Source organism: Dorea sp. 210702-DFI.3.17 (assembly GCF_020560825.1).
GTDB lineage: Bacteria > Bacillota > Clostridia > Lachnospirales > Lachnospiraceae > Dorea > Dorea formicigenerans.
Genome location: NZ_JAJCNB010000006.1, coordinates 1 through 93,627 on the forward strand (window position 1 = coordinate 1; position 93,627 = coordinate 93,627).

Sequence of the window (93,627 nt, forward strand, 5' to 3'; positions counted from 1 at the left end):
GTGTATCAGATGCAAACCTTGAGAAAGCTCATGAAGAGCTTAAGAAAGCCGGATACATTAACTAATTATAGTGAGAGGTCATATAGTTGGCAGCAACTTGGAAACAGGGAGAAAGCTTGGAGAAATCCGAGCTTTTTCTTTACTATAAAGATAGTAGCTGAATCGTATTTACAAAATGAATTAATGACAGAATATTTGCGAAAAAAGATAAAATATGATAAACTATAGTAAACCATACTATATTAAAACGCATCTGAGTGAAATGAGATGTTAAGAAGGGAGACGGCAATCATGTGGGAGCTGGAAAAAGCAATATTGGTAACGAATAACGACAGAGTGTATGAGAAGTATAAGGATCAGATGAAAGTGATTCTTCTTGATGGGTATGAAGATGTTCTGATTAAGGTGAGAGATCTTGTCTATGATAAGCATGTGCTTCTGACACATCCGCAGGCATCCAGCCTGAAACCGAATCAGACACCATATCGATCGGTAGTTGTATATCCGAAGGGTGAAGAGGATAATATAAAAGATATCATGCTGATCGACAAATGCATTCAGGTTTATCAGGAGTGGCAGGATATCGCACCAAGTCCAAAGAGTTATCAGGAAAAGGTGGCGAATGATTTTAAGACAATCGATTTATCGGTGATTGACAATATTATTCCAAGAATTAGTTAGAAAAAGCAGGGAAGAAAAAGAATAGGCGGTGGAGCGATGCTGGATAATAAAGAAACAACACAGAATTACTTCAAAGGTTTAACGAGAAAAGATTATATTGAAAGAGTATGTAAATTATGGAGAAAGATGGGGCTGAAGATCTTTCTATTCGTAGAATCGCGAAGGAGCTGGGCTGTTCGTCAGCTGCATTATACCGTTATTTTAACAGCAAGTCGGAACTGATGTATTATGTCAGCCTGAATACGCTGGAGGGATATATTATCCGTCTGAATCAGGCGGAAAAAACCTGGAGAGGAGTATGGGATATCTATGTGGGTGTATGGTATTGTTACAGCCAGGAGGCTTTCCGACATCCAAAAGATTATAACAGACTGTTTTTTGAACATACGAATGAATATTTGGGTGGAGCTATGAAGGAATTCTATCAGATGTTTCCACAAAATATTAATGAGGCAAACCAATTCTTTTCAGAGATGCTTGGAACAGCAGATTTCTGGGGACGTGATTTTGAAATGTGTAAAAAATGCATGAAAGCAGGGGCAATTTCTGAGGAGAATGCGCTTATTTTAAATCGCATGTCCTGCATTTTGTATAAAGGATATTTTAAAGGAGTGATGGATGACGGGATTGAAGAAGATGAAATCGAAGAAAGAGTTCGTTTATTTATAGATGATCTCGATATAATCGTTAAGGCACTTGCGTCAGAATTGCAGGGATATGACGGATATTTTAAACAAAAACGTGAAAAGAATGATAAAAAATAGGCAATCTGCACAAAAACATCTATAGATATTTTGTATTATTGACGATATTTATAAAAGGGGGGTTGCGCATTTAAAAAATGTGTGTATAATTAGAACTATCAAAAGCAATTACTTACATGGAAAAAAGTTATCACGATTACATTTTTTGAAAGTAAACATAAAAAGCAAGAAAAGATATTTTTTTACTTATATGTTATCATGATTACATTCCGCGCACTTGAGGAATTTGTAAAAGAAAAATTGCCAGCTTTCGGAGATGAAAAACGTGATTATATTTTAAGTGTTAAGTTATCGCGATTACAAATCATAAGGAGGGAATTTGTATGAAACTAGAACTCGGAAAATTTGAGATCAAGGACATCCAGTTTGCAGACAAATCATATGTGGAAAATCACGTATTGTATGTAAACAAAGAAGAGGTGGAAGCACTTGTATTGGAGGACGACAAGCTGATCGGATGCCATTTGGAAATTGCAAAACCTGGTGAGGCAACAAGAATCACACCTGTTAAGGATGTCATTGAACCACGTGTGAAAGTGAGCGGCGGAGAGATTTTCCCAGGAATTATCGGAAAGGTATCACCACAGGTTGGATCTGGAAGAACACATGCTTTAGATGGCTGCTGCGTAGTTACGGTCGGAAGAATCGTTGGATTCCAGGAAGGTGTTATTGATATGAGCGGACCGGCTGCAGATTATTGTCCATTTTCAAAAACATATAATCTGTGCGTAGTCATTGAACCACAGGATGGATTAGAGACTCATGTATATGAGAAAGCAGGACGTATGGCAGGATTGAAAGTAGCTACATATCTTGGAGAGCTTGTAAGAAATCTTGAGCCAGATGTAATTGAGACATATGAGACAAAACCAGTATTTGAGCAGGCAGCACAGTATCCGGATCTGCCAAAGGTAGGATACATACATATGCTTCAGTCACAGGGACTTCTGCATGACACATATTATTATGGTGTAGATGCAAAACAGATCGTTCCGACATTCATGTATCCAACAGAGATTATGGATGGAGCAATCGTATCTGGTAACTGTGTGGCTCCATGTGATAAAGTTACAACATATCATCATTTCCACAATCCGGTTATTGATGAATGCTACAAACATCATGGAAAAGACATTAACTTTATGGGAGTTATCCTTACTAATGAAAACGTATTCCTTGCTGATAAAGAGAGACATTCCGATATGGTTGCAAAATTCTGTGAATGGCTGCAGTTAGACGGAGTTCTGATTACAGAGGAAGGTTATGGTAACCCGGATACAGACCTTATGATGAACTGTAAAAAGGTTGAAAGAGCAGGTACAAAGGTTTGCCTGATCACAGATGAGTTCCCAGGAAAAGACGGTAAATCAGCATCTCTGGCAGATACATGTGAAGAGGCAACAGCACTTGCATCATGTGGACAGGGAAATGCAACACTGATGTTCCCAGCTATGGATAGAGTAATTGGAACTCAGGAATTTATTGAAAGCCAGATTGGTGGATGGGCTGGATGTATCAACGAAGACGGATCTTTCGAGGCAGAGCTTCAGATTATCATCGCATCTACAATCGCAAATGGATTTAACAAACTGGCTGCAAGAGGATACTAAGAAGGGGGATTCAGAGTTATGGCAAAATATAAAATCGTTCATTATCTTAATCAGTTCTTCGGTGGAATTGGTGGAGAAGATAAAGCAGACTTCCAGCCGGAAGTAAGAGAAGAAATTATAGGACCTGGTATGGCACTGAATGACGGACTGGGCGATGATTATGAGATTGTTGCAACAGTCATCTGTGGTGACAACTATTTTGGAGAAAATCTTGATAAAGCAACAGATACAATCATTGAGATGGTAAAGAAATACGAGCCTGATATCTTTGTTGCAGGACCTGCATTTAATGCTGGACGTTATGGTGTTGCTTGCGGTACAATTTGTAAAGCGGTTGAAGAGCGACTCGGTATTCCGGTACTCTCTGGTATGTATGAAGAGAACCCTGGAGCTGATATGTTTAAACAGGATGTAATCCTTGTAAAGACAGGTAACTCTGCTGCAACTATGAAAAAAGCAGTTCCACAGTTTGTAACATTGATTAAGAAACTGGCTACAGGCGAGGAGATTCTTGGACCATCAATCGAAGGATATCTTGAGCGTGGTATCCGTGTGAACTATTTCGCAGAAGAAAGAGGAGCAACTCGTGGTCTTAAGATGCTGCTTAAAAAGATAGCAGGAGAGCCATTTGAGACAGATCTTCCTATGCCGAAATTCGACCGTGTAGAGCCAGGAAAAGCAATTGAAGATCTTAGCAAAGCAAAGATTGCAATTGTTACATCTGGTGGTATTGTACCAGTTGGTAATCCGGATCATATCGAGTCCTCTAATGCAACGAAGTTTGGATGGTATACAATGGAAGGCATGGACAGAATGTCTAAAGATGACTATATGACAATCCATGGTGGATATGACAGACAGTTCGTACTGGAAAATCCGAACCTTGTAATCCCACTTGATGCACTTCGTAAATTACAGAAAGAAGGCGTATTTGGAGAATTATATCCTTATTTTGCAAGTACAACCGGAACTGGAACAGCTACAAATTCAGCAGCCAAATTCGGTGATGAGATTGGTAAAAAATTAGTTGAAGAGCATGTAGATGCAGTTCTTCTTGTCAGCACTTGAGGTACCTGTACACGTTGCGGTGCAACGATGGTTAAAGGTATTGAAAAATACGGTATCCCAGTAGTTCATCTGTGTACAGTTGTTCCAATTTCCAGAACAATCGGTGCGAATAGAATTATCCCTGCTGTTGGTATTCCTTATCCACTTGGAGATCCAACTGAGGGTGAAGAAGAGTCCTACAAGATTCGTGAGAAACTTGTAAGAAGAGCATTCAAGGCTCTTCAGACTCCGATAACAGAGCAGACTGTTTTTGAAAAAGATGAGTGGTAAGTCATTGACATAAGTATACATTGAGCAATTACCGGCTTATATGCCGGTAAATTGCTCATAAGAAAAGAAATGAATGAAAAGGGGGCACATTATGGGTAGTGCGGAAAAGGTGAGTTGGAAACGAGTACTGATACTTGCGGGAGCAATCATTGCATTTACAATTGGATCCGGTTTTGCAACAGGTCAGGAAATCATTCAATATTATACAGCATATGGAGTAAAAGGATTACTTGTAATTTTGGTATTCCTGGTAGCTTTTCTTTATTACAATTTTAACTTTGCAAAAGCAGGTGCAGAGCAGAAGTTTGAAAAAGGAAATGATGTATACAAACATTTTTGTGGAAAGTATGTAGGAACTTTCTGTGATTATTACTCCACATTATTCTGTTACATGTCCTTCTTCGTTATGGTAGGAGGAGCATCCTCTACACTTCATCAGGAATATGGACTTCCGGCATGGGTAGGAGGAGTCGTTCTGACAGCACTGGCAGTGATTACAGTTGTAGGTGGACTGAACTCCATGGTTGATGCCATCGGTGCTGTAGGACCGGTAATCGTAGTGCTTTGTATTGCCATTGGAGTTCTTACATTAATTCGTGATGGCGGTGATATTGGAGCTGGATTGGATATTATTAAAAATGCAGCTTACGAAGGCGCAGCGAATGGGGAAACAATTAAGAGTGCAGGATCCAACTGGCTTGTTTCTGGTTTATCATATGCCGGTTTCGTGCTCCTGTGGTTCGCAAGCTTTACAGCAGCACTTGGTTCTAATAATAAGAAAAAAGAATTAAATTATGGTATTATCGGTGGAACAGTTGCAGTTTGTGTGGCAATTGCAGTAGTAATGTTCGCACAGATTTCAAACATTAATACTCCGATGATTGGAAGTAGTGATACATTTGTATGGAATGCAGATATCCCAAATCTGATTCTTGCAGCTAAGATCTGGAAGCCATTCTCCGCTATCTTTGCAATTATTGTATTTGCAGGTATTTATACAACAGCGGTTCCACTCCTTTATAATCCAGCTTCTAGATTTGCAAAAGAGGGAACATCACAGTTCAAGATTCTCACTATTGTTCTTGGAGTTCTCGGTTTAATTGTAGGATTATTCCTTCCATTCAGAGTATTGGTTAATATTATCTATGTATTAAATGGATATGTTGGAGCAGTTTTAATTCTCTTTATGATTTACAAGAACATCAAAGATCTGATGAATAAAAAGAAAGCAAATTAATATAGAAATTGCCGATAATAGGGGCGCTGAGAAATCAGCGCCCCCTTTGTTGCCTGGAATTAAAAAGTGATTGACCACAGAGCAATTAAAGAATATTTAGAGAAAATTAATAGAATAAGTCTATAATTAACTGTGAATTATTGAAAAAATCTAACAAAACGATTGACAATAAGCGCGCTTACTGTTATAATCTTAACATAAACAATAAATAAGCGCGCTTATTAAAAAATGTATCAATGTCGTTCATAGAGCCTATCTATGAATCAGAAAAGGAGGACAATCACATGAGACTGGAGATTGGCAATTTCTATGTTAAGGATATCAAGTTTGGCGACAAGTTATCCTTTGATGACGGAGTGCTTACAATTAATAAAGAAAAAGCACTTGATTTTATCCGTGAAGATGAGAGAATCACGGAGGCAGATCTTTATATTGCAAAACCTGGAGATAAGATCCGTATGTGTCCGGTAAAGGAAGCAATCGAGCCTAGAGTAAGATTGGATGGAAGAGGACTTTTCCCTGGATATACAAGTGAACTTGCAAAGGCAGGAGATGGAGTTTTACATGCATTAAAGAACTGCAGCGTACTCGTAGTCGGAAAACACTGGGGAGGTTTCCAGGATGGATTGATTGACATGAGTGGTGAAGGACAGAAATATACATACTTCGGTTATTTGAACAATATTGTACTCGTAGCAGATACGAATGAGGATTTTGAGAAGCATGAGCAACAGAAGAAGAATGATGCACTTAGAAGAGCAGGACATAAACTTGCAGAGTTCATCGGACAGTGTGTAAAAGAACTGACACCGGAAGACACAGAAGTTTATGATCTTGAGGCGATGATCAAACGTAGTCCGGAGATTGAAAAGCTTCCATCTGTTGTATATGTTATGCAGCCACAGTCTCAGATGGAAAATCTGGGATACAATGATCTGGCATATGGCTGGGATATGAACCGTATGCTTCCAACAGTAATGCATCCAAACGAGGTACTGGATGGCGCTATCGTATCTGGAAGTTTCATGCCTGTATCATCAAAATGGTCAACATACGACTTCCAGAACACACCGAATATCAAGGCTCTTTACAGAGAGCATGGTAAGACAATTAATTTCCTCGGAGTAATTATGTCAAACCTGAATGTAGCTTTGGATCAGAAAGAACGTGCTGCACTTTATGTAGCACAGATTGCAAAGACACTCGGAGCAGATGGTGCGGTCGTCGCAGAAGAAGGTTATGGCAACCCGGATGCCGACTTTGTAGGATGTCTTGTTGCGCTTGAGGATGCCGGTGTTAAGACAATTGGAGTTACCAATGAATGTACAGGACGTAATGGTACATCTCAGCCACTTGTAACATTGGATGAGAAGTGTGATGCAATTGTATCCTGTGGAAATGTATCTGAATTAATTGAATTGCCTCCAATGGAAACAGTACTTGGAGAACTTCAGTCGTTAGCAAGAGACGGTCTGTCCGGTGGCTGGGCTGGAGATGAGATCTTAGGACCTTCAGTAAGAGAAGATGGATCCGTTATTATGGAGAATAACTCAATGTTCTGTGGTGATCAGGTAGTTGGATGGTCCCCGAAGACAATGAAAGAATTCTAAGGAGGGCAATAGCGATGAAAAAAGCAATCTTATATATTAATCAGTTTTTTGGTCAGATTGGTGGAGAAGAAAAAGCTGGTATTGAACCAGAAATCCACGAAGGTCAGATTGGACCAGCAATACAGCTTGAAAAAGAGTTAAATGCAGAAGTTACCCATACAATTATCTGTGGTGACAACTATATTGGTACCAATACTGACGCTGCAGTTGCAACAATTCTCGGAATGCTTGAAGATAAAGAGTTTGATATTTTCCTTGCAGGACCAGCATTTCAGGCAGGACGTTATACCGTTGCATGTGGAACAATCTGCAAGGCAGTAAAAGAAAAATTTGGTGTACCTGTTGTAACATCTATGAACGAGGAGACGCCAGGTGTAGATATGTTTAAAAAAGATATGTATATCTTAAAAGGCGGTAATATTGCTTCAAAGATGAGACAGGATGTAAAAGCAATGGCAAAAGTTGCCAACAAGCTTCTTGCAGGTGAGTCGGTTGGCTCCGCGGATGAAGAAGGATATTTCCCGAGAGGAATCCGTCATCAGGTATGGCTTTCAGATGGAAAACCGGCATATGAGCGTATGGTAGATATGCTTGTTAAGAAATTAAATGGACAGCCATTTGAGACAGAGCTTCCGATTCCGAAGCTTGATCGAGTACCGATCGCTCCTGCTATCAAGGATTTGTCAAAAGCAAGAATCGCACTTCTGAATACCGGTGGTATTGTACCTGTAGATAATCCGGATCATATTCAGTCAGCATCTGCAACACGTTGGGGACGTTATGATGTGTCAAATATGGAACGGTTAAAAGGTGGAGAGTTCAAGACAATTCATGCTGGATTTGACCCTGCAGCAGCAGACGCAGATCCAAACGTTATTACTCCGATTGATGCATTGAAGGTATTAGAAAAAGAGGGAGTTTATGGAAGCCTCCATCCATATTTCTATACAACAGTAGGAACAGGAACAACTGAGGCAGAGGCTGCCAGAATGGCAAAAGAAATCATTCCATATCTTCAGGAAGATCATGTTGATGGTGTTATCATGGTTAGTACTTGAGGTACCTGTACACGTTGCGGTGCAACGATGGTAAAAGAGGTTGAGAAGGCTGGATTCCCAATCGTACAGATGTGTAATCTGGTGCCTGTAGCTAAGACAGTAGGATCTAATAGAATCGTACCTACAATTTCTATTCCTTATCCACTTGGAGATCCAGATACTCCGAAGGAAGAGCAGTGGAAACTGCGTTATCACAGAACAAAGGTTGCTCTGGAGGCTCTGGCAACGGATATTAAAGAGCAGACAGTATTTAAAGTATGATAACTGTTCGATGATTTAGAGTGAACGGGCAGATGGTTATACATCTGCCCACTACTATATCTGGCTTAGTTTGATGAAGGAGAATTGAATATGGGAGAAAAGAAAGGTAAGAATACAGTTTTTTATGTATCACTGATTATCGTCGGCATTATAGCAGTCTGGTCAGTTGCATTTAATGATAGTTTTACGGTAGTAGCTAATGCGGCATTTAAAGTTTTGACCACAGATTTTGGATGGTTATATCTGATTTCTATGATTATATTCTTTGGCTTTATTGTATATTTTGCATTTGGAAAATATGGAAAAATTCGTTTAGGAAGCGATGATTCCAGACCGGAATACAGTAATATAACATGGTTTGGACTTCTATTTGGATGTGGAATGGGAGTTGGTCTTGTATTCTGGGGAGTAGCTGAGCCGCTTACCTATTATCTGAATCCGACAGATGGAATTGAGGCAGCATCTCAGGCATCTGCAAACTTTGCATTTGAGAATTTCTTTATGCACTGGGGAATTCTTCCATGGGCAAACTATGCAGTTATCGGTCTTGCACTTGCATACTTTATGTTCCGTAAGAACAAAAAAGGTTTGTTAAGTGTTATGCTTGAGCCGTTAATTGGTGAGAAGCTTGCAAATGGATGGCTTGGCAAGGTTGTTGATATTCTTGGTGTATTTGCGACAGTTGCAGGAGTTGTAACATCTCTTGGACTTGGAACATTGCAGATTAATGCCGGATTTAATTATTTATTTGGTGTCCCAATCAATTTAGTAGTAGAAATTATTATTATTATAATTGTATCATTTCTTTATATTGGATCCGCAGTATCCGGGCTGGATAAAGGAATTAAGATTATTTCTGATACAAACCTTTATGTTGCAATCGGACTTTTGGCAGTATGCTTTATAGTGGGACCAAAAGTAGAGACTTTGAATGCATTTGTAAATGGTATGGGTCAGTATATCGGTAATTTTATTCCAACTGCACTTAAGATTAATTCTTATAGTGACAATAGTTGGTTCGGAAGCTGGAGATTGTTCTACTGGGCATGGTTCATTGCATGGGCACCGTTCGTTGGAGTATTTGTAGCACGTATCTCTAAAGGACGGACTATTCGAGAATTTGTACTTGGTGTAGTACTTGTACCGACAATTGCTTCCTGTATTTGGGGTGCAGTATTTGGTAACCTTGGTATCAACCTTGGAGAAAAAGGTCTAATGGCGATTGAAAAGCTCCAGGAAGCGGTAGCAACACCGGAGGTTGGACTTTTCGTAGTGCTTGGACAATATCCGCTTGGATTTATTTTATCACTGGTAGCCTTGGTATCCTTGTGTGCATTCTTTGTAACATCTGCAAATTCAGGAGTTTATGTATTGTCTATGCTGTCAACGGACGGTGCAATCAATCCTCCAAATGGCAGAAAGATTCTCTGGGGAGTTATCCAGTCAGTTATGGCGATCGGACTTCTGATGGCTGGTGGATTGAAACCGCTTCAGACAATCTCACTTGTAGCAGCGTTCTTATTTATTTTTGTAATGCTTGGAACGATTGCAGCATTTATTAAAGTGTTGAAGGAAGAAAAGGCATAGTGAAAATGTTTTTTTCAAAATAATTAAATACAAAAAGCTGAAGAAAGAATGTGTGGAGCATTCTTGGATATATCAGGTGAGAAAAAGAGCTGAAGAATTCGAATCCTTCAGCTCTTTTGATTAAACAATTCTGTAAAACGACAATGTTTGTATATGGGTTTTAATAAGTGTTTTTAATCTAAATCAATATTATAGGATGTAAGCGCTCTGCGGATAAACGAAACAGTTGTCGCAGTCGCCTCTTCAATTGACAAATATTCAGAGTCTTCCCGTAATGTCTCTAACATACCACGATAAAGCATAATATTCATTGTTGCCAGATTGTGAATGTCTGATTCTGGGAGAAAAATATTCTCTTTATTCAAAGAATCAGTCAATGATAAAAATTCACGTTCTGAGAAATTAGCAGATGAAAGCATATTTTTGTAATTTGCAGCATCTTCACTCCAACTTTCAGGAAAAATATCATAATAAGCGTGAAAATAGTAGGAAAAATCCCAGTTCGTATCTGCATGCTTAAAAAATAGCAGCCAGAAAATGTCTGGATGTGAGAAGGAGTGGAGACAGAAGCATTCCCAAATTTTCAGATATCTTTCAAGTGGCCTTGTAACCGGTTCTAAGTAGGCTGGCAGATCCTTAGCATATTGATCTAGATATTTCATAGCTGAAAAAATTCTCAGTTCTTCAAAATCTGAAAAATAATGATAAAGAGTCGCACTGTTATAGCCGGCTTTTTCTGCAGTTTTACGAATAGACAAGCTGTCGATGCCTTCTTCTTCAATGATCTCCAATGCAGCATTGATGAAGTAGCTCATAGTTTGCTGTCTGTACATTTGTTTACGATCTTTTTGTTGCATGAAAAAATCCCCCAATAAAAAGTACTAAGACAAGCCTGCCCTAGTCATGGTATTTATTATATATGAAATACACGAAAAAAGCGAGTAAAATTGTTTGAATTAGTGGAAAATAGTAGATGGGAAATAGTAGATATGTTAACAAAGAAAACGACGAACTCTGCCATGGTTTGCCGTTTCCTTTGCTTAATTAAAGAGTAATAGTGATTCAGATAGTATTGAAATTATTTGGCTGCTTTTTCGGCAAATGTAGTCGTTACCAGTTTATCGTACGGTGCACGTGTGTCAAGTTCTTCTGCGCTTTCCAGAATGTCCTGTAAAAGTTCAAAACTTTTTTTCTCAAATATGAGGTTATCTTTCCATGTGTCCTGTTCATAATAACGGCTCACAATTGTTTCTATTGTATTAAGATTTGTTTCTTTAAACTGAGGTGCAATTGCTTCTGCAATTTTCTTTGGTGTATGTTTCTGTACATAATCCATACCTTTCTGCAATGCATCTGTAAATCCTTGAATTACATTTGCATTCTTCTCGATATAACTTTTCTTTGCTGAAAATGCAGTATAAGGTACATAGCCGCTGTCTGTACCGAGAGAAGCAACTACATATCCCTTTTCCTCTTTTTCCAAATTTGTGGCTCCTGGTTCGAACTCAACTGTAAAATCAGCATTTCCTTCTGCAAATGCTGCTGCTGTAGAGCCAAAATCAATGCTCTGATCTATAATCAGATCTTTCGAAGGATCAATCCCATTTTGCCTTAAAATATACTCAAATACCATTTCTGGCATGCCACCTTTTCGTCCACCAAGTACTTTTTTATCTTTCAAATCAGTCCAATGAAAGTCGGGGATTTCTTCTCTTGCTACCAGAAAATTTCCTGCACGTTGTGTAAGTTGTGCAAAGTTCACGACATAATCATTGGCTCCTTCATTGTAAGCATAAATTGAAGCTTCAGACCCCATAAATCCAATATCGGCGGTTCCGGATATGACTGCGGTCATGGTCTTATCAGCCCCAAATCCTGTGACCAGGTTGAGATTAATACCTTCTTCTTCAAAATAACCTTTTTCAATAGCAACATACATAGGTGCATAAAAGATAGAATGAGCTACTTCATTAAGTGTTACTGGCGTAAGTTTTTCTTCTTTGTTTGTTTTATCAGTGTTTATAATGGCTGAAGCATGTTTTGTCTCTTTTGTCTGGGAACAGCCAAAGAGAGCTGTCATCGACAATGCAAGAAGTAAAAGAAGTACAGAAATACGTTTTATCATACAGTCCTCCGTTAATAATTTTTTATGTTATATAGTATATTCAGTGTTGTAAAACAGGTGCTGCTTTAATGAAGTGTATTTATAAATTGTAACAGAATCTTAAACAGCAGTTTGTTTGGCAAATGGTTGGGGCGTAATAGAGAAACATATAATTGACATTATAAACCATATGGCGTATTCTGAATGAAATAGGGAGTATTTGTATGCTCCACCCACAGAATACAATTCAGAGGCACAGAAAGAACTTTGAAAGCATTCTTGAATACATATAATAGAAGAAACAGGAGAAAGACTATGAAGAAAATCGGATTTATCGGTGTTGGAATCATGGGAAAGTCCATGGTCAAAAATCTTATGAAAGCGGGATTTGAACTACATATATATGCAAGAACAAAGAGTAAAGTGAATGATGTGATAGAGGAAGGTGCTATCTTTCATGAGACGATTGGAGAATGTGTAAGAGTAAGTGAAGCTGTGATTACGATGGTAGGATTTCCTCAGGATGTGGAAGAAGTTTATTTTGATGAAGGAAATATTATGGATCAGGCAGAGAAAGGAATGTATCTGATTGATATGACAACGACCAGTCCGATGATTTCCAAGAAAATATATGAAGAAGGTAAAAAGAAAGGAGTTCATGTTGTAGATGCACCGGTGACCGGAGGTGATACAGGAGCAAAGGCAGGAACACTTTCTATTCTGGTCGGTGGCAACAAGGAAGATTATGAGGCTTGTATGCCGTTATTTGAAGCTATGGGAACGGATATCAATTATCAGGGAGAAGCTGGATGTGGACAGCATGCCAAGATGGTGAATCAGATCATGATTGCCGGAACCATGTCAGGACTTTGTGAGGCACTTAGCTATGCAAAAGCAAAAGATTTGGATTGTGAGACTGTATTAAAATCTGTTGCGACAGGAGCAGCCGGAAGTAAGCAGCTAGATTTCTTTGGAGAGAAGATACTACACGGAGATTATACTCCTGGATTTTTTATGAAACATTTTATTAAGGATATGAAGATTGCTTTGATTGAGGCAAATCAGTGTGAGCTGGATTTGGATGTGCTTAGTCAGACACTTGCAAATTATGAAGTTTTGGAAGCAGAAGGGTATGGTGATCTTGGAACACAAGCGTTGATCAAATATTATGAAGAAGGTTACAATGAAGAAATCATTGAAGACTAAGATGGAAAGATTCAACAGAAATTAGAATGTGGAAACTAAGATGGAAAGATTCTGTGGAAACGTTGACATTTTCCTTGAAATCCGATATCATATACTTTATCGGGTAAAAGCGCTAAAGCGTCAAAGCTATAAAGGATTTTGAATTTTCAGTATGGAAAGAGGATAATTGAAATCATTTGAAGCTTTGTGCCAGAAAGGGGAATAATTAGCAATGCCTATTACGGATATTTTGGAGAAAAATTGTCGCCTGTACGGCGATGACGTCTGTCTGGTAGAGATTAATCCAGAGATGCCAGAGACAAAAAGGAGCACGTGGAAGGAGTATGATTTGATTGAACCATCCCGTGCACCATATTACAGACGCGAAATTACATGGAATGTATTCAATGAGAAAGCAAATCGATTTGCAAATCTGCTTCTGGAACGCGGAGTCCAAAAAGGGGACAAGGTCGGAATCCTTTTGATGAATTGTCTGGAGTGGCTGCCAATTTATTTTGGTATTCTGAAAACGGGAGCTTTGGCAGTACCGCTGAACTTCCGTTATTCAGCCGATGAGATTAAATATTGTGTAGAACTGGCGGATGTAGATATTTTAGTGTTCGGACCGGAATTTATCGGACGTGTGGAGGAGATTGCGGACGATATCGGAAGAGGAAGACTTCTGTATTTTGTAGGCGATGGCTGTCCGGGATTTGCAGAAGATTATACTTCGCATACAGCAAATTGTTCCAGTCAGTCACCAAAGATTGACATTGTAGATGAAGATGATGCAGCAATTTATTTTTCTTCTGGAACAACAGGATTTCCAAAAGCAATTTTACATAATCATGAATCTCTGATGCATGCTGCACGAGTAGAGCAGAATCATCATGGACAGACAAAGGACGATGTGTTTTTATGTATTCCGCCACTTTACCATACAGGGGCTAAGATGCATTGGTTTGGAAGTCTTTTGACAGGTGGAAAGGCAGTCCTTTTGAAAGGAACGAATCCGAAGACGATTCTTCGTGCAGTTTCAGAGGAAAAATGTACTATCGTATGGCTGCTCGTACCGTGGGCACAGGATTTACTTCTTGCAATTGATAACAAAGATGTAGATTTGAAGGATTATGATCTGGAGCAGTGGAGACTTATGCATATCGGTGCGCAGCCGGTACCGCCAAGTCTGATTCGTCACTGGAAGGAATATTTCCCAAATCATAAATATGATACAAACTATGGATTGAGTGAATCTATTGGACCTGGATGTGTGCATCTCGGATTGGATCATATTGATAAAGTCGGTGCGATCGGTAAAGCAGGATTTGGCTGGGAGACAAAGATTATCGATGAGAATGGAAATCTGGTCGCACAGGGCGAAACTGGAGAGCTGGCAGTCAAAGGTCCGGGAGTCATGACTTGCTATTATAAAGATGAAAAAGCAACGGCTGAAGTACTTCATGATGGCTGGTTGTATACTGGAGATATGGCAATGGAAGATGAAGATGGATTTATCTATCTGGTTGACCGTAAGAAAGACGTCATTATCAGTGGCGGAGAGAATATTTATCCGGTACAGATTGAAGATTTTCTTCGTACCAATAATAAAATTCTGGATGTGGCAGTTATCGGACTTCCAGATCATAGACTGGGAGAAATTTCAGCAGCAATTATTGAGTTAAAACCTGGTGTAGAGTGCACAGAGGAGGAAATTGATGAATTCTGCAAGAAACTTCCAAGATACAAGAGACCTCGTAAGCTGATTTTTGCAAAGGTTCCTAGAAATCCTACTGGAAAGATTGAAAAGCCAAAGCTTCGTGAGAAGTATGGTGCAGCACATCTGGTCGCAGCGCAGAATCAGGTAGAGATTAAATAATAAAGAGTGATTTACTAGAAATATAAAAGTTCAGGGAGGGTTTGACTCGGTACAAGTCAAACCCTCCCTATTTTGGAATTGTCTATTTTCCAGCAGTTATATACTGCAAGTGATTTATTTATGTTCTTTTTGATATTCCAGAGATGCTTCAATAAATCCACGGAACAATGGGTGTGGTCTGTTTGGACGGGATTTTAATTCTGGATGAGCCTGGGTCGCGATGAACCAAGGATGATCTGGAATCTCTACCATCTCTACAATGCGTCCATCCGGAGAAAGTCCGGATAATAGCATACCATTTTGAGTCAGTACATCGCGGTAATCATTATTTACCTCATAACGATGACGGTGGCGTTCCTGAATTTCTTCAGATCCGTACAGCTTATATGCTTTGGAGTCTTTATTTAAAACACATGGGTAAGAGCCAAGTCTTAATGTTCCACCGATATTTTCTACATCAATTTGTTCTGGCATGATATGAATGACCGGATGTGTAGTATCTGGATCTAATTCAGCACTGTGAGCATCATTGTATCCAATGACGTCTCTTGCAAATTCAACGATGGATAACTGCATTCCAAGGCAGAGCCCCAGGAATGGAATATTGTGTGTGCGAGCATATTTGATTGCTTCAAGCATACCGTCAATTCCACGATTGCCAAAACCACCTGGAACAAGAATACCACTGACATCGCCAAGAATTTCATCAACATTATCTGCAGTTACCAGTTCAGAATCTACCCACTTGATATTGACAGTAGCGCGGCTGAAAATTCCACCATGTTTGAGTGCTTCTACAACACTGATATAAGCATCATGAAGCTGTGTGTATTTTCCGACAAGTGCGACGGTTACTTCTGTGTTTGGATTTCGCAGATAGTTCACCATTTCTTTCCAGTCTTTTAAATCTGGTTCCGGACAATTTAAGTGTAAGCATTCGCATACTACCTGAGCCAGATGTTCTTCTTCCATTGCAAGTGGAGCTTCATATAAATATTCAACGTCCAGATTCTGCAATACATGATTTGCAGGAACATTACAAAACAGAGCAAGTTTATCTTTAATTCCTGTTCCAAGTGGATATTCAGAACGACATACAAGGATATCTGGCTGAATTCCCATGCCCTGCAGTTCTTTTACACTAGCTTGTGTTGGTTTAGTTTTCATCTCCTGAGATGCTTTCAGGTATGGAATTAATGTAACATGAATGAGAATTACATTGTCATGTCCTTTTTCATGCTGGAACTGACGGATGGCTTCCAAAAATGGCTGACTTTCGATATCGCCTACAGTTCCTCCGACTTCAATGATTGCTACTTCTGTATTCTCAGCAGCAGGATTGCGATAAAAGCGAGATTTTATTTCGTTAGTAATATGAGGAATAACCTGTACAGTTCCTCCACCGAAATCTCCGCGTCTTTCTTTTTGAAGTACGGACCAGTAGACTTTACCAGTCGTAACGTTGGAATTTTTACCGAGGCTTTCATCGATAAAACGCTCATAATGACCAAGATCAAGATCTGTCTCAGTTCCGTCATCAGTTACAAATACTTCGCCATGTTGTACCGGGTTCATAGTACCTGGATCAATGTTGATATAAGGGTCAAATTTCTGCATAGTCACGGTATAACCACGAGCTTTCAGAAGACGACCTAAAGATGCAGCAGTGATTCCTTTTCCAAGTCCTGATACGACACCACCTGTAACAAATACATATTTTACTGCCATAATGTCCTCCTTAGAATGAAAAAATATGTTCAAGCATGTCCCCCAAAAAACATATCTCAAAAAATACTTTAAAAGTATACACCTTTTTTATTAAAAAATACAGAGATTTTAGTCTCTTTTTTCATATTTTGCTTCATAAGTTGCCTGAATAGAAAGGCGCTTTAACTGTTTAATGTCTACAGAGCTTACCATGACGGAAGTATGTGCCTGGCATCCTGCAAGATTTGGAAGCTGTTCTAGTGCTTTCTTTGCAAGTGGATTAGAAGCTGCGCTTACAGAAAGAGCAATGAGAACTTCATCAGTATGAAGGCGTGGATTCTTGTTTCCGAGATACTTTGTCTTCAATGTTTGGATTGGTTCGATGGCTTCCGGTGAAATGACATGGCAGGAATGTTCGATGCCAGCCAGATCTTTCAAGGCATTAAGCAGCATGGCAGCAGTTGCTCCGAGCAGTTTGGAAGTTTTTCCTTTTATAATGCGTCCGTCATGAAGTTCGATAGCAGCAGCAGGACCATTCGTTGATTTCTCATATTCAAGGGCTGCGTCAACAACTTTGCGGTCATGGATAGTAACACCAGCCTGGTTCATCAACATTTCGATAGTATAGACTTCATTGTCGGAGCATTGACCAAGAAGAAGGCGGCGCAGGGATTCGTAATATCTGCGTAAAATTTCCTGTTTGGAAGCTTCGCGGCATGCTTCATCATCACAGATACAGTTTCCGGCCATGTTCACTCCCATGTCTGTTGGTGATTTGTAAGGGCTTTCTCCGTAAATGCGTTGGAAAATTGCATTTAATACAGGAAAAATCTCTACATCACGGTTATAGTTAACGGTTGTCTCGCCATAAGCTTCAAGATGGAATGGATCGATCATATTTACATCGTTCAGATCTGCAGTGGCTGCTTCATAAGCTAAGTTGACCGGATGCTTCAGCGGGATATTCCAGATAGGAAATGTCTCAAACTTGGCATAACCGGCACGGATTCCGCGTTCCAGTTCGTGATAGAGCTGGGAGAGGCAGACAGCCATTTTTCCACTTCCTGGTCCGGGAGCAGTCACAACGACCAGTGGTCTGGAAGTTTCAATGTAATCATTTTTTCCATAACCGTTCTCACTTACAATGACCGGAATGTTGGTCGGATATCCTGCAATCAAGTAGTGGCAGTATACACGGATGCCCATTTTCTCCAGGCGGGCTTTAAATAAGGAAGCACTTTCCTGGTTACTGTATTTTGTAATAACAACACTGCCGACATAGAGCCCGCGATCACGGTAAATGTTCATCAGGCGGAGAACATCAGAATCATAAGTGATTCCAAGATCTCCACGGATTTTGTTGCGCTCGATGTCTTCGGCGCTGATCACGATGATAATTTCTGCCTGATCGGAAAGCTTGTCCAGCATACGGAGCTTACTGTCAGGTTGAAATCCAGGCAGTACACGGGAAGCGTGATAATCGTCAAATAATTTGCCCCCAAATTCCAGATAGAGCTTATTGTCAAACTGACTGATTCGCTCTTTAATGTGGGCAGACTGCATCTGCAGATACTTGTCATTGTCAAAACCAATTTTCATAATGAATAAATCCTCTCTTGTCCTCTGTATTATATTATGAGTTCTATCGTTCATATGCCGGAACTGTTCTGAAATATACAGAAAAATTCAGGCATGAAAAACCACAGAAAAAGTATACTACATATTATGGTTAGTTTACAATCTTTTCATAATGTTTTTATTGATTTCTAACAAGGCTGTCCGTATAATGGAGAGTGACACAGGAGGAGAAAAATGGACAACCAGAACGGAAACAAGGATAATAATAAAAATAACAAACAAGGCTTTTCTTTTGTCATACTGATTACGATGCTGACGGCACTTTTGGTATTTGCTATGTATCAGTTTCAGGGAGTGGACAGTGACCAGGAAATTACTTATAACAAGTTCCTGAAGATGATTGATGAGAAGAAGGTCGAGAAAGTTGAAATTAAGAGTGACAGGATTCTGATCACGGCAAAGAAGGAAAGTGGAGATAAGGTCAACAAGGAATATTACACAGGCCGGATGAATGATGATCAATTGGTGGAGAAACTGGAAAAAGCAAAGATTGATTTCAATCAGGAGGTACCGGATACAACTTCTGCAATTGTTGCCCAGTATGCTATGAATATCATTCCGCTTGTCATATTTATTGCACTGATCGTATGGATGACCCGTAAGATGTCGAAAGGCGGAGGCATGATGGGAATTGGCAAGAGTAATGCCAAGATGTATGTGGAAAAACAGACCGGTGTCACATTTAAGGATGTAGCAGGGCAGGATGAGGCGAAGGAATCTTTGCAGGAAGTTGTAGATTTCCTGCACAATCCGGGAAAATATACAAGCGTAGGAGCAAAGCTTCCAAAAGGAGCACTGCTTGTAGGACCTCCGGGAACAGGTAAGACACTTTTGGCAAAAGCAGTTGCAGGAGAGGCAAAAGTACCGTTTTTTTCATTGAGTGGATCTGCATTTGTAGAGATGTATGTCGGCGTCGGAGCATCCAGAGTCCGAGACTTGTTTAAGCAGGCACAGCAGATGGCACCTTGTATTATTTTCATTGACGAGATTGATGCAATTGGTAAGAGCCGTGATACACAGATGGGCGGTAACGATGAGCGTGAGCAGACATTGAACCAGCTTCTGGCTGAGATGGATGGATTTGAAAGTAATAAAGGTCTTGTTCTTCTGGCAGCCACGAACCGTCCGGAGATTCTGGATCCGGCACTGTTAAGACCGGGACGTTTTGACCGTCGTATTATTGTGGAACGACCGGATCTTAAAGGACGTGTGGAAGTACTGAAAGTGCACTCTAAAGACGTGAAGATGGATGAGACGGTTGATCTGGAAGCAATCGCACTTGCAACTTCCGGAGCAGTTGGCTCAGATCTTGCAAATATGATCAATGAAGCCGCAATCAACGCAGTTAAGAATGGAAGAAATGCCGTATCACAGGCGGATCTTTTTGAAGCAGTGGAAGTTGTGCTGGTAGGTAAAGAAAAGAAAGACCGTGTGATGAATCAGGAAGAGCGCAAGATTGTATCTTACCATGAAGTCGGACATGCGCTTGTCAGTGCGTTGCAGAAGGATTCTGAGCCAGTTCAGAAGATTACAATCGTACCGCGTACGATGGGAGCACTTGGATATGTTATGCAGACTCCGGAAGAAGAAAAGTTCCTGAATACAAAGAAAGAACTGCAGGCTATGTTAGTTGGAATGCTCGGAGGACGTGCTGCAGAAGAGATTGTATTTGATACAGTGACAACAGGGGCTTCTAATGATATTGAGAAAGCAACCAGTGTGGCAAGAGCTATGATTACCCAATATGGTATGAGTGAGAAGTTCGGGCTGATCGGGCTGGAATCGGTCCAGAACAGATATTTGGACGGACGTCCGGTTATGAACTGTGGTCAGGAGACAGCTTCTGAGATTGATCATGAAGTTATGAAGATGCTGAAAGAAGCTTATGAGGAAGCAAAGAAACTTCTTTCAGAACACAGAGAATCACTGGATAAGATTGCAGCATTTCTGATTGAGAAAGAGACAATCACAGGAAAAGAATTCATGAAGATTTTCCATGAAGTAGAAGGAATTGCAGAAGAGTAATACAGAAAGTTAATGTATTTGAATACCGTTTCCCGGGCAAATCAGATTTTTGTCAGGGAGGCGGTATTTTCTGTTACATTGAGTTGAAAAAACAGGGAGTAAATTATGTTTGATATTCAGGAAGAATTAAAAAAGCTGCCGGGCAAGCCGGGAGTTTATCTGATGCATGATGAGACAGATAAAATCATCTATGTGGGAAAAGCAATCAGTCTGAAAAACCGTGTACGACAGTATTTTCAGAGCAGTCGTAACAAAGGGGCTAAGATAGAACAGATGGTGACTCACATTTCCAGGTTCGAGTATATCGTAACAGATTCGGAACTGGAAGCGCTGGTGCTGGAGTGCAATCTCATCAAAGAGCACAGACCCAAATATAACACAATGTTGATGGACGACAAGGCTTATCCATTTATAAAAGTTACTGTGCAGGAGCCATTTCCAAGAGTGATGTTGGCAAGAAGAGTGCAGAAAGATAAGGCAAAGTATTTTGGCCCCTATACGAGTGCCGGGGCAGTGAAAGACACAATAGAACTGATTCGAAAGTTATATTTTATCCGAAGCTGTAACCGGAGACTGCCAAAGGATATTGGAAAAGAGCGGCCATGTCTGAACTATCATATTCATCAGTGCAAAGCTCCGTGTCAGGGATACATTTCGAAGGAGGAATACCGCAAGTCTGTAGAGGAAGTCTTACATTTTCTGAATGGCAATTATGATCCGATTCTGGAAAAGTTGAAGGCACAGATGGAAGAAGCGTCAGAGGCATTGGAGTTTGAGCGGGCAATTGAATATCGGGAGTTGATAAACAGTGTACAGAAAATTGCACAGAAGCAGAAAATTACAGACACTGCGGGAGATGACAGGGATATTGTGGCAGTATCAAAAGATTTGGAAGATGCGGTTGTGCAAGTGTTTTTTATTCGAAATGGAAGATTGATCGGGCGAGATCATTTTTATCTGAAGCTAGTGGATAAGGAGACAAAGGCAGAGATACTTTCCAGTTTTATCAAGCAATTTTATGCAGGGACACCATATATTCCGGGACAGATTATGTTGCCAGAGGAAATACCAGATCATGAGATTATTGAGGAATGGCTGACAAGGAAAAAAGAGCATAAAGTACATCTGGTCATTCCGAAAAAAGGAACAAAGGAAAAACTGGTAGAGCTGGCAGAAAAAAATGCCCGAATGGTTCTGACGAAGGATAAAGAGCGGATTAAGAGAGAAGAGGGAAGAACGATTGGTGCAGTTAAAGAACTTCAAAATCTTTTGGGCTTAACCGGACTGCATCGTATGGAGGCGTATGATATTTCCAATACAAATGGATTTGAATCAGTTGGCTCTATGGTTGTCTATGAAAAAGGAAAACCGAAGAGAAATGACTACCGTAAATTCAAGATTAAAGGGGTAAAAGGGGCGAACGATTATGCCAGTATGAATGAAGTGCTTACAAGGCGGTTCGGGCACGGCTTAAGAGAAAAGGAAGAAGGTCGAGAACTTGGCAGTTTTACAGCATTTCCAGATCTGATTCTGATGGACGGTGGTAAAGGGCAGGTAAATATTGCACTGGAAGTGCTGGATAAGCTGAAGCTGGATATTCCGGTCTGCGGTATGGTAAAGGATGATCACCACAGAACCAGAGGGCTTTATTATCACAATGAAGAGATTCCTATTGACCGGAATTCGGAAGCATTCAGACTGATCACGCGCATTCAGGATGAAGCTCACCGGTTTGCAATTACATTTCACAGGCAGCTTCGCAGTCAAGGACAAGTTCATTCGATTTTGGATGATATTCCAGGTGTTGGACCAGCAAGAAGAAAAGATTTAATGAAGCATTTTGCCAACATTGAGGCAATCAAGAATGCCACTGTAGAGGAACTAAAGAGTCTTCCTTCTATGAATGAAAAATCCGCTAAGGATGTGTATGATTTTTTTCACTGATATGCTATAATTTTAATATTAGTAATAGGATGCCTGGAAGGAGAGACATATATGCGAAAAAATGTAGTTCAAATGAAGCAGATTGTCGAGAAGATGAATCTGAAAAATCTGACACCGGATGTAGAGTTGTCGGATAAGGCTGTGGAGGTTCCGGATATTAACCGTCCTGCATTACAATTGACAGGATTTTTTGAAAGATTTGATTCGGAACGGGTGCAGGTCATTGGTTATGTAGAATATAGCTACCTGACAACATTGGAAGAAAAGAAAAAAGAGGAAATTTATGACACGCTTCTTTCTTACAAGATTCCATGCCTGGTATTTTGCCGTGCTTTAAAACCAGATGATATGCTCTTGCAAAAGGCAACAGAAGCGAATATTCCGGTATTTTCAACAGATTCACATACATCTGCATTTATGGCAGAAATTATTCGGTGGTTAAATGTTCAGTTAGCACCATGTATTTCCATCCATGGAGTGCTGGTAGATGTCTACGGTGTCGGTGTGCTGATTATGGGAGAGAGTGGTATTGGAAAAAGTGAGGCGGCTCTGGAACTGATTAAGAGAGGGCACCGGCTTGTCAGTGACGATGTTGTGGAGATCCGCAAGGTCAGTGATGAGACACTGGTAGGAACAGCACCGGATATTACAAGGCATTTTATTGAGCTCAGAGGTATTGGAATTGTGGACGTTAAGACTTTATTCGGTGTTCAAAGCGTCAGAGAGACCAAGAATATTGACCTTGTTATTACACTGGAGGAGTGGAATAAAGAGCGTGAGTATGATCGCCTGGGACTGGAAGATCAGTATACAGAATTTCTTGGGAATAAGGTAGTCTGCCACAATCTTCCAATCCGTCCAGGACGTAATCTGGCTATTATTGTAGAGACGGCTGCTATTAATCACAGACAGAAGTCTATGGGTTATAATGCTGCACAGGAGCTATATCAGAGAGTACAACGTAATCATACAAAAAAAGATTAAAATATATACACGAGGAGAAAATAACTATGAAATACTGTTTTGGAGCAGATGTTGGGGGAACCACTATAAAACTGGGATTGTTTACAGTGGATGGAGAAATTCTTGATAAATGGGAGATTATTACAAGAACTGAAAATGAAGGTGAATCCATTCTTCAAGATATAGCAACGGCTTTAAAGGAAAAGATTCAGGAAAAAGCAATTCCGGCAGAAGAAGTGATAGGAATTGGAATGGGAATTCCGGCACCGGTAAATTCGGAAGGTATTGTGAGAAAGACAGCGAATCTTGGATGGGGATATAAAGAGGTTAAGAAAGAATTAGAGAATCTGACAGGTTGGCAGGTTGTTGTTGGCAATGATGCCAATGTAGCGGCACTCGGTGAGATGTGGAAAGGTGCTGGACATGGTGAGAAGAATATGGTCATGGTCACACTTGGAACTGGAGTTGGCGGAGGAGTGATCATGGGAGGAAGGCCTTTGATCGGTGCCAATGGAGCTGGCGGAGAAATCGGACATATCTGTGTAAATTACTTTGAAGAAAAGTGTTGTGGCTGTGGAAAGAAAGGCTGTCTTGAACAGTATGCGTCTGCAACAGGAATTGCAAGAATTGCCAGAGAACATCTCGCAGCTGATAAGAAAGATTCAATATTGCGAACTTATGATTTAGATAAGATAGATGCAAAAATCGTATTTGATGCCTTAAAAGAAGGTGACCAGCTTGCAGTAGATATTGTAGAAGAATTCGGAGAATACCTGGCGAAAGGATTAGCAGACGTAGCAGTCGTAGTAGATCCAAGCCTTTTTGTAATTGGAGGAGGAGTGTCAAAAGCAGGGGAAGTTCTTCTTACATATGTAGAAAAATATTATCGCAAGCGAGCCTTTTTTGCAAATAAAGATACTCAGTTTGCTATTGCAAGCCTTGGAAATGATGCAGGAATCTGTGGAGCTGCAAAATTGATCCTGGATAGTCAAGTGTAGAAGGCAGATGTTTCGAATATAGGAAAGGAGAGTGGATATCCACTCTCCTGTTTTTTTGAATTATCAATATTGAGATAAGCAAAAGTGATTATTGTGTGTTACCACCGGCATCGCCGCCACCAGTATCACCGCCATCGGTATTGCCGCCAGTGTTGCCACCCGTATTGCCACCGGTGTTGCCACCAGTATTACCAGCATCACCGCCACCGGTATTGCCACCAGTGGTGCCACCAGTATTATCTCCGGTATTAGTACCGGTATTGTTACCAGTATTATCGCTATTTGTGTCATGGGACTTACTGTCATTTTCTTCAGAATCATAGTCTTCAGAATGGTTTTTATGTCCCGGACAACTCTGATCTGGAAGGCTGTCTGTTGCAAAGTATTCTGTTACACTTGGACAACTGGAATTTGCCAGATATCCGCTAATTGTGCAGACGGATTTTTGCTCTACAGAACTTGGCATTACAAAATCTTTTGTTTCAAGATTCTCATGTACTCTGCTCATGATTCCTTTCCAGATGCGGAAACGGAATTTTGTATCGGAATTACATTCTTTGTTATCATCATAACCGCCCCATACAGCACATGTGTAATATGGTGTATATCCGACAAACCATAAGTCCTTGTTGGATGTTGTTGTACCTGTTTTACCGGCAACCGGCATATTATCTAACTGGCAGGCTTTACCGGTACCTTCCTCTACTACGGTCTGAAGAGCACTCGTAAGAAGTCCGGCTGTACTGTCTTTGATTGCCTGGTGACTCTCGCCAGTTCCGTCAAGAAGAACATTGCCATCATGATCTAAAACTTTCGTGTAAAGAGTTGGTTTATTGTAAACACCGTTGTTGGCAATTGCAGCATAGGCACTACAGAGTTCGTAATTATAAACACCATCTGTCAGACCACCAAGGGCAAGGGTTTTTGTGTTATCAGAATAAGTTTTTCCATTTACTACTTTGTTAGTTACCAGTGTGCTGATGCCAAGTTTCTCACAATATTCCATACCTACATCTTGAGTAACAAGATCACTGGTCTGCACAGCACAGGAGTTGAGAGAAAGTGCGATAGCGGTACGCATGGATACATCGCCTTTACTTCCTTTAATAGTTTTTCCACCGCCAACATCATAATTTTTATCATCAATGACAGAAGCAAGTGTCATCTCGTCCAGATCCAGAGCCGGTGCATAAGCAGCCAGGATTTTAAAAGTAGATCCAGGTTGTCTCTTGGAACCTTTGTATGCACGATTCAGTCCTAGACTGGTTGATTTGGCACCTCGGCCACCGACCATGGCTTTGATCTGACCGGTATACTGATCCATCAAAGTAATGGAAGCTTGTGGCTGTGGTGAGATGTTTATAACTTCATTGTAAGTATCACCTTCCTGAGCGATGGTAGATTTCCATTCTTCTACCATGGCACGGGCGGCATCTTCACTTTTATATAAAAGTCCTTGATCTTTGTTATAGGTTTCTTTTACATATTTTTTGATGTGGCCGGAAGAGTAATTCTCAGTACTTCCATCTGCACGCGTGACAGTCAGTGCATAGTCGAGACCATATTCGATATTTGATGGATAATTGGAATCATCGTTGGCTTCTTCGTCACAAATCTGCTGAAGAGACTGATTCTGAGTGGAGTAAATGCTAAGACCTCCACTGTAAACAGCATTGTAAGCTTGTGTTTCTGAAAAACCACATTGATCCTGCAGGTCATTCATGACTTGATCTGCAAGTGCATCTACAAAATAACTATATGCGTTGGAAGAATCTGTCTGGGTTTCGTTAACAGACTGGATTCTTGCATATACATCATCTGCCATTGCTTCATCATAAGCAGCCTGGTCGATATATCCCTGTTTCAGCATATTCTTAAGAACCTTATCACGACGCTTCTGGTTCTTTTGAGGGTTCGTGATTGGATTCAGGTTACCAGGACTCTGTGTAATACCTGCAATAACAGCACTTTCAGAAAGAGTCAGTTCTGAAACATCTTTGTTGAAATATCTTTTCGCAGCAGATTGAACACCGAGACAGTTCTGTCCTAAGTTGATGGTGTTCAGATAAGCTTCCATAATCTCATCTTTACTCATCTGCTTTTCGATGGAAACGGCAAGGAACTGTTCCTGGAGTTTTCGCTGTAGCTTATCGTAGAATGTCTTTTCATTTACAAAGTTCGGAAAGACATTATTTTTTATGAGCTGCTGTGTCAGTGTACTGGCTCCCTGGGATCCCCCGGAAATAAGAGAAACACCGGCACGGACAATACCTTTGATATCAATTCCGTTATGCTCATAAAAACGTTCATCCTCGATAGCAACAAATGCATGCTGAAGATCTGCCGGAATCTCATCGATTGTTTTATATACACGGTTAGAACCTGCGGCAACAAAACGTTCAATTTCAGTTGTTCCGTCGTCAGCGTACACTAAAGTTGTAAATCCCTGTGGTTTTACATCATCAGGTGTAATATCCGGAGAATTGTCAATAATCTTTTTCACAAATAGTCCGCCACCGGCAACACCGGCGATTGCAACCACGATGATGCAAAGAAGGAGTGCCTTAAATAATCGGACTCCTACACGCTTTGCCTGCATAGCAGACTTTGACGTAATCTGCTTCTGGCGCTTTGCGGCTTTTTTCTTACCATAATTCATGCGTATATGCCTCCTTTATACCAGGTTATTATAGCAAATTAGCTATTTGAAATAAAGAAAAAAATGAAAACTTCATATTTTCTATGGAAAATCTTAAGAAGTTTGATATAGTAATGTGGTAGGAAGTAAAAAAAGACTTCTTAAGCGTAATATGTATGAATGAAAAATCAAGGGAGTTATGTAAATATGTTGGATAAATATAAAGTTGTGTATAAAGGTGGACAGGATGAAATTATAGAAAAAAAGTCCAGATTTATTGCGACAGTTGCTCCGGTAGAAAGCGAAGAAGAAGCACTTGCTTTTATAGAAGCAATGAAGAAAAAATATTGGGATGCGAGACATAACTGTTTTGCGTATGTCATCGGAGAGAGAGGACAGCTTGCAAGATGCAGTGATGACGGAGAACCTGGCGGCACTGCCGGAAAACCTATGCTGGATGTTCTTCTTGGGGAAGAAATCCGCAATATAGTAGTTGTTGTGACCCGCTACTTTGGAGGAACACTTCTTGGAACCGGAGGGCTTGTAAGAGCTTATTCTTCTTCTACACAGGCGGGAATCCGTGCATCTGTAATTATAACCAGAATCCGGGGGCTTAAACTGAATATTAAGACAGATTATAATGGTCTTGGAAAAGTGCAGTATATTTTGGGACAACGTGGAATCAAGCTGATTGACAGTATTTATACGGAAAATGTAGAATTAAGTGTTTTATTGCCTTTGGGAGAGGTAAAGACTGTGGAAGCAGAGATTACGGAAGGAACTAATGGAAGAGTAAAAATGGAAGAAGGCGATGAGTGCTGGTTCGCACAGATTGATGGGGAGCCGCAGATAGTGGCGTAAGAGCAAAGCTTCTGCGACGCTGCCTCTCGGCCATGGCAGTCGCCATACAGAAACAAGCAACAAGCAAGAGCCTCGATGCCGCGACGCTGCCTCTCGGCCATGGCAGTCGCCATATAGAAAAATAAAAACAGAGCCAGGAAAATGTAAACATTTTCCTGACTCTATTTTATTTTCCTATCTTGCTTGTTGCTTTATGAGAATTCTGGTTCGATTAATCCGAAAGATCCATCTTTTCTCTTATATACTACGTTAACTTCTTCATTCTCAGCATTGAAGAATACAAAGAAGTTATGTCCAAGTAATTCCATCTGTACGCATGCGTCTTCTGGATACATTGGTTTGATTCCGAATCTTTTTGTGCGGACAATTTTTACTTCACCGTCTTCAATTGACTCTTCTGTCTCAAAAAGAGTCTTGCTGAAGTTGTTACCTTCCTGATTCTTTGCTACCAGTTTGTTTTTATATTTTCTGAGCTGACGCTCGATGACTTCTTCTACCAGGTCGATGGATACATACATATCGTCGCTTTCCTGCTCGGAACGAATGATGTTGCCTTTTACAGGGATTGTAACCTCAATCTTCTGATGTTCTTTCTGAACGCTGAGTGTTACATGAATCTCTGTGTCAGGTGTGAAGTAACGCTGTAATTTTCCTAATTTGTTCTCTACAGCATCTTTTAATCCTGGTGTTACGTCAATGTTCTTTCCAATAATAATGAATTTCATATTGTCCAACTCCTTTGCTACGTTTTTTCAGACGTTAATATCTGACAGTTGGTGGCCAGAACGGTAATCTATCTGATAGATATAGTATAGCACGTTTTGTTGTTAATGTATAGCACGTATTACTTCAATTCTTGAAATTTTTCCATCAGATTTTTTTGCGATGCGTAGACCGAAGCTTTTGAAGAAAACACAGGCTCCGATCTCGTTATTTATATTTTCTTTTTTTAACTGATCAAGCATCACCTCTTCCAGTGTATCGTTTCCTGAATACGGAAGGTCAATGGAAAGAAGCCTGGCAATATTTTTTGCTTTTGCAGATGCGTGGAAGATGTATTTGTCAGCATCATCAAAATTACAGAATAAGAATTTACGTGTGGCAAATAATACAGCGATTGCGCAGACACCGACAAGACTGCTCCAGATGGAAGAATGATCGATGATGATTTGTCTTGCAATTGCAAATAAGAGAACTTCGAAAACTGTCTGTGGGGAGTGAGAGTACATCATTTTAATAAGCTCGACGCCGATGATCAGATTGAAGCAAGTTTCCAGAAGATCTTCATAGTTAGGCCAGACATTTAAATCTGGAATTTTGTAAATCGCACCGGCTACACGCAGACACAATAAGATAATACCGGCGGTCAATATAAATGAAATAACAAATTCCAAAATATCAGACAGCCGTTTTAAAAATACAGATATAGATTCTTTCATATGTTTTTTGTCTCCTTGGGAATTAGTAATAAGTAAGTAGTAAAAATCTACAATATAGAGTATAAAGTATCGGAGTAGTCTTGCCAATATAGAATTTGGAAAGGATGTAGAAAATATGAAGAACACGGTCAAAAGATTCAAAAAACTGTCCGCAACAAAAATGTATACGGACAGCTTCAAGTCTTGAATAGTATTTTATTATTTCAGGTTGCTTCTTTTTCTCATCTTAGGATCCAGAATTTTCTTGCGGATTCTCAAATTGTCTGGTGTAACTTCCAGAAGCTCGTCAGTGTCGATAAAATCGATTGCCTGCTCCAGACTTAATACTCTCGGAGGTGTCAGGCGGAGAGCCTCATCTGCACTGGAAGAACGAGTGTTTGTAAGATGTTTTGTCTTGCAGACATTAATCTCGATATCATCTGTCTTTGCATTCTGTCCGATGACCATACCGGAGTAAACTTTTTCACCTGCTCCAATGAATAACTGTCCACGCTCCTGGGCAATATAAAGTCCGTAAGTTACAGATTCTCCAGTCTCAAATGCGATTAGAGATCCCTGTTTTCGATACTGAATATCACCTTTGTATGGTGCGTAGCCGTCAAATGCTGTGTTCATGATTCCATTTCCCTTTGTATCAGTCATGAAATCCCCACGGTATCCAATGAGTCCACGGGAAGGAATACGGAACTCAAGACGGGTATATCCGCCATTTCCGGCACCCATCGTCTGAAGTTCGCCTTTTCTCTGGCTCAGTTTCTCGATGACAACACCAGTAAATTCGTCTGGTACATCGATGTATGCAATCTCCATAGGCTCTAAGAGCTTACCATTTTCATCTTTCTTATAAAGAACTTCTGCCTTGCTGACAGCAAATTCGTATCCTTCACGTCTCATATTCTCAATAAGAACAGAAAGGTGAAGTTCGCCACGACCAGAAACTTTGAAAGAATCCATGTTCTCTGTATCTTCGACACGAAGGCTGACATCTGTATTCAGCTCACGCATCAGACGGTCACGCAGGTGACGGGAAGTCACAAATTTTCCTTCCTGTCCGGCAAATGGGCTGTCGTTTACCATGAAGTCCATGGAAATCGTAGGCTCTGAAATCTTCTGGAACGGAATGGCTACCGGATTTTCAGGAGAGCAGAGTGTATCTCCGATGGAAATGTCGGAAATACCGGAAATTGCTACAATGGAACCGATGGTTGCTTCTTTTACTTCTACTTTTTTCAGACCATCGAATTCGTAGAGCTTACTGATTTTAACTTTCTGCTGTTTGTCCGGATCATGATGGTTGACAACAACCATATCCTGGTTCACTGCGATCGTACCGTTATCTACTTTACCAACACCGATACGTCCTACATACTCATTGTAATCAATTGTACTGATAAGAACCTGAGTCGGAGCTTCCGGGTCGCCTTCCGGTGCAGGAATGTAGTCTAAGATTGTATCAAACAGTGGTTTCATATCTTTCATGTCATCTGTCAGCTCTAAAGCAGCAACACCAGCTTTTGCAGAAGCATATACGAACGGACAGTCAAGCTGCTCATCCGATGCACCAAGATCAATGAGAAGTTCCAGAACTTCATCGATAACAGACTCAGCTCTTGCTTCTGGACGATCGATTTTGTTGATGCATACAATAACAGGAAGTTTTAATTCCATTGCTTTTCTGAGAACGAACTTTGTCTGTGGCATAGCACCTTCAAATGCATCAACTACGAGGATAACTCCGTTTACCATTTTAAGGACACGTTCTACTTCGCCGCCGAAATCAGCATGTCCAGGTGTGTCAATGATATTAATCTTCACCCCGTTATAAGTAACGGCAGTATTTTTAGAGAGAATAGTGATTCCACGTTCTCTTTCAATATCGTTGGAATCCATGACACGTTCCTCAACGGCCTGATTTTCACGGAATACGCCGCTTTGCTTTAATAATTCATCTACCAGTGTCGTTTTACCGTGGTCAACATGGGCGATAATTGCGATATTTCTTACATCTTCGCGTTTTGTCTTCATTTTATAACATCCTTTTCTTTGAATCTTCACTTGTAAACACTTCTAATTTAATATATACAACTTTATTAGTCTACCACATTTTTGAAATTTTACAAGAGTTTAAAAAAGTTGTTCTAAATTCTGTACTTTAAGCATAGATTATTAAAGACCATAGGAAATACGTTTTAGAGGAAGGAGAACTTAAAATTATGTCAGATAAGATTATTGAAAATAACCAGGTGACGATTATGGGAGAAATTGCTTCAGATTTTACTTTCAGCCATGAGGTATTCGGGGAAGGATTTTATATGGTAGAGGTAAAGGTGAAGCGTCTGAGCAACTCGGAAGACCGGATTCCACTGATGATTTCGGAGCGTCTGATTGATGTGACAAGAGATTATACAGGTGAGTACATTATGGTGAATGGTCAGTTCCGGTCTTATAACAGACATGAAGAGCAAAAAAATCGGCTTGTATTATCTGTATTTGTAAGAGAGTTGGAGTTTATTGATGAAGAACTGGATGGAGCGAAGACGAATAGCATTTTCCTGGACGGCTATATCTGTAAACTTCCGGTCTATCGGAAAACTCCACTTGGGAGAGAAATCGCTGACCTTTTGCTGGCGGTGAACAGACCATATGGAAAATCAGATTACATACCATGTATCTGCTGGGGAAGAAATGCGAGATATGCTTCTGCATTTGAAGTAGGAGAGCATGTGCAGATCATAGGCAGAATACAGAGTCGTACTTATATAAAGAAGTTATCGGATACGCTGACGGAAGAGAGAACCGCGTATGAGGTATCTGTAAGTAAACTGGAATGTGTGGAAATATAAAAAATGGGTAGGTCAGAATGTTCGCAACTTGTTTAGAAGTATAGTCTTTCATTGACATCCCTTGATAATGATGCTAAAATTTCAATTAATAATGAATCATGACAGATAATTTAAAGCACATGAAAAGTCAGGAGGAGTACGATGGCTATATTTACTGGAGCTGGAGTGGCAATTGTCACACCATTTAATGATGATGAAGAAAGAAGTATTAATTATGATAAGTTAGATGCACTGCTTGATTACCACTGCAATAATGGAACAGATTGTATTGTAATCTGTGGAACAACTGGCGAGTCTGCAACAATGACAGAAGAAGAACATATGCAGTGCGTAAAGTTTGCAATTGACAGAGTGAAAGGCAGAATCCCAGTTATTGCAGGTACAGGTTCTAATTGTACACGTACAGCAATTGATATGTCTAAGGAGGCAGCAGATTATGGTGCAGACGGATTACTTCTTGTTACACCTTATTATAATAAGGCCACACAGGCAGGACTGATCGCACATTATGAAGCTGTAGCAAAAGAAGCGAAGGCACCAATTATTATGTATAGTGTTGCAAGCAGAACAGGCTGTAATATTGAGCCGGCTACTGTGGCAGAACTTGTAAAGAATGTTGACAATATTGTAGGTGTAAAAGAGGCATCTGGAAATATTTCCCAGGTTGCAAAGATCATGTCTCTGACAGATGGTAACATTGATCTGTACTCAGGAAATGATGATCAAATCGTACCATTACTTTCTCTGGGAGCAAAGGGAGTGATTTCGGTTCTTTCTAATGTAGCTCCAAAGGAGACGCATGATATCTGTGCGAAGTTTTTTGATGGAGATGTGAAAGGAAGTCTGGACCTTCAGTTAAAAGCAATTCCGCTTATTGAGAAGCTTTTCTGTGAAGTTAATCCGATTCCTGTTAAGAAAGCAATGGAACTTATGGGAAAAGACTGCGGACCACTTCGCATGCCATTAACTGAACTTTCACCAGAACACACAAAAGCACTTGCACAGGCCATGAAGGGTTTTGGAATTGAGCTGGCATAGAGATTTTTAAGAATGGCAGTAGGAATGATAATTACAGATAAAAGGATATCCCGGGTGATATCCTTTTCTGTCATGTAAAAAGACAAGGAGGAAAAATATTATGGTACGTGCGATTATGCATGGCTGCAATGGCAAGATGGGACGTGCGATCACTACACTTGCAAAAGAAGATGCAGAGGTAGAGATTGTGGCAGGAGTGGATGCATATACGGAAGTTGCAAATGAATATCCAGTGTTCGATAGTATCGAAAAGTGTGATGTAGAAGCAGATGTTGTGATTGACTTTTCAAATGCAAAGGCAGTAGACGGACTTTTGGATTATTGCGTAGAAAAACAGATTCCTGTTGTTCTTTGCACAACAGGACTTTCAGAGGAACAGCTTCAGGAGGTAGAAGAAGCATCCAAGAAGGTAGCAGTTCTTCGTTCTGCCAATATGTCACTTGGAATCAATCTTTTGATGCAGCTTTTGAAAGAGGCGACAAAAGTACTGTCTCCTGCAGGTTATGATATTGAAATTGTTGAGAAGCATCACAACCAGAAATTGGATGCCCCAAGTGGAACTGCAATCGCTCTTGCAGATTCTATCAATGAGGCGGCAGATGGACAGTACGAGTATGTCTATGACAGAAGTCAGGTCAGAAAGAAACGTGATAAAAAAGAACTTGGAATATCAGCCGTGCGCGGAGGTACAATTGTTGGGGAACACGAAGTACTCTTTGCAGGAATAGATGAAGTGATTGAGTTCAAACATACAGCATACTCCAGAACTGTATTTGGAAAAGGTGCGGTAGAGGCTGCAAAATTCCTTGCCGGAAAAGAGGCAGGAAAATACGATATGTCAGACGTAATATTAAAATAATATTACGAGGAATCTTGGGGCAGATTGCAGGAATGCAAAGCACAAAGCAATCCGTAAATATTATAGTTGGAAAAAACAACCATATTATATAAAGGAGAGGTTATGAAAGATTTAGAAGCACGTTATTTGGAGAGACTTTCTCAACTGTATCCGACCATTGCTAAGGCATCAACAGAGATTATTAACTTACAGGCAATTTTAAATTTGCCAAAAGGTACGGAACATTTTCTTACGGATATCCATGGGGAATATGAAGCATTTTCCCATGTTCTTAAGAATGGATCGGGAGCAGTTCGTAGAAAAATTGACGAAGTCTTCGGAAATACTATGAGTAGTAAGGATAAGAAGACCCTTGCTACTCTTATTTATTATCCAAGAGAGAAGATGGAGCTCATTAAGAAAAAAGAAGAAAATATGGAGGACTGGTATAAGATTACGTTGTATCGTCTGATTGAAATCTGCAAGCGGACTTCAAGTAAGTATTCCAGATCTAAAGTCAGAAAAGCTCTGCCTCCGGAATTTGCTTATGTCATTGAGGAATTGATTACAGAGAAAGCAGATGTTCTGGATAAGGAGTCCTATTATAATTCTATTGTAGATACGATCATCCGGATCAAACGTTCCGAAGAGTTTATTGTGGCTTTGAGTGAATTGATTCAGAGACTTACTGTAGATCATCTGCATATTGTAGGAGATATTTATGATCGTGGGCCGGGACCACATATTATTATGGACAAGCTGATGGGGTATCATTCTATGGATATCCAATGGGGAAATCATGACGTGCTCTGGATGGGGGCGGCAGCAGGACAACAGGGCTGTGTTGCAAATGTTGTCCGCATCTGTGCAAGATATGCAAATCTGGAGATTTTGGAGGATGGCTATGGAATTAACCTCCTGCCGCTTGCTACATTTGCACTGAACACATATCGGGATGATCCATGCAGCTGCTTTGAACTGAAGGATGATCCGGACTATGATCCCAGCGAAACAATGCTGAACATGAAGATGCATAAGGCAATTTCTATTATCCAGTTTAAGATAGAAGGGCAGATTATCAAAAAAAATCCTGGATTTAAGCTGGAACACCGAAATCTTTTGCATCTGATTGATTATGAAAATGGTTTGATCGAGTTGGATGGAAAAACATATGAACTTCTGGATAAAAACTTCCCGACGATCGATCCAAAACGGCCATATGCATTGACAGAAGCCGAAGAAGAGGTGCTGGATCGTTTGACACAGGCATTTGTCAACTGCGAAAAATTACAGAGCCATATGCATTTCCTTTTAAGTAAAGGTGGATTATACAAAGTATACAATAACAACTTGTTGTATCACGGTTGTATTCCGCTGAATGAAGATGGAAGTTTTAAGTCAGTAAAAATATACGGGCGTTCTTACAAAGGAAAGGCACTTTATGAGGTGCTGGAAAGCTATGTGAGAAAGGGATTTTATGCCATTGACGAGAAGGAACGAAAGCGTGGGAAGGATATGATGTGGTATATCTGGCTCAGTGAGAATTCACCGCTGTTCGGTAAGGACAAGATGGCAACGTTTGAGCGATATTTCCTAGCAGAAAAAGAGACACATAAGGAGAAAAAGAATCCTTATTATGATTTTTTGGAAAATGATAAGGTGGTCGACCGTATTTTGAAAGAATTCGGACTAGAGCATTCCTTTAGTCATATCATCAATGGTCATATGCCGGTAAAATCCAAAAACGGAGAAAATCCGATGAAATGTGGAGGCAAAGTATTTGTTATCGATGGAGGATTTTCAAGAGCATATCAGAAACAGACCGGAATTGCAGGTTATACGCTGATCTATAATTCTTATGGTATGATTTTAAGTGCCCATGAGCCGTTTGAATCGAAAGAATCAGCAATTGAAAATGAAACAGATATTCATTCTGATACCATTGTGACAGAAATTGTATCAAAGCGCCAGTCTGTTTTAGACACGGATGTGGGAAAAGAACTGGTAGAACAGATCCATGATCTGGAATTTCTCCTGGAGGCATACAGAAGCGGCCGCATTGCAGAACGACTGTAAAATAATGTCAATCTCTAAAAAGGTATAGAAAACTGTAAAATGCAGATATTACTATCAGCAAGTGAAGTATTTGCATGTAGCATTCTATACGGAAAAGGAGACGAAAATTATGAAACGGTTAAAAAAGTTATTGTTGATTATGATGTGTGTTGGTATTCTGGTTTCAGTTACTGCCTGTGCAGGAAATTCAAATGATAATGGAGCAGGGCAGAATGATGTGGTGAATGACAATGGCGCGAATGACACACAGACTGGTGATAGTGCCATGGACAAAATCGGTGACGGCCTGGAAGATGGAATTGACGATGTCGGAAAAGGCGTAGGCGATGTAGTCGATGATCTGGATGGTGATGGACGGTCGGATAACCGGAAAAACACAAACAATAACACAGTGAATGATGCGACGACTGGTAATGACAATGTAAACGACAGATAAGAAAAGAATGTAAGATAAGAAGACAAGGTCACATTTTTTCGGGGATAAATGGATTTGTCCCTGTGAGAGTGTGGCTTTTCTTTTGGATAAGGAAAGGAGTTTTTTCATGCATTTCAGACCTTGTATAGACATACATAATGGAAAAGTCAAACAAATTGTAGGCGGTAGTCTTACTGATCAGGGCAATCAGGCAAAGGAAAATTTCACGGCCTCTGAAAATGCGGATTATTATGCAAAAATGTATCAGAAAGACGGACTTATAGGGGGACATGTGATACTTTTAAATCCGGTATCTTCAGAATATTATAGAGAAACGAAAGCACAGGCAATACTGGCACTTGGCGCATATCCAAAAGGACTTCAGGTGGGCGGTGGAATCCATGCCGAAAATGCAGAAGAGTTTCTGGAGGCGGGGGCAAGCCATGTGATCGTAACATCTTATGTGTTCCGCGACGGGAAGATAAATTGGGAAAATATGGAAAAACTTAAACATGCAGTGGGGAAAGAAAATGTTGTCATTGATTTGAGCTGCAGGAAAAAAGAAGACGGTTATTATATAGTGACAGACCGCTGGCAGAAGTTTACGGATGTAAAACTGACACAGGAAGTTTTAAGGGAAATTGCCGGATATTGCGATGAATATCTGGTGCATGGTGTGGATGTAGAAGGAAAATCAGCAGGAATTGATGAAGAGCTGGCAAAAATTCTTGGAGAGTTCGATATGATACCAGTGACTTATGCAGGAGGAATCGCAAGTCTTGAGGACATTGAACATTTTAGAAAAAAGACGGGTGGAAAAGTGGATTTTACAATAGGAAGTGCGCTGGATCTTTTTGGAGGACATCTTCCATATGAGCAGATTAAAAAATATTAGTATAGAATTTATGTAGCTTAGTTCGCAACAAGAATGCGAGAGAATTCTTGAATGATGAGAAAATATTTCAAGTGTGAACAGTTTGAAAACACTTTGTAAATTGGTTGAATTGCATTCTTGATAGTGATAGAATGGATACTGAGTAAATTTACGGACAAGGAGTAATGTATAGATATGGGCTTATTGCAAAAAATTTTTGGAACACATAGTGAAAATGAGTTAAAGCGTATCTATCCCATTGTAGATGAGATTGAAGCGTTGGGGCCGCAGATGGAGCAGCTTTCCGACGAGGAGCTTAAGAATAAGACACAGGAATTTAAGAGCCGTCTGAAAGGCACAGAGACACTGGATGATATTCTGCCGGAGGCGTTTGCAGTTGTGCGTGAGGCGGCAGGACGTACACTTGGCATGAAGCATTACAGAGTACAGTTGATCGGAGGAATTATTCTTCATCAGGGACGTATTTCTGAGATGAAGACTGGTGAAGGTAAGACACTGGTTTCTACACTTCCGGCTTATTTGAATGCATTGACCGGTGAGGGGGTGCATATTGTAACAGTCAACGACTATCTGGCAAAGCGTGATGCTGAGTGGATGGGACAGGTTCATGAGTTCCTGGGACTGACTGTCGGAGTGGTATTGAATAGCATGGATAATGATGAGAGACGTGCTGCATACAATTGCGATATTACTTATGTAACGAACAACGAACTCGGATTTGATTATCTGAGAGATAACATGGTTATTTATAAAGAGCAGCTCGTTCAGCGTGGACTGAAATATGCTATCATCGATGAGGTCGATTCCGTATTGATTGATGAGGCGAGAACACCACTGATCATTTCCGGTCAGAGTGATAAATCTACCAAGTTATATGAAGCATGCGATATTCTTGCGCGTCAGTTGGAAAAAGGCGAGGCGAGTGGTGAATTCAGTAAGATGAATGCCATTATGGGCGAGGATATTGAAGAGACTGGTGATTTTATCGTCAATGAAAAAGAGAAGAATATCAACCTGACAGAAGATGGTGTAAAGAAAGTTGAAAAGTTCTTTCATATTGAGAACCTGGCTGATCCGGAAAACCTGGAAATCCAGCATAATATTATCCTTGCGCTGCGTGCACATAATCTGATGTTCCGTGACCAGGATTATGTTGTAAAAGACGATGAAGTACTCATCGTTGACGAGTTTACCGGACGTATTATGCCGGGACGCCGTTATTCAGACGGACTTCATCAGGCAATCGAAGCAAAAGAGCATGTGAAGGTTAAGAGAGAAAGTAAGACACTGGCAACCATTACTTTCCAGAACTTGTTTAACAAATTTGAGAAGAAAGCCGGTATGACAGGTACAGCCCTTACTGAGGAGAAGGAGTTCCGTGAGATTTATGGAATGGATGTAATTGAGATTCCGACTAATCGTCCGGTTGCGAGAAAAGACTTGGAAGATGCCGTATATAAGACAAAGAAAGAAAAATTCAATGCAGTATGTGATGAAATTGAAAAAGCGCATGCAAATCATCAGCCAGTGCTTGTTGGTACAATTACAATTGAGACTTCTGAACTTTTAAGCAGTATGCTCAAACGAAGAGGAATTAAGCATAATGTATTGAATGCTAAGTATCATGAGCTGGAGGCTGAAATCGTGGCGCAGGCAGGTATTCACGATGCGGTTACGATTGCAACGAATATGGCCGGCCGTGGTACAGATATCAAGCTGGATGATGAGTCAAGAGAAGCCGGTGGATTAAAGATCATCGGTACTGAGCGTCACGAATCCAGACGTATTGATAACCAGTTACGTGGCCGTTCCGGCCGTCAGGGGGATCCGGGAGAATCTAGATTCTACATTTCTTTGGAAGATGACCTGATGAGACTGTTCGGTTCTGAGAGACTGATGCAGGTGTTTGAGACGCTAGGAGTAGAAGAAGGCGAGCAGATCGAGCATAAGATGCTTTCCAGTGCGATTGAGAAAGCTCAGCAGAAGATTGAGAGCAATAACTTTGCAATTCGTAAGAATCTGTTAGAGTACGACCAGGTTATGAATGAGCAGAGAGAAATCATCTACGAAGAGAGAAGACGTGTGCTGGATGGCGAGAATATGCGTGATTCCATCTTCCATATGATTAATGATTACATTGAGAATACTGTAGATGCTGAAGTTTCAGTAGATCAGGACTATGAGGACTGGGATCTGATTGAACTGAACCGTGTAATAGGAGCGGTCATTCCGATGGCACCGGTAACACCGGATGATGTCAAAGGTATGGGACAGAAAGAGCTGAAGCATCTGTTAAAAGAGCGCGCAGCAAAAGCGTATGAAGTAAAAGAAGCAGAGTTCCCGGAGCCGGAGCATATCCGTGAGCTGGAACGTGTCGTGCTTTTGAAAGTTATTGATGCAAAATGGATGGATCATATTGACGATATGGATCAGCTCCGTCAGGGAATCGGTCTTCAGGCTTACGGTAACCGTGACCCGAAGGTTGAGTATAAGATGCTTGGATATGATATGTTCGGCGAGATGACTCAGGCAATTACAGAGACAACAGTCAGAACTTTGATGCATGTAAGAATCGAGCAGAAAGCTGAGCGTGAGCAGGTCGCAAAAGTAACTGGAACCAATAAAGATGACACAGCTCTTCGTGAGCCGAAGAAGCGGGAAAACAAGAAGGTCTATCCAAATGACCCTTGCCCATGTGGAAGTGGTAAGAAGTACAAACAGTGCTGTGGAAGAAATAAATGACAGACAAATCTAAAAAGGGATGAATCTCCCGTTGCGAAAAGTGACGGGAGAGATGTCGTTATGCAGTAAGTTAAAAATATAAAAAAGAAAGAGGTGAGGCAGTGTGATTGAATTAGAACAGTATAAGGGAATTATGAACTCCTATGAAGAACCTCTTGCCGAAATGAGGGATTCACTTTGACATTTCCGGCAAAGAGAACAGGGTTGAGGAACTGGAACGTAAGATAGAAGAACCGGGATTCTGGGATGCGCCGGAAGAATCACAAAAAATCATGAAAGAATTAAAAGATCTTCAGGAACATTTGAAAGTGATCCATGCATTATATTCGGAGTATGATGATATCTGTACACTGATTGAGATGGTTGATGAAGAGGAAGACCGCTCGATGGTGAAGGAAATTGAAAAGGATATTGCTCATTTTGAGGAAGATTTTGAAAAACTCAGAATTGAGACATTGTTATCAGGAGAATATGATTCCTGCAATGCGATTATGACATTACATGCCGGAACAGGCGGAACGGAGGCATGTGACTGGGTGAACATGCTGTACCGTATGTATACCAGGTGGTTTCAGACAAAAGGATTTTCGGTTCAGGTACTGGACTATCTGGATGGAGATATTACCGGAATAAAAAATATTACATTTGAAGTAGTTGGAGACAATGCCTATGGCTATCTGAAATCAGAAAAAGGTGTACATCGGCTTGTAAGAATTTCGCCATTTAATTCAGCGGGAAAGAGACAGACTTCTTTTGCTTCCTGCGATGTGGTGCCGGATATTGAAGAAGACATTGATATTGATATTTTAGAGGATGATCTGAAAATTGATACCTATCGTGCAAGTGGGGCTGGCGGACAACATGTCAATAAGACATCTTCTGCAATCCGAATCACGCATTTGCCGACAGGAATTGTAGTTCAATGCCAGAATGAAAGATCACAGCATCATAATAAAGAAAAAGCTATGCAGATGTTGAAGGCAAAATTAAAGCTGCTGCAGGAGCAGGAACAGGCAGAAAAAGTATCAGATATCCGTGGAGAAGTAAAAGACATCGGATTCGGTAATCAGATAAGGTCCTATGTTATGCAGCCATACACGTTAGTAAAAGACCACAGAACGAATGTGGAAAATGGCAATGTTACGGCGGTTCTTGACGGAGATCTTGATATGTTTATAAACGCCTATTTAAAATATGTATCAGGCGGTGAAAAGGGAGGAACGGTATGATAAATATAGCAGTGATGGGGTATGGTACAGTTGGTTCAGGTGTCGTGGAAGTTATTGATACCAATGGTGAGCGCATTGCCCAGAGAATCGGAGATGCACTGAATGTAAAATATGTGTTGGACATCAGAGATTTTCCAGAAGACCCGATACAGGAAAAAATAATTCATGATTTTGAGACAATTATCTCTGATGATGAGATCCAGATCGTTGTGGAAGTCATGGGAGGAATCGAGCCAGCGTATACCTTTGTGAAAAGAAGCCTTCTTGCCGGAAAATGTGTCGTAACTTCCAATAAGGCACTTGTGGCAAAGCACGGTGCAGAATTGCTTTCTATTGCAAAAGAAAAGAACATAAATTTTCTGTTTGAGGCGAGTGTAGGCGGTGGTATTCCGATTATCCGTCCGCTTAATTCTTCACTGACAGCAGATGAGATTGAAGAAATTACCGGAATCCTCAATGGCACGACGAATTATATGTTGACGAAGATGTTCTATGAAGGAGCAGATTATGCTTCTGTATTAAAGGAAGCACAGGATAACGGATATGCAGAGCGAAATCCGGAGGCAGATGTAGAAGGATACGATGCCTGCAGAAAGATTGCAATTTTGTCATCTCTGATTTCCGGTCAGCAGGTAGATTTTGAAGATATTTACTGTGAAGGAATTACAAAGATTACAGTAGAAGATATGAGATATGCAAAGGCTATGGGAACTACAATCAAGCTTTTGGCTTCCAGCAAGACACATGCCGGAAGACTTGGCGCGATGGTCGCACCTTGCATGCTTTATCCGGATCACCCGCTTTACAATGTAAATGGTGTTTTCAATGCAATTTTCGTTCATGGAAATGTCTTGGGAGATGCGATGTTCTATGGAAGCGGGGCAGGAAAACTTCCAACAGCAAGTGCTGTTGTATCCGATGTTGTGGAAGCGGCCAAGAACCTGAACCGCAATGTGATGACTATGTGGAAAGAAGAGAAACTCCGTCTGGAAGATAAATCTTCCATGAAGAGACGATTCTTTATCCGTATGAAAGGGAACGTGGAGGAGAAGATTGAAGATATCCGTTATTCCTTTGGGGATGTTGAAATCGTGAAGGTTGACGGTCTGGACGGAGAGTTTGGATTTGTGACTCCAATCATGATGGAAGGTGATTATGATACAAGAGCGAAGAGTTATGAAGACCAGATTCTTCATATGATCCGTATTGAAGATTAGGGAAAGGGAGAAACTATGCTGATCGTTAAAAAATTTGGCGGGACTTCTGTTGCCAATAAAGAACGAATATTTAATGTGGCAAGACGCTGCATTGAAGACTATAAAGCAGGGCATGATGTGGTAGTCGTGCTTTCTGCGATGGGAGATACAACAGATGAGCTGATTGAACTTGCAAATTCCATCAACCCAGATGCAAAGAAGCGTGAGTTGGATATGCTTTTGACAACAGGAGAACAAGTGTCAGTATCATTGATGGCTATGGCTATGCAGGCACTGGATGTGCCAGCGGTATCTCTAAATGCATTCCAGGTTGCGATGCATGCAACATCACGTTATGGAAATGCAAGATTTAAACGTGTAGATACTAAGCGTATCAGACATGAACTGGATTCCAGAAAGATTGTGATCGTAACAGGATTCCAGGGTGTGAATAAGTATGACGATATTACAACACTTGGACGAGGTGGTTCAGACACAACTGCAGTTGCGCTTGCTGCGGTACTTCATGCAGACAAATGTGAGATTTATACAGATGTTGATGGAGTCTTTACAGCTGATCCGAGAATTGTAAAGAATGCAAAAAAATTAGATTTTATTACTTATGATGAGATGCTGGAGCTGGCGAGCCTTGGAGCGAAAGTACTTCACAACCGTTCAGTCGAGATGGCAAAAAAATACAATGTAGAGCTGGTAGTCAGATCAAGTCTCAATCAGACAGAAGGAACCGTAGTAGGGGAGGGAACAGGAATGGAAAAACTGTTAGTAACAGGAGTTGCAGCAGATAAAAATACAGCAAGAATCTCTGTAATCGGAGTAGAAGATAAACCAGGGACAGCTTTTAGTGTATTTGATACACTGGCAGCCAATAACATTAATGTAGATATTATTTTACAGTCTGTAGGACGCGAGGGGACAAAAGATATTTCCTTTACTGTTGCTTCGGATGATCTTGAACATGCGTTAGAAGTTCTGGATAAGAATAAAGAAAGACTTACGATTAAGGATATTACATACAACAAAGATGTGGCAAAATTATCTGTCGTAGGAGCAGGAATGATGAGCAATCCGGGAGTTGCATCCAGAATGTTCGAGGCGCTGTACAATTCCAGAGTCAATATCAACATGATTTCAACATCAGAAATTCGTATTACAGTACTCGTAGCTGAGAAAGATATTGATAAAGCTATGAATGCAGTACATGATGAATTTATCATGGAAGAATAACAGATGGGATCTCTTCCCAATCTGTTATTCTTCCTGATTATTTGAATTTGCAAGAAAGCCGGTAATAATCTGTCTCACTTCGTCAGAAGCAGCACGAAAAAGAAGTAAAAGCTTTAGCTCTTCATCGGTGAGATAGATGATATTATCGGATTTTTTGCATTTAATATACGGAATTTCGCCCTCGGAAATTCTATCGGGCTGCATGGAATACAGAGGAATCTTGTAGCCGTTACAGAATAAAAGTTCATCAATGGTAATATGATAAAAGTCAGCAATTGATTTGAGTAATTCCAGATCAGGGGTGCGTGTGCCACGCTCATAATTGGAATATGTCTGACGAGAAATATTCAGATATCTGCTAAATTCATCCTGCTTAAGATTACTTCGCTCACGCAGAATACGAAGATTCTCGGTCAATTGGATATTGGCCATTGATGTTTCCTCCATTGAATCAAAAATATGTTTACATCATAACAATTTGTTCAATAAATAAAAGAATATGCGCCGAAATGTGGCAAAATAAGAAAAAGCAACAATGTGTTGCTTTTAAGTAAAATTAACAATATAATCAGACTATTTTAAACTAAGAGTACTGTTGTGATATTCGCTGGAGAATGTAACATCTGTTCCAAACCATTCTGGTGGTGTGAAAGAGAGTGCCGAAGCTTCATCTGGAAATTCTACTTCAGCCAGAAGCAGTGGAGCCAGATCGTCTTCAAAGACATCTAATTCAATAGTTAGAGAATCATTGAGTGGAATCATATAACGTTTTTTTCTGATGAGACGTCCGTCAATCTTTGTGAGCAGATGCTGATATGAAGCTTCATCAAGTGGCAGATTATATTCTTCTCTTGCCATGAGACCTTTTGATTTATAAGTGAGTTCATGTTTATTATTGTCCTTCCGGATACGAATAACCGGATCCGTGTTCAGATAAGCCTGTTCGATGTGACGACAGGGATAATCCTGATAATCTTCCGGAAGAGTATCAATAAGATATTTGCGTTCTATTTCCATATTATAATACCTCCATGGCATAATCATAATTCAGTTTACACAAAAAGTAAACAGTGTTACTATTAAGAAAATGAGTCAAGAAAAATAAGAAAAGGAGAGATCCGTTATGAAATTTAGTATGAAAAAAGTAACTGTATTATTAGCAGATGGATTTGAAGAGATTGAGGCTCTGACGGTAGTAGATCTGCTTCGAAGAGCAAAAGTGTATGTGGATACAGTATCAATTACAGATGATTATACAGTGCGCGGAGCACATGGAATACCTGTGCAGACAGAGGATCTGATCACAGAGATTGATTTTAAAGAATCCGATATGATCGTGCTTCCGGGTGGAATGCCGGGAACAACAAATCTGAAAGAAGATGAGAATGTCAGAAAGGCAGTTCAAGAAGCATATGACGACGGAAGATATGTGGCAGCAATTTGTGCGGCACCGACAATTCTCGCAGATATGGGACTTTTAAAAGGAAAGAGAGCGACTTGCTATCCAGACATGGAAAGTGAAATTGAAGATGCATATCTGACCGGAGCACCAGTAGCAACTGACGAAAATATCATTACAAGTCAGGGAGTTGGAACTGCAATTGATTTTGCACTGAAACTGATCGAAGTGCTTATCAGCGAGGAAAAAGCAGTAGAAATTGCAGATTCTATTGTATATCAGAGATAATTTATGAAAACCTTATAAAAAAACGCAATATCCGTAAAATCGAACTGGATATTTGGAAATGTTTGTGATATACTTCTTGAGTGAATGCAATGTAATATGCCCTTTTGCGGATTGCCCATGCAAGGGGGATAGAAATAGGAGGAAAAGGGTAAATGAGTTTACAGGTAGAAAAATTAGAAAAAAATATGGCGAAACTCACAATCGAAGTTTCTGCTGATGAATTAGAAAAAGCACTTCAGAACGCATACAAGAAACAGAAAAATAAAATCAGTATGCCAGGATTCCGTAAAGGAAAAGTTCCGCGTCAGATGGTTGAGAAGATGTATGGAGCAGATGTATTCTATGAAGATGCAGCGAATGCTCTGATTCCACAGGCTTACTCAGAGGCTTACGATGAGTGTGATCTTCAGATCGTATCTCAGCCGGAGATTGATATTACACAGATCGAGAAAGGAAAACCGTTCATCTTCACAGCACTTGTTGCTACAAGACCGGAGGTTACTCTTGGAGAGTACAAAGGACTTGAGGTAGATAAAGTATCTACACGCGTAACACAGAAAGAAGTTGACGCTAAGATCCAGGAAGAGGCTGGAAAGAACGCAAGAACAGTTGCAGTAGAAGGACGTCCGGTTAAAGACGGAGATGAAGTTGTTCTTGATTTTGAAGGATTTGTTGACGGAGAAGCATTCGAGGGCGGAAAAGGAGAGAACTATTCTCTTACAATTGGTTCCGGAACATTTATTCCAGGATTCGAGGATCAGCTTATCGGAGTAGAGGCAGAGAAAGAAGTAGAAGTTAAAGTTACATTCCCGGAGGAGTATCACGCAGAGAACCTTCAGGGAAAAGATGCTGTATTCAAATGTACAGTACATGAGATCAAAGAGAAAGAGCTTCCAGAGATTGATGATGAATTCGCAGCAGAAGTATCTGAGTTTGATACATTAGATGAGTACAAGGCTGATGTAAAAGCTAAGATTAAAGAAGAAAAAGCTAAAGAAGGAAAAGCAAAAAAAGAAGATCAGGTAATCGCAAAAGCTATCGAGAATGCAACAATGGAGATTCCTGAACTTATGATCAAGACACAGGCGCGCCAGCAGATGGATAATTTTGCTCAGAATCTGATGTCACAGGGACTGACAATGGAGCAGTATGCACAGTTCACAGGAATGACAGCAGACAAGATGATGGAGCAGATGCTTCCATCAGCAGAGAAGAACATTAAGACACGTCTTGTTCTCGAAGCAATTGCAAAAGCTGAGAATATTGAGATTTCTGACGAGAAGATCGATGAGAAGTTAGCTGAGATGGCTAAGTCTTACGATATGGAAGTTGAAAAACTTAAAGAGCTTGTAGGAGATGCTGAGAAACAGCAGATGAAAGACGATATGGCTGTTCAGGAAGCAATTGATTTCCTTGTTGAGAACGCTGTAGAGAAATAATAAGTCACTGAAATATAACAGGGAGGCATATGTATGAGTTTAGTACCTTATGTCATTGAACAGACAAGCAGAGGAGAGCGTTCCTATGATATCTATTCAAGATTATTAAAGGACAGAATTATATTTTTTGGAGAAGAAGTTACAGATGCATCAGCGAGTGTAGCAATCGCGCAACTTCTTTTCCTGGAAGCAGAGGATCCGGAAAAGGATATTCATCTGTACATTAACAGTCCGGGCGGATCTGTATCTGCCGGTCTGGCAATCTATGATACTATGCAGTATATCAAATGTGATATTGAGACAATCTGTATCGGTATGGCAGCAAGCATGGGATCATTCCTTCTGGCCGGAGGTACAAAAGGAAAGAGACTTGCCCTTCCGAATTCCGAGATTATGATTCATCAGCCATCAGGAGGAGCTCAGGGCCAGGCAACTGAAATTCAGATTGCAGCAGAGCATATTCTGAAGACTCGTGAGAGGTTGAACCGGATTCTTGCAGAGAATACAGGACAGCCGCTGGAGGTCATTAGCAGAGAGACTGACAGAGATAATTTTATGTCCGCTGAGGAAGCCAAAGCATTTGGATTAATCGATGAAGTAATTACAAGACGATAGGGAACAGATATGTTCCCTATTCTTTAATGAGGTGTAGAATATTGGGAAGAAATGATGATCAGATAAGGTGTTCATTTTGTAATAAGTCACAGGCTCAGGTGAAAAAACTGATTGCAGGACCGAATGATACTTATATCTGTGATGAATGTGTGGAAGTATGCTCTGAGATTATAGAAGAAGAGATGGCATATGATGAGAATGATTCCTGGACTCCGTTTTCAGATATCAATCTTTTGAAACCGGAAGAGATTAAGGAATTTCTTGATGATTATGTGATTGGACAGGATGAGGCAAAAAAGGTTCTTTCTGTTGCTGTATATAATCACTACAAGCGTATTATGGCACAGAGAGATCTGGGCGTCGAATTGAATAAGAGTAATATACTGATGCTTGGTCCGACAGGGTGTGGTAAGACACTTCTTGCCCAGTCACTTGCAAAAATTCTGAACGTTCCATTTGCAATAGCTGATGCAACAGCTCTTACCGAGGCAGGATATGTAGGAGAAGATGTGGAAAATATTCTTCTAAAACTGATTCAGGCTGCAGATTATGATATTGAACGTGCAGAGTATGGTATTATCTATCTTGATGAGATCGATAAGATTACAAGAAAATCTGAGAACCCGTCAATTACAAGAGATGTATCTGGAGAAGGTGTTCAGCAGGCACTTCTTAAGATTGTAGAAGGCACGGTTGCAAATGTTCCTCCGCAGGGTGGAAGAAAGCATCCACATCAGGAATTGATACAGATAGATACAACGAATATTTTATTTATCTGTGGCGGTGCATTTGAAGGAATTGATAAGATTATTGAGAAACGTATTGATCAGAAATCTATCGGATTTAATGCAGAAATTGCAGAGAAGCATGAAGATGATGTAGATAAATTGTTAGCTCAGGTGCTGCCACAGGATCTTGTGAAATTTGGATTGATTCCGGAACTGGTAGGGCGTGTACCAGTTACAGTATCTCTTGAGATGCTGGATCATGATGCTTTGATCCGTATCTTGACAGAGCCAAAGAATGCAATCGTAAAGCAGTATCAAAAACTTTTGGAACTAGATGGAGTGAAATTAGTATTTGACGATTCTGCATTAAACGAGATTGCAGATATATCATTGAAAAGAAAGACTGGAGCCAGAGGACTTCGGGCAATCATGGAAAATACAATGATGGATATTATGTATCGCGCACCGTCCGATGAGACACTGAAAACGTGCCGGATCACCGGTGACGTGGTGACAGGAAAAGCAAAACCAGAGTGTGAACACACTTCTGTGAATACACAAAGCGCATAATGAAAGAGGCGGGTACGAGTAAAATTGTTCCCGTCTCATTTTTGAATTATAGGAGTAAACAGTATGGAAAATGAGTTGATGAGTCTGCCGATGGTGGCACTTCGCGGACTTGCAGTGCTGCCAGAGCAGGTGACACATTTTGATGTGAGCCGTGAAAAATCTGTGCAGGCAATCACACAGGCCATGAAAAAAGATCAGAAAATATTTCTTGTAATGCAGAAAAAAGTTGAAGTGGAAGAGCCAAAGGAGTCAGATCTTTACAGAATTGGCTGTATTGCAACTGTAAAACAGATTGTAAAGCTTCCGGGAAATATGAAACGTGTTCTAGTATCGGGAGAGCAGCGTGCAGGTCTTTCCTGGATTGAATCTGAAGAACCTTATTTTCAGGCCGCGGTAAAAATATTGCCGGATTTCTGCAAACCGGAAGACCGGGAACTGTTGGAAAATCCAATCAATGAAGAAGGAATGGTACGTGGACTTCGTGAACTGTTCAGGGATTATATGTCAAAAAATCCAAAGCTTGCAAAAGAACTCGCTATGATGATCGAAGAGATAAAATCGCTGCGCGTCATGGTCGATACAATTGCTGCCAATCTTCCAATGGATTATGAAGATACCCAAAAAGTTCTGGAAGAACAGGATATTTTTCAGAGATATGAAGACATTTCTCTTCGTGTGGTCAATGAGATGCGCGTACTCAGTGTGAAAGAGGAACTTCAGAAAAAGGTAAAAGAGCGTGTAGATAAGAATCAGAGAGAATATATCTTAAGAGAAGAGATGAAACTGATTCGTGAGGAACTAGGGGAAGATACACTTCAGACAGATGCGGAGGAATTCGAACAGGCAGTGAAAGATTTAGATGCATCTTGTGAAGTGAAAGAAAAATTAGCAAAAGAAATCAAAAGATTTAAAAGCCAGATGGCAAGCCCGGCAGAGTCTGGTGTTGTAAGAACTTATATTGAAACGATGCTTGAGATGCCGTGGAATAAGAGATGTGAGGAGAATCTTGATATCAAAGCTGCGAAAGAAAAGCTTGATGAAGAACATTATGGTCTGGAAAAGGTAAAAGATCGTATACTGGAATTTCTGGCAGTTAGAATCCTCACAAGTAAAGGACAGACTCCGATTCTTTGCCTTGCAGGCCCCCCGGGAACCGGTAAGACCTCTATTGCAAGATCACTTGCAGAAGCGCTTGGAAGACCTTATGTCCGCATTTCTCTTGGTGGTGTGCGTGATGAGGCTGAGATCCGGGGACATCGCAAGACTTACGTAGGCGCAATGCCTGGAAGAATTGCGACAGCACTTCGAAATGCAAAAGTAAAGAATCCACTGATGCTTTTAGACGAAATTGATAAAGTTAGTAATGACTATAAAGGAGATACATTTTCTGCACTTCTGGAAGTACTGGACAGTGAACAGAATGACAAGTTCCGTGATCATTATCTGGAAGTTCCAATCGATTTGTCGGAAGTACTGTTTGTTACGACAGCTAATACATTACAAACAATTCCAAGACCACTTCTTGACCGTATGGAAGTAATCGAGATCAACAGTTATACAGAAAATGAGAAAATTCATATTGCCCAGAGACATCTGATTCCAAAGCAGTTAAAAAGTCATGGACTTTCAGAGGAACAACTTTCAATCAGTAAGAAAGCACTTCAAAAAATTGCGACCGTGTATACAAGGGAAGCGGGAGTTCGTCAATTGGAAAGGAAAATTGGAGGCATCTGCAGAAAGTCAGCCAGAGAGATTCTGGAAGATAATAAGAAATGTATTAAAGTTACAGAACGTAATCTGGAGCATTATCTAGGTAAAGAGATTTACCAGTTCCAGAAGGCAAATGAACAGGATGAAGTCGGAATTGTCCGAGGACTTGCATGGACCAGTGTCGGAGGGGATACACTTCAGATTGAGGTTAATGTGATGCCGGGGGAGGGTGAGATTCTTCTGACTGGTCAGCTTGGCGATGTAATGAAAGAATCTGCAAGAGCCGGGATCAGTTATATACGTTCTGTCAGCAAAGAACATGGTATTGATGAGAAATTTTTTAAAGAACATGATATACATATCCATATTCCGGAAGGAGCAGTACCAAAAGATGGACCGTCTGCAGGTATTACAATGGCAACGGCGATATTCTCAGCTGCGACAGGAAGAAAGGTACGTGCGGATGTGGCTATGACCGGTGAGATTACACTAAGAGGAAGGGTGCTTCCAATCGGTGGATTAAAAGAAAAACTTTTGGCAGCAAAAAATGCCGGGATCCGGATGATTCTGATTCCTAAAGAAAATGAGAGGGATATTGAAGAAATGTCTTCAGAGATCACAAAGGGTCTTAAGATAGTCAGTGTATCTCATATGGATGAAGTGCTTGATTATGCACTTTCTAAAGAACAGGAGGGATAAGATGGTCATTAAAAATGTAAATCTTGAAACAGTATGTGGAATTACAAGTGTTCTGCCAAAGAATACAAAACCAGAGATCGCATTTGCGGGAAAATCAAATGTAGGAAAATCATCGCTGATTAATGCGTTGATGAACCGGAAATCTTATGCAAGAATTTCAGCGACTCCGGGTAAGACACAGACGATTAATTATTATAGTATTAATGATGAAATGTATCTTGTTGACCTTCCGGGTTATGGATACGCAAAAGTGTCTGAACAGGAAAAAATTAAATGGGGACAGTTGATTGAACGTTATCTTCATAGTTCTGCACAATTGAAAGCAGTATTCCTGTTGATTGATATCAGGCATGCACCATCTGAAAATGACAGAATAATGTATCAGTGGATTGTTGATCAGGGATTTCATCCAATCATTATAGCAACGAAACTCGACAAGATTAAAAGAAGTCAGGTGCAGAAGCAGATGAAAGTGCTAAGAGAAGGGCTGAAATTGATTCCAGGGACAACGATCATTCCATTTTCTTCTCAGACTAAGCAAGGAAGAGATGAAATCTGGGATATGGTAGAAAATCAATTTCTAAATCAATAATCACTAGGATATTCCTTTTTACAGATGCTTATGATATAATATACGAAGATGTTGTCTGCCTGTGAGTAAAGTGCCAGATGACAGAAATGATCGAAACAGATCATACAGTTCAAGAATGCCTCGGCATTCTTGCTGCGAGGTGCGCGTCATGCGATTGCATGACATACTTCTACTGCGCACCTCTGCAATCCTGCCGGAGGCTATATCAGCTGAGGGATTGACTCCTACCACTGATACCAGCTTGTTTCTCACCCTATAGAGGTGGGAGTCATCTCCCGGCTGATATAAAAATGAACTGTATGAAATGTAGCGCAAGGAGTAATGAACTATGAAAAGAGTATTGTTAAAGCTCAGCGGGGAAGCTCTCGCCGGGGAGAAAAAGACAGGATTTGACGAGGCAACATGTATTGGAGTTGCAAAGCAGGTAAAACAGCTTGTTGATGACGGTGTTCAGGTAGCAATTGTAACAGGTGGAGGTAATTTCTGGAGAGGAAGAACCAGCGAGACAATTGACCGTGTAAAGGCAGATCAGATTGGAATGCTTGCAACAGTTATGAACTGTATTTACGTATCTGATATTTTCCGTTTTGCAGGAATGGAGACAGAAGTATTTACCCCGTTCGTATGCGGTGCATTTACTACATTATTTTCAAAAGATAAAGCTGTGGAAGCATTGAATCAGGGAAAGGTTGTTTTCTTTGCAGGAGGAACCGGACACCCGTATTTTTCTACAGATACAGGTGCTGTACTTCGTGCTATTGAGATTGAAGCAGATGCAATGCTTCTGGCAAAGGCAATCGATGGAATCTATGACAGTGATCCAAAGGTAAATCCACAGGCAAAGAAATATAACGAAATTAGTATTCAGGAGATTATTGACAAAAAGCTGATGGCGGTAGATCTGACGGCTTCTATTATGTGCCTTGAGAATAAGATGCCGATGCTTGTATTCGGACTGAATGAGCCGAACAGCATTGTAGAGACAATGCGTGGAACATTTACAGGAACAAAAGTGACGGTATAATAAGGAGGATATAGCAATATGAATGAGAAATTAAAAGTATATGATACAAAGATGCAGAAGACAATGGACAGTCTGGACGGTGAGATGGGAACGATTCGTGCAGGACGTGCCAATCCGAATGTGCTGAACAGAATTATGGTAGATTATTATGGAACACCAACACCAATCCAACAGGTAGCGAACGTATCTGTTCCGGAACCGAGAATGATTCAGATTCAGCCATGGGAGAAGAGCATGCTCAAAGTTATCGAGAAAGCAATCATGGTTTCTGATCTGGGTATCAATCCGACGAATGACGGAACTGCTGTAAGACTGATCTTTCCGGAACTTACAGAAGAACGACGTAAAGAGCTTGTAAAAGATGTTAAGAAAAAAGGCGAGGCGGCGAAAGTTGCAATTCGTAACATCCGTCGTGATGGAAATGATGCATTTAAGAAGCTGAAAGGTTCTGATGTTTCTGAAGACGAGATCAAGAATCTGGAAGATGAACTTCAGAAGATGACGGATAAGTATGTTAAAGAAATTGACAGTGCTGTTGAAGTAAAATCAAAAGAAGTTATGACTGTATAGTCTGGAATGAAAAGAAGAGGGCAGCCCCGGCAGATATGCAGGAGGGGTCTGTCCTCATTTAATGTTGATAAGATTTAATGTTGATAAGAAAAAAATTTCACAGAAGAATGCCGAGGCATTCTTGAATTGTGTCAGATTTGAAATGTGTGAGATAATTTTAGTCAGCAGGAGGATAATATTATGAATATACCACAGCATGTTGCGATTATTCTAGATGGTAACGGACGCTGGGCAAAGGCAAAAGGAATGCCGCGTAATTATGGGCATGCACAGGGAAGTAAGAATGTAGAGAAGATTTGTGAAGAAGCATGGTGCATGGGAATAAAATATCTGACCGTATATGCTTTTTCTACTGAGAACTGGAATCGTCCAAAAGAAGAAGTAAATGCTCTGATGAAGCTGCTTCGCAATTACATGAAAACCTGTCTTAAGACAGCAGCGAAAAATGATATGAAAGTCCGTGTAATCGGAGATATTACAAAATTGGATGAAGATATTCAGAAGAGAATTCTGGAGCTTGAAGAGGCAACGAAAAATAATGGCGGATTGAATTTTCAGATTGCAATCAATTATGGAAGCCGTGATGAAATCACAAGAGCGGTACGCACGTTGGCTGAAGATGTAAAAGAAGGAAAACTTATGCCGGAAGAAGTGAATGAGGCATGTATAGAAAGGTATCTGGATACACACGATATTCCAGATCCTGACCTTCTGATTCGCACAAGTGGAGAGCAGAGATTGTCCAATTATCTTTTGTGGCAGCTTGCTTATACAGAGTTTTATTTTACCGATGTTCCATGGCCGGATTTTTCCAAGCAGGAATTGGAGAAGGCAATTGAACAGTATAATCGCAGGGACAGACGCTATGGCGGCGTGAAGGAGGAATAAGATGTTTAAGACAAGGCTCATAAGTGGAATTATACTGGTGATTGTGCTGATCGCGACAGTCGGAACTGGAGGAAATGTTCTTTTTGGTCTGCTTGCGGTTGTCAGCCTGATTGGATTGACAGAATTATATAAAGTGATAGAAGTTCAGAATAAACTTTTAGGATTTGCAGGATATCTGGCAACAGTGGCCTATTATGTACTGCTCTATACTGGGAATCTTCAGTATATGACACTTTTTACGATTGTGTTTTTAGTATTAGTTATGGCGGTATATGTATTTACATTTCCAAATTACAGATCTGAACAGGTGATGACTGTATTTTTTGGAGTGTTTTATGTAGCAGTAATGTTGTCCTACATTTATCAGACACGCATGCTGGAAGATGGGGGCATAGTTGTATGGTTGATTTTCTTAAGTTCCTGGGGCTGTGACACTTGTGCATATTGTGCCGGTATGCTTCTTGGAAAGCACAAGATGGCACCAAAACTCAGCCCAAAGAAATCTGTAGAAGGTGGTATTGGTGGCGTACTGGGGGCTGCGCTTCTAGGAGTGTTATTTGCATTAGCTGTGAATCAGTGGGCAGGAGCACAGGCAGGAGTTCTGGAATACGCAATCATTTGCGGAGTCGGTGGAATGATTTCGCAGGTTGGAGATCTGGCTGCTTCTGCAATCAAAAGAAATCATGAGATTAAGGATTACGGGAAATTGATCCCGGGACATGGTGGAATTCTGGACCGGTTCGACAGTGTAATATTTACAGCTCCAATTATTTATTATCTGACCATGGCGCTGTCGGGGAATTTGTAACGAGAAATCATATGATATATTAAAAGGTGGTAATATGAAGAAAATAGCAATTCTGGGTTCTACAGGTTCCATTGGAACACAGACACTGGAAGTCGTAAGAGAAAATGGAGATATCGAGGTACTTGGTCTGGCAGCAGGAAGTAATATTTCGCTTCTGGAAGAGCAGATAAGGGAATTTCAGCCAAAACTTGTAGCTGTCTGGGATGAGAAAAAAGCGGCAGAATTAAAAATAAAAGTACAGGATCTGGATGTAAAAATCGTAACTGGTATGGACGGACTGATTGAAGTATCAGTTATGGAAGAAGTGGAGATACTGTTGACAGCTGTTGTTGGTATGATTGGAATCCGCCCGACGGTTGAGGCAATTAAAGCAGGAAAAGATATCGCTCTCGCAAATAAAGAGACATTGGTAACTGCGGGACATATCATTATGCCCCTGGCAAAAGAAATGGGGGTTTCCATTCTTCCGGTGGATAGTGAGCACAGTGCCATTTTCCAGTCACTTCAAGGCAATAAGATGAATTCAATCCATAAGATTTTATTGACAGCTTCGGGTGGACCGTTCCGCGGGAAAAAACAGGAAGACCTTTTGAATATTCAGGTAGAAGATGCGCTAAAGCATCCGAATTGGGCAATGGGACGGAAAATTACGATTGATTCTTCGACTATGGTCAATAAAGGTCTGGAAGTCATTGAAGCAAAATGGCTTTTTGGAGTGGAGGTGGATAAAGTACAGGTCGTTGTACAACCGCAGAGTGTTATTCATTCTATGGTGGAATACGAAGATGGCGCAATTATTGCACAACTTGGTACACCAGATATGAAACTTCCAATTCAATATGCACTTTATTATCCTAAGCGCAGGTATTTGCCGGGAGACAGGCTGGATTTCTGGAGCATGGGAAAACTGGATTTTGAAAAGCCGGATATGGATACATTTTACGGACTGGCACTGGCTTATGAAGCGGGAAGAACAGGTGGATCGCTTCCAACTGTATTCAATGCGGCAAATGAAATGGCAGTCGGACAATTTTTGAACAGGGAGATTAAATATCTGGAGATTATAGAGATTATAGAGGATTGTATGAGAGCACATAAGAATATTGAGAACCCGACACTTGACCAGATTCTGGAGACAGAAGCTGAAACTTACGCACGAATCAAAAGCAGGAGGTAATCGTTAGATTTGGGTATTATATTTGCAATCTTAATTTTTAGTTTTATTGTGTTCTTTCATGAACTTGGACATTTTACACTTGCAAAGTTAAACGGCATTGATGTACAGGAATTTGCTATTGGCATGGGTCCGACATTATTTTCAAAAGAATACAAAGGGACAGTTTACGCTGTACATTTGTTGCCAATCGGTGGATTTTGTGCAATGGGCGAAGACGATGAAGAGACAGAGTCACCTGGAAACTTCAATAAAAAATCTGTATGGGCAAGAATTTCAGTCATTGCAGCGGGACCGATTTTTAACTTTATTATGGCATTTGTTCTCGCTGTAATTTTGACAGCAATGGTCGGATATGATAAACCAGTTATCTCGAGTGTAGAAGAAGGATATTCTGCGGCAGAGGCCGGCATACAAGAGGGAGACACCATTGTTCGGATGGGTGGAAAGAAGATTAATGTTTTCCGTGAGATCACTTATTATAACCAATTCCATCAAGGAGAGACAGTAAAAGTAACATATCTTCATGACGGAGAAAAACATACAGCGACATTAGTACCGAAGATGGATGACGAACTTGGATATTATCGTATCGGAATCAGTGGAGGTGGAAATACAAAAGCAAATGCATGGACATCTCTTCAATATGGTGCGTACGAAGTTAAATTCTGGGTATGTACTACATTTGAAAGTCTAAAACAACTGGTGACAGGAAAAGTAGGCGTCAAACAATTATCCGGTCCAGTGGGAATCGTAAATATGGTAGATACAACTTATAATGAAAGCAAGTCATATGGTGTATTTATTGTAATAGCACAATTCCTTAATATTGGAATTCTGCTATCGGCAAACTTAGGGGTCATGAATTTATTACCATTACCGGCATTGGACGGAGGACGACTTGTATTTTTACTCATAGAGGCAATCCGTAGAAAACGGATTCCACCGGAGAAAGAAGGCTACGTGCATCTGGCAGGCATGGCACTTCTAATGATTTTGATGGTAGTAGTGATGTATAACGATATTGCCAGAATTTTCTTTTAATTGTAGTTGGGGACGGGGTTTTTTTGAAAAATCCCCGTCCCCAACTGAAAAGTAACTTGTCCCAAATTGAAATTGTGTATGAGGTGTTGAATTGGAGTATACAAAAGCGACAATTGATGATATGGAAGCATTCTATGATCTTGTTCAAAATACGATTCAAGAAGTTTATCCAAAGTACTATCCGGAGGAAGTGGTAAGGTTCTTTAGCCAGCAGCATTGCTGGGAGAATTTGGAACGTGATCTTGAAGCGGAACGCATTTATATCCTTCAGGATGGGGAGTGTGTGATGGGTGCCGGCAGTTTTGAGGGCAACCATATTACTCGGGTCTTTGTGAGGAAAGATTATCAGAGACATGGCGTTGGCAGTCTGATCATGCAGCGGTTGGAAGATGTGATTGCCAGAGAATATGAGTCGGTACGTCTGGAGGCTACGTTGCCTGCAGTAATTATGTTTGAAAAGAGAGGGTACCGTACAATTCGCCATGAAAAGTGGACTGTGAGAAATGGGGCAGTGCTTGTGTATCCTGTGATGGAGAAAATATTGCGTAGATAAGAGGACATAAGGGAAAATGAAGACGATTACGATAGAAGATGTAGAGAAGAAAGATATAAATCAGGTCACAATTTTGGATATCCGTCCGGAGGATGCTTACTGTAGAGGAACCGTTGAAGGTGCAATCAATATTCCGATGCAGGAAGTGGACAATCGAAGAGATGAGATTCCGAGAGATAAACCAGTATGTGTACTTTGCCACACCGGGGAGTGGAGTGCTTATACAGTAAATATGCTGGAAGAAGCAGGATATGAAGCGTACAATATTGAAGGTGGATATCGTTCTTTTCTACGTATGATGCTTGGACGTTTTGTGGAAAATGAGACAGTCATGGCTGAAAAACAGAAGGATATTGAAAAAAGTATTATTAAAAAGTTCCGTAAATCTGTCTGGTGCAAATTTACGAAGGCAATTCGGGAGTATGAACTTGTAAAAGACGGAGATAAGATTGCTGTCTGTATTTCTGGTGGAAAAGATTCTATGCTTATGGCGAAACTTTTTCAAGAGCTTAGAAAGCATGGAAAAGCAAATTTTGAGCTAGTCTTTCTTGTAATGAATCCAGGATATAATGCAGATAACTGGAAGATTATTCAGGATAATGCAAAGGTCCTTGGAATTCCGTTAACAGTATTTGAAAGCAATATTTTTGATACTGTAGCAGACATTGACAAAAATCCGTGTTATCTCTGTGCAAGAATGCGCAGAGGTTATCTTTATTCACATGCGAAGGAGCTTGGATGTAATAAGATTGCATTAGGACACCATTATGATGATGTGATTGAGACGATTCTGATGGGAATGCTATACAGTGGAAAGATTGAGACAATGATGCCTAAACTTCATAGTACGAACTTTGAAGGTATGGAGTTGATCCGACCAATGTATCTGATTAAAGAGGCGGATATTATTGGATGGCGAGATTATAATCAATTAAATTTTATCCAGTGTGCATGCAGGTTTACAGAAAATTGTGCAACTTGTGGCGGAGGACGTGGTTCCAAACGTGATGAAATGAAAGAACTAATCGCGCAATTCAGAGAAGAAAGCAATCTGATTGAAAAGAATATTTTCCGAAGTGTTCATAATGTAAATTTAAGAACAATCATTGGATATCACAAAGATGATGATATTTACAATTTCCTTGATGACTACGATGAACGTGGAAAAAAGAAACATGAAAAAATGTAATTATTCTGTCAGTTTGAGGGTTTTATGTGATACAGGAAAACATACCTGTATCACACAAAAATTTAGATATTCAAGAATGCCTCGGCATTCTTGCTGCGAGATGCGCGTCATGCAATTGCATGACATACTTCTACTGCGCACCTCCGCAATCCTAAGTCATCTCAATATATTTTATTCTTTGGTGATGTATTTAGCCATCTAAGCTAATTTAATTCTGCAATTCTAGATACTCCAACATATATTTCTGAGATTTTATACCATGTTTTATAATCAACAATTCCAGTCACTGGAAGACCGAAGATTAACTGAAATTTTCGTACAGCAGCTTCAGTGGCAGGACCGAAGATTCCATCTGCATCAATCTTAGGAATTGCTGGATAGGCATCAGATATAACAAGGAGTTGCTCCTGCATCTGGCGCACCTTGTCACCGGTGGAACCAATACTTAAGTCGTAACCCGGCCAGGACGATGGAATACCGGAAATTGCACTGGCAGTGTTAATATACATGTCATCACCGTAGTAGTAACGCAGAATTTGGATGGGAGTATAGCCTTGATCACCTAAGGTCTTTGAGCCCCACTGTGTCATCCAATTTGGACATTGAACCTGTCTTCCATCGCAATACTGTGTAAGTATCGGCTGTCTTACATTTGGTCTTGCAAGATAGTCGGCAAATAATTCATCTACGATGATTGAAATAGAATCGTAAATATTCCGTTCAGGAATCCATTTGTGGTCAAATGCAGTGGAAGATGTAATAGTAAAATCATAGCCCTGGTTCCGGTACCATTCTGTATAGACCCGATTTAATGTAAAGGACATAATTGCCAGTACATTTGCGCGAATCGTATTGGTGGGCCAGGTTGCATAGATTTCACTGGATGCCACATTTTTGATGTAATCTTTGTAACGGACATAATAATTTTTAGCGGTGGAGTCTCTCGGACTTCCATCATGAACAACGATGTATTCGGGAATAACGACCCGGCTTAAGACAATTTCACCGCTTTCGGTTAATGGTTTGATTTCTTCCTCCGGTATTTTCGCCGGGTAATTTCCATATAATGTATGTGCAGGTATCACATAAATAGAATTTTGATTTGTGTCAGGAATGAGCGGACGCATGGAAATATTCTGGATAGCTGTGACTGTGGATAGAATCTCAGCACCTGCAATCTGGATAGATTCATAGCCTGCTGCTTCCACAGAAATTGTATATTCAGAATAGGGCTGCAATTCGTTTGTTTCATCTAAGCTGTATTCAATTGGAGGTGCAGGAAGATTAATGGTGTCGGTCTGACCGGAAGAATCTGTAGTCAACTCTTCCAATGTCTCATCAGGGACTCCAGTGTATGAAATCGAAATACGTGCATTTTCAATAGGATGTGCATGAATCCTGGAAGTCAGATTTATTTTCAACTGCCCCCAATCCGGCGTGTCGGTTATATGAAAAATGCTCATAATAAAAAATACCTCATAGAAACTAGATTACTTTTATTGTATGATAGAGAAAGAAAATGTGTGAGATGTGAAGAAAGGATTATAGATGGAAAAAAAGAAGAAAAGAAGACGCCATAGAGGTTTGGGATTCCTGATTTTAGTAATGGGAGTTTTGATTGTCTGTGGAGTATATCAATACAGGGAATATGGCAATATAAAAGATGTCATGCTGAAATTAATTGGTCAGGATCCGGTGATATATCAGCATGTTTCAGAAGAAATCGGAGAAATGGACGGTAAATTTTATTATCAGCAACTAAGTGAAGAAGAGCAGACAGTGTATCAGGAGCTTTTGCAGGGGCTTTTGGAACATGTAGAGCAAATTCATGTGCACAGCCAGAAGCCGGAACGTGTTAATGAACTTCTTGTTTATGTGTTGAATGATTATCCAGAGATTTTCTGGAGCGATGGGACAGCTTCTTCCACAGCCTATTCTGGACTTCAGAATTATACGTCTGTGATGCCGGGATATTTGTATACGAAAGAAGAATGTGAGAAAAAGAAGACACAGATTGACATGGAGGTGTCGGAGTGTCTGTCCGGTATCAGTGAAAATGCTTCGGATTATGAGAAGATTCTTTATGATTATGAGTATATTGTGAATCAGGTGGATTATGATGATGCAGCAGAAGATAACCAAAATATTTGCAGTGTATTTATTGGAAAAAAGTCAGTGTGTGCCGGTTATTCTAAAGCAATGCAGTATCTCATGGAGAAGCAGGGGCTGTTCTGCACTTATGTTACTGGGGAGGTGACAGAATCTTTCAGTGATGGTGAGGGTCATAAGATCCCTCATGCATGGAATTTGGTGAAATGTGACGGCGATTATTATTATGTGGATGTGACGTGGGGAGATCCAATTTTCCAGGAGTCGGAAGAGGAGACTGAAAATGTAATGGATGACGAAATTCGTGACAATATCAGCTACGATTATATGCTTTGTGATGATGATGAGTTGTTTCGGACTCATACGCCGGATTTGGAAGTAGAACTTCCAGATTGTACGAAGATGGATTTGAATTATTATGTAGTTAATGGAATGTATTATACAGAATATGATGGTCAGACGGCGCTTAAAGCAATGAACCAGGTGATTTCGGCGAGAGAGACGAAAGTTGTACTGAAATATTCCGATGAATCAGTTTATAAAACTGCAAAAGAAGACATTTTAAATAACGAGGTGAAGCGTGCTGCACAGAATCTGGCGCAGTGGTATCATTTGACAGAAGTCTCCTACAGTTACATAGATGACAAAAAAATGAATAAAATTACAATTTTCTGGAAATATTCTTAAAAAAAGAATTGAAATATATCCCATCCTAAATGCTAAAAACATCAACCGGATTTTAAACGAAAAAGTATGGATAAAACCAATATAACAGGCATATTGACGAAAATAACAATTTTTTAACGTAAAATAAAAACCATTAAAATTAGCGACTATTTTAATGGTTTTTGTCGAAAATAGATAAAAAACTGTTGAAAAATACTTTTTTTGGGTTGAAAAAGGATAATAAGTATAGTATACTTTTAACAATTTGGGAAGCTTTAGAGCAGACTAGAAGTAACAGAAAGGATAAGGGTGAATATATGAAAGCATTTCTAATTCTAGAAGACGGGACAGTCTTTGAGGGAAAAAGTATCGGGACGACGAGGGATATGATCAGTGAGATTGTTTTTAATACGTCAATGACCGGATATCTGGAGGTGCTGACAGACCCTTCATATGCCGGACAGGCCGTTGTGATGACTTATCCACTGATAGGAAACTATGGAATCACACCAGATATGGAGTCAAAGAAAGCATGGCCGGACGGATATATTGTAAGAGAATTATCCAGAATGCCAAGTAATTTCAGATGCAACGGTACAATTCAGGATTTCCTTGCTGCACAGGACATTCCAGGAATTGAAGGCGTGGATACAAGAGCATTGACGAAGATTCTCAGGGAAAAGGGAACCATGAATGGTATGATTACTACAAATGAGAATTATAATTTAGATGAAATCATTCCAAAACTTAAGGCGTACACCGTTGGAGATGTTGTATCAAAGGTGACCTGCGACGAGAAACATGTTTTTCCAGGAGAAAAATTTAAAGTGGCACTTATGGATTTTGGAGCAAAGAATAATATTTCAAAATCTTTAATTCAAAGAGGCTGTGAAGTGACTGTCTATCCGGCAGACACAAAAGCAGAAGAAATCATAAAATCTAATCCGGACGGAATCATGTTATCCAATGGTCCTGGAGATCCGGAAACTTGTGTTTCTATTATAGAAGAGATCCGAAAATTATCAGAGACAGACATTCCAATATTTGCAATTTGTCTGGGACATCAGTTGATGGCTCTTGCATATGGTGCAAAGACATATAAATTAAAATATGGTCACAGAGGTGGCAATCACCCTGTAAAAGATCTGTCTACGGGACGCGTTTACATTTCCTCGCAGAATCACGGATATGCGGTTGATTATAATACTATGGATAAGAATGTTGCAGAAGAAGCATTTATCAATGTCAATGATGGAACAAACGAAGGATTGAATTACATAGGCAAGAAGATATACACTGTACAGTTCCACCCGGAAGCATGCCCGGGGCCACAGGATTCTACATTCCTGTTTGACAGATTTATTGAGATGATGAAGGGGGACAAATAAGATGCCAAGAAATAAAGAAATTAAGAAAGTACTTGTAATTGGATCTGGTCCTATCGTCATTGGTCAGGCAGCAGAGTTTGACTATGCGGGTACACAGGCATGTCGTTCTTTGAAAGAAGAAGGACTGGAAGTTGTGCTGTTGAATTCAAATCCTGCGACTATTATGACGGACAAGGATATTGCTGATAAAGTATACATAGAGCCATTGACGGTAGAAGTTGTTGAACAGCTTATTATGAAAGAAAAGCCAGACAGTGTCCTGCCGACTCTGGGAGGACAGGCAGCGCTGAATCTTGCTATGGAATTGGAAGAGCGGGGGTTTTTCAAAGAACATAATGTCCGCTTGATCGGAACAACAGCTCAGACGATTAAGAAGGCAGAGGATCGTCTGGAATTTAAATCAACAATGGAAAAAATTGGCGAACCATGTGCAGCATCACTTGTAGTAGAGAGCGTAGAGGACGGAATCGAATTTGCAGAAAAGATTGGATATCCGGTCGTTCTTCGTCCGGCATACACTCTTGGCGGAAGCGGTGGTGGAATTGCACATGACAGACGTCAGCTTGTAGAGATTCTTGAAAATGGACTTCGTCTTTCCCGTGTGGGTCAGGTGCTTGTTGAACGTTGTATCGCAGGATGGAAAGAGATTGAATATGAGGTAATGCGTGATGCAGCAGGAAATTGTATCACGGTTTGTAATATGGAAAATATTGATCCGGTTGGTGTACATACCGGAGACAGTATTGTTGTAGCACCGTCTCAGACGCTGGGCGATAAAGAATATCAGATGCTCCGTACATCAGCCCTCAATATCATTAGTGAGCTTAATATTACAGGAGGCTGCAACGTACAGTATGCCCTGAATCCGGAATCATTTGAATATTGTGTTATTGAAGTAAACCCACGTGTCAGCCGTTCTTCTGCGCTTGCATCGAAAGCTACGGGTTATCCAATCGCAAAGGTAGCAGCAAAGATTGCGCTTGGATATACACTTGACGAGATTAAAAATGCAGTTACAAAGAAGACATATGCAAGTTTTGAACCGATGCTTGATTATTGTGTTGTTAAGATTCCGAGACTTCCATTTGATAAATTTATCAGTGCAAAACGTACACTGACTACACAGATGAAGGCGACCGGAGAGGTCATGAGTATTTGTGATAATTTTGAGGGAGCGCTTATGAAAGCAATCCGATCTCTGGAACAGCATGTGGACAGTCTTATGTCCTATGATTTCAGTCATCTTTCCAGAGAAGAACTGATGAACGCATTGGACGTAGTAGACGATCAGAGAATCTGGAAGATTGCAGAGGCAGTTAGAAGAGGAATTCCTTATACAGAAATACATAAGATTACAAAGATTGATATTTGGTTTATTGATAAGATTGCAAACCTGGTAGAGATGGAGCAGTCTCTGCGTGCATGCGCGCCAAGAGTAGCGTCCGGACGTGGCGGAATTGGAAAGGAATTATTAAAAGAAGCAAAACGCCTGGAGTTCCCGGACGAGGTTATTGCAAGACTGACAGGTCTTACAGAAAGACAGGTGCATGATCTTAGAATGGTATACGGTATTACCGCATCTTACAAAATGGTAGATACCTGTGCCGCTGAGTTTGCGGCAGAAACACCGTATTATTACTCTGTATTTGGAAGTGAAAATGAAGTAGAAGAGACTTCCGGTAAGAAAAAGGTTCTTGTCCTTGGTTCTGGTCCAATCCGTATCGGACAGGGAATCGAGTTCGATTTCTGTTCCGTACACTGTACATGGGCATTTGCAAAAGAGGGATACGAGACAATTATCATCAATAATAACCCGGAGACAGTCAGCACGGACTTCGATATTGCCGATAAGCTTTATTTCGAACCGCTGACACCGGAAGATGTAGAGAGCATTGTAGACCTGGAGAAGCCGGACGGAGCAGTTGTTCAGTTCGGTGGTCAGACAGCAATTAAATTGACAGAAGCATTGATGAAAATGGGAGTGCCGATTCTTGGTACAAAGGCAGAAGATGTAGATGCAGCCGAAGACCGCGAATTATTTGATGAAATTCTGGAAAAATGCCAGATTCCAAGACCGACTGGTGGAACTGTATTTACAGCTGAGGAGGCAAAAACTGTTGCGAACAGACTCGGCTATCCGGTACTGGTAAGACCGTCCTATGTGCTTGGCGGACAAGGTATGCAGATTGCTATTAACGATAATGATATCGAGGAATTTATCGGAATCATCAATCAGATTGCGCAGGATCACCCGATTCTGGTAGACAAATATTTACAGGGAAAAGAGATTGAGGTCGATGCCGTATGTGACGGAGAAGATATCCTGATTCCAGGTATCATGGAGCATATTGAGCGTGCGGGTATCCATTCCGGAGATAGTATCTCTGTATATCCTGCAAAGAGTATTTCGGATAAGACAAAACGTACTATTGAAGAATATACAAGACGACTTGCAAAATCCCTGCATGTCATCGGACTGATTAATATTCAGTTCATTGTGTGTGGTGAAGAGGTTTATGTTATCGAGGTAAACCCAAGATCCAGCCGTACGGTACCATACATTAGTAAAGTAACTGGAATTCCAATTGTTCCACTGGCAACAAAAGTGATTATCGGTCACAAGATCAAAGAACTTGGATATACACCGGGACTTCAGCCGGAGGCAGATTACTATGCAGTTAAAATGCCGGTATTCTCTTTCGAGAAGATCCGTGATGCAGATATCAGCCTTGGACCAGAAATGAAGTCTACAGGAGAGTGCCTTGGAATTGCCAAGACATTTGACGAGGCGCTATATAAAGCATTCTTAGGTGCAGGAATCAAACTTCCGAAATTTAGCAATATGATTATGACTGTCCGTGATGAGGATAAGGATGAGGCTGTAGAAATCGGTAAACGTTTTGAAAAGATCGGATACAAGATTTTTGCGACAAAAGGAACAGCAGAAGCACTTACAGAAGCAGGTGTGAAAGCAATTGCAGTCAACAAGATTGAACAGAGCACACCGAACCTCATGGATCTGATCCTTGGACATAAGATAGATCTTGTTATTGATACTCCGCCACAGGGAGCAGAACACTCCAAAGACGGTTTCGTAATTCGAAGAAGTGCAATTGAGACGGGTGTCAATGTCCTGACAGCTATCGATACAGCAAAAGCACTGATCACCAGTCTGGAGAATACAGATATTCAGAAACTGACACTGGTGGACATTGCAAAGATTCAGGCAGTATAGGCATTCTTGAAAGTAGAAAATATCATGAGATGAGGGTGGTATTGAAAAAGGCAGCCATGGCGCACAAAATGTGTCGTGGCTGTCTTTTTATATCAGCTGGAAGATGACTTCCACTATAGGTGGTGAGAAACAAGCTGGTATCAGTGGTGGAGTCACCCCCAGCTGATATAGCCTCCGGCAGGATTGCAGAGGTGCGCAGTAGAAGTATGTCATGCAATTGCATGACGCGCACCTCGCAGCAAGAATGCCGAGGCATTCTTGAAAGTGAAAACAATCTCTGGAAATGTAAGATAATTAAAGAGTGCGGTCAGTTTAGTGGTGTGTTATAATTGGAATCAGAAAATCAGTTGTTTTAGAACATAATTGATAATATTATATAATGACTGGAAGAGGTACATGACATGGAAAAAAGAATTAGCGGAACAACGACATTATTAGCACTGATTGGTTCTCCGGTGGGACATTCCGGTTCTCCGGCAATGCACAATTACAGCTTTGAAAAATTAGGACTTGACTATGCCTACATGGCATTTGAGATAAAAGAAGACCGGGTAGGAGAATTTCTGGATGCGGCGAGACTTCTTAAAATCCGCGGTTTTAATGTGACGATGCCATGTAAGATGGAAGTTGCAAGACAGGTCGATGAGTTGTCTCCGGCAGCGCAGATCATGGGCGCTTCCAATACGGTAGTGAATGAAAATGGAAAACTAATTGGGCACAATACAGACGGAGTCGGATTTGTGAAAAATCTTGCAGAACACGGCGTCTCTGTAAAAGATAAGACAATTACACTTATGGGCGGTGGTGGAGCCGGAACTGCAATTTTTGTACAGCTTGCACTGGACGGAGCTTCCGAGATTCATGTGTTTAACCGAAAGGGAGCAAACTTCGAAAAGCTTGAGAAGATTGCGAAGAAAATATTAGAATTTGCACCAGAGTGCAAGATACAGGTCTGTGATATGGCAGATAAAAAAGCATTGTATAAGAGTATTGGAGAGAGTGATATTCTTGTAAATGCAACAAATGTGGGCATGAAACCGAATGAGAAAGGGACAATGATCCAGGACACTTCTGTATATAGGGAAGATTTGGTCGTTGCGGAGATTATTTATAATCCGAAGGAGACACGTATGATGCGCGAGGCGAAAGAAGCCGGTGTGAAATGCGTGGTCGGTGGAAAAGGTATGCTCCTGTGGCAGGGGGCAGAGGCGTTTCATTTGTTTACAGGCCAGGAAATGCCGGTGGAAGATGTGAAAGCAAAATTCTTTGCAGAGTAGAGAATAAAAGAAAGATTTATATCAGCTGGGAGATTTGGACTTAACATGGCACCTTAAATTTTTGTAAGATTTGAGGAGAACTATACACAAATCGAAAAAAATCAGTTACACTATTGCCAAACGGGTGACTTAGGAGGATGTATGTATAGAATCTTAATTATAGAAGACGACCGGACGATTGCAAATGTGCTGTCGGAGCATTTAAGAACATGGGATTATGAGGTGCATTGTGTGACGAATTTTAAGAATGTGATGGAAGATTTCCGGGAGTATGAGCCGCAGCTTGTGCTCCTGGATATTGTATTGCCATTGTTTAATGGGTTCCACTGGTGCCAGGAGATCCGCAAGATTTCAAAAATACCGATTATCTTCTTATCATCGGCAAATGATAATATGAATATTGTTATGGCCATGAATATGGGCGGAGATGAATTTGTGGAGAAACCATTTGACCTTAGCGTAGTGACGGCGAAGGTGCAGGCGGTGCTTCGGCGAGCTTATGCATTCCGCGGGACGATGGACGTACTTGAGCATGCAGGAGTGATGCTAAATGTTAATGATGCGACAGTGACCTGTGGGAGTCAGTCGGTGGAGCTTACGAAAAATGAATTCCGGATTCTGAAGCTTCTGATGGAGAATTCAGGACGGATTGTTTCAAGGGAAAATCTGATTACGAGGTTGTGGGAGAGTGATGAGTTCATTGACGATAATACATTGACAGTGAATGTGGCGAGGCTTAGAAAGAAATTGGAAGAAATCGGAGCAGAAAATTGGATTCAGACGAAGAAAGGAATTGGGTATATTGTGGAATGATAAAGCTGCTGGGGAGTTTTTTGAAAGAAAAAAGAGGCGATATCTGCCTGTATATTGGATTCATTGGTGTGTTTTATGTCATTTTCAGCCTGAGCAACTTGCCAGTTGATGCGGTGAACTATGCATTTTTTCTTTCCGCAATCTGGCTGCTTGGATATGGAATTTTCAAATTTAATCAATATTATAAGAAGGGTGTGGCAGTCATTGAGGCAAAGCAGCGTTTGGAAGAGGTGACGGAAAATCTTCCGGCGACAAGGTCATATATCGAGTTAGAGTATCAGGCAATTATTCAAAATATGTATAAGAAAATGTCTGATCTGCAATCAGCGGAGCGGATTGGGCGCCAGGAAATGAAAGATTATTATAGTATGTGGGCGCATCAGATCAAGACACCGATTGCTGCCATGAAAGTGCTTGCGCAGGCAGCCGGCGACACGGAAGATGCCAGAACTTATGAGCTTTTGCAGGATATGCAGACAGAACTTTTTAAGACAGAACAGTATGTGGAAATGGTTCTGACTTATGTGCGTATGGAGGACATGTCGGGAGATCTTATGCTGAAGGAATATGCTTTGGACAATCTGGTAAAGCAGGCACTTAAGAAGTATTCCCGTATGTTTGCCATGCAGAAATTGGCATTACATTATGAAGCACTTCGGGTAACCGTTACGACAGATGAAAAATGGCTCGTTTTTGTACTGGAGCAGATTTTGTCCAATGCATTGAAATACACAGTCGAAGGAAGCATTTCTATTTATATGGAAGATGATTGGCTTGTAATTGAGGACACAGGCATCGGTATATGCTCAGAAGACTTGCCGCGTATTTTCGAAAAGGGATTCACCGGGTATAATGGAAGAAGTGATAAGAAATCTACAGGCATCGGTCTTTACTTATGTAAGCAGATTATAGAGAAGCTCCGTTGCCAGATCCGAGTAGAATCTAAGCTGGGGAAAGGAACTCGGGTATTACTGCATTTGATGAAAGAAAAATTGCCTGTAGAGTAAATTGTGACAAGATTGTAAGATTAGCAAGGGGAAATGTAACCAAAATCAATGGAAATGCATTTCTTCTTTTTTTATAATTGATTGTGTAAAGAAGTTAAAAAAATCGTGTGAAAGACATGTCCGCAGGATTTTGAAAGCAGTTTTTATACAATGAAAAAAGAAGGAGAAATTGATATGGCGTTATTGGAAGTGAAAAATGTAAAGAAAATATATACGACTCGTTTTGGGGGCAATAAAGTAGAGGCACTTCGTGATGTGAATTTTTCAGTAGAGCCGGGAGAATATGTGGCAATCATGGGAGAGTCTGGTTCTGGTAAAAGTACCCTGTTAAATATTCTGGCACAGCTTGACTGCCCGACAAGTGGCAAGGTTATTTTAAAGGGAAGAGATTTAAGTACGATTAAGGAAAAGGAAATGTCTGCATTTCGTCGTCAGAATCTTGGATTTGTATTTCAGGATTTTCATTTGTTAGATACATTTACACTGAAAGATAACATTTTTCTGCCACTGGTTCTGTCCGGAAGAAGATATGAAGAAATGGAACAGCGCCTTGCGCCGATTGCGAGGCATCTTGGTATTGAAAAAATTCTGGAAAAGTACCCGTACGAAGTGTCTGGTGGACAGAAGCAACGTGTGGCAGTGGCAAGAGCGCTGATTATCAAGCCACAGATCGTTCTGGCAGATGAGCCGACCGGAGCACTGGATTCCAAGGCAGCGCAGGAACTTCTTCGCTTGTTTTCTTCTGTGAACCATGATGGACAGACAATTCTCATGGTCACTCACAGTGTGAAAGCTGCCAGTAGTGCAAATCGCGTGATGTTCATTAAAGATGGTGAGGTATTCCATCAGTTGTACCGTGGCAATCTGACTGATGAACAGATGTATCAGAAAATTTTCGACACACTGACTGTTCTCGAAGCAGGAGGTGAGCGCGTTGAGTAGCAAAATCTATGGAAAACTTGCAATCACCAATCTGAAAAACAATCGTAAGACGTATGTTCCATACATTTTAATGGCAGTACTTTCTGTTATGATGTACTACATTGTTGGTGGTATGGCACAGGGAAATAACGGGCTAAGTAAAAATGTGAAAATGATTATGGGCTATATGAATGGACTGCTGATGATCTTTTCTGTAATTTTTTTATTCTATACGAACAGTTTCCTGATTAAGCGAAGAAAGCGGGAAATCGGGATTTACAATATTCTTGGTATGGGAAAAGGACATATTGCAAAAATGCTTGCGATTGAGGCGGTGATTACTGCATTTATCAGTATTTTCGGTGGTATACTCTTAGGTATTGTATTTGGAAAGCTGATGTATCTTGTACTTGGAAAACTTTTACATTATGATATCAGTGTGAAATTTACGGTAGAGATTCCAGTGCTGGAGAAGACATTTGTATTTTTTATGGCAATTTTCGTACTGATTCTTCTTTATAATTTGCTTCAGATCCGCATAGTCAGTCCGGTAGAGCTTCTGCATGGGAGTGATCAAGGAGAGCGTGAGCCAAAGACAAAGTGGCTTCTGGCAATCGTGGGAGCGATTTTGCTTGGAACCGGATATTACATTGCACAAACGACCGGAAATCCACTGGATGCGATGACAAAATTTTTCTTCGCAGTTGTCTGCGTTGTGCTCGGAACTTATGGTCTGTTTATTGCAGGAAGTATCGCAGTCCTGAAAATGTTAAAGAAAAACAAAAAATATTATTACCAGGCAAAACATTTTACGGCAGTATCCGGCATGGTTTACCGCATGAAACAAAACGCAGTGGGGCTCGCAAACATTTGCATCTTAAGTACGATGGTACTGATTATGGTGTCCACTACCGTTTGCCTTTATGTGGGTATGAATGACATTATCAGCGTCAGATATCCACGAGAATGCGAGGTGACCATTTACAGAACAAATACACAGACAGAAGAAAAAGTGCATACGATCATTGAGAAAATTATAAGAAAAAATAATACGAAGGCTGAAAATGAACGTATTTATCATTCGGGAGAACTGACCGGTTATCTGGATGGAAATAAGATGATTCTGGATCCTGATAAATATTATTCAGACAAAACGTCCAGTTCAGTTGTGCTGATTCCACTTGCAGACTATAACCGTCTGGAAGAAAAAAATGAGACATTAAATGATGGAGAAGTGCTTCTTTTTTCTACTCAGACAAAAAGTTACGGACAGAATGAAATTTATTTAGATGATACAAAATTTAATGTAAAAAAAGAATTGGACAAATCAAAATTAGATGAGAAAAATAACGATAAAGATATTCCAATTACTTATATGATTATGAAAGACGAAGAACAGATTCTGAATATTTTAAAACAGACTTATGAAAAAAGTACACAGAATGATGAAACAAAAGCAAGCCTGATGGCAATGACTTATTATGAGGCTTTCGATATGAAAGGTTCCAGCGAATTAAAAAAGAACGTAGAACAACAGATCAGAACAGCACTGAGTGAGCAAGTTCCAGAAACTTTCTGCTCCTGTAGCGGAAGACAAATTAACAAAGACTCCTTTTACGAATTGTATGGCAGCCTCTTCTTCATGGGCATGTATATCGGCTTCATGTTCCTCATGGTAACAGTACTCATTATTTACTACAAACAGATTTCCGAAGGTTACGACGACAAAGGCCGTTACAAGATTATGCAGCAAGTTGGCATGGATAAACAAGAAGTAAAAAAATCCATTCGAAGCCAGGTGCTAATGATCTTCTTCCTGCCGCTTATTATGGCAATCATTCATGTGGCAGCAGCCTTCAAAGTCATTACAAAACTACTGGCAATGTTTTCCATGACAAACATCACATTATTTATTGAATGCACAATAGCAACAATTATAGTCTTTGCAGTGATTTATTGTGTTGTATTTATGGTGACAGAACGAGAATATTATAGAATAGTAAAATAGTTTAGAAAAAGAAACAATTCAAAAAGGGACAGGTTAAAGTTCAATTGGGGACGGGGTTTTTTCAAAAAAACCCCGTCCCCAATTGAATTGTATTAGAATTGTTCCAACAATTTTAATAGATGTGTATTATCTTCTGGATTCATTATGCAGAACCGGATATATTCGCCATCTAAACTTTTGAATGATGAGCAGTCACGGATCATCATTCTTTCTTTTATGGCTGCCTCGAAAATATCAAATGAAGTTAAGTTTTCTTTTAAGATGCGTACAAGTATGAAGTTGGCATAAGGCTTGTATGCTTTGAAAGCCGGCATGTTTTGTATAGCCATGTACATGCGGTCGCGTTCGGAGCAGATAAGCTGTCTTGTTGTTTGTTGGTAGGTGTTGTCTTTGAACATGCGCTCACCGGCATAGGCTGCGACGCTGTTTAAGCTCCACGGGTTCTGGTGAATAAGCAGTGCTTCTAAAAATTCATGATTGCTTGTGATACCGTAGCCGAAGCGCAGTCCCGGTGCTGCGTAGAATTTGGATACACCGCGGATCACCATTACATTATCGAATTCATCAGTCAGTGAAATGGCAGTAATTTCCGCTATGTCTGGAGCAAATTCAACATAAGTTTCGTCGATCATGACGAAGATATTACGTTCGTTACAGAAGGTTAAAATATGTTTCATATCGCGATTCTTAATTGCGGATGATGTCGGGTTGTTCGGATTGCACAGAATCAGCAGGTCAACATCCTCTGCCATAGACGCGAAGAAGTCTTCCAAATCTAACTGGAAATTTAAATCTTCTTTCAGGTTATATTCAGTGATTGTGCCTCCAGTGAGGGCAAGCTCGCGTTCATACTCGGAATAAGTTGGCCCTACAACAAGAGCTTTTTTTGCCTGCCGCTGACTAATGAGCAGAGAAATTAACTCTGTTGATCCATTTCCTACAACAATATGTTCAGGGGAAATGTGACAGTATTCTCCGATAGTTTTCTTAAGTGAAGTGTAGTTCCGATCCGGGTAGGAGGAAATAATATCCAGATGCCCTGCCAGATCATTTTTTACAGATTCGGACAGTCCAAGAGGGTTCACGTTGGCACCGAATTTAATGATGCCCGGAATTTCGGATGCCGGAATGTGGTAATATGCAGCGATTTTTTCCAGATCACTGCCGTGAAATTCAGGTCTTTGATTCTTTTTATCCATAAATACTTTAAATACTCCTTTCATGGTATTGCCATTCAGGACAAAACAATGCTATAATTCATTATAGTATGTTTTCAGAAAAATGCAACGAAAGAAGCAGGTGTAGGACTTGAAAAACAAAATCCAGAAATTTTCGAAAGGGAACTTCCGGACCGGTCGTCCAGAAGTTATATTTGAAGAAACGAATCTGGTTCTGATAATCGGTGAAGGGGAAGTATACCGGGGGAGTTTCATAATTAAAAGTGAGAATGAACATGTGATACGGGGCTTAGTTTACCCGTCTTCTTTTCGTGTTAAGCTCAAGGATTCCGGATTTGAAGGAAATCCGGCAAGAGTGGAATTCACATATGACGGGCGTGGTTTAAAACCAGGACACGTAGAAGAAGGTAAATTCACAGTTGTATGTACCGGTGGAGAATATGAACTGTCATTTACGGCAATCATAGAGAAACCTTACGTGATGACCACCTATGGCAAGGTACAGAGTACAGATGATTTCAGAAAGCTGGCAGTAAAAGATTATTCTGAGGCGGCAAGACTATTCCGCTCCAGAGATTTTTATGCCATTTTAAAATATGAGAATGAACGTATCTTTTATCTCTATGATAATATGCGCAAATGGTCACTGGAAGAGCAGGCAATGGAAGAATTTCTTGTAGGAATTAAGCAGAAGGAATGTATTTTCCTGACACTTCCTGGAGAAGGAATGCTCTTTGAGGATATTTTGGAGTCTACAAAAGGTGGTGTGACTCTGATGAAAAATACATGGGGTTATGTGCCAATCCACATTGAGACGGAGGGGCGTTTCTTAAAGGTGTCCAGACAGGAGATTTCTACAGAAGACTTTGTAGGTAACAACTATGAAGTTGAATACTTTGTACGCCCGGAATTCCTTCATGTAGGGCGTAATTACGGCGTAATCCGTTTCCAGACTCCATATGAGACGTTAAGCTATGAAGTAGAAGTGCTGCAGAATCAGGAATATGATGAGAATCACCATGTGCCGGAGCTTTTGATTGCTCAGATATTGAAAGAATATATCGGATTTGTGGCCGGACGGATTGACTTGAAAACATGGGTGGACAGCGCAGTGGAAAAAATGACTGCGGTTCGAAGGATTGAGACGCAGAGCGAATTATATCAACTTGTGCAGGCACATATTTACATGCTGGGTGACCGTATCGAAGAAGCAAAATGGATTCTTGAAAATTACAATTATAATCGTTTTGCCATTGGTAAAGACCCGATCACGAATTGTTATTATCTCTTTCTGACAGCTCAGATCCGGGATAATAAAGCGCATACAGACCGTGTGCTGGATGAATTGGAGAAGACGTATATCCGGCATCAGGATTCATGGCTTCTGCTCTATATGATCATCCAGATGGATCCAAAGTACAAGAATCCATATAAGAAGCTGGAAGTTCTGGAACAGCAGTATGAGTATGGGACAGAGGACGTGTTATTTTATCTGGAGGCATATCTGTGCTACAAGGAGAAGCCGATTCTTCTTCGAAAACTTGGAGAATTTGAACTTCTGGTACTGACATTTGCATCAAAATACCGTCTTATGACGAAGGAACTGGCTCTTTATGTAGCGAATTTTGCCAGCCAGCAGAAGACATTTAATGAGCGGGTTTATCGGATTTTAAAGCGCCTCTATAATATGTACGAAGAGCCGATGATTCTGAATACAATCTGCACTCTTCTGATCAAAGGAAATAAGACATCATCGGAATATTTTCCATGGTATCAGAAAGCAGTGGAGGAAGATTTTCGGATTGCCAGACTTTATGAGTATTATATGATTGCCATGGACGAGACACGTATGCGCGGACCGCTTCCACGGAAAATTTATTTGTATTTTATGCATGGTAATACACTGGATTATCGGAAAGAAGCATTTTTATATGCAAATCTTCTGACTTACAGTGATGATCAGGCAATGTTCTTAAGTTACCGTGAGCAGATTGTGGCATTTACATGGGAGCAGCTCATGAAACGCCATATTACAGAGGCATTGAAGATTCTTTATAAACGTTTCTGCCTGCCAGAGGAAATGGACGAGAAACGAATGAAAGCTATGAGAGATATTTGCTATTCTTATGAGGTTTCCACGAAAGTGCCACATATGCGTTGCGTTCTTGTCATTGAAAAAGATGGTGCCGTCAGGCAACGTATCCCATATGACGAAGAGACCGGTGCAATCATTCAGCTCTACGATAAAGAATCCCGAATTGTGTGGGAGTCCATGGATGGCAGATATTACACAGATTCTATTGCTTACGAGACAAAACGGTTATTTTACGAACCGAGATTCATGGAAATGTGTAAGAAATATGAGGACGAGGCCGGTATGTGGAAGAAGACTGGCGAGGTCGTGGAAGTGACTTTTGACACGTTACGGGAAAGTGGACTGACCGGTGCAGATGAGAGAAAGGTCTTTCGCCTTTGCAGCGAAAAAATCCGCGAGGAAGATCCGGGAGAAGATGCATTTCTCCTTTATCTGACATTTGAAATGTTCAAGAAACAGCAATATGATAAGGCGACGCTGACATATCTGGGTGAATATTTCTGTGGTGCAACAAGAGATATGAAACGTCTTTGGGAAGTTATGCGGGAATATGAGATTCCGTCCTATAAAGTAGCAGAGCGTATTATTACGCAGATGCTGTTCTCGGAAAATATTTTTGATGAAGAGAAAATTTTCGAAGATTATTATCTGTCTGACACAGCATATTTCCGGCTGAAACAGGCATATCTTGCATTTGTTTCCAGAGAGTATATTCTCTATGGAAGAGAACTTGAAACATGTGTATTTCGTATTATTGCCAGAGAATGTGACCAGAAAGAAGAACTTCCGGATGTCTGCAAAGTGGCACTTTTATGTTATTATGCGGGTAGTGATTACCCGGCAGACATAGAAGCCGTCCTGCATCAGCTCTTACGGGAAATGTGTGAAAAACAGATTATTTTTCCAGCGTACATGAAATACAAGGAAGAGTGGCTTCGTGAAGTGCAGCTTTATGATAAGACTATAGTTTCTTATCAGGCAAAAGAAGGAAGTAAAGTAAAATTGTTCTATAAAATCAAGGGTTCCGGTAAGAAAACACTTGGTTATCATTCAGAGATGCTTGTTCCGGTATTTGAGAATCTGTATGTGAAACAGTTTGTACTCTATGCAGATGAGGAACTGGATTATTATATCCAGGAGTCTGATGGAAAAGAGAGCACAAATACAGAAAAGCAGATTATCAGAAATGATCATGCAATTTTAGCTGGGCGTTTCGGAAGAATCAACGCCATGGTCCAGATGACACCGGCAAACCGTAACAAGGCTATGATGGAGTATGAAGAAGAGGATATACTTGCAAAAAAAATGTTCAAACTTTATGAATAAATACAACAAAAAGAGAAAGGAGGAATGGTAATGAAAAGAGGTTGTGTGATTGGCTATGACATCAATGAGAAGGGCTGCCAGATCAGCTATTATGACGACTCTATGGAAGAGCCGGATACAATGATGGCTTCGTCCAATAATTACCTGATTCCTCTTGTATTGGGATATTTTAAAGACCGCTGGGTATTTGGAAAAGAGGCAAAAAGACTGGCGGTCGTAGGAGAAGACTGCACGGAGACGGATCTTTATGGAAAGGCAAAGCGCCGCGAGAAAGTAAGCCTTGCCGGCAAGACTTATGATGCAGTGTGGCTCCTTGCAAAATACATCAGTCTGACACTTCAGGATTTTGAAAATATTCAGTATCTGACATTTACAACTCCGGAGACGGACGTGGATATGGCGAAGATGCTCAAAGGGATCGGTCAACATATTGGCGTAGACAAGGAAATCATCAATGTTCAGGATTATAAAGAAAGCTTTTGCCAGTATATGATTTTTCAGCCAAAAGAACTATGGCAGTATGAATCTGCACTGTTCTATTGTGATGAAGATCGAATCAAGGCATATATGCTTCGAAGACTCCGAGTGGATGCAAGCCACGGCATGAATTCATTTGTGACAGTCGATGAAGTGGCAAATGCCCAGAGAAAGGAACTGGAAGCGCTTTATCCGATTATGAATAAGGAAAAGAGCCCGGACGAAAGTTTCAAGTCTATGATTGAAAATGTGTTCGAAAAAAAGGTTATTTCTTCGGTATATTTAACAGGAGAAGGATTTGAGAAGAACTGGTACCCGAATTCTCTCCGGGTGCTTTGTAACGGCAGACGTGCCTTTATGGGAAATAATCTTTACAGCAAGGGAGCCTGCTATAAATCTATCCGGAAATGTGAGCCAAATGATGACGGACCGATTTATTTAGATGAGACGAAACTGACAGAGAGGATTTGTCTGCGTATGCGTGTGGATGGTCAGGAGGGGTGGTATCCGCTTGTGACATGGGGAACGCATTGGTATGAAGCAGATGGACAGTGGGAAGTGCTCCTGGAGGACGCTTCTGATATTGAAATTTTAGTGGAAAGTCTGGTAGACGAAGAAGTACAGGTGGAGAAAGTATCGCTGGAAGGTCTTCCGAAGAGAACAGATTATTCTTTAAGACTTCAAGTAGAGGCTATGTTTTTAGATGAACGTACCTGTAAATTGACATTTCGCGATGTGGGATTTGGCGAATTCTTCACCCCGACAGATTTCCGGGTGGAGAAGACAATTCAGTTAGGAGGAATCAATGGGCAGTTTAATTCTATGTCATAGTAAACGTGCAAAGCGCCCGTACGAGATTTCCCGGGTGCATATGCGAATTTATACAATTGAAGAATTATGTTATTATCTGTGTAATAATTTGTATTTAATTGATTATACAATTATGAACCGGAGACTGTGTGACTGGTTGGAAGACGAACTTGGTCTTGCAAAAATGGCGGAGGATCTGCGCCGTGATCTGGATCAGAATGCGACATTAGAAGAGTTCGTACTTACAATATTGAAAGGATCTGTGATTTATGCACCATCAGAGATCGGGAAGATTCAGAATCTTTTGGAGCAGCTGAAAAACCAAAGAGATGTAGAACGTGCGAAGTATAAGGCGGACAGTTTAATGAAATCAGGAGAATATGAGTCTGCGATTTTGGTGTATCAATCCATTTTAAGTCAGGACTGGGATGAGTCCGTGAATAAAAAATTCTATGGAAAAATATACGGCTGTCTCGGTAGCGCTTATGGATACCTGTTTCTTTATAAAGAAGCAGCACTGATGTTTAAGGAGGCTTACAGCATCTGTGAGGAAGAAGATATGCTGAAAGCATATATTTATTGCTGCTATCGGGGACTTCCGGAAAAAGATTATGTAAAAATGTTATCCGGGAATTCGATGTTTCTTTCAATGTCTGCAAAGATTAAAGCAGAGATGGAGGAAGCAAAGAAGGAAAATGATCTGGATTTTTCTGATGAGAAGCTGATTACGTGGAAAAGCGAGAACCGCAGGATTGACAAGAAGTCCTGAATATGTTACTATAACAAAGCAATTTAGCGTGGTAAAGTAATCAATTGGTAAATTGATAAAAGATTACACCGCATCGCAAAGCAATAGGAGATTCGAAAGAAAAAGGTATTTCTCGAGGTTAAATTCGAATCGGGATTTGCGAAAAAAGCTTTGAGTTCAGGAGGATAATAAAGATGAAAAAGAGAGCTGCACTTTTAGTTGCACTTTCACTGGCAGTTGTTACGGTTCTTGCCGGCTGTGGTGGAAAGGACAGTAGTAAATCGGCAGATTCAAAAGATTCTGCAGCTACATTTGAAGAAAAAAAAGAAGGAGATACATTTACGGTAGGATTCGATCAGGATTTTCCACCGATGGGATTTGTAGGAGACGACGGTGAGTATACAGGATTTGATTTAGAGCTGGCCAAGGAAGTATGTGACCGCAATGGCTGGGAATTCAATCCGGAACCGATTGCCTGGGATTCTAAAGATGCACTTTTGAAATCCGGAGAGATTGACTGTATCTGGAACGGATTTACCATGAATGGAAGAGAAGATGAATATACATGGTCAGAGCCTTATCTTGATAATCAGCAGGTATTTGTCGTAAGAGCAGATTCTGGAATCAATTCCGAAAAGGATCTTGCAGGAAAGACTGTTGATGTACAGACAGATTCTTCCGCAGAGGCAGCATTAAAAGATAATACAGAACTTAGCTCTACATTTTCAACAGAAATCATTCCGGATTACAATACAGGATTTATGAATCTGGAATCAGGAGCTGTTGATGCTGTCGCAATGGATATTGTAGTAGCAAAGTATCAGATTGAATCACGTTCTGCAGAATTTAAGATTCTCGATTATGAAATTGCTTCTGAGCAGTACGGAGTTGGATTTGCAAAAGGAAATGATGCTGTAAAAGATCAGGTTCAGAAGACGCTGGAAGAGATGGCGGCAGACGGAACACTTGCAAAGATTTCTACAAAATGGTTTGGTGAAGATATCACAACAATTGGAAAATAAATAAACAGACTAACTGGAAAGACCGGGTCGTCCTGAAAACGGGTGATCCGTTTTTCTTGAAAAGCGATGACAATGATTCGCGAGGAGGAATTTTGGTATGGCAACATCAGTCATGTTACAAAAATTAGGAGAAGGAATGGTTACGTCACTGTGGATATTTGCAGTGACATTGATATTTTCTCTGCCGTTAGGACTTTTGATCTCTTTTGGCAGAATGTCAAAGAATAAGATTATCAGTACAATTTTTAAACTTTATATATCAGTGATGAGAGGAACTCCGCTGATGCTTCAGCTTATGGTAATCTATTTTGGACCGTTTTATATTTTGGGTGTACAGATTTCCCAGTCCTGGAAGAATATGGCTGTGGCAATTGGATTTGTACTGAACTATGCAGCATATTTTGCAGAAATTTATCGCGGGGGAATTGAGTCTATGCCGCAAGGACAGTATGAAGCTGCAAAGATACTTGGATACACAAAGGCTCAGACGTTCATAAGAATTATTCTTCCGCAGGTCATCAAACGAATCCTTCCGGCAATTACAAATGAGACCATTACACTTGTAAAGGATACATCTCTTGCATTTACAATCGGTGTGACAGAGATGTTTACGATGGCAAAAGCACTTGCTTCCGGCCAGGTATCCATGCTCCCATATGCATTTGCGGCTCTGTTCTATTACATACTGAATCTTGTGGTTGCATTTATTATGGAACGGATTGAGAAGAAAATGAATTATTATCGGTAGGAGGAAAAGTCATGAGTCTTCTGGAAATAAAAAATGTGAAGAAAAATTTTGGAGGAGTGGAAGTATTAAAAGACATTTCTCTAAAAGTAGATAAAGGAGAAGTGCTTGGAATTATCGGACCATCCGGTTCCGGAAAATCTACACTTCTTCGTTGCGCAACAGGACTTGAGACACCGGATGATGGAGAAATCAATTATGATGGAACATTTGGACTTGTGTTTCAGAATTTCAATTTGTTCCCACATTATTCGGTTATGAAGAATATCACAGATGCACCGCTTCGTGTGCAAAAGAGAAAAAAAGAGGAAGTGTACAAAGAGGCGAGAGAGCTGCTTGCGAAGATGGGACTTGCTGATAAGGAAAACGCTTATCCGTATCAGCTTTCGGGTGGGCAGCAGCAGAGAGTATCAATCGCCCGTGCACTTGCTATGAATCCGGATATTCTGTTTTTTGATGAACCGACTTCAGCACTGGATCCGGAGCTTACCGGCGAGATTCTGAAAGTCATCAAAGATCTGGCTGCAGAGCACATGACAATGGTGATCGTTACACATGAAATGAATTTTGCGAAAAATGTTTCAGATCATGTAATTTTCATGGATAACGGTTATATTGCTGTGGAAGGAACGCCGGAGGAGGTATTTGGTTCTTCTAACGAAAGAATGAAAGAATTCCTTGGGAAATTTAGCGAAAACTAATAAATGGAGTCTTAATATTAATAATACTAATAAATAAACCAAAATAAAAATAATGACTGAGTAAGACTTAAGGGCAGGTGGGGCAATTGCATTTCCATCTGCCTTGTATTATACTTAAAAACATCTGATGACTGATAGGAAGAAGGAGTTACATTCATGAGCAACTATGAGAAGATAACAACAGGTATGGGTGAAGAATGTGGTGTATTCGGAGCATATGATATGGATGGAGGAGATGTAGCACCATCTGTATATTATGGTTTATTTGCTTTGCAGCACAGAGGACAGGAAAGCTGTGGAATTGCAGTGACAGACACATACGGAGAGCGCAAAGTTCATTCGAAGAAGGGGCTTGGCCTTGTAAACGAAGTGTTTGATGAGGAAGCCTTAGAAGGGTTGAAAGGTAATCTTGGTGTCGGACATGTCCGTTATTCAACTGCAGGGGCAACGAAGGTAGAAAATGCTATGCCACTTGTTCTGAACTATGTGAAAGGTACTCTGGCAATTGCCCATAATGGTAATCTGACAAATGCTGTGGAGCTTCGTCATGAACTGGAATATACAGGAGCAATTTTCCAGACGACCATTGACTCAGAAGTAATCGCGTATCATATTGCAAGAGAACGACTGAAGACGGCAAAAGCAGAGGAAGCTGTCCGTAATGCTATGCAAAAGATTGAAGGTGCTTACGCACTGGTTGTGATTTCTCCAAGAAAAATGATTGGAGCGAGAGATCCGTTCGGACTACGTCCGCTTTGTATCGGAAAAAGAGATAATACATATTTTCTTGCATCAGAGAGCTGTGCGATCGCAGCAGTAGGCGGCGAATTTGTAAGAGATGTAGAACCAGGTGAGATTGTAAGCTTTACAAAGAATGGCATTACATCAGATAAATCTATGGCAATCTCTCCTAAGAAACAGGCGAGATGTATTTTTGAGTATATTTATTTCGCTAGAACGGACAGTACAATTGATAAAGTTAATGTTTATCATTCTAGAATTACGGCAGGAAAAGCATTGGCACAGTCCTATCCGGTGGAGGCAGATCTTGTAGTGGGTGTGCCGGATTCCGGTCTGGTAGCTGCAAAAGGATATTCAGAAGAGTCAGGAATTCCTTATGGTATGGCTTTTCATAAGAATAGTTATGTGGGAAGAACATTTATCAAACCAAAGCAGAGCCAGAGGGAGAGCAGTGTTAAGATTAAACTAAATGTTATCGAGGAAGTAGTAAAAGGAAAGAGAATTGTCATGGTCGATGATTCTATCGTACGTGGTACAACCTGTGCGAATATTATAAAGATGTTGAAAAAGGCAGGAGCAACAGAAGTTCATGTAAGAATTAGCTCTCCGCCGTTTTTACATCCTTGTTATTTTGGAACAGATGTACCGTCCAATGATCAGCTTATTGCACATTCTCATACGACGGAGGAAATCCGCGAGATGATCGGTGCTGACTCACTGGGGTATATGGAAATCGGTAAGTTGAAAGATATGGTCGGAGAGCTGGCGTATTGTGATGCATGCTTTACAGGAAATTATCCGATGAAAGTTCCGACAGAGGACATTTCTCATGCATTCGATTAATTGTAAGATGTGATTTTTTATAAATGTGTTGATAGCAGGAGAAGGTATCCTGTATAATGATAATGTAGAAATAATATGTGAAGAAATCACTTAAATGTGGTATATCAGGGAGGAAGAAAAATGAGCTACGATAGATATGTAAGTCCGCTTTCAGAGCGCTACGCAAGTAAGGAGATGCAGTATGTATTTTCACCAGATAAAAAATTTAAGACGTGGAGAAGACTCTGGATCGCTCTGGCAGAGACAGAAAAAGAACTGGGACTGTCCATTACGCAGGAGCAGATCGATGAACTGAAAGCTCACGCAGGAGATATCAATTATGAGGTGGCAAAAGAACGTGAGAAAGTTGTGCGCCACGATGTAATGTCTCATGTGTATGCATATGGACAGCAGTGTCCGAAAGCGAAAGGAATTATTCATCTGGGAGCAACTTCATGCTATGTAGGAGATAATACAGATATTATTGTAATGTCTGAGGCACTTGAGATTGTAAGAAAAAAACTGATAAATGTTATTGCAGAACTTGCAAAATTTGCGAATAATTATAAAAATCAGCCGACACTTGCCTTTACACATTTTCAGCCGGCACAGCCGACAACGGTTGGAAAGCGTGCAACACTTTGGATGCAGGAATTCCTGATGGATCTTCAGGATCTGGAATATGTAAAAAGTACATTAAAGCTTCTTGGATCTAAGGGAACGACCGGAACTCAGGCAAGCTTTTTGGAGCTTTTTGATGGAGATCAGGAAAAAATCGATCAGATTGATCCGATGATCGCAAAGAAGCTTGGATTCGAAGCATGTTATCCGGTATCAGGACAGACTTATTCCAGAAAAGTTGATACAAGAGTACTGAATGTACTGGCGGGAATTGCAGCCAGTGCACACAAATTCTCAAATGACATTCGCCTGCTCCAGCATTTGAAAGAAGTAGAGGAACCGTTTGAGAAGACACAGATAGGATCATCTGCTATGGCATACAAGAGAAATCCGATGAGAAGTGAGCGTATTGCATCTCTTTCCAGATATGTAATGATTGATGCACTTAATCCTGCGATTACATCTGCAACACAGTGGTTCGAGAGAACACTTGATGATTCTGCAAATAAGCGACTCAGCGTTCCGGAAGGATTCCTTGCAATTGACGGTATCCTGGATCTTTGTCTGAATGTTGTAGATGGACTGGTTGTATATCCGAAGGTTATTGAGAAACGGCTGATGTCTGAACTTCCGTTCATGGCAACTGAGAATATTATGATGGATGCAGTAAAAGCAGGTGGAGACAGACAGGAACTCCATGAGAGAATCCGTGAGCTTTCTATGGAGGCCGGACGTAATGTGAAGGAAAAAGGTCTGGATAACAACTTACTTGACCTGATTGCAGCAGATCCGGCATTTGGTCTGAATGAGGAAGAGTTAAAGAAGACGATGGATCCGGCAAAATATGTTGGACGTGCGCCGCTTCAGGTGGAAAATTTCCTGAAAAAAGTTGTGGATCCAGTTCTGGAAGCTAATAAAGATGTGCTTGGCATGACAGCAGAAATCAATGTATAAATATACAAAAAAATGTATTAAGAAGCGAGGAAACTCGCTTCTTTTTTAGTCCATTTTTGCGAATTATCAAAATTAATCACTGTTTATATTAAAATTGGTTGCAAATTTTGTGTTAATAAACTATAATTCTATGTAAAAGAAGTTAGCAAGTTACAAACAACTTCGCAAAACTTCAAAATGTAACTAATGATGTCTATCTAAAGTGAAAAGGGGGAAGCTATATGGAGACATTAAATAACATTGTATTGACAATTCAGAATTACATGTCAAACTACATTTTGGTAATTGCACTTCTTGGAGCAGGACTTTGGTTCTCAATCAGACTTGGTTTTATCCAGGTTCGGGGATTTGGCGAAAGTATGAGAAGAACCTTTGGCGGTCTGTTTAGTAAAAAAGGCGCAGCTGGAAAAGACGGAATGTCATCATTCCAGGCATTGGCAACAGCTATTGCAGCTCAGGTAGGAACCGGTAATATCGCCGGAGCAGCTACCGCACTTGCAATCGGTGGAGCCGGAGCGATTTTCTGGATGTGGATCGCAGCATTCCTTGGAATGGCAACGATTTATGCAGAAGCGCTTATGGCACAGAAGTACAAAACAGTTGGTGCAGATGGTCAGGTCACAGGAGGACCGGTATACTACATTAGAGCAGCGTTCAAAGGAACATTCGGAAAAGTACTTGCAGCACTTTTTGCAATCTTGATCACATTAGCACTTGGATTTATGGGTAACGCAGTTCAGTCTAACTCTATCGCAGCAGCTTTCCATACAGCATTTGGTATTCCACAGTGGATTATGGGAGTTGTTGTAGCAGTGATCGCACTCTTTGTATTTGCAGGTGGTATTGAGCGTATCGCGAAAGTTACAGAAACAATCGTACCGCTTATGGCAGCACTTTATATCGTAGGTGCATTGATCGTTATTATTTACAATTACAAGAATATTCCTTATGCATTTGCATCTATTTTTGTTGGAGCATTTGCACCACAGTCTGTAGTCGGTGGAGCAGCCGGTGCAACTGTTAAGTTAGCTCTTACAAAAGGTGTAGCAAGAGGATTGTTCTCTAATGAAGCTGGTATGGGATCTACGCCGCATGCTCATGCAGTAGCAAAGGTTAATCATCCGGTAGAACAGGGATTTGTGGCTATGGCAGGTGTATTTATTGATACATTTATCGTATTGAATCTGACAGCATTAGTTATCCTGACAACAAAGTCTATTCCAACTGGAAAGACAGGAGCAGAACTTAGCCAGTATGCATTCTCTACATTATATGGAAAAGGCGGAAATATCTTTATTGCAATTTGCATGTTCTTCTTCGCATTTTCAACAATCATTGGTTGGTATTTCTTCGGTCAGGCCAATGTAAAATACTTATTTGGACCTAAGGCAGTAAAGATTTATTCAGTATTAGCAGCTGTTTGTGTATTCCTTGGATCTCTCGCAGAAGTTGATCTTGTTTGGAATATGGCAGATTGCTTCAACTCCTTAATGGTAATCCCGAATATCCTTGCATTGTTTGCATTGAGCAAGGTAATCAGCCAGGTACATAAAGATTACTTCAAAAACTTTAACAAAGCAAAATAGACTAATTAATAGAAAAAACATAAGTTAAGATAGTGTTAAGAAAAGAAGTCCGGCAGAATTAAAACTGCCGGGCTTCTTTGGCGTTAAAAAGTGGTTGATTAATTTAAAAAAACAATGCATAAATATTCGGAAAATAACGACTAATGTATTATGATTAAAGAATATATATAAGAAAAGATTAGAATAAATAAAAAATAATCATTGTTTACAGAAAATTATGTTGAAAAAAAGATTAATTTCGGTTATACTAAAACTCGAGAAGCACGAATACATTATTACAAATGTCTTTCGAAAAGGAAAAAAAGGGGGTCGTTTTATGGAGACATTAAATAACATTGTATTGACGATTCAGAATTACATGTCAAACTACGTACTGATTATTGCACTGTTAGGTGCGGGCCTTTGGTTCTCGTTCAGACTCGGGTTTATCCAGGTAAGAGGATTTGGCGAAGGAATGAGAAGAACTTTTGGCGGTCTGTTCAGTAAGAAAGGAGAAGCCGGAGCGGATGGAATGTCATCATTCCAGGCATTGGCAACAGCGATTGCGGCACAGGTAGGAACCGGTAATATTGCCGGAGCGGCAACAGCACTTGCGATTGGTGGACCTGGAGCAATCTTCTGGATGTGGATCGCGGCATTCCTTGGAATGGCAACTATCTATGCAGAAGCAATTATGGCACAGAAGTATAAGACGGTCGGAGCGGACGGACAGGTCACAGGAGGACCGGTTTACTACATAAGAGCAGCATTCAAGGGGACGTTTGGAAAAGTTCTTGCTGGAATTTTTGCAATACTGATTACACTTGCACTTGGATTTATGGGTAATGCAGTACAGTCTAACTCTATTGCGGCATCATTCCATACAGCATTTGGTATTCCACAGTGGATCATGGGTCTTGTAGTAGCGGTGATTGCAATTTTTGTATTCATGGGTGGTATGAAACGAATTGCAAAAGTTACGGAAACAATCGTACCATTTATGGCAGCTTTATATATTATCGGCTCATTAATCGTAATTATTTACAACTATAAAAATATTCCTTATGCATTTGCATCTATCTTTATCGGCGCATTTTCTCCGAGCTCTGTAGTCGGTGGAGCAGCCGGTGCAACTGTGAAGCTTGCACTTACAAAAGGTGTAGCAAGAGGATTGTTCTCTAACGAAGCTGGTATGGGATCCACACCACATGCGCATGCAGTAGCTAAAGTGGATCATCCGGTAGAGCAGGGATTTGTGGCTATGACAGGTGTATTTATTGATACATTCGTTGTACTGAATCTGACAGCGCTTGTTATCCTGACAACGAAATCTATCCCGAGCGGAAAGACAGGAGCAGAACTTAGCCAGTATGCATTCTCTACATTATATGGAAAAGGCGGAGACATCTTCGTAGCTATCTGTATGTTCTTCTTCGCTTTTTCTACTATCATAGGATGGTATTTCTTTGGTCAGGCTAATATCAAATATTTGTTTGGACCGAAAGCAGTGAAAATCTATTCTGTAGCTGCAGCGGTTTGTGTATTCCTTGGTTCTCTTGCAGAGGTTGACCTTGTATGGAATATGGCAGATTGTTTCAATTCTTTGATGGTAGTACCAAATATTCTTGCATTATTTGCGCTGAGTAAAGTAATCAGCCAGGTGCATGAAGATTACTTTAAAAACTTTAAAAAGAAAAATAATTCATAGATGGCGTCGATAAATAATTGAATAATTGATAGTAGAATCAGTAAACTCCAGTTGCAAATAAACTGGAGTTTACTGTGATAAAGCGTTAAATTAAGAAGCACTAATAAATAAAAGTAGAACATCTTATAATAAAAAGTTAAATTGTTTGTGAACTAATAGAATATTGTGAAAAACGGGATATATTATTTATAGACAAAACAAATGTAATGGCAATTGTGACCAAAAAGGGACATTGCGAAATGTGCATAATGACTAAAAAAAGAAAGTTATGGCAAAAGGGTTGCAAATAAATTAACAATACGTTATTATAGATACAGGCAATGGGAGATATTCATTGTCTCTATAAAATAAAAGTGAATAGCGGGATGATCTTTCTTAAGAGAGAGTCTTTACTAAAGAAGACCGCCGAAGAGGCAAGCCAAGGTATGCTGGTGGACATATCAGGGGTGAAACTTTCAGGCAAAAGGACTGAGAAAGGGACTGCGTTCTGAATCTTGTGTTGAAAAGAAAGGCTATCTAAGAAGAACGGTCAAGACAAAAGACAGAAAGGCGATGCACACACAATATTGGTGTTGTATCGTCTTTTTTTAAATCCTACCGGATAGCTGGAAAGAATGACACAATACTTATTTCATCTATGCAAGAAATCAAAAATGGAAGGCGGATAAAAAATGAAGAAAGATTACATTATAATAACGAACAATCCATTAGTTCCACAGATGCTTGATGAAGAGCATGAAGTGGATTATAGTGAGATTTCTTATGAGGATGTATTGGGGAAAGTTAGAGACAGGATACACGAAGGACATTTGCTTTTATCACATCCATTATCTGGAAGCGTGAAGCCGAATGAAACACCATATAAGTCGGTTATGATCTCACGTAAAGCCGGAAAACTGGATGAGAGGTCATTGTCAATTATAGAAGGAGCCATAAGATCCTGTGCAAAGTTTGAGTTCAAGTCAGAAAAGTACAGAGAATTCATGCCAGAGACATTCAAAGACTTCCAGTTAATTGACTGGACCCTGTTACAAAGCGCTATTTCATCCGCAGATGTGTGGTAGGTCGAGTAGCGAGAGGTTGTTAAAGCATTTAGCTTACACAATAATATCAAAATTCTTGAAGGAGGGAACCATAAGTGAGAAGATTGGAAATGGGACACATTTACATTAAGGATATCCAGTTCGCAGCAGAGTCTAAGATCGAAGATGGAATTCTTTATGTAAACAAAGAAGCTGTAGAGGCTGTTGCTCTTGAGGATGAGCACATTAAGAGCGTATCATTTGATATTGCTAGACCAGGTGAGTCAGTGAGAATCACACCGGTTAAAGACGTTATCGAGCCACGTGTAAAGGTTGAAGGAAGAGGAGGAGTCTTCCCGGGAGTAATCAACAAAGTAGATACAGTTGGTGAAGGAAAAACTTATGCATTAAAAGGAATGGCTGTTGTTACAGCTGGTAAGATCGTTGGATTCCAGGAAGGTATCATCGATATGACAGGTGTTGGAGCACAGTATACACCATTCTCAAAAACATTAAATCTTGTTATGGTATGTGAGCCAGTTGATAACATCAAACAGCATGATTATGAGAAAGCTGTTCGTTTCGCTGGATTCAGAGTTGCTGTATATCTTGGGGAATTAGCACGTGATCTTACACCAGATGAGACAAAGGTTTATGAGACATACGGGGTTATGGAAGGAAAAGAAAAATTCCCAGATCTTCCGAGAGTTGCTTATGTACAGATGTTACAGAGCCAGGGACTTCTTCATGACACATATGTATACGGAGTAGATGCTAAGAAGACACTTTCTACTCTGATGACACCAACAGAGATCATGGACGGAGCTATCGTATCCGGTAACTGTGTATCTGCTTGTGATAAAAACCCAACATATGTTCACGAGAATAACCCGGTTATTCACGATTTATTTGAGGAGCATGGTAAAACTATTAACTTTGTTTGCCACATCCTTACAAATGAGAACGTTTACCTTGCAGACAAGATGCGTTCTTCTGACTGGACAGCAAAACTTTGCCGTTTCTTAGACCTGGATGCTGTAATCGTATCTCAGGAGGGATTCGGTAACCCAGATACAGACCTTATCATGAACACAAAGAAAATTGAGGCTGAAGGCGTTAAGACTGTTATCATTACAGATGAGTATGCTGGACGTGATGGAAAATCTCAGTCACTTGCTGACTCTGATCCGGCTGCAGATGCTGTAGTAACAGGTGGAAATGCTAATGAGCTGATTCACCTTCCAAAACTTGATAAAGTTATCGGAACTTTAGACTATGTTAACGTTATCGCTGGTGCCAGCGACAAGACTCTTCAGGAGGACGGATCTCTTGAAGTTGAGATTCAGGTTATGACTGGCGCAACAAACGAGACAGGATTCAACGTACTGAGTGCACGATAGAAAGGGAGGACGAATCATAATGAGTAAAATTAGAGTTGTACATTATATCAACCAGTTCTTCGCTAATATCGGTGGAGAAGAAAAAGCAGATTACCCTGCAGAGCTTCGCGTAGGAGAGGTCGTAGGACCAGGACTCGCTCTTGCTCAGAAATTTGGAGATGAAGCTGAGATCGTTGCTACAATCGTATGTGGTGACTCTTACTTCAATGAGAATCTTGAAAAAGCTAAAGCTGAGATTCTTGAGATGGTTAAAGGACAGAATGCTGATCTGTTCATCGCTGGACCTGCATTCAACGCCGGACGTTACGGAGTTGCTTGTGGAACAGTTTGCGATATGATTAAAGAGGAGCTTGGAATCCCAGTAGTTACAGGAATGTACGTTGAGAACCCAGGTGCTGATATGTTCAAAGACAAAGTATACATTGTTCCTACAAAGAACAGTGCAGCTGGTATGAGAGATGCAATTGGAAAATTAGCTCCACTTGCTATGAAACTTGCTAAAGGTGAGAAGATTGGTGCTTCTTGCGAAGACAACTACATGCCAAACGGTATCCGTGTAAACTTATTCGAGGAGAAACGTGGATCAAAACGTGCTGTTGAGATGCTTCTTAAGAAGATTGCTGGTAAGCCATTCGTAACAGAGTTCCCAATGCCGACATTCGACAAGGTTGCTCCACAGCCGGCTATCAAAGATCTTAGCAAAGCTACAATCGCTCTGTGTACATCCGGTGGTATTGTTCCGAAGGGTAATCCAGATCACATCGAGTCATCTAATGCTACAAGATATGGTGAGTATGACATTACAGGTGTTAACGATCTGACAGAGGAGACATACGAGACAGCTCATGGTGGATACGATCCGGTATACGCTAACGAGGATGCTGACCGTGTACTTCCAGTAGACGTTATGCGTGAGTTCGAGCGTGAGGGTGTTATTGGAAAACTTCACAATAAATTCTATACAACAGTTGGTAACGGAACAGCCGTATTATCAGCTAAAGCATTCGCTGATGAGTATGCTCAGAAGCTGATCGCTGATGGTGTTGATGCAGTTATCATGACCTCCACTTGAGGTACCTGTACACGTTGCGGTGCAACGATGGTAAAAGCTATTGAAGCTGCAGGACTTCCAGTAGTTCATATGTGTACTGTAACTCCAATTTCTATGACAGTTGGAGCTAACAGAATCGTTCCTACAATCGCTATTCCACATCCACTTGGAAATCCGGAGCTGGATAAAGATGAGGAGTACGCACTTCGTAAATCCTTAGTTAAGAAAGCTCTTGAAGCTCTTACAACAGAGGTTGATAAACAGACAATTTTTGAGTAAAATTGTGCATTTTATAAAAAATATGCGTTTCATTTTTGAAAACTATGTGCTATATTGTATGTAGCGTTATAGAATAAAAATGAAAAAAGGAGAATTTCGTTATGAGCAAAATTTATGACGTAATTGTCCTGGGTGCAGGTCCTGCTGGATTAGCAGCAGGACTGTACGCAGGAAGAAGTCGCTTGTCAGTTCTTATCGTTGAGAAAGGACAGGATGGCGGACAGATTTCAATCACAGATGAGATTGAAAACTATCCTGGACAGATTGTGGATCAGCCGGAGTCAGGTCCGTCTCTGATCGCACGTATGACAGAGCAGGCTAAAAAGTTTGGGGCTGAGCGTGTTTCTGACACAATCAAAGAAGTTTCACTTGAGGGAGATGTAAAAGTCCTCAAAGGTGAAAAGGGTGAGTATCAGGCAAAGAATATTATCATTGCTACAGGTGCTCATGCAAGACCAATCGGTTGCAAGGGTGAGGCAGAGTTCCTTGGAAGAGGAGTTTCTTACTGCGCTACTTGTGACGCTAACTTCTTCGAGGATTTCGAGGTATATGTAGTAGGTGGTGGAGATTCTGCTGTTGAAGAGGCTATGTACCTTACAAAATTCGCTAGAAAAGTTACAATCATTCACAGACGTGATGAGCTGCGTGCAGCAAAATCCATTCAGGAGAAAGCTTTCAAAAACGACAAACTTCACTTTATGTGGGATACAGTTGTTGAGGAAGTTGGAGGAGATGGAATCCTTTCCTGGATGACAGTTAAGAATGTAAAAACTGGAGAAGTTACTAAGATCGAAGCTGACGAAGACGACGGAATGTTCGGAGTATTCGGATTCATCGGTACTATTCCTAATTCTGACATCTTCAAGGGAAGTGTTGAGATGGATGAAAGAGGATATATTCCAACTGATGCGGACATGCATACAAATATCCCAGGCGTATACGCTGCTGGTGATGTACGCGTGAAAAGCCTGAGACAGGTTGTTACTGCTGCAGCTGACGGAGCGATCGCTGCAGTTATGGTAGAGAGAAGCATGGCGTAGAGTATATATTCTATTTCATAAATAAGACTTAAAAGGAGGATCAGACCAATGATAGAAGTAGATAAGAATACGTTCCAGACAGAGGTTCTGGAAGCTGAAGGATATGTATTCGTTGACTTTTTCGGTGACGGATGTGTTCCTTGTGCAGCACTTATGCCAAAGGTACATGAGTTCGCTGACACATACGGAGATAAACTTAAGTTTACATCTCTGAATACAACAAAGGCTCGTCGTCTGGCAATCGGCCAGAAGATTCTTGGCCTTCCGGTTATGGCAATCTACAAAGATGGAGAAAAAGTAGATGAGCTTGTAAAAGATGATTGTACACCGGAGACAATCGAAGCGATGATCAAGAAATACATCTAATAATTAGGTGAGTTCTTTGTCATATATATTTAAATAAACATGTTTTTTACCAAAAGAAAGGAGAAAGCATAATTATGGCTATTTTAGAGGGAAAAAAAGCAATAATTATCGGAGACCGTGATGGAATTCCGGGACCAGCTATCGCTGAGTGCGTAAAAACTGCTGGTGCTGAAGTAGTATTTTCATCTACGGAGTGTTTCG

General features: G+C 40.5%; 75 protein-coding genes, 1 pseudogene and 1 riboswitch. Of the genes and pseudogenes, 64 read left to right on the top strand and 12 right to left on the bottom strand.

Annotation, left to right across the window (positions count from 1 at the left end):
* From LI149_RS05450 to LI149_RS05490, 9 genes are all read left to right on the top strand, one after another.
* On the top strand, positions 1 to 228 hold a 228-nt coding region (locus LI149_RS05450), incomplete at its 5' end, for a hypothetical protein (protein WP_227143066.1).
* 63 nt (positions 229 to 291) lie between these two features.
* Entirely contained in the window at positions 292 to 681 is a 390-nt protein-coding gene (locus tag LI149_RS05455) for a GrdX family protein (RefSeq protein WP_005342399.1), read from the top strand.
* Between the two features lie 116 nt (positions 682 to 797).
* Positions 798 to 1,445 carry a TetR/AcrR family transcriptional regulator gene (locus LI149_RS05460; protein ID WP_227143067.1) on the top strand — a complete coding sequence of 216 codons (648 nt, stop codon included), beginning with the start codon at positions 798 to 800 and terminating at the stop codon, positions 1,443 to 1,445.
* 323 nt (positions 1,446 to 1,768) lie between these two features.
* A complete protein-coding gene (gene grdG / locus LI149_RS05465) occupies positions 1,769 to 3,055 on the top strand; it encodes a sarcosine reductase complex component B subunit alpha (protein ID WP_005342393.1) in 1,287 nt (428 codons plus the stop codon).
* An 18-nt stretch (positions 3,056 to 3,073) separates the two neighbouring features.
* On the top strand, positions 3,074 to 4,393 hold the full coding sequence (gene grdF / locus LI149_RS05470; RefSeq protein WP_227143068.1) for a sarcosine reductase complex component B subunit beta: 1,320 nt from the start codon (positions 3,074 to 3,076) through the stop codon (positions 4,391 to 4,393).
* Between the two features lie 91 nt (positions 4,394 to 4,484).
* On the top strand, positions 4,485 to 5,630 hold the full coding sequence (locus tag LI149_RS05475) for a hypothetical protein (protein WP_118447934.1): 1,146 nt from the start codon (positions 4,485 to 4,487) through the stop codon (positions 5,628 to 5,630).
* Between the two features lie 284 nt (positions 5,631 to 5,914).
* Positions 5,915 to 7,240, top strand: coding sequence for a glycine/sarcosine/betaine reductase component B subunit (locus LI149_RS05480; protein WP_005342390.1), 1,326 nt, complete (start codon positions 5,915 to 5,917; stop codon positions 7,238 to 7,240).
* A 14-nt stretch (positions 7,241 to 7,254) separates the two neighbouring features.
* The gene (gene grdH, locus LI149_RS05485) at positions 7,255 to 8,559 is read left to right on the top strand and encodes a betaine reductase selenoprotein B (protein ID WP_117495214.1); all 1,305 of its coding nucleotides are present in this window, start codon (positions 7,255 to 7,257) and stop codon (positions 8,557 to 8,559) included.
* A 90-nt stretch (positions 8,560 to 8,649) separates the two neighbouring features.
* A complete protein-coding gene (locus LI149_RS05490) occupies positions 8,650 to 10,146 on the top strand; it encodes a BCCT family transporter (RefSeq protein ID WP_117495213.1) in 1,497 nt (498 codons plus the stop codon).
* 173 nt (positions 10,147 to 10,319) lie between these two features.
* On the opposite strand, the gene LI149_RS05495 is transcribed toward LI149_RS05490, so the two are convergent.
* Positions 10,320 to 11,003 (bottom strand): TetR/AcrR family transcriptional regulator, encoded by a 684-nt coding sequence (locus LI149_RS05495; protein ID WP_173785682.1) that lies wholly within the window; start codon positions 11,001 to 11,003, stop codon positions 10,320 to 10,322.
* A 221-nt stretch (positions 11,004 to 11,224) separates the two neighbouring features.
* Entirely contained in the window at positions 11,225 to 12,271 is a 1,047-nt protein-coding gene (locus LI149_RS05500; RefSeq protein ID WP_227143069.1) for an ABC transporter substrate-binding protein, read from the bottom strand.
* A 294-nt stretch (positions 12,272 to 12,565) separates the two neighbouring features.
* Between LI149_RS05500 and LI149_RS05505 the strand changes: the two genes are divergently transcribed.
* Both LI149_RS05505 and LI149_RS05510 read left to right on the top strand, forming a co-directional pair.
* Positions 12,566 to 13,456, top strand: coding sequence for an NAD(P)-dependent oxidoreductase (locus LI149_RS05505; protein ID WP_227143070.1), 891 nt, complete (start codon positions 12,566 to 12,568; stop codon positions 13,454 to 13,456).
* 211 nt (positions 13,457 to 13,667) lie between these two features.
* A complete protein-coding gene (locus tag LI149_RS05510; protein WP_005331377.1) occupies positions 13,668 to 15,311 on the top strand; it encodes a class I adenylate-forming enzyme family protein in 1,644 nt (547 codons plus the stop codon).
* A gap of 114 nt (positions 15,312 to 15,425) precedes the next feature.
* Here LI149_RS05510 and LI149_RS05515 read toward each other — a convergent pair whose 3' ends face one another.
* Entirely contained in the window at positions 15,426 to 17,039 is a 1,614-nt protein-coding gene (locus tag LI149_RS05515; protein WP_117606802.1) for a CTP synthase, read from the bottom strand.
* Between the two features lie 108 nt (positions 17,040 to 17,147).
* A complete protein-coding gene (locus tag LI149_RS05520; protein ID WP_173785685.1) occupies positions 17,148 to 18,617 on the bottom strand; it encodes a DUF1846 domain-containing protein in 1,470 nt (489 codons plus the stop codon).
* 213 nt (positions 18,618 to 18,830) lie between these two features.
* Here LI149_RS05520 and ftsH point away from each other — a divergent pair, with 213 nt between their 5' ends.
* The 4 genes from ftsH to LI149_RS05540 all read left to right on the top strand — a co-directional run bounded on the left by ftsH (position 18,831) and on the right by LI149_RS05540 (position 24,586).
* On the top strand, positions 18,831 to 20,681 hold the full coding sequence (gene ftsH / locus LI149_RS05525; protein WP_005331362.1) for an ATP-dependent zinc metalloprotease FtsH: 1,851 nt from the start codon (positions 18,831 to 18,833) through the stop codon (positions 20,679 to 20,681).
* Between the two features lie 105 nt (positions 20,682 to 20,786).
* Complete coding sequence (uvrC, locus tag LI149_RS05530; protein WP_227143071.1) at positions 20,787 to 22,625, top strand: excinuclease ABC subunit UvrC; 1,839 nt, start codon at positions 20,787 to 20,789, stop codon at positions 22,623 to 22,625.
* A 51-nt stretch (positions 22,626 to 22,676) separates the two neighbouring features.
* Positions 22,677 to 23,609 (top strand): HPr(Ser) kinase/phosphatase, encoded by a 933-nt coding sequence (gene hprK / locus LI149_RS05535; protein WP_173785687.1) that lies wholly within the window; start codon positions 22,677 to 22,679, stop codon positions 23,607 to 23,609.
* Positions 23,610 to 23,635: 26 nt separating this feature from the next.
* Positions 23,636 to 24,586, top strand: coding sequence for an ROK family glucokinase (locus LI149_RS05540; RefSeq protein ID WP_173785688.1), 951 nt, complete (start codon positions 23,636 to 23,638; stop codon positions 24,584 to 24,586).
* 88 nt (positions 24,587 to 24,674) lie between these two features.
* On the opposite strand, the gene LI149_RS05545 is transcribed toward LI149_RS05540, so the two are convergent.
* A complete protein-coding gene (locus LI149_RS05545; RefSeq protein WP_227143072.1) occupies positions 24,675 to 27,245 on the bottom strand; it encodes a transglycosylase domain-containing protein in 2,571 nt (856 codons plus the stop codon).
* Between the two features lie 186 nt (positions 27,246 to 27,431).
* On the opposite strand from LI149_RS05545, the gene LI149_RS05550 reads away from it, so the two are divergent.
* Positions 27,432 to 28,085 carry a YigZ family protein gene (locus LI149_RS05550; RefSeq protein WP_040015313.1) on the top strand — a complete coding sequence of 218 codons (654 nt, stop codon included), beginning with the start codon at positions 27,432 to 27,434 and terminating at the stop codon, positions 28,083 to 28,085.
* Between the two features lie 191 nt (positions 28,086 to 28,276).
* Here the strand turns inward: LI149_RS05550 and raiA are convergent, their stop codons facing one another.
* The 3 genes from raiA to typA form a co-directional block, all read right to left on the bottom strand.
* Positions 28,277 to 28,810: a ribosome-associated translation inhibitor RaiA gene (gene raiA, locus LI149_RS05555; protein WP_118001544.1), complete on the bottom strand. Its 534-nt coding sequence runs from the start codon at positions 28,808 to 28,810 to the stop codon at positions 28,277 to 28,279.
* A 102-nt stretch (positions 28,811 to 28,912) separates the two neighbouring features.
* Positions 28,913 to 29,524, bottom strand: a complete 612-nt coding sequence (locus LI149_RS05560; protein WP_005331349.1) for a hypothetical protein — start codon at positions 29,522 to 29,524, stop codon at positions 28,913 to 28,915.
* A 198-nt stretch (positions 29,525 to 29,722) separates the two neighbouring features.
* Complete coding sequence (gene typA / locus LI149_RS05565) at positions 29,723 to 31,549, bottom strand: translational GTPase TypA (RefSeq protein ID WP_005331348.1); 1,827 nt, start codon at positions 31,547 to 31,549, stop codon at positions 29,723 to 29,725.
* 188 nt (positions 31,550 to 31,737) lie between these two features.
* Between typA and LI149_RS05570 the strand changes: the two genes are divergently transcribed.
* The 10 genes from LI149_RS05570 (at position 31,738) to LI149_RS05615 (ending at position 44,041) form a co-directional block, all read left to right on the top strand.
* Positions 31,738 to 32,367 carry a single-stranded DNA-binding protein gene (locus tag LI149_RS05570; protein WP_005339739.1) on the top strand — a complete coding sequence of 210 codons (630 nt, stop codon included), beginning with the start codon at positions 31,738 to 31,740 and terminating at the stop codon, positions 32,365 to 32,367.
* A 141-nt stretch (positions 32,368 to 32,508) separates the two neighbouring features.
* Positions 32,509 to 33,405, top strand: coding sequence for a 4-hydroxy-tetrahydrodipicolinate synthase (gene dapA, locus LI149_RS05575; RefSeq protein WP_173789829.1), 897 nt, complete (start codon positions 32,509 to 32,511; stop codon positions 33,403 to 33,405).
* Positions 33,406 to 33,505: 100 nt separating this feature from the next.
* Positions 33,506 to 34,264: a 4-hydroxy-tetrahydrodipicolinate reductase gene (gene dapB / locus LI149_RS05580; protein WP_005331345.1), complete on the top strand. Its 759-nt coding sequence runs from the start codon at positions 33,506 to 33,508 to the stop codon at positions 34,262 to 34,264.
* A 102-nt stretch (positions 34,265 to 34,366) separates the two neighbouring features.
* Positions 34,367 to 36,319, top strand: a complete 1,953-nt coding sequence (locus LI149_RS05585; protein ID WP_005339747.1) for a fructose-bisphosphatase class III — start codon at positions 34,367 to 34,369, stop codon at positions 36,317 to 36,319.
* Between the two features lie 109 nt (positions 36,320 to 36,428).
* The gene (locus tag LI149_RS05590) at positions 36,429 to 36,755 is read left to right on the top strand and encodes a hypothetical protein (RefSeq protein WP_005339748.1); all 327 of its coding nucleotides are present in this window, start codon (positions 36,429 to 36,431) and stop codon (positions 36,753 to 36,755) included.
* A gap of 106 nt (positions 36,756 to 36,861) precedes the next feature.
* A complete protein-coding gene (hisA, locus tag LI149_RS05595) occupies positions 36,862 to 37,629 on the top strand; it encodes a phosphoribosylformimino-5-aminoimidazole carboxamide ribotide isomerase (protein ID WP_040015311.1) in 768 nt (255 codons plus the stop codon).
* A 174-nt stretch (positions 37,630 to 37,803) separates the two neighbouring features.
* Positions 37,804 to 40,371, top strand: a complete 2,568-nt coding sequence (secA, locus tag LI149_RS05600; protein ID WP_173785691.1) for a preprotein translocase subunit SecA — start codon at positions 37,804 to 37,806, stop codon at positions 40,369 to 40,371.
* A 103-nt stretch (positions 40,372 to 40,474) separates the two neighbouring features.
* A protein-coding gene (gene prfB / locus LI149_RS05605) for a peptide chain release factor 2 (RefSeq protein WP_118359504.1) occupies positions 40,475 to 41,600 on the top strand; the annotation gives its coding sequence in 2 pieces (ribosomal slippage) (positions 40,475 to 40,549 and positions 40,551 to 41,600; 1,125 coding nt in all).
* Entirely contained in the window at positions 41,597 to 42,817 is a 1,221-nt protein-coding gene (locus tag LI149_RS05610) for a homoserine dehydrogenase (protein ID WP_117606809.1), read from the top strand. The genes prfB and LI149_RS05610 overlap by 4 nt, the downstream gene beginning before the upstream one ends.
* Positions 42,818 to 42,832: 15 nt before the next feature.
* The gene (locus LI149_RS05615; RefSeq protein ID WP_005331335.1) at positions 42,833 to 44,041 is read left to right on the top strand and encodes an aspartate kinase; all 1,209 of its coding nucleotides are present in this window, start codon (positions 42,833 to 42,835) and stop codon (positions 44,039 to 44,041) included.
* 24 nt (positions 44,042 to 44,065) lie between these two features.
* Here the strand turns inward: LI149_RS05615 and LI149_RS05620 are convergent, their stop codons facing one another.
* Positions 44,066 to 44,488 (bottom strand): helix-turn-helix domain-containing protein, encoded by a 423-nt coding sequence (locus LI149_RS05620; protein WP_005331332.1) that lies wholly within the window; start codon positions 44,486 to 44,488, stop codon positions 44,066 to 44,068.
* A gap of 126 nt (positions 44,489 to 44,614) precedes the next feature.
* Positions 44,615 to 45,058 carry a CYTH domain-containing protein gene (locus LI149_RS05625; RefSeq protein ID WP_005339758.1) on the bottom strand — a complete coding sequence of 148 codons (444 nt, stop codon included), beginning with the start codon at positions 45,056 to 45,058 and terminating at the stop codon, positions 44,615 to 44,617.
* Between the two features lie 106 nt (positions 45,059 to 45,164).
* Between LI149_RS05625 and LI149_RS05630 the strand changes: the two genes are divergently transcribed.
* The 14 genes from LI149_RS05630 to LI149_RS05695 all read left to right on the top strand — a co-directional run bounded on the left by LI149_RS05630 (position 45,165) and on the right by LI149_RS05695 (position 59,331).
* A complete protein-coding gene (locus LI149_RS05630) occupies positions 45,165 to 45,728 on the top strand; it encodes a DJ-1 family glyoxalase III (protein ID WP_005331330.1) in 564 nt (187 codons plus the stop codon).
* A gap of 152 nt (positions 45,729 to 45,880) precedes the next feature.
* Positions 45,881 to 47,167, top strand: a complete 1,287-nt coding sequence (gene tig, locus LI149_RS05635; RefSeq protein WP_117606811.1) for a trigger factor — start codon at positions 45,881 to 45,883, stop codon at positions 47,165 to 47,167.
* Positions 47,168 to 47,200: 33 nt separating this feature from the next.
* Positions 47,201 to 47,782, top strand: a complete 582-nt coding sequence (clpP, locus tag LI149_RS05640; RefSeq protein ID WP_005331327.1) for an ATP-dependent Clp endopeptidase proteolytic subunit ClpP — start codon at positions 47,201 to 47,203, stop codon at positions 47,780 to 47,782.
* Between the two features lie 38 nt (positions 47,783 to 47,820).
* On the top strand, positions 47,821 to 49,080 hold the full coding sequence (gene clpX, locus LI149_RS05645; RefSeq protein ID WP_029731763.1) for an ATP-dependent Clp protease ATP-binding subunit ClpX: 1,260 nt from the start codon (positions 47,821 to 47,823) through the stop codon (positions 49,078 to 49,080).
* Positions 49,081 to 49,143: 63 nt separating this feature from the next.
* Positions 49,144 to 51,489: an endopeptidase La gene (lon, locus tag LI149_RS05650; protein WP_227143073.1), complete on the top strand. Its 2,346-nt coding sequence runs from the start codon at positions 49,144 to 49,146 to the stop codon at positions 51,487 to 51,489.
* A 1-nt stretch (position 51,490) separates the two neighbouring features.
* On the top strand, positions 51,491 to 52,081 hold the full coding sequence (gene yihA, locus LI149_RS05655; RefSeq protein ID WP_005339770.1) for a ribosome biogenesis GTP-binding protein YihA/YsxC: 591 nt from the start codon (positions 51,491 to 51,493) through the stop codon (positions 52,079 to 52,081).
* Positions 52,082 to 52,409: 328 nt separating this feature from the next.
* Positions 52,410 to 53,105: a UMP kinase gene (pyrH, locus tag LI149_RS05660; RefSeq protein ID WP_117613452.1), complete on the top strand. Its 696-nt coding sequence runs from the start codon at positions 52,410 to 52,412 to the stop codon at positions 53,103 to 53,105.
* Positions 53,106 to 53,123: 18 nt separating this feature from the next.
* Positions 53,124 to 53,675, top strand: a complete 552-nt coding sequence (frr, locus tag LI149_RS05665) for a ribosome recycling factor (protein WP_117613454.1) — start codon at positions 53,124 to 53,126, stop codon at positions 53,673 to 53,675.
* Positions 53,676 to 53,852: 177 nt separating this feature from the next.
* Positions 53,853 to 54,563: an isoprenyl transferase gene (locus LI149_RS05670; protein WP_288165522.1), complete on the top strand. Its 711-nt coding sequence runs from the start codon at positions 53,853 to 53,855 to the stop codon at positions 54,561 to 54,563.
* Position 54,564: 1 nt separating this feature from the next.
* Complete coding sequence (locus LI149_RS05675) at positions 54,565 to 55,371, top strand: phosphatidate cytidylyltransferase (RefSeq protein WP_227143074.1); 807 nt, start codon at positions 54,565 to 54,567, stop codon at positions 55,369 to 55,371.
* Positions 55,372 to 55,405: 34 nt separating this feature from the next.
* A complete protein-coding gene (locus tag LI149_RS05680; RefSeq protein ID WP_117495192.1) occupies positions 55,406 to 56,548 on the top strand; it encodes a 1-deoxy-D-xylulose-5-phosphate reductoisomerase in 1,143 nt (380 codons plus the stop codon).
* Positions 56,549 to 56,557: 9 nt separating this feature from the next.
* Entirely contained in the window at positions 56,558 to 57,589 is a 1,032-nt protein-coding gene (gene rseP / locus LI149_RS05685) for an RIP metalloprotease RseP (protein ID WP_227143075.1), read from the top strand.
* Positions 57,590 to 57,680: 91 nt separating this feature from the next.
* Entirely contained in the window at positions 57,681 to 58,142 is a 462-nt protein-coding gene (locus LI149_RS05690; protein ID WP_227143076.1) for a GNAT family N-acetyltransferase, read from the top strand.
* Between the two features lie 16 nt (positions 58,143 to 58,158).
* On the top strand, positions 58,159 to 59,331 hold the full coding sequence (locus LI149_RS05695; protein ID WP_227143077.1) for an ATP-binding protein: 1,173 nt from the start codon (positions 58,159 to 58,161) through the stop codon (positions 59,329 to 59,331).
* Positions 59,332 to 59,534: 203 nt separating this feature from the next.
* Here the strand turns inward: LI149_RS05695 and LI149_RS05700 are convergent, their stop codons facing one another.
* Positions 59,535 to 60,794, bottom strand: coding sequence for a peptidoglycan-binding protein (locus LI149_RS05700; protein WP_005331288.1), 1,260 nt, complete (start codon positions 60,792 to 60,794; stop codon positions 59,535 to 59,537).
* Positions 60,795 to 60,879: 85 nt separating this feature from the next.
* Here LI149_RS05700 and LI149_RS05705 point away from each other — a divergent pair, with 85 nt between their 5' ends.
* The 8 genes from LI149_RS05705 (at position 60,880) to LI149_RS05740 (ending at position 72,755) form a co-directional block, all read left to right on the top strand.
* Positions 60,880 to 62,127 carry a transglutaminase domain-containing protein gene (locus LI149_RS05705; protein WP_173785723.1) on the top strand — a complete coding sequence of 416 codons (1,248 nt, stop codon included), beginning with the start codon at positions 60,880 to 60,882 and terminating at the stop codon, positions 62,125 to 62,127.
* Between the two features lie 296 nt (positions 62,128 to 62,423).
* Positions 62,424 to 63,494 carry a carbamoyl phosphate synthase small subunit gene (locus LI149_RS05710; RefSeq protein ID WP_117657931.1) on the top strand — a complete coding sequence of 357 codons (1,071 nt, stop codon included), beginning with the start codon at positions 62,424 to 62,426 and terminating at the stop codon, positions 63,492 to 63,494.
* 1 nt (position 63,495) lies between these two features.
* Positions 63,496 to 66,729: a carbamoyl-phosphate synthase large subunit gene (carB, locus tag LI149_RS05715; RefSeq protein WP_029732241.1), complete on the top strand. Its 3,234-nt coding sequence runs from the start codon at positions 63,496 to 63,498 to the stop codon at positions 66,727 to 66,729.
* 401 nt (positions 66,730 to 67,130) lie between these two features.
* A complete protein-coding gene (gene aroE / locus LI149_RS05720) occupies positions 67,131 to 68,006 on the top strand; it encodes a shikimate dehydrogenase (protein ID WP_227143078.1) in 876 nt (291 codons plus the stop codon).
* A 141-nt stretch (positions 68,007 to 68,147) separates the two neighbouring features.
* Positions 68,148 to 68,819: a response regulator transcription factor gene (locus LI149_RS05725; RefSeq protein WP_173785724.1), complete on the top strand. Its 672-nt coding sequence runs from the start codon at positions 68,148 to 68,150 to the stop codon at positions 68,817 to 68,819.
* Between the two features lie 20 nt (positions 68,820 to 68,839).
* Complete coding sequence (locus tag LI149_RS05730) at positions 68,840 to 69,826, top strand: HAMP domain-containing sensor histidine kinase (RefSeq protein WP_242827112.1); 987 nt, start codon at positions 68,840 to 68,842, stop codon at positions 69,824 to 69,826.
* A gap of 174 nt (positions 69,827 to 70,000) precedes the next feature.
* The gene (locus tag LI149_RS05735) at positions 70,001 to 70,768 is read left to right on the top strand and encodes an ABC transporter ATP-binding protein (protein WP_227143079.1); all 768 of its coding nucleotides are present in this window, start codon (positions 70,001 to 70,003) and stop codon (positions 70,766 to 70,768) included.
* Entirely contained in the window at positions 70,752 to 72,755 is a 2,004-nt protein-coding gene (locus LI149_RS05740) for an FtsX-like permease family protein (RefSeq protein WP_227143080.1), read from the top strand. The genes LI149_RS05735 and LI149_RS05740 overlap by 17 nt, the downstream gene beginning before the upstream one ends.
* 92 nt (positions 72,756 to 72,847) lie before the next feature.
* Here the strand turns inward: LI149_RS05740 and LI149_RS05745 are convergent, their stop codons facing one another.
* Positions 72,848 to 73,954: a histidinol-phosphate transaminase gene (locus tag LI149_RS05745; RefSeq protein ID WP_227143081.1), complete on the bottom strand. Its 1,107-nt coding sequence runs from the start codon at positions 73,952 to 73,954 to the stop codon at positions 72,848 to 72,850.
* A gap of 109 nt (positions 73,955 to 74,063) precedes the next feature.
* Here LI149_RS05745 and LI149_RS05750 point away from each other — a divergent pair, with 109 nt between their 5' ends.
* The 16 genes and pseudogenes from LI149_RS05750 to LI149_RS05825 form a co-directional block, all read left to right on the top strand.
* Positions 74,064 to 77,354: a DUF5717 family protein gene (locus LI149_RS05750; protein WP_227143082.1), complete on the top strand. Its 3,291-nt coding sequence runs from the start codon at positions 74,064 to 74,066 to the stop codon at positions 77,352 to 77,354.
* A 30-nt stretch (positions 77,355 to 77,384) separates the two neighbouring features.
* Positions 77,385 to 78,662: a DUF5716 family protein gene (locus LI149_RS05755; protein ID WP_022279697.1), complete on the top strand. Its 1,278-nt coding sequence runs from the start codon at positions 77,385 to 77,387 to the stop codon at positions 78,660 to 78,662.
* Positions 78,637 to 79,410 (top strand): hypothetical protein, encoded by a 774-nt coding sequence (locus LI149_RS05760; RefSeq protein WP_173789837.1) that lies wholly within the window; start codon positions 78,637 to 78,639, stop codon positions 79,408 to 79,410. The genes LI149_RS05755 and LI149_RS05760 overlap by 26 nt, the downstream gene beginning before the upstream one ends.
* 173 nt (positions 79,411 to 79,583) lie before the next feature.
* On the top strand, positions 79,584 to 80,411 hold the full coding sequence (locus LI149_RS05765) for an amino acid ABC transporter substrate-binding protein (protein WP_005331262.1): 828 nt from the start codon (positions 79,584 to 79,586) through the stop codon (positions 80,409 to 80,411).
* A 97-nt stretch (positions 80,412 to 80,508) separates the two neighbouring features.
* Positions 80,509 to 81,159 carry an amino acid ABC transporter permease gene (locus LI149_RS05770; RefSeq protein WP_005342126.1) on the top strand — a complete coding sequence of 217 codons (651 nt, stop codon included), beginning with the start codon at positions 80,509 to 80,511 and terminating at the stop codon, positions 81,157 to 81,159.
* Positions 81,160 to 81,170: 11 nt separating this feature from the next.
* Positions 81,171 to 81,857 (top strand): amino acid ABC transporter ATP-binding protein, encoded by a 687-nt coding sequence (locus LI149_RS05775; RefSeq protein WP_117495129.1) that lies wholly within the window; start codon positions 81,171 to 81,173, stop codon positions 81,855 to 81,857.
* Between the two features lie 156 nt (positions 81,858 to 82,013).
* Positions 82,014 to 83,441, top strand: a complete 1,428-nt coding sequence (purF, locus tag LI149_RS05780; RefSeq protein WP_117613536.1) for an amidophosphoribosyltransferase — start codon at positions 82,014 to 82,016, stop codon at positions 83,439 to 83,441.
* A gap of 120 nt (positions 83,442 to 83,561) precedes the next feature.
* A complete protein-coding gene (gene purB, locus LI149_RS05785) occupies positions 83,562 to 84,995 on the top strand; it encodes an adenylosuccinate lyase (RefSeq protein WP_227143083.1) in 1,434 nt (477 codons plus the stop codon).
* 221 nt (positions 84,996 to 85,216) lie between these two features.
* Positions 85,217 to 86,581, top strand: coding sequence for a sodium:alanine symporter family protein (locus tag LI149_RS05790; RefSeq protein WP_117613537.1), 1,365 nt, complete (start codon positions 85,217 to 85,219; stop codon positions 86,579 to 86,581).
* A gap of 316 nt (positions 86,582 to 86,897) precedes the next feature.
* On the top strand, positions 86,898 to 88,268 hold the full coding sequence (locus tag LI149_RS05795; RefSeq protein ID WP_118145373.1) for a sodium:alanine symporter family protein: 1,371 nt from the start codon (positions 86,898 to 86,900) through the stop codon (positions 88,266 to 88,268).
* Between the two features lie 366 nt (positions 88,269 to 88,634).
* Positions 88,635 to 88,749: riboswitch (glycine riboswitch) on the top strand.
* Between the two features lie 190 nt (positions 88,750 to 88,939).
* Positions 88,940 to 89,332: a GrdX family protein gene (locus tag LI149_RS05800; protein WP_005331254.1), complete on the top strand. Its 393-nt coding sequence runs from the start codon at positions 88,940 to 88,942 to the stop codon at positions 89,330 to 89,332.
* Between the two features lie 89 nt (positions 89,333 to 89,421).
* Positions 89,422 to 90,690 carry a glycine/sarcosine/betaine reductase component B subunit gene (locus LI149_RS05805; protein ID WP_005331252.1) on the top strand — a complete coding sequence of 423 codons (1,269 nt, stop codon included), beginning with the start codon at positions 89,422 to 89,424 and terminating at the stop codon, positions 90,688 to 90,690.
* A 19-nt stretch (positions 90,691 to 90,709) separates the two neighbouring features.
* Positions 90,710 to 92,020 carry a glycine reductase complex selenoprotein B gene (gene grdB, locus LI149_RS05810; protein WP_081445654.1) on the top strand — a complete coding sequence of 437 codons (1,311 nt, stop codon included), beginning with the start codon at positions 90,710 to 90,712 and terminating at the stop codon, positions 92,018 to 92,020.
* Positions 92,021 to 92,121: 101 nt separating this feature from the next.
* A complete protein-coding gene (gene trxB / locus LI149_RS05815) occupies positions 92,122 to 93,060 on the top strand; it encodes a thioredoxin-disulfide reductase (protein ID WP_005331246.1) in 939 nt (312 codons plus the stop codon).
* 48 nt (positions 93,061 to 93,108) lie between these two features.
* Positions 93,109 to 93,426 carry a co-chaperone YbbN gene (locus LI149_RS05820; protein WP_005331244.1) on the top strand — a complete coding sequence of 106 codons (318 nt, stop codon included), beginning with the start codon at positions 93,109 to 93,111 and terminating at the stop codon, positions 93,424 to 93,426.
* A 74-nt stretch (positions 93,427 to 93,500) separates the two neighbouring features.
* Positions 93,501 to 93,627 (top strand): annotated as a pseudogene (locus LI149_RS05825) (glycine/sarcosine/betaine reductase complex selenoprotein A); the annotation flags it as partial.

Excerpts from the sequence above, each read along its gene's own strand:
- LI149_RS05550 (WP_040015313.1), top strand. The coding sequence starts at position 27,432 with ATGTTGGATAAATATAAAGTTGTGTATAAAGGTGGACAGGATGAAATT.
- LI149_RS05475 (WP_118447934.1), top strand. The coding sequence starts at position 4,485 with ATGGGTAGTGCGGAAAAGGTGAGTTGGAAACGAGTACTGATACTTGCG.
- LI149_RS05735 (WP_227143079.1), top strand. The coding sequence starts at position 70,001 with ATGGCGTTATTGGAAGTGAAAAATGTAAAGAAAATATATACGACTCGT.
- LI149_RS05520 (WP_173785685.1), bottom strand. The coding sequence starts at position 18,617 with ATGAAAATTGGTTTTGACAATGACAAGTATCTGCAGATGCAGTCTGCC.
- LI149_RS05540 (WP_173785688.1), top strand. The coding sequence starts at position 23,636 with ATGAAATACTGTTTTGGAGCAGATGTTGGGGGAACCACTATAAAACTG.
- LI149_RS05680 (WP_117495192.1), top strand. The coding sequence starts at position 55,406 with ATGAAGAAAATAGCAATTCTGGGTTCTACAGGTTCCATTGGAACACAG.
- LI149_RS05585 (WP_005339747.1), top strand. The coding sequence starts at position 34,367 with ATGAAAGATTTAGAAGCACGTTATTTGGAGAGACTTTCTCAACTGTAT.
- LI149_RS05820 (WP_005331244.1), top strand. The coding sequence starts at position 93,109 with ATGATAGAAGTAGATAAGAATACGTTCCAGACAGAGGTTCTGGAAGCT.
- dapB (WP_005331345.1), top strand. The coding sequence starts at position 33,506 with ATGGTACGTGCGATTATGCATGGCTGCAATGGCAAGATGGGACGTGCG.
- LI149_RS05770 (WP_005342126.1), top strand. The coding sequence starts at position 80,509 with ATGGCAACATCAGTCATGTTACAAAAATTAGGAGAAGGAATGGTTACG.
- LI149_RS05495 (WP_173785682.1), bottom strand. The coding sequence starts at position 11,003 with ATGCAACAAAAAGATCGTAAACAAATGTACAGACAGCAAACTATGAGC.
- tig (WP_117606811.1), top strand. The coding sequence starts at position 45,881 with ATGAGTTTACAGGTAGAAAAATTAGAAAAAAATATGGCGAAACTCACA.
- LI149_RS05805 (WP_005331252.1), top strand. The coding sequence starts at position 89,422 with ATGGGACACATTTACATTAAGGATATCCAGTTCGCAGCAGAGTCTAAG.
- LI149_RS05700 (WP_005331288.1), bottom strand. The coding sequence starts at position 60,794 with ATGAGCATTTTTCATATAACCGACACGCCGGATTGGGGGCAGTTGAAA.
- dapA (WP_173789829.1), top strand. The coding sequence starts at position 32,509 with ATGGCTATATTTACTGGAGCTGGAGTGGCAATTGTCACACCATTTAAT.
- LI149_RS05710 (WP_117657931.1), top strand. The coding sequence starts at position 62,424 with ATGAAAGCATTTCTAATTCTAGAAGACGGGACAGTCTTTGAGGGAAAA.
- carB (WP_029732241.1), top strand. The coding sequence starts at position 63,496 with ATGCCAAGAAATAAAGAAATTAAGAAAGTACTTGTAATTGGATCTGGT.
- frr (WP_117613454.1), top strand. The coding sequence starts at position 53,124 with ATGAATGAGAAATTAAAAGTATATGATACAAAGATGCAGAAGACAATG.
- LI149_RS05790 (WP_117613537.1), top strand. The coding sequence starts at position 85,217 with ATGGAGACATTAAATAACATTGTATTGACAATTCAGAATTACATGTCA.
- yihA (WP_005339770.1), top strand. The coding sequence starts at position 51,491 with ATGGTCATTAAAAATGTAAATCTTGAAACAGTATGTGGAATTACAAGT.
- secA (WP_173785691.1), top strand. The coding sequence starts at position 37,804 with ATGGGCTTATTGCAAAAAATTTTTGGAACACATAGTGAAAATGAGTTA.
- LI149_RS05615 (WP_005331335.1), top strand. The coding sequence starts at position 42,833 with ATGCTGATCGTTAAAAAATTTGGCGGGACTTCTGTTGCCAATAAAGAA.
- LI149_RS05490 (WP_117495213.1), top strand. The coding sequence starts at position 8,650 with ATGGGAGAAAAGAAAGGTAAGAATACAGTTTTTTATGTATCACTGATT.
- LI149_RS05760 (WP_173789837.1), top strand. The coding sequence starts at position 78,637 with ATGGGCAGTTTAATTCTATGTCATAGTAAACGTGCAAAGCGCCCGTAC.
- LI149_RS05675 (WP_227143074.1), top strand. The coding sequence starts at position 54,565 with ATGTTTAAGACAAGGCTCATAAGTGGAATTATACTGGTGATTGTGCTG.
- LI149_RS05500 (WP_227143069.1), bottom strand. The coding sequence starts at position 12,271 with ATGATAAAACGTATTTCTGTACTTCTTTTACTTCTTGCATTGTCGATG.
- LI149_RS05610 (WP_117606809.1), top strand. The coding sequence starts at position 41,597 with ATGATAAATATAGCAGTGATGGGGTATGGTACAGTTGGTTCAGGTGTC.
- pyrH (WP_117613452.1), top strand. The coding sequence starts at position 52,410 with ATGAAAAGAGTATTGTTAAAGCTCAGCGGGGAAGCTCTCGCCGGGGAG.
- raiA (WP_118001544.1), bottom strand. The coding sequence starts at position 28,810 with ATGAAATTCATTATTATTGGAAAGAACATTGACGTAACACCAGGATTA.
- LI149_RS05630 (WP_005331330.1), top strand. The coding sequence starts at position 45,165 with ATGAAATTTAGTATGAAAAAAGTAACTGTATTATTAGCAGATGGATTT.
- hisA (WP_040015311.1), top strand. The coding sequence starts at position 36,862 with ATGCATTTCAGACCTTGTATAGACATACATAATGGAAAAGTCAAACAA.
- LI149_RS05510 (WP_005331377.1), top strand. The coding sequence starts at position 13,668 with ATGCCTATTACGGATATTTTGGAGAAAAATTGTCGCCTGTACGGCGAT.
- LI149_RS05625 (WP_005339758.1), bottom strand. The coding sequence starts at position 45,058 with ATGGAAATAGAACGCAAATATCTTATTGATACTCTTCCGGAAGATTAT.
- LI149_RS05480 (WP_005342390.1), top strand. The coding sequence starts at position 5,915 with ATGAGACTGGAGATTGGCAATTTCTATGTTAAGGATATCAAGTTTGGC.
- LI149_RS05570 (WP_005339739.1), top strand. The coding sequence starts at position 31,738 with ATGTCAGATAAGATTATTGAAAATAACCAGGTGACGATTATGGGAGAA.
- LI149_RS05515 (WP_117606802.1), bottom strand. The coding sequence starts at position 17,039 with ATGGCAGTAAAATATGTATTTGTTACAGGTGGTGTCGTATCAGGACTT.
- uvrC (WP_227143071.1), top strand. The coding sequence starts at position 20,787 with ATGTTTGATATTCAGGAAGAATTAAAAAAGCTGCCGGGCAAGCCGGGA.
- aroE (WP_227143078.1), top strand. The coding sequence starts at position 67,131 with ATGGAAAAAAGAATTAGCGGAACAACGACATTATTAGCACTGATTGGT.
- LI149_RS05620 (WP_005331332.1), bottom strand. The coding sequence starts at position 44,488 with ATGGAGGAAACATCAATGGCCAATATCCAATTGACCGAGAATCTTCGT.
- lon (WP_227143073.1), top strand. The coding sequence starts at position 49,144 with ATGGAAAATGAGTTGATGAGTCTGCCGATGGTGGCACTTCGCGGACTT.
- LI149_RS05775 (WP_117495129.1), top strand. The coding sequence starts at position 81,171 with ATGAGTCTTCTGGAAATAAAAAATGTGAAGAAAAATTTTGGAGGAGTG.
- trxB (WP_005331246.1), top strand. The coding sequence starts at position 92,122 with ATGAGCAAAATTTATGACGTAATTGTCCTGGGTGCAGGTCCTGCTGGA.
- LI149_RS05695 (WP_227143077.1), top strand. The coding sequence starts at position 58,159 with ATGAAGACGATTACGATAGAAGATGTAGAGAAGAAAGATATAAATCAG.
- clpP (WP_005331327.1), top strand. The coding sequence starts at position 47,201 with ATGAGTTTAGTACCTTATGTCATTGAACAGACAAGCAGAGGAGAGCGT.
- LI149_RS05590 (WP_005339748.1), top strand. The coding sequence starts at position 36,429 with ATGAAACGGTTAAAAAAGTTATTGTTGATTATGATGTGTGTTGGTATT.
- LI149_RS05725 (WP_173785724.1), top strand. The coding sequence starts at position 68,148 with ATGTATAGAATCTTAATTATAGAAGACGACCGGACGATTGCAAATGTG.
- ftsH (WP_005331362.1), top strand. The coding sequence starts at position 18,831 with ATGGACAACCAGAACGGAAACAAGGATAATAATAAAAATAACAAACAA.
- purF (WP_117613536.1), top strand. The coding sequence starts at position 82,014 with ATGAGCAACTATGAGAAGATAACAACAGGTATGGGTGAAGAATGTGGT.
- LI149_RS05505 (WP_227143070.1), top strand. The coding sequence starts at position 12,566 with ATGAAGAAAATCGGATTTATCGGTGTTGGAATCATGGGAAAGTCCATG.
- LI149_RS05800 (WP_005331254.1), top strand. The coding sequence starts at position 88,940 with ATGAAGAAAGATTACATTATAATAACGAACAATCCATTAGTTCCACAG.
- LI149_RS05455 (WP_005342399.1), top strand. The coding sequence starts at position 292 with ATGTGGGAGCTGGAAAAAGCAATATTGGTAACGAATAACGACAGAGTG.
- LI149_RS05705 (WP_173785723.1), top strand. The coding sequence starts at position 60,880 with ATGGAAAAAAAGAAGAAAAGAAGACGCCATAGAGGTTTGGGATTCCTG.
- purB (WP_227143083.1), top strand. The coding sequence starts at position 83,562 with ATGAGCTACGATAGATATGTAAGTCCGCTTTCAGAGCGCTACGCAAGT.
- LI149_RS05765 (WP_005331262.1), top strand. The coding sequence starts at position 79,584 with ATGAAAAAGAGAGCTGCACTTTTAGTTGCACTTTCACTGGCAGTTGTT.
- LI149_RS05460 (WP_227143067.1), top strand. The coding sequence starts at position 798 with ATGGAGAAAGATGGGGCTGAAGATCTTTCTATTCGTAGAATCGCGAAG.
- LI149_RS05795 (WP_118145373.1), top strand. The coding sequence starts at position 86,898 with ATGGAGACATTAAATAACATTGTATTGACGATTCAGAATTACATGTCA.
- typA (WP_005331348.1), bottom strand. The coding sequence starts at position 31,549 with ATGAAGACAAAACGCGAAGATGTAAGAAATATCGCAATTATCGCCCAT.
- hprK (WP_173785687.1), top strand. The coding sequence starts at position 22,677 with ATGCGAAAAAATGTAGTTCAAATGAAGCAGATTGTCGAGAAGATGAAT.
- LI149_RS05545 (WP_227143072.1), bottom strand. The coding sequence starts at position 27,245 with ATGAATTATGGTAAGAAAAAAGCCGCAAAGCGCCAGAAGCAGATTACG.
- LI149_RS05560 (WP_005331349.1), bottom strand. The coding sequence starts at position 29,524 with ATGAAAGAATCTATATCTGTATTTTTAAAACGGCTGTCTGATATTTTG.
- LI149_RS05745 (WP_227143081.1), bottom strand. The coding sequence starts at position 73,954 with ATGGATAAAAAGAATCAAAGACCTGAATTTCACGGCAGTGATCTGGAA.
- LI149_RS05755 (WP_022279697.1), top strand. The coding sequence starts at position 77,385 with ATGAAAAGAGGTTGTGTGATTGGCTATGACATCAATGAGAAGGGCTGC.
- grdG (WP_005342393.1), top strand. The coding sequence starts at position 1,769 with ATGAAACTAGAACTCGGAAAATTTGAGATCAAGGACATCCAGTTTGCA.